The organism is Neisseria sp. P0001.S007, from assembly GCF_051963655.1.
GTDB lineage: Bacteria > Pseudomonadota > Gammaproteobacteria > Burkholderiales > Neisseriaceae > Neisseria > Neisseria subflava_A.
In genome coordinates this window covers 76,724-192,066 of record NZ_JBQCUB010000001.1, presented here as the reverse complement: position 1 = coordinate 192,066, position 115,343 = coordinate 76,724, and the positions used below count along the sequence as shown (strand labels likewise).

At 48.7% G+C, this 115,343-nt stretch carries 108 protein-coding genes, 2 tRNA genes and 1 other RNA gene (1 of these 111 cut by a window edge); 45 read left to right on the top strand and 66 right to left on the bottom strand.

Features of this window, described 5'->3' with window-relative positions; translation table 11 throughout:
* Window positions 1-416, top strand: partial view of a lysophospholipid acyltransferase family protein gene (locus tag ACTHRE_RS00915; RefSeq protein ID WP_377073016.1) — the 3' portion only. Its footprint begins 334 nt before the window's first position; the window shows 416 of its 750 coding nt (coding positions 335-750); its start codon lies beyond the left edge, outside the window; the stop codon is at window positions 414-416.
* Between the two features lie 52 nt (window positions 417-468).
* Here the strand turns inward: ACTHRE_RS00915 and gloA are convergent, their stop codons facing one another.
* Window positions 469-882 carry a lactoylglutathione lyase gene (gene gloA, locus ACTHRE_RS00910; protein ID WP_295848185.1) on the bottom strand — a complete coding sequence of 138 codons (414 nt, stop codon included), beginning with the start codon at window positions 880-882 and terminating at the stop codon, window positions 469-471.
* A 205-nt stretch (window positions 883-1,087) separates the two neighbouring features.
* Here gloA and ACTHRE_RS00905 point away from each other — a divergent pair, with 205 nt between their 5' ends.
* Together ACTHRE_RS00905 and ACTHRE_RS00900 are read left to right on the top strand one after the other, a co-directional pair.
* Window positions 1,088-2,188 carry a conjugal transfer protein gene (locus tag ACTHRE_RS00905; RefSeq protein ID WP_377073018.1) on the top strand — a complete coding sequence of 367 codons (1,101 nt, stop codon included), beginning with the start codon at window positions 1,088-1,090 and terminating at the stop codon, window positions 2,186-2,188.
* An 86-nt stretch (window positions 2,189-2,274) separates the two neighbouring features.
* Window positions 2,275-2,739, top strand: a complete 465-nt coding sequence (locus tag ACTHRE_RS00900; protein WP_070608359.1) for a low molecular weight protein-tyrosine-phosphatase — start codon at window positions 2,275-2,277, stop codon at window positions 2,737-2,739.
* A gap of 94 nt (window positions 2,740-2,833) precedes the next feature.
* Here ACTHRE_RS00900 and metW read toward each other — a convergent pair whose 3' ends face one another.
* Window positions 2,834-3,415, bottom strand: coding sequence for a methionine biosynthesis protein MetW (metW, locus tag ACTHRE_RS00895; RefSeq protein WP_254321842.1), 582 nt, complete (start codon window positions 3,413-3,415; stop codon window positions 2,834-2,836).
* Window positions 3,412-4,551, bottom strand: coding sequence for a homoserine O-succinyltransferase MetX (gene metX / locus ACTHRE_RS00890; protein ID WP_377073021.1), 1,140 nt, complete (start codon window positions 4,549-4,551; stop codon window positions 3,412-3,414). The genes metW and metX overlap by 4 nt, the downstream gene beginning before the upstream one ends.
* Window positions 4,552-4,667: 116 nt before the next feature.
* Between metX and ACTHRE_RS00885 the strand changes: the two genes are divergently transcribed.
* On the top strand, window positions 4,668-4,868 hold the full coding sequence (locus tag ACTHRE_RS00885) for a protein MIGRI (RefSeq protein ID WP_137040909.1): 201 nt from the start codon (window positions 4,668-4,670) through the stop codon (window positions 4,866-4,868).
* Between the two features lie 68 nt (window positions 4,869-4,936).
* On the opposite strand, the gene nadE is transcribed toward ACTHRE_RS00885, so the two are convergent.
* Entirely contained in the window at window positions 4,937-5,725 is a 789-nt protein-coding gene (gene nadE, locus ACTHRE_RS00880; RefSeq protein WP_063068766.1) for an NAD(+) synthase, read from the bottom strand.
* Window positions 5,726-5,827: 102 nt separating this feature from the next.
* On the opposite strand from nadE, the gene ACTHRE_RS00875 reads away from it, so the two are divergent.
* The 3 genes from ACTHRE_RS00875 to efp are packed head-to-tail and all read left to right on the top strand — an operon-like array spanning window position 5,828 to window position 7,898.
* Window positions 5,828-6,106, top strand: a complete 279-nt coding sequence (locus ACTHRE_RS00875; protein ID WP_377073023.1) for a hypothetical protein — start codon at window positions 5,828-5,830, stop codon at window positions 6,104-6,106.
* A gap of 31 nt (window positions 6,107-6,137) precedes the next feature.
* The gene (earP, locus tag ACTHRE_RS00870; RefSeq protein WP_377073025.1) at window positions 6,138-7,295 is read left to right on the top strand and encodes an elongation factor P maturation arginine rhamnosyltransferase EarP; all 1,158 of its coding nucleotides are present in this window, start codon (window positions 6,138-6,140) and stop codon (window positions 7,293-7,295) included.
* Between the two features lie 42 nt (window positions 7,296-7,337).
* Entirely contained in the window at window positions 7,338-7,898 is a 561-nt protein-coding gene (gene efp / locus ACTHRE_RS00865; RefSeq protein WP_002213793.1) for an elongation factor P, read from the top strand.
* Window positions 7,899-7,957: 59 nt separating this feature from the next.
* Here efp and ACTHRE_RS00860 read toward each other — a convergent pair whose 3' ends face one another.
* Complete coding sequence (locus ACTHRE_RS00860) at window positions 7,958-8,557, bottom strand: MlaC/ttg2D family ABC transporter substrate-binding protein (RefSeq protein ID WP_039862173.1); 600 nt, start codon at window positions 8,555-8,557, stop codon at window positions 7,958-7,960.
* A 165-nt stretch (window positions 8,558-8,722) separates the two neighbouring features.
* Between ACTHRE_RS00860 and ACTHRE_RS00855 the strand changes: the two genes are divergently transcribed.
* The 3 genes from ACTHRE_RS00855 (at window position 8,723) to ssrA (ending at window position 10,713) form a co-directional block, all read left to right on the top strand.
* Window positions 8,723-8,938: a tautomerase family protein gene (locus ACTHRE_RS00855; RefSeq protein WP_377073026.1), complete on the top strand. Its 216-nt coding sequence runs from the start codon at window positions 8,723-8,725 to the stop codon at window positions 8,936-8,938.
* An 84-nt stretch (window positions 8,939-9,022) separates the two neighbouring features.
* Window positions 9,023-10,237: a pyridoxal phosphate-dependent aminotransferase gene (locus ACTHRE_RS00850; RefSeq protein WP_377073028.1), complete on the top strand. Its 1,215-nt coding sequence runs from the start codon at window positions 9,023-9,025 to the stop codon at window positions 10,235-10,237.
* A 113-nt stretch (window positions 10,238-10,350) separates the two neighbouring features.
* Window positions 10,351-10,713, top strand: a transfer-messenger RNA (tmRNA) gene (gene ssrA, locus ACTHRE_RS00845).
* Window positions 10,714-10,937: 224 nt separating this feature from the next.
* Here ssrA and ACTHRE_RS00840 read toward each other — a convergent pair.
* From ACTHRE_RS00840 to hda, 4 genes are all read right to left on the bottom strand, one after another.
* The gene (locus ACTHRE_RS00840; RefSeq protein WP_107867552.1) at window positions 10,938-11,723 is read right to left on the bottom strand and encodes an endonuclease/exonuclease/phosphatase family protein; all 786 of its coding nucleotides are present in this window, start codon (window positions 11,721-11,723) and stop codon (window positions 10,938-10,940) included.
* A 157-nt stretch (window positions 11,724-11,880) separates the two neighbouring features.
* A complete protein-coding gene (locus ACTHRE_RS00835) occupies window positions 11,881-12,195 on the bottom strand; it encodes a TonB family protein (RefSeq protein ID WP_003747161.1) in 315 nt (104 codons plus the stop codon).
* A 58-nt stretch (window positions 12,196-12,253) separates the two neighbouring features.
* Window positions 12,254-12,922 (bottom strand): HAD family hydrolase, encoded by a 669-nt coding sequence (locus tag ACTHRE_RS00830; RefSeq protein WP_070646826.1) that lies wholly within the window; start codon window positions 12,920-12,922, stop codon window positions 12,254-12,256.
* Window positions 12,919-13,587, bottom strand: a complete 669-nt coding sequence (gene hda / locus ACTHRE_RS00825; protein ID WP_377073031.1) for a DnaA regulatory inactivator Hda — start codon at window positions 13,585-13,587, stop codon at window positions 12,919-12,921. Before hda ends, ACTHRE_RS00830 begins: the two co-directional genes overlap by 4 nt.
* A 230-nt stretch (window positions 13,588-13,817) precedes the next feature.
* Here hda and ACTHRE_RS00820 point away from each other — a divergent pair, with 230 nt between their 5' ends.
* The 4 genes from ACTHRE_RS00820 to ACTHRE_RS00805 are packed head-to-tail and all read left to right on the top strand — an operon-like array spanning window position 13,818 to window position 18,087.
* Window positions 13,818-14,456, top strand: coding sequence for a DedA family protein (locus ACTHRE_RS00820; RefSeq protein WP_440344771.1), 639 nt, complete (start codon window positions 13,818-13,820; stop codon window positions 14,454-14,456).
* Between the two features lie 46 nt (window positions 14,457-14,502).
* Window positions 14,503-15,939 carry an MBOAT family O-acyltransferase gene (locus tag ACTHRE_RS00815; RefSeq protein WP_377073035.1) on the top strand — a complete coding sequence of 479 codons (1,437 nt, stop codon included), beginning with the start codon at window positions 14,503-14,505 and terminating at the stop codon, window positions 15,937-15,939.
* A 10-nt stretch (window positions 15,940-15,949) separates the two neighbouring features.
* Window positions 15,950-16,978 (top strand): peptidoglycan O-acetyltransferase PatB, encoded by a 1,029-nt coding sequence (patB, locus tag ACTHRE_RS00810; protein ID WP_377073037.1) that lies wholly within the window; start codon window positions 15,950-15,952, stop codon window positions 16,976-16,978.
* A complete protein-coding gene (locus tag ACTHRE_RS00805) occupies window positions 16,975-18,087 on the top strand; it encodes an SGNH/GDSL hydrolase family protein (protein WP_377073038.1) in 1,113 nt (370 codons plus the stop codon). Before patB ends, ACTHRE_RS00805 begins: the two co-directional genes overlap by 4 nt.
* Window positions 18,088-18,195: 108 nt before the next feature.
* On the opposite strand, the gene ACTHRE_RS00800 is transcribed toward ACTHRE_RS00805, so the two are convergent.
* Entirely contained in the window at window positions 18,196-18,786 is a 591-nt protein-coding gene (locus ACTHRE_RS00800; protein WP_377073040.1) for a LemA family protein, read from the bottom strand.
* A gap of 140 nt (window positions 18,787-18,926) precedes the next feature.
* On the bottom strand, window positions 18,927-20,015 hold the full coding sequence (locus ACTHRE_RS00795; RefSeq protein ID WP_377073042.1) for a metallophosphoesterase: 1,089 nt from the start codon (window positions 20,013-20,015) through the stop codon (window positions 18,927-18,929).
* Between the two features lie 103 nt (window positions 20,016-20,118).
* On the opposite strand from ACTHRE_RS00795, the gene ACTHRE_RS00790 reads away from it, so the two are divergent.
* The 4 genes from ACTHRE_RS00790 (at window position 20,119) to recB (ending at window position 30,721) form a co-directional block, all read left to right on the top strand.
* Entirely contained in the window at window positions 20,119-21,027 is a 909-nt protein-coding gene (locus ACTHRE_RS00790) for a Dyp-type peroxidase (protein ID WP_377073044.1), read from the top strand.
* A 211-nt stretch (window positions 21,028-21,238) separates the two neighbouring features.
* Window positions 21,239-22,906, top strand: coding sequence for a ShlB/FhaC/HecB family hemolysin secretion/activation protein (locus ACTHRE_RS00785; RefSeq protein ID WP_377073046.1), 1,668 nt, complete (start codon window positions 21,239-21,241; stop codon window positions 22,904-22,906).
* 255 nt (window positions 22,907-23,161) lie between these two features.
* Window positions 23,162-26,920, top strand: coding sequence for a hemagglutinin repeat-containing protein (locus tag ACTHRE_RS00780; protein ID WP_440344772.1), 3,759 nt, complete (start codon window positions 23,162-23,164; stop codon window positions 26,918-26,920).
* A 144-nt stretch (window positions 26,921-27,064) separates the two neighbouring features.
* Complete coding sequence (gene recB, locus ACTHRE_RS00775; RefSeq protein ID WP_440344773.1) at window positions 27,065-30,721, top strand: exodeoxyribonuclease V subunit beta; 3,657 nt, start codon at window positions 27,065-27,067, stop codon at window positions 30,719-30,721.
* 59 nt (window positions 30,722-30,780) lie between these two features.
* Here recB and ACTHRE_RS00770 read toward each other — a convergent pair whose 3' ends face one another.
* The 3 genes from ACTHRE_RS00770 to ACTHRE_RS00760 form a co-directional block, all read right to left on the bottom strand.
* Complete coding sequence (locus ACTHRE_RS00770; protein ID WP_128581808.1) at window positions 30,781-31,512, bottom strand: phosphoadenylyl-sulfate reductase; 732 nt, start codon at window positions 31,510-31,512, stop codon at window positions 30,781-30,783.
* 115 nt (window positions 31,513-31,627) lie between these two features.
* Window positions 31,628-32,686, bottom strand: a complete 1,059-nt coding sequence (gene dinB, locus ACTHRE_RS00765; protein ID WP_440344774.1) for a DNA polymerase IV — start codon at window positions 32,684-32,686, stop codon at window positions 31,628-31,630.
* Between the two features lie 77 nt (window positions 32,687-32,763).
* Window positions 32,764-33,807: a sulfate ABC transporter substrate-binding protein gene (locus ACTHRE_RS00760; protein WP_440344805.1), complete on the bottom strand. Its 1,044-nt coding sequence runs from the start codon at window positions 33,805-33,807 to the stop codon at window positions 32,764-32,766.
* 252 nt (window positions 33,808-34,059) lie between these two features.
* Between ACTHRE_RS00760 and ACTHRE_RS00755 the strand changes: the two genes are divergently transcribed.
* Window positions 34,060-34,893 carry a DUF4198 domain-containing protein gene (locus tag ACTHRE_RS00755; RefSeq protein ID WP_440344775.1) on the top strand — a complete coding sequence of 278 codons (834 nt, stop codon included), beginning with the start codon at window positions 34,060-34,062 and terminating at the stop codon, window positions 34,891-34,893.
* Window positions 34,894-34,936: 43 nt separating this feature from the next.
* On the opposite strand, the gene ACTHRE_RS00750 is transcribed toward ACTHRE_RS00755, so the two are convergent.
* The 6 genes from ACTHRE_RS00750 to ACTHRE_RS00725 all read right to left on the bottom strand — a co-directional run bounded on the left by ACTHRE_RS00750 (window position 34,937) and on the right by ACTHRE_RS00725 (window position 40,593).
* Window positions 34,937-35,788: a DUF5672 family protein gene (locus ACTHRE_RS00750; RefSeq protein ID WP_440344776.1), complete on the bottom strand. Its 852-nt coding sequence runs from the start codon at window positions 35,786-35,788 to the stop codon at window positions 34,937-34,939.
* A 37-nt stretch (window positions 35,789-35,825) separates the two neighbouring features.
* Window positions 35,826-38,441, bottom strand: a complete 2,616-nt coding sequence (mutS, locus tag ACTHRE_RS00745; protein WP_440344777.1) for a DNA mismatch repair protein MutS — start codon at window positions 38,439-38,441, stop codon at window positions 35,826-35,828.
* 88 nt (window positions 38,442-38,529) lie between these two features.
* On the bottom strand, window positions 38,530-39,366 hold the full coding sequence (panC, locus tag ACTHRE_RS00740; RefSeq protein WP_070824223.1) for a pantoate--beta-alanine ligase: 837 nt from the start codon (window positions 39,364-39,366) through the stop codon (window positions 38,530-38,532).
* A gap of 119 nt (window positions 39,367-39,485) precedes the next feature.
* On the bottom strand, window positions 39,486-40,277 hold the full coding sequence (gene panB, locus ACTHRE_RS00735) for a 3-methyl-2-oxobutanoate hydroxymethyltransferase (protein WP_049333454.1): 792 nt from the start codon (window positions 40,275-40,277) through the stop codon (window positions 39,486-39,488).
* Window positions 40,278-40,405: 128 nt separating this feature from the next.
* A tRNA-Thr gene (locus tag ACTHRE_RS00730) sits at window positions 40,406-40,481 on the bottom strand.
* Between the two features lie 36 nt (window positions 40,482-40,517).
* Window positions 40,518-40,593 (bottom strand) — tRNA-Thr (locus ACTHRE_RS00725).
* Between the two features lie 216 nt (window positions 40,594-40,809).
* On the opposite strand from ACTHRE_RS00725, the gene ACTHRE_RS00720 reads away from it, so the two are divergent.
* Together ACTHRE_RS00720 and ACTHRE_RS00715 are read left to right on the top strand one after the other, a co-directional pair.
* Complete coding sequence (locus tag ACTHRE_RS00720) at window positions 40,810-41,604, top strand: polyamine aminopropyltransferase (RefSeq protein ID WP_377073059.1); 795 nt, start codon at window positions 40,810-40,812, stop codon at window positions 41,602-41,604.
* A gap of 41 nt (window positions 41,605-41,645) precedes the next feature.
* The gene (locus ACTHRE_RS00715; protein WP_377073063.1) at window positions 41,646-42,284 is read left to right on the top strand and encodes an alpha/beta hydrolase; all 639 of its coding nucleotides are present in this window, start codon (window positions 41,646-41,648) and stop codon (window positions 42,282-42,284) included.
* Window positions 42,285-42,412: 128 nt separating this feature from the next.
* Here ACTHRE_RS00715 and ACTHRE_RS00710 read toward each other — a convergent pair whose 3' ends face one another.
* The 3 genes from ACTHRE_RS00710 to folB all read right to left on the bottom strand — a co-directional run bounded on the left by ACTHRE_RS00710 (window position 42,413) and on the right by folB (window position 44,079).
* Window positions 42,413-42,949, bottom strand: coding sequence for an NUDIX hydrolase (locus ACTHRE_RS00710; protein WP_377073065.1), 537 nt, complete (start codon window positions 42,947-42,949; stop codon window positions 42,413-42,415).
* Window positions 42,950-43,034: 85 nt separating this feature from the next.
* A complete protein-coding gene (locus ACTHRE_RS00705; protein ID WP_377073067.1) occupies window positions 43,035-43,682 on the bottom strand; it encodes a nuclease-related domain-containing protein in 648 nt (215 codons plus the stop codon).
* Between the two features lie 46 nt (window positions 43,683-43,728).
* Complete coding sequence (gene folB, locus ACTHRE_RS00700) at window positions 43,729-44,079, bottom strand: dihydroneopterin aldolase (RefSeq protein WP_377073069.1); 351 nt, start codon at window positions 44,077-44,079, stop codon at window positions 43,729-43,731.
* A 57-nt stretch (window positions 44,080-44,136) separates the two neighbouring features.
* On the opposite strand from folB, the gene plsY reads away from it, so the two are divergent.
* Window positions 44,137-44,748, top strand: coding sequence for a glycerol-3-phosphate 1-O-acyltransferase PlsY (plsY, locus tag ACTHRE_RS00695; RefSeq protein ID WP_377073070.1), 612 nt, complete (start codon window positions 44,137-44,139; stop codon window positions 44,746-44,748).
* Between the two features lie 88 nt (window positions 44,749-44,836).
* Here the strand turns inward: plsY and greB are convergent, their stop codons facing one another.
* From greB to ACTHRE_RS00635, 12 genes are all read right to left on the bottom strand, one after another.
* Window positions 44,837-45,328 (bottom strand): transcription elongation factor GreB, encoded by a 492-nt coding sequence (greB, locus tag ACTHRE_RS00690; RefSeq protein ID WP_377073072.1) that lies wholly within the window; start codon window positions 45,326-45,328, stop codon window positions 44,837-44,839.
* A 74-nt stretch (window positions 45,329-45,402) separates the two neighbouring features.
* A complete protein-coding gene (purF, locus tag ACTHRE_RS00685; protein ID WP_070584150.1) occupies window positions 45,403-46,947 on the bottom strand; it encodes an amidophosphoribosyltransferase in 1,545 nt (514 codons plus the stop codon).
* Between the two features lie 152 nt (window positions 46,948-47,099).
* Window positions 47,100-47,633 carry a CvpA family protein gene (locus ACTHRE_RS00680; protein WP_107791926.1) on the bottom strand — a complete coding sequence of 178 codons (534 nt, stop codon included), beginning with the start codon at window positions 47,631-47,633 and terminating at the stop codon, window positions 47,100-47,102.
* Window positions 47,626-48,774 carry a cell division protein FtsN gene (gene ftsN / locus ACTHRE_RS00675; protein WP_107791927.1) on the bottom strand — a complete coding sequence of 383 codons (1,149 nt, stop codon included), beginning with the start codon at window positions 48,772-48,774 and terminating at the stop codon, window positions 47,626-47,628. The genes ACTHRE_RS00680 and ftsN overlap by 8 nt, the downstream gene beginning before the upstream one ends.
* A gap of 13 nt (window positions 48,775-48,787) precedes the next feature.
* Window positions 48,788-50,071, bottom strand: coding sequence for a bifunctional tetrahydrofolate synthase/dihydrofolate synthase (gene folC, locus ACTHRE_RS00670; protein WP_377073075.1), 1,284 nt, complete (start codon window positions 50,069-50,071; stop codon window positions 48,788-48,790).
* Window positions 50,072-50,109: 38 nt separating this feature from the next.
* Complete coding sequence (locus ACTHRE_RS00665; RefSeq protein ID WP_296183850.1) at window positions 50,110-50,562, bottom strand: protein YgfX; 453 nt, start codon at window positions 50,560-50,562, stop codon at window positions 50,110-50,112.
* A gap of 4 nt (window positions 50,563-50,566) precedes the next feature.
* Window positions 50,567-50,926, bottom strand: coding sequence for a hypothetical protein (locus ACTHRE_RS00660; protein WP_003747228.1), 360 nt, complete (start codon window positions 50,924-50,926; stop codon window positions 50,567-50,569).
* A gap of 63 nt (window positions 50,927-50,989) precedes the next feature.
* Window positions 50,990-51,718, bottom strand: a complete 729-nt coding sequence (locus ACTHRE_RS00655; RefSeq protein ID WP_003747231.1) for an amino acid ABC transporter ATP-binding protein — start codon at window positions 51,716-51,718, stop codon at window positions 50,990-50,992.
* Complete coding sequence (locus ACTHRE_RS00650) at window positions 51,718-52,041, bottom strand: hypothetical protein (protein ID WP_377073077.1); 324 nt, start codon at window positions 52,039-52,041, stop codon at window positions 51,718-51,720. The genes ACTHRE_RS00655 and ACTHRE_RS00650 overlap by 1 nt, the downstream gene beginning before the upstream one ends.
* 7 nt (window positions 52,042-52,048) lie before the next feature.
* Window positions 52,049-52,828 (bottom strand): 16S rRNA (adenine(1518)-N(6)/adenine(1519)-N(6))-dimethyltransferase RsmA, encoded by a 780-nt coding sequence (gene rsmA, locus ACTHRE_RS00645; protein ID WP_049329405.1) that lies wholly within the window; start codon window positions 52,826-52,828, stop codon window positions 52,049-52,051.
* An 88-nt stretch (window positions 52,829-52,916) separates the two neighbouring features.
* Entirely contained in the window at window positions 52,917-53,516 is a 600-nt protein-coding gene (locus ACTHRE_RS00640) for a Maf family protein (protein WP_377073079.1), read from the bottom strand.
* A 14-nt stretch (window positions 53,517-53,530) separates the two neighbouring features.
* Window positions 53,531-54,070, bottom strand: coding sequence for a gamma carbonic anhydrase family protein (locus ACTHRE_RS00635; protein ID WP_049350611.1), 540 nt, complete (start codon window positions 54,068-54,070; stop codon window positions 53,531-53,533).
* A 238-nt stretch (window positions 54,071-54,308) separates the two neighbouring features.
* On the opposite strand from ACTHRE_RS00635, the gene ACTHRE_RS00630 reads away from it, so the two are divergent.
* A complete protein-coding gene (locus ACTHRE_RS00630; protein ID WP_070584131.1) occupies window positions 54,309-55,187 on the top strand; it encodes a DMT family transporter in 879 nt (292 codons plus the stop codon).
* Window positions 55,188-55,241: 54 nt separating this feature from the next.
* Here ACTHRE_RS00630 and lepB read toward each other — a convergent pair whose 3' ends face one another.
* The 3 genes from lepB to ACTHRE_RS00615 all read right to left on the bottom strand — a co-directional run bounded on the left by lepB (window position 55,242) and on the right by ACTHRE_RS00615 (window position 58,888).
* Complete coding sequence (gene lepB / locus ACTHRE_RS00625) at window positions 55,242-56,261, bottom strand: signal peptidase I (RefSeq protein WP_377073082.1); 1,020 nt, start codon at window positions 56,259-56,261, stop codon at window positions 55,242-55,244.
* Window positions 56,261-58,054, bottom strand: coding sequence for a translation elongation factor 4 (gene lepA / locus ACTHRE_RS00620; protein WP_070584128.1), 1,794 nt, complete (start codon window positions 58,052-58,054; stop codon window positions 56,261-56,263). Before lepA ends, lepB begins: the two co-directional genes overlap by 1 nt.
* Before the next feature lie 132 nt (window positions 58,055-58,186).
* Window positions 58,187-58,888, bottom strand: a complete 702-nt coding sequence (locus ACTHRE_RS00615) for a 5'-methylthioadenosine/adenosylhomocysteine nucleosidase (protein ID WP_377073084.1) — start codon at window positions 58,886-58,888, stop codon at window positions 58,187-58,189.
* Window positions 58,889-59,092: 204 nt separating this feature from the next.
* On the opposite strand from ACTHRE_RS00615, the gene ACTHRE_RS00610 reads away from it, so the two are divergent.
* A complete protein-coding gene (locus tag ACTHRE_RS00610; protein ID WP_070590824.1) occupies window positions 59,093-60,223 on the top strand; it encodes a PilT/PilU family type 4a pilus ATPase in 1,131 nt (376 codons plus the stop codon).
* A gap of 79 nt (window positions 60,224-60,302) precedes the next feature.
* On the opposite strand, the gene ACTHRE_RS00605 is transcribed toward ACTHRE_RS00610, so the two are convergent.
* From ACTHRE_RS00605 to ACTHRE_RS00585, 5 genes are all read right to left on the bottom strand, one after another.
* Entirely contained in the window at window positions 60,303-61,709 is a 1,407-nt protein-coding gene (locus tag ACTHRE_RS00605) for a dihydrolipoyl dehydrogenase (protein WP_377073086.1), read from the bottom strand.
* 252 nt (window positions 61,710-61,961) lie between these two features.
* Window positions 61,962-62,699 carry a redoxin family protein gene (locus ACTHRE_RS00600; RefSeq protein ID WP_003747251.1) on the bottom strand — a complete coding sequence of 246 codons (738 nt, stop codon included), beginning with the start codon at window positions 62,697-62,699 and terminating at the stop codon, window positions 61,962-61,964.
* 188 nt (window positions 62,700-62,887) lie between these two features.
* The gene (locus ACTHRE_RS00595; protein WP_377073088.1) at window positions 62,888-63,673 is read right to left on the bottom strand and encodes a 1-acylglycerol-3-phosphate O-acyltransferase; all 786 of its coding nucleotides are present in this window, start codon (window positions 63,671-63,673) and stop codon (window positions 62,888-62,890) included.
* A gap of 64 nt (window positions 63,674-63,737) precedes the next feature.
* The gene (gene mutM, locus ACTHRE_RS00590; RefSeq protein WP_070460049.1) at window positions 63,738-64,565 is read right to left on the bottom strand and encodes a bifunctional DNA-formamidopyrimidine glycosylase/DNA-(apurinic or apyrimidinic site) lyase; all 828 of its coding nucleotides are present in this window, start codon (window positions 64,563-64,565) and stop codon (window positions 63,738-63,740) included.
* Between the two features lie 43 nt (window positions 64,566-64,608).
* Entirely contained in the window at window positions 64,609-65,268 is a 660-nt protein-coding gene (locus tag ACTHRE_RS00585; protein ID WP_377073090.1) for a class I SAM-dependent methyltransferase, read from the bottom strand.
* A gap of 156 nt (window positions 65,269-65,424) precedes the next feature.
* Here ACTHRE_RS00585 and ACTHRE_RS00580 point away from each other — a divergent pair, with 156 nt between their 5' ends.
* Window positions 65,425-67,533: a LysM peptidoglycan-binding domain-containing protein gene (locus tag ACTHRE_RS00580; protein WP_377073091.1), complete on the top strand. Its 2,109-nt coding sequence runs from the start codon at window positions 65,425-65,427 to the stop codon at window positions 67,531-67,533.
* 224 nt (window positions 67,534-67,757) lie between these two features.
* Here the strand turns inward: ACTHRE_RS00580 and ACTHRE_RS00575 are convergent, their stop codons facing one another.
* The 5 genes from ACTHRE_RS00575 to gatC form a co-directional block, all read right to left on the bottom strand.
* Window positions 67,758-68,762: an FAD-binding oxidoreductase gene (locus ACTHRE_RS00575; RefSeq protein WP_377073093.1), complete on the bottom strand. Its 1,005-nt coding sequence runs from the start codon at window positions 68,760-68,762 to the stop codon at window positions 67,758-67,760.
* 81 nt (window positions 68,763-68,843) lie between these two features.
* Window positions 68,844-70,274: an Asp-tRNA(Asn)/Glu-tRNA(Gln) amidotransferase subunit GatB gene (gene gatB, locus ACTHRE_RS00570; RefSeq protein WP_070459844.1), complete on the bottom strand. Its 1,431-nt coding sequence runs from the start codon at window positions 70,272-70,274 to the stop codon at window positions 68,844-68,846.
* Window positions 70,275-70,374: 100 nt separating this feature from the next.
* The gene (locus tag ACTHRE_RS00565; RefSeq protein WP_004520129.1) at window positions 70,375-70,995 is read right to left on the bottom strand and encodes a trimeric intracellular cation channel family protein; all 621 of its coding nucleotides are present in this window, start codon (window positions 70,993-70,995) and stop codon (window positions 70,375-70,377) included.
* 97 nt (window positions 70,996-71,092) lie between these two features.
* Entirely contained in the window at window positions 71,093-72,541 is a 1,449-nt protein-coding gene (gatA, locus tag ACTHRE_RS00560; protein WP_070712512.1) for an Asp-tRNA(Asn)/Glu-tRNA(Gln) amidotransferase subunit GatA, read from the bottom strand.
* 150 nt (window positions 72,542-72,691) lie between these two features.
* A complete protein-coding gene (gene gatC / locus ACTHRE_RS00555; RefSeq protein WP_070646789.1) occupies window positions 72,692-72,982 on the bottom strand; it encodes an Asp-tRNA(Asn)/Glu-tRNA(Gln) amidotransferase subunit GatC in 291 nt (96 codons plus the stop codon).
* A 225-nt stretch (window positions 72,983-73,207) separates the two neighbouring features.
* Here gatC and ACTHRE_RS00550 point away from each other — a divergent pair, with 225 nt between their 5' ends.
* From ACTHRE_RS00550 to ACTHRE_RS00520, 7 genes are all read left to right on the top strand, one after another.
* On the top strand, window positions 73,208-74,245 hold the full coding sequence (locus tag ACTHRE_RS00550; protein ID WP_070459838.1) for a rod shape-determining protein: 1,038 nt from the start codon (window positions 73,208-73,210) through the stop codon (window positions 74,243-74,245).
* An 11-nt stretch (window positions 74,246-74,256) separates the two neighbouring features.
* On the top strand, window positions 74,257-75,099 hold the full coding sequence (gene mreC / locus ACTHRE_RS00545) for a rod shape-determining protein MreC (RefSeq protein ID WP_440344778.1): 843 nt from the start codon (window positions 74,257-74,259) through the stop codon (window positions 75,097-75,099).
* Between the two features lie 4 nt (window positions 75,100-75,103).
* Window positions 75,104-75,604 (top strand): rod shape-determining protein MreD, encoded by a 501-nt coding sequence (mreD, locus tag ACTHRE_RS00540; RefSeq protein WP_440344779.1) that lies wholly within the window; start codon window positions 75,104-75,106, stop codon window positions 75,602-75,604.
* Window positions 75,605-75,608: 4 nt separating this feature from the next.
* Window positions 75,609-77,657 (top strand): penicillin-binding protein 2, encoded by a 2,049-nt coding sequence (gene mrdA, locus ACTHRE_RS00535; protein WP_440344780.1) that lies wholly within the window; start codon window positions 75,609-75,611, stop codon window positions 77,655-77,657.
* Complete coding sequence (gene rodA / locus ACTHRE_RS00530) at window positions 77,650-78,801, top strand: rod shape-determining protein RodA (protein ID WP_377073100.1); 1,152 nt, start codon at window positions 77,650-77,652, stop codon at window positions 78,799-78,801. Before mrdA ends, rodA begins: the two co-directional genes overlap by 8 nt.
* A gap of 1 nt (window position 78,802) precedes the next feature.
* A complete protein-coding gene (locus ACTHRE_RS00525) occupies window positions 78,803-79,462 on the top strand; it encodes a MarC family protein (protein WP_049328611.1) in 660 nt (219 codons plus the stop codon).
* A 79-nt stretch (window positions 79,463-79,541) separates the two neighbouring features.
* Window positions 79,542-80,885 (top strand): aldehyde dehydrogenase family protein, encoded by a 1,344-nt coding sequence (locus tag ACTHRE_RS00520; RefSeq protein WP_377073102.1) that lies wholly within the window; start codon window positions 79,542-79,544, stop codon window positions 80,883-80,885.
* Window positions 80,886-81,186: 301 nt separating this feature from the next.
* On the opposite strand, the gene ACTHRE_RS00515 is transcribed toward ACTHRE_RS00520, so the two are convergent.
* From ACTHRE_RS00515 to mltG, 3 genes are all read right to left on the bottom strand, one after another.
* Window positions 81,187-82,467: a malic enzyme-like NAD(P)-binding protein gene (locus tag ACTHRE_RS00515; RefSeq protein ID WP_377073104.1), complete on the bottom strand. Its 1,281-nt coding sequence runs from the start codon at window positions 82,465-82,467 to the stop codon at window positions 81,187-81,189.
* 263 nt (window positions 82,468-82,730) lie between these two features.
* Complete coding sequence (gene tmk, locus ACTHRE_RS00510) at window positions 82,731-83,357, bottom strand: dTMP kinase (RefSeq protein ID WP_107723041.1); 627 nt, start codon at window positions 83,355-83,357, stop codon at window positions 82,731-82,733.
* 67 nt (window positions 83,358-83,424) lie between these two features.
* Window positions 83,425-84,420, bottom strand: coding sequence for an endolytic transglycosylase MltG (gene mltG, locus ACTHRE_RS00505; protein ID WP_440344781.1), 996 nt, complete (start codon window positions 84,418-84,420; stop codon window positions 83,425-83,427).
* Window positions 84,421-84,535: 115 nt separating this feature from the next.
* On the opposite strand from mltG, the gene ampD reads away from it, so the two are divergent.
* From ampD to galU, 4 genes are all read left to right on the top strand, one after another.
* Window positions 84,536-85,102, top strand: a complete 567-nt coding sequence (ampD, locus tag ACTHRE_RS00500) for a 1,6-anhydro-N-acetylmuramyl-L-alanine amidase AmpD (protein ID WP_070461597.1) — start codon at window positions 84,536-84,538, stop codon at window positions 85,100-85,102.
* Between the two features lie 177 nt (window positions 85,103-85,279).
* Complete coding sequence (locus ACTHRE_RS00495; protein ID WP_285069838.1) at window positions 85,280-86,548, top strand: cell division protein ZipA C-terminal FtsZ-binding domain-containing protein; 1,269 nt, start codon at window positions 85,280-85,282, stop codon at window positions 86,546-86,548.
* A 139-nt stretch (window positions 86,549-86,687) separates the two neighbouring features.
* Complete coding sequence (gene ligA, locus ACTHRE_RS00490; protein ID WP_440344782.1) at window positions 86,688-89,156, top strand: NAD-dependent DNA ligase LigA; 2,469 nt, start codon at window positions 86,688-86,690, stop codon at window positions 89,154-89,156.
* Between the two features lie 127 nt (window positions 89,157-89,283).
* The gene (gene galU / locus ACTHRE_RS00485; protein WP_440344783.1) at window positions 89,284-90,147 is read left to right on the top strand and encodes a UTP--glucose-1-phosphate uridylyltransferase GalU; all 864 of its coding nucleotides are present in this window, start codon (window positions 89,284-89,286) and stop codon (window positions 90,145-90,147) included.
* Between the two features lie 54 nt (window positions 90,148-90,201).
* Here the strand turns inward: galU and ACTHRE_RS00480 are convergent, their stop codons facing one another.
* A complete protein-coding gene (locus tag ACTHRE_RS00480; protein WP_440344784.1) occupies window positions 90,202-91,698 on the bottom strand; it encodes a TrkH family potassium uptake protein in 1,497 nt (498 codons plus the stop codon).
* 171 nt (window positions 91,699-91,869) lie between these two features.
* On the opposite strand from ACTHRE_RS00480, the gene ACTHRE_RS00475 reads away from it, so the two are divergent.
* The 3 genes from ACTHRE_RS00475 (at window position 91,870) to ACTHRE_RS00465 (ending at window position 92,904) form a co-directional block, all read left to right on the top strand.
* A complete protein-coding gene (locus ACTHRE_RS00475) occupies window positions 91,870-92,145 on the top strand; it encodes a type B 50S ribosomal protein L31 (protein WP_371492093.1) in 276 nt (91 codons plus the stop codon).
* Complete coding sequence (ykgO, locus tag ACTHRE_RS00470; protein ID WP_003685279.1) at window positions 92,145-92,270, top strand: type B 50S ribosomal protein L36; 126 nt, start codon at window positions 92,145-92,147, stop codon at window positions 92,268-92,270. Before ACTHRE_RS00475 ends, ykgO begins: the two co-directional genes overlap by 1 nt.
* A gap of 241 nt (window positions 92,271-92,511) precedes the next feature.
* Window positions 92,512-92,904, top strand: a complete 393-nt coding sequence (locus ACTHRE_RS00465; protein ID WP_315095108.1) for an MliC family protein — start codon at window positions 92,512-92,514, stop codon at window positions 92,902-92,904.
* Between the two features lie 207 nt (window positions 92,905-93,111).
* Here the strand turns inward: ACTHRE_RS00465 and ACTHRE_RS00460 are convergent, their stop codons facing one another.
* The 4 genes from ACTHRE_RS00460 to ACTHRE_RS00445 all read right to left on the bottom strand — a co-directional run bounded on the left by ACTHRE_RS00460 (window position 93,112) and on the right by ACTHRE_RS00445 (window position 98,159).
* Window positions 93,112-93,486 (bottom strand): DUF5071 domain-containing protein, encoded by a 375-nt coding sequence (locus tag ACTHRE_RS00460; RefSeq protein WP_377073115.1) that lies wholly within the window; start codon window positions 93,484-93,486, stop codon window positions 93,112-93,114.
* Between the two features lie 305 nt (window positions 93,487-93,791).
* Window positions 93,792-96,581, bottom strand: a complete 2,790-nt coding sequence (ileS, locus tag ACTHRE_RS00455) for an isoleucine--tRNA ligase (protein WP_377073117.1) — start codon at window positions 96,579-96,581, stop codon at window positions 93,792-93,794.
* A 138-nt stretch (window positions 96,582-96,719) separates the two neighbouring features.
* Window positions 96,720-97,646, bottom strand: coding sequence for a bifunctional riboflavin kinase/FAD synthetase (ribF, locus tag ACTHRE_RS00450; protein ID WP_377073119.1), 927 nt, complete (start codon window positions 97,644-97,646; stop codon window positions 96,720-96,722).
* Window positions 97,647-97,769: 123 nt separating this feature from the next.
* Window positions 97,770-98,159 (bottom strand): hypothetical protein, encoded by a 390-nt coding sequence (locus ACTHRE_RS00445; protein ID WP_377073121.1) that lies wholly within the window; start codon window positions 98,157-98,159, stop codon window positions 97,770-97,772.
* A gap of 161 nt (window positions 98,160-98,320) precedes the next feature.
* Here ACTHRE_RS00445 and ACTHRE_RS00440 point away from each other — a divergent pair, with 161 nt between their 5' ends.
* The 4 genes from ACTHRE_RS00440 to dapC all read left to right on the top strand — a co-directional run bounded on the left by ACTHRE_RS00440 (window position 98,321) and on the right by dapC (window position 102,919).
* Entirely contained in the window at window positions 98,321-99,196 is an 876-nt protein-coding gene (locus ACTHRE_RS00440; RefSeq protein ID WP_377073267.1) for a YoaK family protein, read from the top strand.
* Between the two features lie 217 nt (window positions 99,197-99,413).
* Window positions 99,414-100,094, top strand: a complete 681-nt coding sequence (locus tag ACTHRE_RS00435; RefSeq protein ID WP_070608134.1) for an OmpA family protein — start codon at window positions 99,414-99,416, stop codon at window positions 100,092-100,094.
* Between the two features lie 340 nt (window positions 100,095-100,434).
* Window positions 100,435-101,607 carry an NAD(P)H-dependent flavin oxidoreductase gene (locus tag ACTHRE_RS00430; protein WP_377073122.1) on the top strand — a complete coding sequence of 391 codons (1,173 nt, stop codon included), beginning with the start codon at window positions 100,435-100,437 and terminating at the stop codon, window positions 101,605-101,607.
* Window positions 101,608-101,728: 121 nt separating this feature from the next.
* Window positions 101,729-102,919, top strand: a complete 1,191-nt coding sequence (gene dapC / locus ACTHRE_RS00425; protein ID WP_377073124.1) for a succinyldiaminopimelate transaminase — start codon at window positions 101,729-101,731, stop codon at window positions 102,917-102,919.
* Window positions 102,920-102,966: 47 nt separating this feature from the next.
* Here dapC and ACTHRE_RS00420 read toward each other — a convergent pair whose 3' ends face one another.
* The 7 genes from ACTHRE_RS00420 to ACTHRE_RS00390 form a co-directional block, all read right to left on the bottom strand.
* Entirely contained in the window at window positions 102,967-103,137 is a 171-nt protein-coding gene (locus ACTHRE_RS00420; RefSeq protein ID WP_070748201.1) for a rubredoxin, read from the bottom strand.
* An 84-nt stretch (window positions 103,138-103,221) separates the two neighbouring features.
* A complete protein-coding gene (locus tag ACTHRE_RS00415; RefSeq protein WP_377073127.1) occupies window positions 103,222-104,313 on the bottom strand; it encodes an acyl-CoA dehydrogenase family protein in 1,092 nt (363 codons plus the stop codon).
* Between the two features lie 125 nt (window positions 104,314-104,438).
* Entirely contained in the window at window positions 104,439-104,987 is a 549-nt protein-coding gene (locus ACTHRE_RS00410; RefSeq protein ID WP_003685141.1) for a carboxymuconolactone decarboxylase family protein, read from the bottom strand.
* A gap of 149 nt (window positions 104,988-105,136) precedes the next feature.
* Window positions 105,137-105,559 (bottom strand): YidB family protein, encoded by a 423-nt coding sequence (locus ACTHRE_RS00405; RefSeq protein ID WP_377073129.1) that lies wholly within the window; start codon window positions 105,557-105,559, stop codon window positions 105,137-105,139.
* A gap of 162 nt (window positions 105,560-105,721) precedes the next feature.
* Complete coding sequence (ruvX, locus tag ACTHRE_RS00400) at window positions 105,722-106,177, bottom strand: Holliday junction resolvase RuvX (RefSeq protein ID WP_070646771.1); 456 nt, start codon at window positions 106,175-106,177, stop codon at window positions 105,722-105,724.
* On the bottom strand, window positions 106,170-106,718 hold the full coding sequence (locus ACTHRE_RS00395) for a YqgE/AlgH family protein (RefSeq protein WP_003680465.1): 549 nt from the start codon (window positions 106,716-106,718) through the stop codon (window positions 106,170-106,172). The genes ruvX and ACTHRE_RS00395 overlap by 8 nt, the downstream gene beginning before the upstream one ends.
* A 29-nt stretch (window positions 106,719-106,747) precedes the next feature.
* Window positions 106,748-107,293, bottom strand: a complete 546-nt coding sequence (locus tag ACTHRE_RS00390) for a CreA family protein (RefSeq protein WP_070646770.1) — start codon at window positions 107,291-107,293, stop codon at window positions 106,748-106,750.
* Window positions 107,294-107,466: 173 nt separating this feature from the next.
* Here ACTHRE_RS00390 and ACTHRE_RS00385 point away from each other — a divergent pair, with 173 nt between their 5' ends.
* Window positions 107,467-109,371 (top strand): murein hydrolase activator EnvC family protein, encoded by a 1,905-nt coding sequence (locus ACTHRE_RS00385; protein WP_377073132.1) that lies wholly within the window; start codon window positions 107,467-107,469, stop codon window positions 109,369-109,371.
* Window positions 109,372-109,586: 215 nt separating this feature from the next.
* Window positions 109,587-111,059: a S41 family peptidase gene (locus ACTHRE_RS00380; RefSeq protein WP_377073134.1), complete on the top strand. Its 1,473-nt coding sequence runs from the start codon at window positions 109,587-109,589 to the stop codon at window positions 111,057-111,059.
* Between the two features lie 69 nt (window positions 111,060-111,128).
* Here the strand turns inward: ACTHRE_RS00380 and ACTHRE_RS00375 are convergent, their stop codons facing one another.
* Genes ACTHRE_RS00375 through ACTHRE_RS00365 form a run of 3 tightly spaced genes read right to left on the bottom strand, consistent with a single transcriptional unit; the run spans window position 111,129 to window position 115,192 of the window.
* Window positions 111,129-113,015, bottom strand: coding sequence for a Z1 domain-containing protein (locus ACTHRE_RS00375; protein ID WP_377073136.1), 1,887 nt, complete (start codon window positions 113,013-113,015; stop codon window positions 111,129-111,131).
* Window positions 113,016-114,071: a restriction endonuclease PLD domain-containing protein gene (locus tag ACTHRE_RS00370; protein ID WP_377073138.1), complete on the bottom strand. Its 1,056-nt coding sequence runs from the start codon at window positions 114,069-114,071 to the stop codon at window positions 113,016-113,018.
* Window positions 114,068-115,192 (bottom strand): DNA cytosine methyltransferase, encoded by a 1,125-nt coding sequence (locus ACTHRE_RS00365; protein WP_377073139.1) that lies wholly within the window; start codon window positions 115,190-115,192, stop codon window positions 114,068-114,070. The genes ACTHRE_RS00370 and ACTHRE_RS00365 overlap by 4 nt, the downstream gene beginning before the upstream one ends.
* Between the last annotated feature and the right edge of the window lie 151 nt (window positions 115,193-115,343).

Below are 115,343 nucleotides of genomic sequence, written 5' to 3'. Positions count from 1 at the left end.
AAACGGTTTACGTTTCGCGCAACCGCGGCATCAAAGGCAATTCCGCCAAAATCGCCGGCGTGACCGAGGCACTGAAAAACGGCGATACCGTCACCATTTTCCCCGAAGGCACCAGTACCGAAGGCCGTGAAATCCTGCCGTTCAAACCCAGCTTTTTTCAGACAGCCTATGATGCAGGCGTACCGATTATTCCGGCACTCTGCCGCTACCCGAATCCAGATGGCAGCAGCCCCAATCCGCACACTGCCTACTACGGCGACATCAGCCTCTGGCAATCCATCTGCATGGTCATCAGCCAGCCTTCCAGCACGGTCGAGCTGCATTTCCTCGATCCGATTGAAGCAGGAGAAGACCGCTACGCTACTGCGCTTCAAGTACACGCCCTGTTAAGCGAAAAGCAAAAACAGCTGGGCTGATCAAAAAAAGGCCGTCTGAATGTTCAGACGGCCTTTTCCATTATCTTATGCCTTAAGATGAATATTGAACCGAATCGCTACCGCTTTTCTTTTGAATAAATTCAATTTTGTAGCCGTCCGGATCTTCAACAAACGCAATCACAGTCGTGCCGTGTTTCATCGGACCGGCTTCGCGTACCACTTTACCGCCCATTTCTTTGACACGTTCACACGCCGCATAAGCATCATCGACTTCAATCGCGATGTGGCCGTAAGCATTGCCCAAGTCGTAAGACTCGGTATCCCAGTTGTGGGTCAGTTCCAAAACAGTATGGTCCGCCTCATCGCCATAACCGACAAAAGCCAAAGTAAAACGGCCTTCGGGATAATCGCGGCGGCGCAGCAGTTGCATGTTCAATACGTTTTGATAGAAATCCAAAGAGCGTTCGAGATTGCCGACACGCAGCATAGTATGAAGCAAGCGCATGATTTTGTTCCTTTCTGAATTATGTTTGGTCATGGATTATAACACATCGGGCATTTGCCCCCTCATCTTAGAAAATGCCGATACATACACCGTGTAGAAATGAAGCGTATCCTCTATCGCCATTTGAATTTCATGTATTAACAAGCACACCGACTGACTAAATTGCTATAATCGCCACACTTACAACACAACACTTCAAACCGTCATGAAAACCTTTGTTCTTCCAGATACCCGCCCTTATCCGCAGAGCCCTATCAAAAACTACCTTCTGCTCAATGCCTATCAGCTGGCGCACAACTCCTCCTCCGCATCACGAAAACTTTCAGCCGGCCAACTGCAAACCGAAATCCGCACCATGCTCAGCCAAAACCATTACATCAACCTTTCATTAGCGATGACCATGGCACCCGATGTCGGCACTTACACCAGCCTGATTCAAAGCGTAGGCGAAGTCCTGAAGGCAGAAAACGATAACGAAGCCCAATGGTTTGCCCTGCCTGTCGTTTTGGTTGCTGGTTGCAAAAAAGAACAAACCCTGCCGCTCACGCTGCCTACCGAAGCCCTCTTCTCCTGCCTGCAAAACTACCCCAACCTGCGTGCCCTCACGCAAAACACGCAATGGCTGCCTTACCTCGTCCAATCTACCGACTTGAGCAGCGTTACCCCGGGCGAGTGGTTCCAAGCTAAGCAAAACGATGAAGCGGCAGGCGCATTCCTGCAAAAATTCGAATACAAACCATTGACGCTGCCCGAAGGTCAATCCGTCCATGTTGTTTACGCGCTGGGCTACGGTGATAAAAGCATTCAGACTGCCTTGGGCCTTAACCTGCAACAGGCAGGTCTGCCACTGATGCAGGTTTGGCAAGAGCATCTCGCCCTCGACGGCGTTACCCTCTTCACCAACCCGCTCTCGCCCAATACGCCGCTTGACGCGCTGACCGAAGGCAGCCATACCCGCCAACGCATGGCCATGGACGTTTTTGCCACCAACGCCATCCGCGCCATCCGTATGCAAAGCCCGCGCGTCGGCGTTGTTGCCGCAGCCAAGGCGGACGGCAAGCTCCAGTTTAGCTTCAATGCGACCGACAGCGCGTTTGAAATCGTTCCACAGACCTTCACTTGGGAGCTGGCCTCAACCGACAATATCGCCATCGTTCAGCAAAACTTCCTCGACCTGATGGCAGAATGCCGAATCGAGCACCTCTACCTGCTGCACAACCCATTGGGCGAAAACGAGAACATCCCGACTTATGCCCAAGCGTTGAAACTAGAAGGTCATAATCCTTTCTTCAGCAATGTAAACTAAATTGAAAATGCAACACGCAAAGGCCGTCTGAAAACGGTTTAGCGTGTTGCATTGATTTTCAAACCTTACCGCTCATTTTCACGCATATGAAAACCCACAAAATCCTTTTCGTCTGCCTCGGCAACATCTGTCGTTCCCCCATGGCCGAATACGTCCTGCGCCACCGCGCCCGCGAAGCAGGCATGGGCAATGCCGTCATTACAGCCAGCGCAGGCACATCAGGCTGGCACGACGGAGAAGACATGCACGAAGGCACGCGCCGCGCGCTCAAGCAACATGGCATCGACCCGTCAGGCTTTACCAGCAGCAAAATCAAACCCAGCGATGCCGATCATTTCGACTACATTATCGTGATGGACGACAACAACCTCAGAGAAACCGAAAAGCAGCTCGGCTTCCACCCCGGCAAAATCTTCAAACTGACCGACCTTATCCCTGATTCAGGTTACAACCACGTTCCCGATCCGTGGTACACAGGCGACTTTGACGAAACCTACCGTCTGGTCGATGCCGGCAGTTTGGCCTTGTTGGAAAAACTGAAACAGGCTTAAACCGGCTGGAACAATAAAAGGCCGTCTGAACAGGTATTTGCAAAAGCTATGCTTTCGTGATGACCCATTCAGACGGCCTTTATTGATATCCGCATCAACCTACACGATAAAACGCCAGACTGCCCAATAAGTTCGGAAGATATTTGACCTGTCGGTTGCCCGTCATGACCGCACGCTCAAGCACGCGGATTTTGTTTTTGGCACACAACAAATCAAAGTCTTTGAGGGTACACCAATGGATATTGGGCGTATCGTACCAATGATACGGCATCCGCTCGGAAACCGGCATATGGCCGCCAACGGCGATTTGAAAGCGGTTGCGCCAGTAGCCGAAGTTAGGGAAGCTGACAATAGCCTGTTTGGCCACGCGCATCAGGCAGCGCAGGATTTTTTCCGTGTTCTGCATGGCTTGAATGGTTTGGCTCAAGACAATCACATCAAAACTTTGATCACCAAAAGCCACCAAACCTTCTTCCAAATCGGCTTGAATGACGTTCACACCGCGGGATATGGCGGCAATCACGCTGTCGGTATCTATTTCAACGCCGTAGCCGGTGCAATTTTTATGTTCCACCAACGCAGCCAACAGCTCGCCGTCACCGCAGCCTAAATCGAGTACGCGGCTGCCTTCGGGTATCCAATCGTAAATGAGTTGCAAATCGTCGCGCAGATTCATTTTTGGCAGTCCTTGTAAACGTTGTTCATATAAGCGGCAACCGCGCGGATATAGGCTTCATCTTCCATCAAGAAAGCATCGTGGCCGTGATTGGATTTGACTTCAATGTACTGCACGGATTTTTGCGCGGCAATTAATGCCTTGACCAATTCATGCGAACGTTGCGGCGAGAAGCGCCAGTCGGTGCTGAAGCTGGCAACAAAAAACTTGGCCTGCACATTCTCCACGGCGCGCGTGAGGTTGTGGCCGTAATCGGCGGCCGGGTCGAAGTAGTCGAGTGCCTTAGTCATCAGCAGATAAGTATTGGCATCGAAACGGCCGACAAACTTGTCGCCCTGATAACGCAGATAAGATTCCACTTCAAATTCAACGCCGTAACCATACTGGTAGCCGTCTGATTTTAAATCGCGGCCAAATTTTTTACCCAAGCCGTCTTCGGCAAGATAGGTAATGTGCCCCATCATGCGCGCGATACGCAAACCGCGTGAAGGAACGGTATGATGGCTGCGGTAATTTCCCTCATGAAAATCGGGATCGGTCAAAATGGCTTGACGGGCAACATCGTTAAACGCGATGTTTTGAGTGGAAAGTTTAGGCGCAGAAGCGATGACGAGCGCGTGGGCAACGCGTTCAGGCAAAGAAATCGTCCATTGCAATGCCTGCATACCGCCCAAGCTGCCGCCGACAATAGCCGCCCATTTTTGAATGCCGAGGTAATCGGCAAGCATGGATTGGGACTTCACCCAGTCTTTGACGGTTACAACCGGAAAATCCGCGCCATATTCGCGGCCGGTTTCAGGATTTTCGGACAAAGGGCCGGTACTGCCGTCGCAGCCGCCCAAGTTGTTCAAACCGACAACGAAAAAGCGGTCGGTATCAATAGGTTTGCCGGGGCCGACCATATTGTCCCACCAGCCGGCGTATTTATCCTCCGCACTGTGCTTGCCGGCAACGTGATGATTGCCTGACAGGGCGTGGCAGATAAGGACAGCATTGCTTTTGTCGACATTGAGTGTGCCGTAGGTTTCAATCATCAGGTCGAAACGAGGTAAGGTTTTGCCGTTTTCCAGAGCAAGTGGTGTGTCAAACGGGATTTTCTGGGGCGTTACAATGCCCACTGAGGCATTTGTTGTCATTTGTAATTTCCAAGTGAAGCGGCAAAAGGGGTATTATAACGTTTCGTTTTTGTTTTGTGCATGAGGCTTCAGACGGCCTGCCCTGATTAAAGGCAATATTTTTGGGAGAATGTGGAATGATAGGCAGGCTTTTGCGATTTTTTTTCTTTTGCGCCATAGCGGCATTGATTGTGAACCGTTTGTTCAGCTGCAAACAAAAGCGCACCATTCGTGAAATCGCCAAAATCAGCGCGTGGGTATTGCTGGGCGCAGCGGCGGCTACGCTGTTTTGGTATCTGATGATGCTGTTTTTCAAGCATATTCCCAATTCTTATTGAAATAAAATATAAAAGGCCGTCTGAAAACCTTAATCCAGCGTTTTCAGACGGCCTTTTGATGTTCAAACTTAAAACAACTCTTCCGGAATCTTGCAAACCGGAATCGGATTGACTTTGTGCTGCATGGCTTTGTGCAATCGGGTATAGATTGCCAAAACTTCGCGCTGTCTGCCCTCAAAATCTTCAGGCTTGTGACTGTCGTACACGCTCATCGCCCATTCGAGTTCTGGATAAGATGCGCCCATTTGCTCTTCATCGGTACGCTCGGTATCCCAAAGTCCGTCCGTCGGTACGGCTTTTTGAATGTCTTCCGATACGTCCAGTTCGGCTGCCAGCGCGTACACTTGAGTTTTGGTCAAATCGGCAATCGGGCTGATGTCCACGCCGCCGTCGCCGTATTTGGTGAAGAAACCGACGCCGAAATCTTCAATTTTGTTGCCTGTCCCCGCCACCAGCAAACCATGCAGCTGGCCGTAATAATAAAGCGTCGTCATGCGCAGGCGGCTGCGTGCATTGGCAAGTGCTAGCTGTTTGTTGGGAAATTCGGTTTCGCTGACATCAACGGTATCGGCAAACGTATCGAAAGTTTGGGTCAAGTCGACACTTTGCGCTTTCACATTGGGATAACGCTGTTTCAGACGGCCCATGTGTTCTTGCGCGCGGTTGACTTGGTCGGCTTTCTGACGAATCGGCATTTCCAACAACAAAACCGACAAACCGGTTTGCGCAGCAAGTGTGGAAACCACGGCAGAATCGATGCCGCCGGATACGCCGACGACAAAACCTTTGGCACGCGCCTGCTCGGCGTAATCTTTGAGCCATTGAACAATATGGCGGATGATGGCTTGGGTTTGCATAGGGATAAATGTTCGCTTCAAATAAAACGAATGATAGCCTGATTTGCACTTGTCTGAAAGACGACAGGGTATAATGCCCTTTTTATTTCTTGCACGCACACCATGTCCAAACCCATCCTTCTGCGCTGGCTCGTTGTCTGCCTGATTCCGCTCGCCACCCTTTTGTGGTTTGCCCTCAACCCGCCCGAAGACAAAACGCAACACCTCATCAACGGCATCATCCTTGCCTGCGAAGCCACGTTCCTATTCAAATTCGTCCTCTTTGACGTCATCAAACACCACCTCAAACAAGAGCCTGAATTGAAACGGCAAAACATTTGGATGTTTATCCCGATTGTTTTGCTGATTGTTTATTTGTTCCACTATTTCGGCGCATTCTGATGTTTTCAGACGGCCTTGGGCATATTTTTCCATGAACACCACCCCACCTTATACCTGCTGGATTTTCTGCAACGTCATCGACAACTTCGGCGACATCGGCGTTTCATGGCGGCTGGCGCGTGTTTTGCAACGCGAACTCGGCTGGCAAGTGCATTTGTGGACAGACGACTTTCCGTCCCTTCAGGCACTCTGCCCTGACTTGGCCTCGATTCCCAATATCCATCAAGGCATCGGCATTCACGCTTGGCAAGCCGACCATGCCGAAGATACCGATACAGCCCCTACCCCCGACATCGTCATCGAAACCTTCGCCTGCGAACTGCCCGACAACGTTCAATCCATCATCCGCCGACACCAACCACTTTGGCTTAATTGGGAATACCTCAGCGCGGAAGACAGCAACGAGAGGCTGCACTTAATGCCCTCGCCCCAAGCCGGCGGCATACAAAAATATTTTTGGTTTATGGGTTTCAGCGAAAAAAGCGGCGGCCTGCTGCGCGAACGCGATTACGCCGAATCTGCCGGATTTGATACGGAAGCCTTACGCCGACAACTCAAACTTCTCGCAAAAAATGCGCCCGAATGGCTGCTTTTCGGCTATCAAAACGATATTTGGGCGAAATGGCTGACCATGTGGCAACAGGCCGGCCAACCCATTACCCTACTGCTTGCAGGTACACAAATCATCGCCAGCCTGAAAAACAGCGGCCTAGTGCCGCAAAACGCCCTGCTTGAAGACGGCGATGTGTATCAGAGCGAACACGTTACCCTGATCAAAATCCCTTTTGTCCCCCAACAGGATTTCGACAAACTGCTCAACCTTGCCGACGGCGCCGTCATACGCGGCGAAGACAGCTTTGTTCGCGCCCAACTTGCCGGAAAGCCTTTCTTTTGGCACATCTATCCGCAAGAAGAAAATATCCATCTCGACAAACTGCACGCGTTTTGGGACAAAGCGCATCAGGTTTATCCGGATGTTGTCGCCACGGCACACCGCCGCCTTTCCGACGAACTCAACAACGGAGAAGCACTCAGCGACAGCCAGCGCCTGCAGGCATGGCAAACCCTGACTGCACACCAAAATGAATGGCGGCAAAGCGCGGCAAAATGGCGGGATGGACTTTTTGCTCAAAAAAGTGCCGTTGAAAAACTTGCCGCCTTTATTTCAAAGCACAAAAAAATACGCTAAAATAGCGCGTTTTATTACAACCGATTTGATTGGAAAACTACAATGAAAACAGCACAAGAACTGCGCGCCGGCAACGTATTCATGGTCGGCAACGATCCTATGGTCGTTCAAAAAACCGAATACATCAAAGGCGGCCGCTCTTCCGCCAAAGTCAGCATGAAACTGAAAAACCTGCTGACCGGTGCCGCTTCTGAAACCATTTACAAAGCCGACGACAAATTCGACGTCGTTATCCTGTCCCGCAAAAACTGTACTTATAGCTACTTTGCCGATCCTATGTACGTCTTCATGGACGAAGAATTCAACCAATACGAAATCGAAGCCGACAACATCGGCGACGCGTTGAAATTCATCGTTGACGGTATGGAAGACCAATGCGAAGTTACTTTCTACGAAGGCAACCCAATCTCCGTAGAATTGCCTACCATCATCGTTCGCGAAGTTGAATACACCGAGCCTGCCGTTAAAGGCGATACCTCCGGTAAAGTGATGAAAACCGCGCGTCTGGTCGGCGGCACTGAAATCCAAGTGATGTCTTATATCGAAAACGGTGACAAAATCGAAATCGATACCCGTACCGGCGAATTCCGCAAACGTGCTTAATCAGCCCGTAACACAAAAAGGCTGTCTGAATATTCAGACGGCCTTTTTATCAATCTACCTTATTGTTTCTTCAAGCCCTTGGCTGCAACAGTCGCAATCGTACCGTCAATGCCTTTGCTCTTAATCAGCTCGCCAAATTGGTTGCGGTATACCGTTACCAAGCTGGTACCGTCCACGCGGATATTGTAAATCTTATACGCACCGCCACTTTGGTAAAGCTGGTAGGCCACTTCATACTTGGTGCCTTTTTTGGTCTGAATTTCCGAGAAAACGTCAAACTTATTGCCGTTTGCCGTCATCTTCGGCAACAGGCGTACATTCGCATCCGCCGCACCAATCAGTGCAGAATGCGAGTACATCGCAATCACCATGTCTTTGAATGCACGGATAAAATCAGTTTTCTGTTTGGCAGAAAATTCACGCCATGGCGCGCCGACAGCCAAAGCCGAAATACGTTCATAATCCAAATAACGGTTGGCATACTGCTCAACCTGTTTCACACGTTGCGCTTCTGTCAAAGAAGTATTGCGTGCAATTTTCAACACAGCATCAATATTCTGCTGCATCTGCTTTTGCGCAGGATGCGTTTCCGCCGCCACATAGGGCGCGGCAATCACCATCGGCGCGGCCACAATCAAAGTCTGAAGAAAACGGTTCATGACGATATCCATCCAAAATAAAACCGCATTTTAAAAACAATCTATTCCAAAAAACTTAATTCTTTGTAAAAGCAGTCATGAGCAATGAAAAATCCTGCAATCAAATTTCAGACGGCCTGATAAAAATAAGATAACATGTGAACGCTATTTTAAAAGGAAAAAGCCATGCCTTACGTCAACATCAAAGTAACCGGCGGCAACGAAGCCCCAAGTGCAGAGCAAAAAGCCGAATTAATCCGCGGCGTAACCGAATTACTCTCACGCGTTCTCAACAAAAACCCTGAGACAACCGTCGTCGTCATTGACGAAATCGATATGGACAACTGGGGCATAGGCGGCAAAAGCGTGACGGTTCACCGCGCCGAAGCGCACAATAAGTAAGCTTTGGCCGTCTGAAACTCTTTTAATTTACCCGCAAAAAGAGTACATTTATCCCATTGTCTACAATTTTACGGAACACACATCATGGAGAAATTCCCCAAATCATCAAAACTGGACCACGTTTGCTACGACATCCGCGGCCCGGTTCATAAAAAAGCCCTGCAACTGGAAGAAGAAGGCAACAAAATCCTCAAGCTCAATATCGGCAACCCTGCCCCGTTCGGCTTTGAAGCGCCTGATGAAATTTTGGTTGACGTTATCCGCAATCTGCCCACTTCTCAAGGCTATTGCGACTCCAAAGGTCTTTATTCCGCACGCAAAGCCATCGTTCATTACTATCAAACCAAAGGACTGCTCGACGTTACCGTCAACGACGTTTACATTGGCAACGGCGTGTCCGAGCTGATTACCATGTCCATGCAGGCATTGCTCAACGACGGCGATGAAATCCTAATTCCTGCGCCTGATTATCCACTGTGGACCGCCGCCGCAACACTGGCCGGCGGCAATGTGCGTCATTATTTGTGTGACGAAGAAAACGACTGGTTCCCGAATCTGGCCGATATAGAAGCCAAAATTACGCCGAAAACCAAAGCCATCGTCGTCATCAACCCCAACAACCCGACCGGCGCGGTGTACAGCAAAGAAGTCCTGCTGGAAATTGCCGAACTGGCACGTAAACACGGCCTGATTATTTTTGCCGATGAAATTTACGACAAAATTCTTTACGACGACGCCGTACACCATCACATTGCCGCCCTCGCCCCCGACTTGCTGACCATTACTTTTAACGGCCTCTCCAAAGCCTACCGCGTCGCCGGTTTCCGCCAAGGTTGGATGGTGCTCAACGGTCCGAAACATCATGCCAAGGGCTATATCGAAGGCCTCGATATGCTCTCCTCCATGCGTCTGTGTGCCAATACACCGATGCAACACGCCATTCAGACGGCCTTGGGCGGCTATCAAAGCATCAACGAGTTTATCCTGCCCGGCGGCCGCCTGTTGGAACAACGCAATAAGGCATGGGAGCTGATCAACCAAATCCCCGGTGTTTCCTGCGTCAAACCAATGGGCGCGATGTATATGTTCCCAAAAATCGATACCGAAATGTACGGCATTCATGACGACATGAAATTCGTCTACGATTTGCTCGTGCGTGAAAAAGTCTTGTTCGTCCAAGGCACAGGCTTCAACTGGATACGACCCGACCACTTCCGTATCGTTACCCTGCCGCCCGTTCATCAAATCGAAGAAGCCATGGACAAACTCAAACGCTTCTTACAAAACTACCATCAATAAACCTAAACCAAACAGGCCGTCTGAAAAAGCAAACTGCTGTTCAGACGGCCTTTTCAATCAATCGGCAACTTGGCAAAGCACGCTGACATGCGTATAATCGACTTTTCCTATCTGGGGGCGATCTTGGTTTCGACGGGGGTTGCAAAGCAGATGCGGGCATACCGGGGTCTCAGATTCCCCGTAAAACACTGAATTTAAATAGTCGCAAACGACGAAACTTACGCACTGGCCGCTTAAGGCCTGCCGTTGCAGCAGTTGGTCAATGGGCTGTGTAGCGCAAGCTACCGCAACGTCATTCTACATTGACTGGTTTTCTGTCGGGTTACTTGGTAGGAAACGAGATTTAAGGTAACTGGTTCTCTGAAGGCCTGTTGGTCGGCATGATGGGGACGAGATTCTAAATAGACACAACTAAGTATGTAGAACGCTCTGTAGAGGACTTTCGGACGGGGGTTCGATTCCCCCCGCCTCCACCAGATTTAAAGCGCAAACTTTTGATATAAAAAGGTTTGCGCTTTTTTATAAACTTAAACAGGCCGTCTGAAACTTTTCAGACGGCCTGAGACCTTTGCAAAATTCCTTCCTCCCCCGATAACCGAAACCCCAATACAGGTTTTCGGCTGTTTTTGTCTCAAACATCTGAGCGAAAAAACTTTTTCTTTCGATACATTCCCAATAGTGCTTTAAAAAAATTTCAGCCTCACATTTTTCTATCGGATTTCATATTCATTTTACGATGAGGTCTAACCGTTACACTCAATGGCAGATGATCTGACAAATGCTGCCAGTCTTTACTGTTGTGGATTTCAGAATCGATGACATCAAGATTGCGCGTGTAAATCCGGTCGAGGCTGAGGATGGGTAGGCGCGAGGGGAAGGTTTTGGGGCGTTTGCCTGTATTATCGACAAATACTTCGTTCAAATCTAATGCACTGCCCAGCTCACGCGCTGATTTCTGCCGCCAGTCATTGAAATCTCCGGCGATAATCAACGGGCTTTCCGGACGAATATATCGACTAACGTAGTCGCTGATGGCACGGTATTGTTTGAGGCGGTCCGGCTCGCGCAAGTTGAGGTGGACGCACAAACACACCAGCGGGTCTTCCCAACCTTCGGGCACGACCTCGCAATGCAACAGGCCACGCTGTTCGAGTTTGTTGACGCTGATGTTGAGGTTGTTTTCCGTTTTCAGCGGTAGGCGGCTGAGAATGGCGTTGCCGTGGTGTCGTTTGGGATAGACGGCATTTTTGCCGTAGCTGCGATGATAATCGAGGCTGTCGCCGATGATATCGTAATGCGGCGCATCGGGAAAGTCGGTACGACGGCTTCTGTTGAGATGTTGTCCTTGGACTTCTTGTAAAAACAAAACATCCGAACCCAATGCACCCAGCGCGTCAGCCATACGGTTGACCTGCACTTTGCGGTTGAGCGCAGACATGCCTTTGTGCATATTGTAGGAAGTAATGGTAACTGGACGGGGAGACATGATGTGTGATGAAGCGGTTTATTTGTTTTAGTATAGCACCGGAACGTGTGGTTTTACGGCAATTTTGGTTATACTTGTTTAAAGAATAAAACGGCGTTTTGACAGGGAGTTTCCCAATCAAAACGCCTTCTATTTTTCAGACGGCCTTGCGTCCGAATCAGTTGTTGATTACTTCAACATTGGTCTCAAAAGTAACAGTATGTTGGTATTTAGATGCGGTTTTGCGTTTCGGATAAGGATATTTGGAAACGCTTTTCACTGCGCGTTCGTCCATTTCAGGATTGCCGCTGGATTGAATGATATTCACGCGGTCGACATTACCGGCAGGAGTTGTGAAGACATCCATCAAAACGGTTTTAACGCTGCCGTTTTGCGCTTTCATGGCTTCCAGAGTTTCGGTATCGGCTGCTTGTGCGGTACCGAATACAGCGGCAAACAACAAGGCTGAGGCGAGGAGTTTAGTCGTTTTCATGTTTTATCCTTATTAGGGTTGTGGTTAGGTTAAATATTTCAGACGGCCTGATTGATCGTTATTTGAAATTCAAAATCGGCCAACCTTTTGCTTTGGCTTCTTTTTCCAGCTCGGCATCCGGATTGACGGCAACAGGTTCGTCCACAATACGCAACAAAGGCAAATCGTTTTTGGAGTCGCTGTAAAAATAAACTTTACCGTAGCTTTCAAATGTCTCGCCACGCTCGGCAAGCCATTGGTTCAATCGGGTAATTTTGCCTTCTTTCAGGCTGGGCGTACCGACATAGTTGCCGGTATATCGGCCGTCTTCACCGGTTTCAAGCTGTGTGCCGATGACGTTGTGAATACCGAAAAGATGGCAGATTGGAGTAATGATGAACTCGTTGGTCGAAGAAATAACCAACATTTCGTCGCCTGCCATTTGATGGCTTTGCACCAACATACGCTGCATCGGAGAAATGTGAGGAACAATATATTCGGCCATAAACTCGCGATGAAACTCAGCCAATTCTTCCTTGCTGAATCGGGCCAAAGGCGCGAGATGGAATTTGAGAAAGGCATCGATATCAAGACAACCGTTTTGATAGTCTTGGTAAAACTTTTCATTTTGCGCCTCGGTTTCGGCCGCATCGACTATGCCTTTTTTAATCAGGTATTGCGGCCAGGAGTGATCCGAATCGGTATTAATTAAGGTATTATCGAGGTCGAAAATGGCAAGGTTTTTCATTGGGTTTCCTGTTGTTTTAAAAGCTGGCGCAAAAGCGGCAAAGTAATGCGCTTGCCCATCATAACGGCGTAGTTGTCGAGGGTATCGAGCATTTGCATCAGGCTGTCCATATCGCGCCGCCAATGGTTCAGCAGGTATTCGAAGATTTCCGGATCGATGGTTACCTGACGGGCGGCGGCCATGCTGACGAGCGCATCGATTTTTTCTTGGTCGGTCAGCGGTTTGACTTCGTAAACCAAGCAATATGCCATGCGTGTGCGCAGGTCTTCACGGATAACGAGCTGCGGCGGCGTATATTCGGAACTCAAAAGCAAAAAGCCTTTGCCGCTGTTGCGGAAGCGGTTGAAAATGGCAAACAGTAAAGCCTGTTCTTCATTATTAAGCTTTTCGATTTGATCAATGGCGAGATATTCCGCATCCAGCGCGGCTTCTGTCAGCGACGTGGCAGCGGCATCAATATAGAGGGCATTTCGTCCGGCATCAAGCGCCTGGGCAACCCATGCCTGCAAGAGATGGCTTTTGCCTGCGCCCTCTTCGCCCCACACATAGATAAATTGCCCATGTTTGTGCTGCAACACATACACCAGCTCGGCATTTTCTGTTCCCAGAAATTTGTCGAAGCCGGGATAATCATGGCTGGCAAAATCGAAGATGAGCTGGTTCACAAAGGCGCACCGGTTAGATTGAAATCGGCTTCATTTTACGTTGTTTTGCCGTCCACCATCAAGGATAAAGGCCGTCTGAAGCCTATACCTGCAACATATCTGCACTTCTAAACATATCTTGACGCGCTTACGGCATTGGTTTTATTCCGCTTTGGTTTTACAATGTCGAACTTCTCGCCGAAACATTTGTCTGTTCTTTTTCAGACGGCCTTTTTATTTGGGGAACCCTAGTGATTTCTACCCTTATTGATTTCATCCTCCATATCGACCAACACCTTGTCCACCTTTCCTCTCAATACGGCCCGTGGATTTACGCGATTTTGTTTGTTGTGATTTTCTGCGAAACCGGTTTGGTCGTAACGCCATTTTTACCCGGCGACTCGCTGCTGTTTGCTGCAGGCGGTATTGCGGCCATCGGCGGCATGAATATCCACGTCATGGTATTACTGCTCTTAGCGGCCGCCATTTTAGGCGATGTGGCCAACTTTATGATCGGCAAGTATTTTGGACAAAAACTGTTTGCCAATCCTGATTCCAAAATTTTCCGCCGTTCGTATTTGGAAAAAACCCATGCGTTTTATGAAAAACACGGCGGGAAAACCATCATCATTGCCCGCTTTGTGCCGATTGTGCGGACGTTTGCGCCATTTGTCGCCGGTATGGGCGATATGCACTACGCGACGTTTATCCGTTACAACATTATCGGCGCAGTGTTGTGGGTATTGTCGTTTTCCTATGCAGGCTACTTCTTCGCCAATATCCCCATCGTCAAAAACAATCTGGGCTTAGTCATGGCGGCAATCATCGTAATTTCGATTTTACCTGCAGTAGTTGAAGTCATTCGTGCCAAACTTAACGCCGAAAAATAACAATCAATCGAAAAGTTTGAAAGTTTAAACACATCAAGGAATTGTCATGCCGTTGTTGTCTATTGAGTTTGCGGTATTCTTTATCGTATTTTTGCCGCTGTACTGGGCATTTGCACGTTTGCCGAAAGTTCAAAACATTTTACTTTTGGTTGCCGGGCTAGGCTGGCTTTACCGTATCGACCCTATTTTTGCCGCGCTGATTTTGGTTTACTCGTCTGTGGTTTACCTGATCAGCGTACTGATGTTTTCTGAAAACGAGCATATCCGCAAATTTTGGCTGGGTTGCGGTATTTTGGCGGCATTGACTGTTTTGTGTTTCTTCAAATACTTCGACTTTTTCCGCCCGATTATTCAGCAATATACAGGACAAAGCGCCGTCATCGACATCCTTTTGCCTCTGGGCTTGTCTTATTACACTTTCCAATCGCTGGCTTACTTGGTGTATTGCTACCGTGAGCCTAAGGGAGAGCGTTTTGAATGGCACGAGCTCCTACTGCATCTGAGCTTCTTCCCCACCATCACATCCGGCCCGATTATCCGTGCAGCCGCTTTTAAAAGCATAGACGGCGAACAAGCGGGCGCATTGACGCAAATCCGCACCAAACAGGCACGCCAACTGATTTATCCAGCTTTGGCGGTAGGCCTGATTGTGTTGGGCATTGCCAAAAAATGGTGGCTTGCCGGCGTATTGGCGGAAGGCTGGGTATCGCCTGTTTTTGAAAATCCGGCCCAGTTCGACGGCTGGGGCGTGTTGTCTGCGATTTATGGCTACACCTTCCAACTCTTTTTCGACTTTTCCGGCTACTCGGATTTGGTCATCGGCTTGGCCATGCTGCTCGGCTTCCAACTGCCGAAAAACTTTGCCGCGCCGCTTCGCGCCATCAACATCCGCGACTTCTGGGACAGATGGCATATCAGCCTGTCCACTTGGATTCGCGACTATATCTATATCCCTTTGGGCGGCAGCAAAAAAGGCTTCGGCCGCACCCAGCTCAATCTGATGATTGCTATGTTGCTTTCCGGCATTTGGCATGGCTATGGCTGGAGCTTTTTAATTTGGGGCGCGCTGCACGGTGCGGCGTTGGTGTTCCTTAACTGCGGCGATAAAATCGTCGGCCGCAATGCCTTAGGCCGTCTGAAAATCGGCAAACCGCTTGCCTGGCTGTTTACTTTCCATTTCGTTTGTTTCGCTTTTGTCGTGTTCAACAGCGCAACGCTTGCCGATACGGAAATGCTGTTCAGCGCATTATTTGCCAATGACAAAGGTTGGAACGCGCCTCTGCCGACCGACCTCATGTTGCTGGGTGCATTTGCGATGATGCTTTTGCTGTACCCGTATTTGCTTCGCTTATTTGAAGCATCGGTAAAAGGCTTGGACAAACTGCCTGCATGGCTGTGGTTTATCCCCATCACGCTTATCCTCGCCCTGATTATCGTCTTCGCCCCGTCCGGCATTCCCGGCTTTATTTACGCCAACTTCTAAGGAGCAGAACATGAAACGCTTTATCTCCCTGTTTGTTTCGATTCTGCTCAGTGCGGTTGCGCTGACGTGGTTTGCCCAAAATTCCATCAATGCCTATTGGCAGCAGACCTATCATGAAAACAGCCCGCTTGAGCCTTTATCCGAATACGCTTGGTGGCGTATCGGTGCGGATTGGCAACAAAAAGCTTACGAATTTTCAGACGGCCTGAAAGCTTCTCTGGAAACAGAAGACGCTTTGGCTTCGGAAGACTCTGGCATTGAAACAACAAGGCCGTCTGAAAATACGGAAAACATTGAAGTATCGGACAATCAAAAAGAGCCTGCCGCTTCTGATGCGACTAACAATACAGATACCACAGCCAGCGAGCCAAGCAATCAGGCTGATCAGTCGGCAACGCAGGTTGTATTGAAAAAAGGCAACAAAGTTTTCTTTGCCGGCGACTCGCTGATGCAGGGCGTTGCACCTTTCGTACAAAAGCACCTCAAGCAAGAATATGGCGTACAATCGGTCAACCTCAGCAAACAAAGTACCGGTTTGTCCTACCCCAATTTCTTTGACTGGCCGAAAACCATCGAACAAACTTTGCAAAAAGAACCTGACATCCGCGTTTTGGTTGTATTCTTAGGCCCTAACGACCCTTGGGATTTCCCGATGGGTAAAAAATACCTGAAGTTCGCTTCCCCCGAATGGGAGGCAGAATACCTCAACCGCGTCCGCCGTATTCTTGATGCAGCCTCCACACATGATGTCCAAGTCATTTGGCTGGGCATTCCTTACATGAAAAAAGCCAAGCTCAACGAACAGATGCGCTACCTCGACAAAATCCTGTCGGGTACGGTGTCGCCTCAAGCTATTTGGCTGCCGACCGACAAACTGTTGAGCAATGGCGCAGAAGAATATGCCGACTCTGTCAAAGTAGATGGAAAAATCATCCGTTACCGCAGCAAGGACGGCATTCACTTTTCCGCAGAAGGCCAAAAACTATTGGCCGGGAAAATTATAGAAAAAATTAATTTTACGCACGATACACAACCATGAAATATAATAAAACCTTACTCCTCACGCTTCTCGCACTCCCTATTACCGCCTGCGCAACCAATGACGGCCTGTTAAGCAACTACGGCTCCAACCACCCTGCTTGGCTGAACAAACTGCAACAGCTCAACCATACTTCAGACGGCAAATTCCGCATTATCCAAGTCGGCGACTCCCACACCGCCGGCGACTATTTCACCGACCGCCTGCGCCGCCGTTTACAACAACAATGGGGCAACGGCGGCATCGGTTGGGTTTATCCCAACACCGTCAAAGGCCAGCGCATGGCAACCGTCCGTTACAACGGCAGCGGTTGGAACACCATCAGCAGCCGCAAATCACACAGCGATTTTTCTTTCGGCGGTATTGAAGCACGCGCCGATGGCGGCAGCGTTACCTTAAGCGCAGCCGACGGCAACATGGATATGCAACAAATCTCCATTTTCGGCAAACCGGTTTGGTCCGAGCAAACCCTGACCGTCAACGGCCACGAAATCCCTGCCACACAAAACGGTTGGCAACTGCTGCGTACCAATGCTTCCCTACCGATGACCCTCAGCAGCAGCATGCCTTGGCAAATCGGTTTCATTAATATCGAACGCCCCGGACGCGGCGTAACCGTTTCCGCCATGGGCATCAACGGCGCGCAGTTATCCCAATGGTCAAAATGGCGGCCGGGCATGTGGGAAGATTTGGCACAAACCAAAGCCGATTTAATCATCCTTGCCTACGGTACCAATGAAGCCTTTTCCGGCAATCTCGATATTTCCTCTACCGAACGGACATGGCGCAATTACATCCGTCAAATCAAAAATACCTTGCCCAACGCAGGTATCCTGATCCTCGGCGCTCCAGAATCTTTGAAAACCGCCTACGGCAGCTGCGGCAACCGTCCGGTCTTGCTCAGCGAAGTACAACAAATGCAGCAACGCGTTGCCCGTGACGAAAAAATCATGTTCTGGTCTTGGCAAGATGCAATGGGGGGCGCATGCAGCATGAAAAGCTGGATGGCTCAAGGCTTGGCAGCCAAAGACGGCGTTCACTTCTCTGCACAAGGTTACGAAACTGCAGCCGATAAGCTTGCCGACAGCCTGATCCGCTTTGCTCAATAAATTAGCCAAAGCCTAAGTACTTTTCATTAACAGTACACAAAAGGCCGTCTGAAATTAATATTTCAGACGGCCTTTTATTTATCGCTTATTCAGCAAACTGCTTAATTTTTAAGCCAACATATTGCTGCTCATGCGTTGCGTTTGATTTTCCGTAAAACGAACCAATCCTGCCTGCTTGTCAAAGCCTAATGGCTTGGCGACAAGACGGTTGGGCAGCTTGTTTAAATGATGGTTGTAACTTCCGGCTCTGCGGTTGTAAGTGCGGCGTGCCAATGCGACTTCCACTTCTGCTGCATTCAGCATTTCCATCAAACCGGCCAATTTCTTATCAGGATACTGTTTCAAAAGGCCGTTGACAGCAGTTTGCAATTTTTTCAGGGCATAATTCAATGCTGTTTCGGCTTCACACAGATGTTTGATTTTGGATTCGGAAAATGTTTTGACAGTTTGCGCCAATGCGGTGTCGACTTCGGCACACATCTGCTGAACGTTTTGATCCGATGCAATGCCCTGCTCTTGCAGGTGTTTGCTGTATGCATCCAATACATGACGGACGGCCTGATGGCGGCAGTCGAGCGCAATGCGCAAAGAGACAAAGGATTCGTGACAGTCTTTTTTGTGGTCTTTCAACTGTTGTTTGAAATACAATAAGACGGCGGTGATTGATACGAAGATAAGTGCAAGACTAATAATACCCATAGTAAGTTCCCTAGTTATGATGCCACTCATATCGGTGGCTGATTTTTTACATTGATTATAATCCAATTTTAATATTTTTTCCCAATTTTCATAAAAAAGGCTGTCTAAAATTCAGACGGCCTGAAGTTTATATTTCTATTTCAATGCTTTGACTTGATGTCGATAACCCACACTTCTGATTGCGAACCCAAACGAAGGGGAATGCCCCAGAAGCCGTAGCCCGAAGTGGTGAAGAAATGGCCGTTGCCGATCGCCTTATAACCGTAAGCAAGACGATAAAGCGTACGGACAATAAGGTTGGCAGGGGCAACTTGGCCGTTGTGGACATGGCCGGAAACCTGCACATCTATCGGCAGCCGGGCATGGGTTTCGATTGAAGTAGGACGGTGATCCATCAATAAAACCGGTAATTGGGTATTTTGACCTTCCAAAAGCTGCTCCGCACTGGGGCGCTTGCGATCCAAATCATCGCTCCGCCCTACCAGCAACACACCATTTACTTCCAAAACCTGATTGGCCAAAACCTTCAAACCTGCCACTTCCAATTCATGTTTGATGCGCTTCTGATCGCGGAACCAATCATGATTGCCCAAAGTGGCATAAACGCCCATCGGCGCAGTCAGCTTCTGCAAATGCGGTTTCATGTTTTCTTTCAGATACGCATCGACGGTATCGTCCATCAAATCGCCCGGCAGCAACACCATGTCGACTTGTTCCCGCTTCATGATGTCCGTCAGTTTGTCTAATTGACGCGCGCCAAACAAAATCCCCAAGTGCAAATCACTGGCCACGCCGATACGCAGCGGCTTATCCATTTTCTTATTGATGAAGACAGTTTGATAGCGGACAACGGGCGTATAGGCGTTATACATCCCAAAACCGAGCAAACCGGCCACAAACAAAGGCGCAAACAGCCGCAGGCTTCGTGACAGCGGTTGGCGTGCCATAAAACGGCGCAGCAAAAGATACAGGATAAATGTCGCCAGCGCGGCATACATCACAAACAGCAAGATCACCATCCAAAACGCCACCACGCGGAACATTATATGTCCCAACTCCAGCAGCAAGCCGACCAACAAACCGTTTGTAATGAAATAGGAAATACCCATCAGCCAACGTCTGCCAACTTTGCCAATCCAAGGCGCAAACAGCCATTGCAACGAACGCCCGAGCCCGAATGTAAACACTTGCAACAGAATGACGCTCACAAAAAACATCTTGCCAAACATGCCTTTCCGCCCTAAAAAATCAAAAGGCAGATTTTAGGCCGTCTGAAACTTTCAGTGTATAATCCCCCGCGTAAAAACCCATAATATTTTGAAAGGAATCATCATGAGCCAACCTCAATCAGCTATTATTCCTGATCACGCACAAGCCGGTATTTTTATCGAAGCAGACATTTCAGACGGCCGCAACGAAGCCATCAAATCTGCCTGCCGTCTTTCTTTGGAGGCTCTGGCCAAATTAAAAACCCGTTTTCCAAATGATATTTTGGGTTTGACCATTGCCTTCGGCAGCCGCGCATGGCAATCGTTCGGCCATACTAACGAAGGCAGTGAAATCAAACCTTTCCCAGAATTGGGCAACGGCCTCGCCCCCTCCACCCAACACGATCTCTATATCCACATTCAAGCCACCGAGCAAAAAGCCGCCTATGCTTTGGCTCAATCTGTTTTAGGCGCATTCGGCGACAGCATCCGCGTATCCACTGAAGAACACGGCCTGCGCCTGTATGAAGACCGCGGTTTGGACGGTTTTGTCGATGGCACGGAAAATCCGCAGGGCGATGACAATGTGCGCAATGTCGCCATTATTCCCGAAGGCAAACCTGATGCCGGCGGCAGCTATGTTTTGCTGCAAAAATACCTGCACGATTTGAAAAAATGGGATGCCGTTCCCACTGCCGAACAAGAAGCCAGCGTTGGCCGCAGCAAAGAAACCAATGACGAATTCAGCAAAGACGTGCGCCTGCCAGATTCCCATCTCGGCCGCGTCAATGTTAAAGAAAACGGCGTTGGCCTGAAAATTGTCCGCCGCAGCCTACCCTTCGGCAAACTCAGCGGCGAACATGGTTTGATGTTCACTTCCTATTGCAACACGCTGCACAATATTGAAGTTCAACTGCTCAATATGTTCGGCGATGCAGACGGCAAAACCGACTTACTGCTGAAATATTTGTCTAAAGCCGTATCAGGTGCTTACTACTACGCACCTTCTGTCGAGCGTTTGCAAAATCTTTAACGGCTCAAAGGCCGTCTGAAAAAACCTGCCTTTTCAAAGGCAGGTTTTTGTTATTTAAATTCTCTTAACATTTTTATGGTATTATCATAGAAATTTATTTCATAGCAGTTCAGCAAACCCTGATTACAGACAACGATAAAAACTGATACGCCCCAAGCAGCTATTTTCGATAAAATAAACCCAATTATTATCCCTATAAAATTACGACACCATGTATAAATCCCGCCTTCTTCCCCTGCCCGTATTGATTCTCTCCGCGCTAAACGCCTATGCGGCCAATACACCGAATCCGCTTAATCAAATCGATAAAAACGTACCCAACCAATTCGACAAAGACTTCCGCGACAATCTCGATCAGATTCATTCGGTCGAAATCCAAAAACGCGAGCAGTCGGCATGGGATTTACAGAAAAAACAAGATAACGACACGGTTGCACAAGAAGGGCCGTCTGAAAACAATACCGAATGCTTGGATTACACCGGTATCGAGCTTTCCGGTATTACCCTCATCGATTCCAAAAAGATTGAAGCCAAGTTACCCAAATGCATCAATCAAAACAGCATCAACCAACTGAACCGGGACATCGTTGCCGAATATATCGCTCAAGGTTATCCGCACACGCAAATCAAATTTGAAACCACGCCTGAACGTATCCTGAAATTGGCAGTCATCGAAGGCAAAATCCGTGAGATTACCGGCGGCTCCCGTACGGTCAACGTTGATACCCTCTTCCCCAATCATCAAGGCAAACCGCTGAACATCCAATACCTCGACCAAGGTATTGAACAGGTAAACCATGTTGTCGGCAACAACGTCAGCATCGATGTTTATCCGCATGATGACGGTACCGCCTCCATCCAACTCAACAACGATGCCCAAAAACATTGGGGCAGCAGTGTCATCATCGACAATAAAGGTAGCAAACCCAATACCACGACACTGCGCGGCAGCCTGAATATCGGCAGCCCGTTGGGATTGAGCGACTCCCTTTATTTAAACGGCTATACCAATCTAAACAACCACGACAGCCATTACAGTCGCGGCGGCAGTATGTTCTACCAAGTACCTTATGGCGCATGGACATTCAGCACTTACGCCGCCGCGTCGCAATCGCAAAGCATCTTAACGCCCAGCGTGACACGCTATGCCTACCGCTCCAAATCCAAAGCGGCAGGAATCAAAGCAGACCGCGTATTCTCACGCAGTCAAAAACACATTACCTCCGCCTATGCCGGCATCGATTACGTAAAACAGACTGCAAAATTTGCCGACAGCAAACTGGAATTGCAAAGCCCGGAAATCTATTCGGCACAAGTCGGCCTGTCGCATACAGCCATCCTGCCAAACGGCATTTGGCTCAACAATATCGGCGTGGAACAAGGGTTTGCGAAAAATACCGAACATACGCCGTTCGACAAGCGCTATACCTCTGTATCCTTGCAAAGCAATTTGATTCAAAACCGTCCTTTGGGTAAATGGATCGTGCGCAACCATCACCAAATCGATGCCCAATATAGCCCGCATGATTTGTTTGCCACCAAAGAAATGGACATCGTCGGCTATCAAAATGTACGCGGTTTCCGTTCGACTTCTTTGAGCGCAAACAGCGCAGTCCTGTTAAGCAATACCGTTTATTTCCGCCGCAATACGCCCCACGGCATCTATATCGAGCCTTATCTGGGTGCAGACATCGGCGTGGCCAAAAATCATCATGAAGGTTCGCAACGCGCCATGGGTGTGGTTGCAGGTTTGAATTTAGGTAAGGCGGACAAATGGCAGCTTTCTGCCGACTATGGCAAAGGTTTTGCACGCATGCCCAACCAATCAAACGGCGAAATACAGGATCATGTGACCGTTTCTTTGCGCATTCCATTTTAAAGTTATGTAAATATATATCCTTTTATCCAATATATAAACCGCCCATCTTAACATTATTAATTTTCTATTAATATCAATGAGATGTGCGGTTTTTATTTGCATTTGAAATAGTGCACATAAGGCCATACTGGTGGTATGATTGTAAAAAATTTCATAACAATGTTAATACATTCAAAAATTTCCTCAACAGAAATCCAATACCCGATATGGGATTTCTGATTCAATCTCCATCACGATAAATAAGGATTAAAATCCATGAAAATCGACACTTTATATCAGCCTAAGCTCTCAGCTTCCGGCAAAGTAACTGTCGCCGTGTGCTTTGCATTCCTGGGAAATGCAGCGGTAGCGGCCAATATCGAAGCCATCGGCCAAACTTCGGTACAGCAGCAACGCAATGTTGACATCGTCCACATTGCCGCACCGACGGCCCAAGGTCTTTCTCACAACCAATATAACAAGTACAACGTTTCCCAACACGGCGCCGTTTTGAATAATGCCCTGTCTGCCGGTAAATCCCAACTGGCCGGAAACCTGTCTGCCAACAAAAACTTCCAAGGTCAGGCCGCATCTGTGATCTTGAATGAAGTGGTCAGCAAAAACCCTTCTCTGATCTTAGGTCAACAAGAGATATTCGGTATTGCCGCAGACTATGTTTTGGCAAACCCTAACGGCATTACCCACAACGGCGGCAGCATCCTGAATGCCAACCGCACATCCTTGGTTGTCGGTACGCCAACTGTTTCAGACGGCGCGTTGAAATCTTTCAATATCAGCGACAATGGCAAACAACTGCAAGTAAACGGTAATTTGAGCGGCAACCGCGTAGTTGACCTGCTCGCGCCGCAAGTTGTTGTCGGCAAATCAGCCAACGTCAATGCCGCCGATGCCATCAACGTTTCTTCAGGCAAAAGCAACTTCGACTACAAAACCGCACAAATCGAAGCATTGGACGCTGCTTCAAATGCGCCGGTGCTTGACGGTCATATCTTCGGCAGTATGCGCGCCGGTACCATCCGCATCCACGCGACCGACAAACGCGCCAAACAAAACATTCAAAATGCGGCCATTACCGGCACCCGCTACCTGAATATTGACAGCAAAGGCAACCTGAGCATCCAGTCTGCCAATCTGACCGGCGCACAAATGGAATTGTTTGCCCGCGATACCGACATCAAAGGCACGGTTACCAGCCATTCCGCCAACAAATCTTCTAGTGGCAAAGAGGCGAAAAATGTTCAGCACTTCCGTTCGGACCGCAACAAAACGGAAGCCTTTACCGGCAGCAATATCAATGCATCCGAGTCATTGACTTTGAACAATAGCGGCAGCCTCAATCTGAGCGCGGCCAATATCAATGCCGGCGCGCTGACTGCTTCTGCCACGGGCAACATCAATTCTAACGCGGTAAAAACAACCAACCGTATAGAATCCGACCATACTCAAAGCAAAGGCCTTTGGTACAACAACAACCTGAGCTCTTCTGCTGACGAAAGCCTGCATCAAACCAAAATCAATGCCGGTTCTGTCAATATTGCCACCACCGGCAAAGTTCAATTGGACGCGACCGAACTGAACTCGGCTGCTGATGCTCGCATTGCCGCACAACAAGGCATCGTATTGAGCAGCAACAGCGAAACCGACAGCAGCTCGACTTATGTCAGCTTCAAAAATGAAACTGCCGCCCTGAAAACCGGTATCGCTACAAAATCTTCCAAAAACTCTACCGCCCATCAAACCAAAATCTCCGCAGCCGGTGATATCGGTTTGATTTCCGAAGGCGATTTGAGCACTTACGGCGCAAGCATCGCGGCAAACGGCAATGTCGTTACCGATGTCAACAAGATCAACTTGGGCACTCAAACCACCACTAATACCAACAGCCTCGATGACCAGAAAAAATACTGGGGCGGCCTGTTCGGCGGTGAAAGCCAAGTTCAAAACAACCGTACAGAAAACCTGCACGGCAGCAGCATTACTGCCAACTCAAACGTAGTCTTGGGTGCAAAAAACGGCGTCAACGTTTACGGCAGTACCGTTGAAGGCCAAGCCGGTACATTCGTCAGCTCCAAAGCAGGCAATGTTGATATTAAAAACGCCACCAGCACCGATACTTCCTCACAAAGCGCGCGTAAAGGTACGATTTTCAATATCACTACCTCTAAAACCAGCAGCAACAGCAGCATTGAAAAAGTAACCGGTTCCACCCTGGTTTCCAATGCCGACCTGACCGTTGTTTCCAACAAAGACATCAATGTGATCGGTTCTGCATTGTTTGCAGCACAAAAACTGCAACTGTCTTCCGCAGGCGATTTGACCATTGATGCTGCCAAAGCGGTAGAAAACAAACAGGTCAACGAGTATTCCATCAAAGGCTACTCTGGTATCGAAACCAATAAAGAAAACGGCAGCGTGACTGCCAAAGCCGGTATCAAATTCACCGATACCCACACCGACACCCATTCTGTCGGCCTGAACGGCAGCATTTTGACCGGTAAAAACACCCAGTTGTCTTCCAACTCAAACGTTACCGTCAGCGGCAGCCAAATCAACGGCGAAGAATCCGTCAATATTTCCGCAGCCAATGACGTCAATGTTGTTGCATCCAAAGGCAGCAACACTGTAACCGAATCCGGCCGCGTAACCGATTTGGGCGTATCTGCTACTGCATACGAAAAAAATAACGTTGCAGGCGTCGGCGTATCTGTCGGCATTACCAGCACCAAAACAGATGCAACTACCGTAACGAATACATCTCATGTATCCAACATCAACACCGGCGGCAACACCACCATCACTGCAAACGGCAATATTAATCAAGAAGGTACCGTGATTAATGCGACTGGCAATGTGGTTGAAGCTGCCAAAAACGTTACCCATGCAGCGGCACACAGCGGTGCAAAATCCGATGTGAAACAAAACGGCGGCGGTTTGGTCGTTTCTGCAGGCATCAGCACCAACAAAGGCATCGGCGGTGAAATCACTGCACAAGGTCAAGGCAACTCTTCGACCCACAATGAATCCACTGCAACCGTAACCACCATCAACGCAGGCAATGCCATCGTTTTGGCAAATGACAAAGTGTCTGATGAAGGTACAAAATATGATGTTACCGGTGCGATCAACATTGATGCAGGTTCATACCACAACACTGCCGCCCATAACACCAGCAACAGCAGCAGCAAACAAGGCGGCGCTTCTTTGACTATCGGCGCATACACCAAGGACGGTTCAAACGTTGATGTGAATGCGAACCTGAACGTCAACTACGCTGATGAAAACAAAAAAGAATCTACCGCCGTCAAAGGCGATATGAATGCTACCAATGTTGTCATCAACGCCAAAGACTCTGCTGAAATCGCATCCAACATTACTGCCAACAACAACGTCAACATTACCGCAGGCAACGGCGTAACCTTCACCGAGTCAGCCAATACTGCCTCAAACCAAGGTACAGCCGTTAATGTCGGTATCGGCGCTGGCGCGACAATCAATGTTGAAACCGGTGTTGCCGTTCCTCACGTCAACGGCTCTGTCGGCGTCAACAAAACCGATAACGCGTCTTCTACCGCCGCAGGCGCAAATGTAGTGGCCGGCAACGATATTAAAATCAATGCCAACAACGGCGACGTCAACCTGCACGGTACCAACCTGGTATCCAACAACTCCGTTGAAGTAGAAGGCAACAAAGTCAATACTTCCGGCGCGATCAGCAGCGTTAACGAAAAAAATCTGACCGTCAATGTCAACGGCAGCTACGCTTCAGGCAAACCAAACGGCGGCATCAACGCCAAAGGTAAAAACGACGCCACCGTAACCAATACGGCAAACACCATCCAAAGCGACAATGTTGTTATCACTACCGGCTCTCCAACCGGTTTGAGCGTCAACAATACGACCATCAACGGTAATAATGTTGCGTACTACTATGACGACAGTAAAGCTCCTGCGGCGAACCGTTATACCTACCATCCTCGCCAACCAAGCTACGCCAGACGCCGTTTGCGCTACTAAAATGCACTATTGAAGTCATTTAATAGCCATTAAGACATGCCGTCTGAAAACAGAAAGTTTTCAGACGGCATTTTTATCATCAATGCAAAACAACACACTATCTCTGTTATGATAATGCCTCGCTAATATTATTCCGTTCCAACCATGTCTTCCGCCCTTCCTTTTGACGCGCTCACACTTTCCATCGACGGTACCAACCTCATCGAAGCTTCTGCCGGTACGGGTAAAACCTACGGCATTGCCGCGCTTTTTACCCGACTGATTGTTTTAGAAAAAAAAGACATCGAGAAAATTCTGGTCGTTACCTTTACCAAAGCGGCGACGGCAGAACTGAAAACCCGTTTGCGCGCGCGTTTGGACGAAGTGTTGCAGGTTTTGAACGAAATCCAAACCTTGGGCGGCGAGCCGGAACATATTTCAGACGGCCTGAACAAATATTACGAAAAAGAGAAAAAATCCCCCGATGACTTTCTCAATCGCTTGATTCCTTTGGCTTTAGGCGAGCAAGACGGACAGGAAAGCTGCCATCGCCTGACTCTCCGCCTCAAAGCCGCGCTGAGCCAGTTTGACAACGCATCGATTTACACCATCCACGGCTTCTGTCAGCGCGTCTTGCGCGATTACGCGTTTTTGTGCGGCGCACCTTTGGATGTCGAGCTGTCGGACGACTCGCGCGAGAGGCTGCTGATTCCTGCGCAAGACTTTTGGCGGCAAAAAGTGGCAACCGATGCCACATTGGCACAATTGGTTTTTGATCGGAAATGCACGCCTGAAGAAATGCTTGCCGAAATCAAAAGCTATACCGGCCGCCCCTATCTGAAATTCAGACGGCCCGAAGGCGATTTGAAAGAAGCCCAAGCTAACCTTCAAGAAACATGGCAAAAAGTTTGCAGCCAGTTGGAAGACTTGGAAAAAGCGTTTTGGGTAATCTTGCCCAAACTTAACGGCCAGATCTACAGAAGAAATACCTTTGAAAATGTTTTTACCGATTTAAAAACAAACTCCGAATCCAACCGTCTGCCCCGCCTAAGCAAACAAACACTAGGAAAACTAAACCATTTCAGTGTCGATACACTCAACAGCAAACTGAAAAAAGAATATAAAGCCGATGCCGATGCGCCGGAAATTATTCAGCTGCAAGCCTTGGCCAATCTCGGTCGTGATTTGCAGGCAATGGAAAGCGCAGAAGAAGCAGTCTTCATCTGCCTGCAACTCGACCTACTTTCCTACATCAACCAATCCATTGCCGAACAAAAAAAATCACGCCGCGAGCGTGTGTTTGACGATTTGCTACTGGATGTCCATCAGGCATTGACCACCAATGAACACGGCAACGCATTGGCAAAAGCGGCGGCAGCAAACTGGGAAATCGCGCTGATTGACGAATTCCAAGATACCGACCCGCTGCAATACGAAATTTTCCGCCAAATTTTTATCGAACAAGGCTGCCCGCTGTTTCTCGTTGGCGACCCCAAACAGGCGATTTACAGCTTTCGCGGTGCGGACATTTACGCCTATCTGCAAGCCGCGCAAGATGCGGACAGGCATTACACCCTCGCTGTCAACTATCGCAGCCATGCCAAACTGATTAACGGCATCAGCGCCTTGTTCAAACAAAAAAAACACCCCTTCGTATTGGAAAACATCGATTACAGCGATGTCTCCGCTAGCCGCGCCGAAAGCCGGCTGTCGCCACACCGCCCCGCCATCCAAGTGCGCTGGCTCAATACGGACGACCAAACCGACAAAGAGATTTTGCGCGGCTGTGCCGCCGAATATTGCGCCGATGAAATTGCCTTTGCGCTCAATGAAGCAGCCGAAGGCCGTCTGAACTTCAAAGGCCGCGCGTTGGAATCCGGCGATATTGCCGTCTTGGTGCGCACCAACAACGAAGCGGCGATGATTGCAGGGAAACTGAAACAGCGCCGTATCCAAAGCGTGTTGCTGTCGCGCCAGTCCGTTTTCGATTCCGCCGAGGCAGACTCTCTGTCCGCGCTGATCGGCTTTTGGCTCAACCCAAGGCAAACCGACTGGCTGCGCTTTGTCTTGACCGGCGTTTTGTTCGGCTATACCGCCAAAGAGATTTACGAACTCAACCACAACGAACACCAGCTGCTGAAATGGCTGGAGTCGTCTGCCCAAGCCATGGAAAAATGGCGGAAAGGCGGCATTTTTGCCGCCGTGCAGCAGTTTGCCGCCCTACATGACATCGAAACACGCCTGCTCAAAGGCGGCAACGAGCGTAGCCTGACCAACTACTATCAAATTCTGGAGCTTTTGGCCGAAGAAGACAGCCAAAGCCGCAACCCTGCCGCCCTGCATAAATGGCTGAACGAACAAATCAGCCGCGCGCGCAGCGGCCATTTCCCGTCAGACGCGCAAACCATCCGTCTTGAAAGCGACGAAAAACTGGTCAAAATCGTTACCATGCACGTGTCGAAAGGTTTGCAATATCCTTTGGTTTACTGCCCCTTCGCGTGGGATACCAAAGACAATTCCAAAGAAAACTGGAAAATCCTGCATACTGACAACCACGAAACCGAGCTGCTGGCGAAATCGCAAACCTCGGAAGCAGAACTAAGCCATCTTGCCGACGAAAAGACGGCGGAAGATTTACGCCTGCTCTATGTCGCCCTTACCCGCGCCGAAGAACAGCTCAACATCTACGCTGCCGCCAACAAAAACTGTACGCCGAACAATCCTTTTGCCTATCTGCTCGAAGGTTTGCCAGAGGCCGGCCGCGAAAGCGTCAGCCAAAGCTATCAAAGCGCGACAGACGTTGTAGAAATGCTCAAAACCAACTGGCAACGCTTTATCAAAAACGCGCCCGAAAATACGGAATTCACCTTCACGGAAGAAGCCCCGCCGGAAACCGTCTATCAATACAGCCGCCAGCAAGACCAAGCCTTGAGCGCACAGAGCATTAAACACCGCAATTTTGACTTTATCCGCCACACCAGCTTTACCGGTTTGAGCCGGCACACCAAGTCAACCGACGAGCAACACGAGCCTTTGCAACCTGCCATCGATCCGGCAGAAAGCACAGACCGTGCCATGCCGTCTGAAAACCTGCCGTCCCCGCTTTCAGACGGCCTCGATATCCATCATTTCCCCCGCGGCACCAATGCCGGCGTATGTTTGCATGAAATGCTGGAAAAACTCGACTTCGCCGCCTCTGTCGAGAGCCAATCCGAAATGATTGCCGAAGTTTTGCAACGCCACAGCTTTGAAGACAAATGGCTGCCGACGGTAAGTACCATGCTCGACACCTGCCGCCTGACACCTTTAATCAACGAGAGCCTGTCGCAGATTCCGCTAACCCGACGCCTGCCCGAAATGGGGTTCACCCTGTACATGGACGATTTCAAACTGGACGACTTGCGCCGTTGGTTTGCCTCAAGCGAAGCAAACCTGCCGCCCGAATGCGTCCAAGCCGCGCAACTGCTTGATTTCCATGATTTGCAAGGCTATTTAAACGGCTTTATCGATATGGTTTGCCAAGATTCAGACGGCAATGTCGTTTTAATCGACTACAAATCCAACCATTTGGGCAACGATGCAAGCGCCTACACCCAACAGGTGATGAACGAAGCCGTGGCGCATCATCACTACTACCTGCAAGCCCTGATCTACGCCGTTGCCATCGCGCGCTACTATGCCCTGCGCGGCAAGCCCTTGCCCAAAATCGCCATCCGCTACCTCTTCCTGCGCGGCATGGACGGCTCAGATCAAGGCATCTGGAAATGGGACATCGATACCGCCCTGCTTTCCTCTTTTGTCGAGCGAAAAACAAATTCTTGATAAATCATTTTGTTAAACCGTCAAAAAGGCCGTCTGAAACGTTTTCAGACGGCCTTTGATTATTTGTGCAAACCGCATTCCTTACTGTCTTTACTCTCCCACCACCATCGTCCGGCGCGGATATTTTCGCCCAGCTTGACCGGACGCGTGCAGGGTTCGCAACCGATGCTGGGATAGCCCTGATGATACAGCGCATTGAGCGGAACTTGGTGCTCGTGCGCATATGCCCAAACATCCTGCTCTTCCCAATCGAAAATAGGATTGAATTTGGCGATGTTGCGGCCTGTATCCTGCTCTTCAAAATTCAATTCGCTGCGCGTTTCGGACTGGCTGCGGCGTTGTCCGGTCAGCCATGCGGGGGCGTTGTGCAAAGCGCGGTTGAGCGGTTCGATTTTGCGGATATGGCAGCAACGGCGGCGCAACTCGACGCTGTCGTACATGGCGGTCGTGCCGAATTCCGCTTCAAATTCATCGGCGGTTTGCTGGTTGGGATAAAACACTTCCAATTCGGTTTGATAACGCGCATTGGTTTCGGCAATCAGCGCGGCGGTCTCGGGATTGAGTTTGCCCGTATTGAGCGTAATGATGCGGATGGGCAGTTTCAGACGGCAAACGGCATCGGTAATGACCATATCTTCAACCGCAAGGCTGGATGCGAACACGGCTTGCGGATAACGCGCGGCAATGTCTTGCAAACGGCGCTCCAAAGCAGCCGCCAACTCAGGCAGGCGGCGGCGTTCGGCATCATTGGTTTCGGGGATTTTCCAAAATTGAGGACGGAATAAAGACATGGCTGGTTGTTCCTAATAATTTTCAGACGGCCTGTTGAAACGGCTGTCGATATGGTTATGGAACGATATTGTCCTGCGCCCTATCTTCAAACGGAAAGAATGCTTTTCTATTTCTTTATAACCAAAGCGTCTGCTGCTGGTTTTTCGGCAGCAAATGACTCACGCCGATACCGATCAGGCGGAAGGCATCTTCGCGTTGCGGCGGTATGCGTTGCAGCAAAGTATGCGCCGCCTGAAGCAGCGAGGCACTGTCGGGAAGGACGGAAGAATACGTCAGCGAACGCGTAATAATGCGGAAATCGTGGGTTTTGAGTTTGAGGGTAACGCCTTTGGCTTCGACATTTTTGCGTTCGATCTGTCGCCAGAGGTCTTCGGCAAGGTGCGGCAAATGGCTTGAAGCCTGCGCCAGAGACAAATCTTCGGGTAAGGTGATTTCGGTTGAGATTTGCAGGCGTTCGCGTTCAGCTTTGACCGGCCGCTCGTCAATACCGCGTGCCAAATCGTAAAGGCGGTAGCCGTAGCGGCCGAAATGGTTTAAAAGTTCGCCGCGCTCAAAACGGCGCAAATCGCCGGCAGTCTGCATACCGAGGGTGTTCATTTTTTTCAGCGTGACTTTGCCGACACCGGGAATCTTACCCAACGGCAAGCTCTCCAAAAACGCCATGATTTTGGGCGGCGGCAGCACAAACTGTCCGTTCGGTTTTCGCCAGTCGGACGCGATTTTGGCCAAAAATTTATTGGGCGCAATGCCTGCGGAGGCCGTCAAACCGGTTTCTTTAAAAATCTCGGCGCGAATGCGTTTGGCCACCTCGCTGGCGTACGGGATATTTTTAAAATTTCGGGTAACATCCAAATAGGCTTCGTCCAAAGACAAAGGCTCGATCAAATCGGTATAACGCCGAAACACGGCATGAATCTGCGCCGACACTTGGCGGTACAAATCAAAATGCGGCGGCACAAACACCGCCTGCGGACACAGTCTTTTTGCCGTCGCCACCGACATAGCCGAGTGCAAACCGAATTTGCGCGCTTCATAAGACGCGGCACAAATGACCGACCGAGTGCTGTCCCACGCCACAACGACGGGCAGCCCTTTCAAGTGCGGCTGCTCGCGCAGTTCTACCGAAGCGTAGAATGCGTCCATATCGATATGGATGATTTTGCGTTGGGACATGGGAAAAGGTAGATAAGGAAAAGGCTTATTGTAGCAAAAGGCCGTCTGAAATTTCAGACGGCCTCCATGTTCACACCTTATTTTTTACCGGAAAGCTGATCAAACAATCCGCCGTCGGCAAAGAATTTTTTCATGATGTCCGACCAAGCGCCGAACTTCTCATTCGGATTGAAAGTTTCAATATCGGGGAAGTCGGCTTTGTGTTTGGCCAACACTTCGGCATTGCGCGGACGCAGATAAAGATTGGCGGCCAATTCTTGAGCCGGTTCGCTCCAGAGGTTTTGCAGGTAGGCTTCGGCAGCGGCGCGCGTGCCTTTTTTATCGACCACACTGTCCACGACGGCAACCGGTGCTTCTGAAATAATGGTATAGCTCGGATAGACGATTTCAAATTGGTCTTGGGTCAGTTTTTTGCTGACGTAGTTGGCCTCGTTTTCAAAGGTAACCAAGACATCGCCGATATTGCGTTGGCTGAATGTCGTCGTTGCCGCACGGCCGCCGTTTTCAAATACAGGCGTATTTTTCAGCAATGCGGCCACAAAATCTTGGGTTTTGCCTTCATCGCCGTTGTTGACTTTCAAGCCGTAGCCGTACGCGCCCAAAAAGGCGTAGCGGCCGTTGCCTGTGGTTTTCGGGTTGGCCAAAACAATTTGCACGCCGTCTTTGGCCAAATCGCCCCAGTCTTGGATGTGTTTCGGATTGCCTTTGCGCACCAAGAAAACGACGTTGCTGGTATAAGGCACGGCATTGTCCGGCAGGCGCGTGTTCCAATCGTCTTTAATCAGGCCTTTTTTCACCAAAAGCTCGATATCGGAAGTCTGGTTCATGGTGACCACATCGGCAGCCAAACCGTTGGCGACAGCCAAAGCCTGCTTGCTGGAGCCGCCGTGCGACTGTTGGATTTCAACCGTTGCACCGCCGTTTTTCGCAGCATATTCTTTGACAAACAAAGGATTGTATTCTTTATAAAAATCTCGTGCGACATCATAAGAAACGTTCAACAGCTTCACATTACCGGCCTTGCCTGCGGAAGCGGCATTGTCGGCAGACTGTTCGTTTTTGGGAGAGCAGGCACTCAACGCCAGCGCGGCGGTCAATGCGGCAAAAGAAAGGGTACGGATATTCATGGTCGGCTCCTATTAAAAGTATGGCGATACTTTATCGGTATCGGAGGCAAACGGGAAATAATGTTTGCTTTTGGGTTTATCAGTTTTGGTTATATAAACCGAGGCCGTCTGAAATCAAAAAATAATTATTTATAACTATAAAATCTAAACCATATTATTTACAAAGTTAATAAAAAAGAGTACCGTTCGTATTCGCCGAATCATTAGGCGTTTTGTTCAATAATAGAAAGATGGAGTGTAGAAACGATGAAACAGTGGATGCTTTTAGGATTGCTGGGATTAGGCGCAGCAGCGCAGGCGCACGATGTTTGGGTGGCCGCACCGGCACATCAGCCTGCCGGCAAAATCCTGCATGCGGATTTGGGTTATAGCCACGACTTCCCCAATGTCGAAAAAATCGCCGACGACCGCGTGCATATTTTCAAACCGCTGCAATTGACCGACAGCTCAAAGAAAACTGTTGATTTGGTAAATAAGGGCGAAAACTATCAATACGTTTCCAAAGCCGCCCTGCCCGCAGGCTCCTACTGGGTCAGCGCGACCTACCAACCGACTTTCTGGTCGAAAAACCAAGACGGCTGGAAACAGCAAACCTTGAAACAGCTGGCCGGTGCCACCTATTGCGAACAATCGCAAATGTTCGGCAAGAGTTTCGTCCACGTGGGCAACAGCGCAGTCGATGAAGCGGTATTGACCCGCCCTATCGGCCAAGAGCTGGAACTGGTTCCACTGAAAAATCCGAACGCAGTCAAAGCTGGCGGTATTTTGCCGGTCAAAGTCCTGTATAAAGGCGAGCCTTTGGTTAAAGCCACTGTTACCGCCAGCTCCGACACTTTGGCCGAAATGGACTTGGAATCAACCCATGACCATCGCGAGCCTCAAGGCTTCTCCGGCAAAACCGATAAAAACGGCGTGGTCAATGTAATTACGCTGATTGACGGCTTGTGGAAAATCAAAGTGGTGAACGAGACCGATTACGGCGATAAAAGCGTATGTCAGAAAGACAATACTTACGCGACGCTGATTGTGCCTGTCGGTACCAAACGCGCGGTCGCACGCCATGCCCACCATCATCATTAACAACCATTAAAAAAGGCCGTCTGAAAGTTCAGACGGCCTTTATTTATTCTAATTCATAACCCAAATTTCTAAAAAAACGGGATAATGTTTCCAACTCATCACCATTTAATTGGGCAAAACGGACACGGTTGCAGCCGGTCAAGACCACATTTCCCATCCAGTGCGCCCCAAAGACGCGCTCTAAAGGGACATTCCTCATTCGATTGATAAACGGTACTTCTGAAGAAAATTGCGTCGCAATATTCGGAGGCGCGAATTTCAGACCCAAGTCCTGCAATCTATAACGGTGTTGCGCCGTCAAAAACATATCTTCGTGGTGCAGACGCACCAGCCATTCCATATCGGCAATTTTTCCGTCTTTCGGCGGCAAAGGCGGCCGGATTTCTACATTTAAGCCCAGCTGTCGCGGCATGGTTAAAAGCCGCTTGCTGCGCAGGCTGAAACCGCCGTTCTGCAGCTCATCCAAATTCGGAGAAGTCTGAATCAGATGTTGTTTGGCCAAATATTGGTCGGTCCCCTTCAGGAAAAACTGCCCGTCGGCTTCGGTTTCCAACAAAATCGGCAAAGGTGCGCCGATGTAGTCATATTCCCGATAGGCATCCTGCCAGTTTTGACCGTTCAACACCCAGCCGTCATTTTGAACAATCAAACAATAATCGGTTTCGATGTAATACATCAGTTGGTACAAAACAAACAGATTGTATTCGAGATAACCGAATGGCCGGCAAGGTTGATGTCGGATATTCTCCGGCAAACCTTGCGGACAGCTCGGGCTGATCAGCAATCCACGGCTGCCGGGCAATTCGGCACAGCTGCGGATAATGGCGTACATCGTGCCCTCAGTATAAGAATCTGCACCGGTAATACCCACCACGGTAATGTCAGCAAAACTCATTATATGTTTCTCCTGTTTCAGACGGCCTTTGAGTTATTTACGACACCTTGTTGCAGATATCTTTCAAGCGATACAAAGCATCCAAGGCTTCACGCGGCGTAAGGTTGTCGGGCTGGATTTGCGCCAACGCTTCGGCCAACTCATCGGTCTGGGCATGGTAAACCGGTTCAATTTCCGGCTCTTCCTCATCCACCCTATTTTCAGACGGCATGGCGCTGAAAATGTCCAACTGCGGACGGCTGGCGGCGGCTTGGGCTTCAAGTTCGTCCAGATGTTTTTGGGCGGCTTTGAGGGCGCGGTTGGGCAGGCCGGCGAGTTTGGCGACGGCGATGCCGTAGCTTTTGCTGGCGGGGCCGGGTTCGATGTGGTGGAGGAAGACGATGTCTTGTCCTTGTTCGAGCGCGGAGAGGTGCATGTTGACTGCCGTTGCGTGGGCTTCGGGCAGTTTGGTCAGCTCGAAATAGTGGGTGGCGAAGAGGCTGAAGGATTTGTTTTTTTGCAGCAGGTGTTCGGCGATGGCGTGCGCGAGGGCGAGGCCGTCGAAGGTGGAGGTGCCGCGTCCGACTTCGTCCATGAGGACGAGGGATTGGTCGGTGGCGTGGTGGAGGATGTAGGCGGTTTCGCTCATTTCGACCATGAAGGTGGAGCGGTTGGAGGCTAAATCATCCGATGCGCCGATACGGGTGAAGATTTGGTCGATGGGGCCGATTTGAGCTGAATCGGCGGGGACGAAGCTGCCGGTGTGCGCCATGAGGACGATGTGGGCGACTTGGCGCATGTAGGTGGATTTACCGCCCATATTGGGGCCGGTCAGGAGCATGAGGCGGTGTTTGTGGTCGAGGCGGGTGTGGTTGGCAGTGAAGTGGCGCACTTGCTGCTCGACGATGGGATGGCGGCCGTTTTCGATATGGATGACCGGATAGTCGGCAAACTCGGGGCAGACGAAGCCGCGTTCGGCCGCAATCGCGGCAAACGTAGAAAGTACGTCGAGGGCAGCGGCGGCTTTGGCGGCTTTTTGAAGCTGCGGCAAGGCCGTCTGAACTTCTTTCAGCAGGGCTTCAAACAGGCGTTTTTCCAATGCCAATGCCTGCTCTTGCGCGGTCAGGACTTTGTCTTCAAAAGTTTTGAGTTCGGGGGTGATGAAGCGTTCGGCGTTTTTCAGGGTCTGGCGGCGTTGGTAGTCGGCAGGCGCTTGTTCGGCTTGGACTTTGGATAGCTCGATGTAGAAGCCGTGGACGCGGTTGAACTCGACTTTGAGAGTGGAAAGGCCGGTGCGTTCGCGTTCGCGCGCTTCAAGCTCAAGCAGGAATTCATCGCCGTGGTTTTGGATATGGCGCAATTCGTCAAGTTCTGCGCAATAGCCTTGATTAATGACGCCACCGTCTTTGAGCCAGACGGCGGGTTCGGGCATCACGGCGGCTTTGAGGGTTTCGGCAACGGGCAGGGTTTCGGGGAAAACAGCTTTGAGGGTTTCTAAGAGACTGCTGCCCTCGGCGGACAATTCGATTTCATTCAGGGAAAACAGGCTGTCGCGCAGGGCGGCGAGGTCGCGCGGACGGGCGTTGCCGACGGCGATGCGGGCGGCGATGCGTTCGATGTCCGCAATGTTTTTCAGACGGCCTTGCAGGGCTTCGTATTGTGAACCCAGCGCGGCAACGGCTTTTTGGCGAGCACGGATGTGGGCGCGGCTGCGTAAGGGGTGGTGCAGCCAGAGTGCCAAGAGGCGGCTGCCCATGTGGGTGGCGCAGCCGTCGAGTATGGAAAACAGGGTCGGCGATTTTTTGCCGGAGAGGGTTTGCGTGATTTCGAGATTGCGGCGCGTGGCGGCGTCCATGCCGATATATTGGCTGTCGGTTTCGAGCGAAATGCCGTCTAAGTGTTGCGGCATCAGGTTTTGCGTCAGGCGGATGTAGTTCAATAGCGCGCCCGCCGCGCCGACGGCGGCTTCGTGTTCCTTGCCGTCCAAACCGAAGCCGTGCAGGTCTTGGCAGCCGAAGTATTCGGTCAACAATTTCGCACCCGCGTCGGCGGCAAACTGCCATGAGTTCAGGCGCGTGATGTTGGCGGAGGTCGTACCACGGGCAGGCTGCGCACTCTGAAAACCATCAGGCAGGCTTTTGCCTTCGGGCAACAGGATTTCCGCCGCCTGCAAACGCGCCAGCTCGTCGGCGAGTTTGTCCGCCGTCGTCAGCTTGGTTTTAAATTCGCCGCTTTGCAAAGAAGCCCACGCTATGGCAACGTTTTTCTTGTCTGCGTTCACCGCCACAATGCGGTTGGTTTCCTTGTCTTCCAAAAACGCCGCGTCGGTCAGCGTGCCGGGTGTCACAATGCGCACGACTTTGCGCTCCACAGGCCCTTTACTTGCGCCGACTTCGCCCACCTGCTCGCACACTGCCACGCTTTTGCCCATCTTCACCAGCCGCGCCAGATACTGCTCCGCCGCGTGAAACGGCACGCCCGCCATCTTAATCGGCACGCCGTCCATCTGCCCGCGCGTGGTCAGGGTAATGTCCAACAGCTTCGCCGCTTCCACCGCGTCATCCAAAAACAACTCGTAAAAGTCGCCCATACGGTAAAACACCAGCTTGTCGGCGTGTTGCGATTTGATGGCGAGATACTGCTGCATCATCGGGGAAACGGTGGGTTTGGACATGGAAAAGCCTTAGAAACGCAAAAGCGTTATTGTAACAAAAGGCCGTCTGAAAAACAGGTTTCAGACGGCCTTTAACAGCAGCTTGGTTTTAAGCCAAAGCCACTTCCAAATTATCAATCAGGCGCGTGGTACCCAAACGGGCGGCGGCAAGCACCACCAATTCTTTATCGCCAACATGAGCCACTGCCAAACTGTGTGCATGGCGGATTTCAACATAATCAACCACCCAGCCGGCATCGGTCAAACGGCGGATACATTCGGCCTCAAGCTGGGCGTAATCTAGATTGCCGTTTTTCAAGGCGGCGGCAATGTTTTGCAACTCTTGATAGAGGCGGGGCGCTTCTGCGCGTTCTGCTTCGCTCAAATATTGGTTGCGGCTGGAAAGTGCCAGGCCGTCTGAAGCGCGGCCGGTATCGACCGGGACGATTTCGATATTGAAATTTAAGTCTTCGACAAAACCTTTGATAATCGCCAGCTGCTGATAGTCTTTTTTACCGAAACAGGCAGTATCGGGTTGAACGATGTTGAACAACTTGGTCACAACGGTCGCAACGCCGCGGAAATGGCCCGGGCGGAATTTGCCGCACAATTCATTTTGCAGGTGCGGAGGCTCGACATTGAAACGCTGTTCCACATTCGGATACAGCTCTTTTTCATCAGGCGCAAATACGACGGCAACGCCCTCGCCTGCCAATTTGTCGGCATCTTGCTGCAAAGTGCGCGGATATTTGTCGAAATCTTCGCCTTGTCCGAATTGCAGGCGGTTGACAAAAATACTGACCACAACGTTATCGGCACGTTTTTTTGCTTCGCGCACCAGCGCAAGATGGCCTTCGTGCAGATTGCCCATGGTCGGTACAAATGCCACTTTTCCGGCAGTTTTGCGCCACTCGCGCAATTCTTTAATCGTATGAATGATTTGCATGGTTTGAAAAATCCTTTATCTTTTCCGCCGTTTCATCAACGGAAATCACGCGCCGATTATACGCTTTTATTCATCAAAAAGGCCGTCTGAAATAAGTTTCAGACGGCCTGGTTTTTATTTTATCCGGCAAACGTATGTTCGACAGATGGGAACGTTTTTGCTTTGACTTCGTCCACATAGGCTTTGACCGCAGCTTGAACGCTGTCTTTGCCCTGCATAAAGTTTTTCACGAATTTAGCGGTTTTGCCGGGGAAAATGCCGAGCATATCGTGCATCACCAAAACCTGACCGTCGCAATCCACGCCTGCGCCAATACCGATGGTTGGGCAAGAAACTGTCTCGGTCACTTTTTTCGCCAATTCCGCAGGCACGCATTCCATCAATACGATTGCCGCTCCTGCCGCATCATGCGCTTTGGCGTCGTTGAGCAACGCTTCTGCTTTGTCGCCGCGGCCTTGAACTTTATAGCCGCCGAATGCAAACACGGATTGCGGGGTCAGGCCGATGTGGGCGCAAACAGGGATACCGCGCATTTGCAGAAATTCAGTGGTCTCCGCCATCCAGACACCGCCTTCGAGCTTGACCATATGCGCACCGGCCGCCATCAACTCTGCCGCCGCCGCAAATGCCTGCTCTTTGCTCTGCTGATATGCGCCAAACGGCAAGTCGCTGACAATCATGGCATTTTTAGTACCGCGAGCCACGCATTCAGTGTGGTAGCACATATCCTGCAAGCTCACCGGCAAAGTGGACTGACGACCTTGCACCGCCATACCCAAAGAATCGCCGACCAGCAACACATCCACGCCGGCATTGTCCATCAGCGCGGCAAAGCTGGATTCATAAGCGGTCAGCATGGCGATTTTTTCGCCCTCTGCTTTCATTTTTTGCAAAGTGTTTACGGTAATCATGGTGTTTTGTGTGTTCCGCCCGACGGGCAGCCCTTTGTTGTAATGGAAACGCGGTATTATAAGGTCTGCTTTTAAAATATCAAAGCATAAGCAAAAAGCCCGACTGCTTTCACAATCGGGCTTTTAATTGGTGCCGGCACCAAGAGTCGAACTCGGGACCCCCTGATTACAAGTCAGGTGCTCTACCAACTGAGCTATACCGGCTTACTGAAATGCCTTGCAGCACCATCAGTCTTTAACTGGTGCCGGCACCAAGAGTCGAACTCGGGACCCCCTGATTACAAGTCAGGTGCTCTACCAACTGAGCTATACCGGCAAGGAAGTCGGCATTATGCCGATAAGTTCCCATCTTGGCAAGCATTTTAAAACAAAGTTACTTACGAAATTATAAAAACCAATGATTTTAAAGAAAATTAAATACATACCTTATCTTTCCATCCAACACACTCAAAGGCCGTCTGAAAACCGCCCCAGCGCAAAACATCATGGTTTCTGTTAAAATAACGCCTTCTACATCTTTCCGTCTTTGCCCATGCCACCCCGCCATCCTTACCGCCGCCTGCGCCCAGCCAAATCCCATCTGCCCGAAGTCGGCATTTCCGAAGAAGGCAATATCCGTTCCCTGCACTTGGGCAGCGACACCATTCAAAGCTCCATGAATGTCGATCATCCGTCCGAGCTGGTGTTGTCGTACAGCCGCGCCATGATGGGTTGGCTGCTGTTTTCAGAAACCCCGCCCAAACACATCACCCAAATCGGCTTGGGCGGCGGATCGTTTGCCCGTTGGATAGACAGCTATCTGCCCCACACCAAGCAAACCGCCGTGGACATCAATCCGCAAGTCATCACTGTGGCGCGCAGCCTGTTTGAATTGCCGCACGAAGGCGAAAATTTTGAAATTATCGAGGCGGATGGTGCGGAATATATTAAAGTGTTCCACCACAATACCGATGTAATTTTGGTAGATGGGTTTGACGGCGAACAGATTATCGATGCTTTGGTAGAAGAACCCTTCTTCCAAGACTGCCGCAATGCCCTCTCTCCAGACGGCGTATTTGTCACCAACTGGTGGAGCGGCGACCAGCGTTATCAACGTTTTGTCGAACGCCTGCTCAACGTCTTTGACGGCCGCGTACTCGAGCTGCCTGCAGAAAGCCACGGCAACGTAGCGGTCATGGCATTCCAAAGCAGCCCTAAAGAACAAAATCTCGACAACTTAAAAAAACGCGCCGAAAAATTAAGCGAAAAATACGGCTTGGACTTCAAACGGATGCTTGCTGATTTGAAAGCCAATAATCAAAACAACGGCAAGAATTTTTATCTGTAAACCGCTTCAGGCCGTCTGAAAAAACAAACAAGGACACACCCATGCTCAAACCCGATATCATTCAAATTCCCGGCCCGGCCGGTTTGCTGGAAACCATCTACCTGCCAAGCGCACAAGACTCCGCCCGCGGCGTTGCCGTCATCAACCACCCCAATCCCCTGCAAGGCGGCACCAACACCAACAAAGTCATCCAAACCGCTGCCAAAGCCCTCAGCCAACTCGGCTTCCATTGCTACCTGCCCAATTTGCGCGGCGTAGGCAATAGCGAAGGCGAACACGACTACGGCCGCGGCGAAACGCAAGACTGTATTGCCGTTATCGACTACGCCCGTGCGCAACATCCTGACGCGCCGCAATTCGCCCTGGCCGGCTTCTCATTCGGCGGCTACGTTTCTACCTTTGCCGCCCAAGAACGCACGCCTGATTTGCTGTTGCTGATGGGCGCCGCCGTCCATCACTACACCGATCGCCCGGAACCATCCGACGTTCCCAACGTCGCCAAAACATTGATGATTCATGGTGCGGAAGACGAAGTCGTCGAAATCAACAAAGCCCTGACATGGGCAGAACCACAAGGCCTGCCAGTTGTAACCATTGCCGGCTCGTCCCACTTCTTCCACGGCAAACTCATCGTTTTACGCGATACGATTACACGGTTCGCACCGGCTTTATTAGGCTAAAATCCGGCTACAAAATAAAACAAGGCCGTCTGAAAGCTTTTTCAGACGGCCTTGTTTGTATGAAACCTTATTATCAAATATCAAGCTCACGTATTCAAAAATCCATCAAGGATTTTCTACTTAACATATCAATTCTGAGTCAACCAATACTGCAAACCAATCAAAGTCTTACCATCTTTGATTTCATCGTTTGCCAATGCATTGCGCACCTCGTCCTTGCTCATCAGGACAGTTTCTGTAATTTCATCCTCATCATTGCTTAACTCGCTACCCAAACGCACGCCTTGCGCTTGGTAGAGATACATTTTTTCATCGCAAAAACCGACTGCGGTATAAAAGGAGTACAACAGTTTGACACTGTCGGCGACATATGGCGTTTCTTCCGCCAACTCACGCAAAGCGCATTCGGCAGGATCTTCATCCGCCACATCCAATTTACCCGCCGGCAATTCCAACGTCGCCTGATCGGCGGCATAACGCCATTGGCGTACCAAAACAACTTTACCGTCTTCCGTTTCAGCCAACACACACGCAGCACCCGGATGACGGATCACAACTCGTTGGCTTTCGTTGCCGTTGGGCAGGCGAACCCGATCGTGGCTGATGGTAACAAAAGAACCTTCGTAGATTGGCTCACTGCTTAATTTAGTTTCTTTCAAATCCATTTTTTACCTCATTTCCAAATTATTAAATATTAAAGGCCGTCTGAAATTTTACAGAAATAAACTCAGAGGATGCCTTTTCTAATAGTTACCGCTGATGTCGTTGTTGCAAACGCTCCGTATGTGTTCGCAGCTTTTCACTATTTGCTTGGTAGTCACTTGAAGACAATACAGCAACTATTGCCTCTACCTCATGAGGAAGCAATAAGGCCGTCTGAAAATTCTTAATATAAGCCGCCGCCTGCCTAATACTGCAAACATTTGGTGGCATTTTCGATTTCAACTCACGATCACCTAAGAAAACTACCATTGAATGAAACTTCTCCTCAGGAAATTGCAATAGTTCTGACAATGCTTTGATATGAGCATAATTCTGACGCAACGGGTTTTGAAAATAATGTTTCTGTTTATAGATTATTTGCGTCCATTTAGATTGCTTTTCACTACCAAAAATCCAACCTGTGTAATTTTTAGTTTCTATCACAAATATCCCAAAGATTGAGACATAAATATGATCAATTTGCGTCGTACCATCTCGAGATGGAATAATTAAATCGTGAAACTCAAAATAAGTTTTCTCATCTAAATTTTTTCCAATTACAGAACGAACTGCTATTTCCCCCATGCTTCCCTTTATTTTAGGATTTCTCAACAGTGCTTTTAATAAAAGCAAAGGAATAATGATCAGAAAAATCCAAAATATACCTGACATACTTCCCAATATTTGTCCAATCATGACGTTTTCTTTTTTATTTAAAACTAAAAATTTATATATTTATGGTTTATTCCCGAGCGCGTTCAATTTCAATACCGACCTGCGCCACATCGGGCAAGATACCCGGTTTCACAATACGAACGCGCACTTTGGCCGCACCAAAATCATTTAAAATCAATTGGGCGATATGTTCCGCCAAAGTTTCCAACAGTAAAAAATCCTGTTCGGCAAGGCTGCGGCGTACAACTTCGCATACTTCGCCATAATGGATGGTGTCGCCGATATCGTCGCTCGTACCGGTACGCTCGGGAACACTGATTTCCAAATCCAAAATCAAAGTCTGTTTACGCTCGCGTTCCCAATCATATAGGCCGATTAAAGTATCGGCCTTCATGCCGTACAAAAAGATTTTATCCATTTGCCTGTCCGTTTTTTTGATAGAATAACCGTTCCCATTTTAAGTAAAGCACCCAAAATGTTCAATGTACTCGCCATTATTGCCGCCTATCTTATCGGCTCCCTGTCTTTTGCCGTCATCGTATCAAAATATTACGGCATGGACGATCCGCGCACTTACGGCTCCGGCAACCCCGGTGCCACCAACGTCTTGCGCAGCGGTAAGAAAAAAGCGGCCGCACTGACCTTGCTCGGCGATGCAGTAAAAGGCTTGGTTGCCGTCATCTTGGCGCGTTGTCTTCAAGATGCTTTAAATTTGTCTGATGCAACGATAGCCCTGGTCGCCATCGCCGCATTGGTCGGCCATATGTGGCCAATATTTTTCAATTTTAAAGGTGGCAAAGGCGTAGCCACCGCATTGGGCGTCTTGCTCGCCCTCTCCCCCGCAACCGCCCTGCTCTGCGCCTTGGTTTGGCTGGTCATGGCGTTCGGTTTCAAAGTCTCTTCACTTGCCGCACTGGTTGCCACCGTCTGCGCACCCATCTTCGCCTTCTTCATGATGCCACACGCCTCTTGGGCATGGGCAACCGTATTCATTGCCGCATTGGTGTTGTACCGCCATAAAAGCAATATTCAAAACCTGATTCAAGGCAAAGAAAGCAAGATCGGAGATAAAACCGGAAAATATTAAAAGCGTAGATATATTCAAATAAAAGGCCGTCTGAAAGTATATTTTTCAGACGGCCTTTTGTAGCTTCACTTGCTTTATTCACGCATAATCAATCAATCTTAATATATTCTACCGATAGAATCTCTATAATCTCACGCCCTTCCGGTGTATCCAAGACAACTTCATCGCCTTCGCGTGCTTTTATCAGGCTGCGCGCCAAAGGGGAAATCCATGAGATTTTGTTTTTAGCGGTATCGATTTCATCTACGCCGACGATTTTGACGGTTTGTTCACGACCATCTCCGCGCAATAAGCCAACGGTGGCGCTGAAAAAAATCTGGTCCGTGGCTTCACGCGCTTCAGGGTCGACGACGACGGCAGACTCCAAGCGTTTGGTTAGGAAGCGGATACGGCGGTCGATTTCGCGCATACGGCGTTTACCGTAAAGATAGTCGCCATTTTCGCTGCGGTCGCCATTGCTTGCCGCCCAGTTAACGATTTGGACGATTTCCGGGCGTTCTTTGTTGACCAGATGATACAGTTCGTCTTTCAATGCCTGCCAACCGGTAGGTGTGATGTAATTTTTGGTTTCGGTACTCATGATGTGTCTAAAACATAATTAAAGGCCGTCTGAACGTTAATTTTCAGACGGCCTTTATTGTAAGTCAATTTACTTTATTCTTCATCATCGCTATCGCTGATACTGATGCTGTGTTCCATTTTGCTTGGATGAACTTTCAAGCCGCCACAACCTGATTTTTCGGTAGAGAGACGGTTCAGATATGCTTCATCGATATCGCCGGTTTGATAAACACCGTTGAAGCATGAAGAATCAAAGGATTCGATTTTTGGATTGAGCGCTTTGACTACTGCTTCCAAATCTTCTAAGTTTTGGAAGACGATGCCGTCTGCGCCAATCTCGGTTGCGATTTCTGCTGCGCTGCGGCCGTTTGCAATCAGTTCTTCACGGGTCGGCATATCGATACCGTACACATTCGGATAGCGCACTTCGGGAGCTGCAGAAGCAATGTAGACTTTGCGTGCACCTGCCGCGCGTACCATTTCAACGATTTCACGGCTAGTCGTACCGCGCACGATGGAATCATCCACCAACAAAACGCTTTTGCCGTTAAACTCGGTTTCCATCGGGCTGAGTTTTTGGCGCACTGATTTTTTGCGTGTTGCTTGGCCGGGCATAATAAAGGTGCGGCCGATGTAGCGGTTTTTAATCAGACCTTCGCGGTAAGGTTTTTCGAGATGGACGGCAAGCTCCATCGCGCTGGGTCGGCTGGTATCGGGAATCGGCATCACGACATCGATATCATCGACAGGCAGCTCGCGTTTGATTTTTTCTGCCAAAGATACGCCCATATCCATACGGGACTGATAAACGGAAACGCCATCGATGACGGAGTCTGGGCGGGCAAAATAAACATATTCGAAGAGACAAGGGCTTAATTTGGCTTTATCGCTGCATTGACGGGAAATAATCGTGCCGTCAAAACCAATAAATACGGCCTCACCCGGCTGGATATCGCGTTCCAAATCATAGGCAAGTGCATTAAAGGCAACAGATTCGGAGGCAACGGCATAAGATTTTTTGCCGGATTCGTCAATTTGCGAACCCAAAACCAATGGACGGATACCGAAAGGATCCCGGAAAGCCAGCATGCCGTACCCTGCAATCATGGCTACTACGCCGTATGCGCCGCGCACCAAGCGGTGTACTTCGGAAACGGCGTTGAAAATATTGTCGATGGTAAGTTGATAAGGGGCTGTATTTTTAGAGACTTCGCGGCGTAATTCGTGTGCGAATACATTGAGTAGGACTTCAGAATCGGAGCTGGTATTAACGTGGCGCAGGTGTTTGTTGCATACGTTTTCATAGAGCTCTTCGGTATTGGTCAGATTACCATTGTGTGCCAAAACAATGCCGAATGGGGAGCTGACATAAAACGGCTGGGCTTCTGCGCTGCTGCCCGCATTGCCTGCAGTCGGATAGCGGACATGTGCAATGCCGGCATTACCGACCAAGTCGCGCATATTGCGGGTACGGAACACTTCGCGCACCATGCCTTTGCCCTTGTGCATATGAAATATATTGCCTTCGGCAGTAACAATACCTGCTGCGTCCTGACCACGGTGTTGCAACATCTGCAAACCATCATACAACATCTGATTGACCGGCTCATGACTAACCAAACCTAATACACCACACATATCGTGCTTCTCCGAGTTTGAAGATTAAATGGGTAAGCTGTCATTATAAAATAATTTAGATGAGTTTGCTCGAATTGTTGACAATATGATGCTAAATTTACGCAAATAAAAACGGATTCAGACGACCCATAGGCCGTCTGAATCCGTCAAACTTAATCATCCAATTCTTCAACTTCAGCCGCTTTACCCGAAAGATGGGACATTGCGGTATCTTTTCCAGGCAGATAAGGCATTGCAGCATCGGCAAGTGATTCAAAATACGGAATTGTGTGCGAACTTTGCCACTCTTCCGTTTTCGGCAAATCAGTGTGTGAAAAAACCATCACTGCCAGTGTCACCAAAATCACACCTTTCACTGCACCGAATACGCCGCCAAGCAAACGGTTGATGCTTCCCAAACCAACGGCAGACATCAAACTGCTCAACAGCGATCGTGCCAGTTTCTGCAACAGCCATGCCAGAAAAAACACAGCGGCAAAACCCATGGCAACCGCCAAAGAATGCGGCTCAACCGATTTAAAGACCACATCGGCAAACGGCATGGCAAGCGTTCTGGCGGCAATAAACGATACCACCCACGCCACCATCGCCCCTGCTTCGGCAATAATACCCCGTGTCAACGAGATAATGATGCAGATGACGATGACGGCGGCAGCCAACAAATCGGCAACAGGCAAATTACTCACTGGTCACCTGACCGGCAATGCCATGTACACGCAATTTGTTCAAATCGCGCTCTGCATCGCGTGCATTTTTATAACTGGCTGATTTCACGCGATACACCTTACCTTTATCGGTCATCACTTCAGTAATGGTCGAGTCGATACCTGCGGCTTTCATTTTACGTTGCAGGCTTTGCGCACGTTCTTTTTCAGCATAACCAGCCTGAATGGCAGCTTTTTTCGCAGGCTTGGCTTCTGCTGTTTCTTTTTCAGCTTTAGGCTTGGCTTTTTCAGACGGCTTCTCGGCAGTTTTTACCTTATCGGCTTTTTCTGCTTTGGCCGTTTCTGGTTTAGCTTTTTCATTTTTTGGTTTTTCAACTTTGGCTTCTGCTTTCTTAGCAGGTTCGGCCTTGTCTTTTACGCTGTCTTTGCTGTTTTTGGCAGATTTACGCTCGGCAATGGCTTTCTCTGCTTTTTCCAATTGTGCCAATTTATTGCGTTCTGCAGCGGCTTCACGCTCTGCTTTTTCAGCACGCGCTTGAAGTACGCGTTTTTTAGCTGCCAATGCGTTTTCTTTCTCTGCTGTTTCCTGTTGGGCTTGTGTTTTACGGGCCGCAGCAGCACGTTGTTCAGCCTGACGTTGGCGGCGTTCTTCGGCTCGGCGCTCTGCAGCTTCACGTTTGGCAGCCTCGGCACGTTGAATACGTTCGGACTCTTCCAAACCTTTAATATTGCCGTCATCCAAAGTATCGTTGATCAAAACCAACGGCTCGCCAACATCTTCGGGGGCAGATTCACGGCTTGGCTTCAATACTTCAACCGGCGCATTGTCTTCTTCGTCGCCTGCATTTTGCGGTTTATTTGGCGCTTCGGCATCCGCGTGGCGGGCAGCCTCCTCGGCAGCAGCAACATCCTCTTTATTCGGCTCCAAAACAACAGCCTTGCTCGGCTCGTCAGCCTTTTTGACTTGGCTCTGACCGACAGGCGCTTCTTTAAACGGTGAATTTTTATCGTCGCCGGAAGTCAGTGCCAGACCGAACAGCATACCCGATGCCACCACCAAGCCGGAGGCCAAGACCAAGCGACGGCGGTTGCGACGTTTGAGTTGTTCGTAACCGTCTAAATCGTATCCGTTTGGAGTTTCTTTTTGTTTATTGTCGGACATGATAATTTCCTCGTTAGTGTTCTTTCAAAACAGCCATTACATCGGCAACAGTATGGAATGAGCCGAAAACAACGATTCTATCATTTTCGGTTGCTTTAGCCAAAGCAGTGCGATAGGCAGCAGCGACAGTTTCAAAAACATTTACATTATCGATGCCGTGTTCAGCCAATTTGGCCTGCAAAGCCTCTACCGTCATGCCGCGCGGCACATCTAAAGGCGCGATATTCCACTCGTCAAACTGGTCTTTAACGATTTCCAGCACGCCATCAATATCTTTGTCGGACAACATACTGAATACGGCGGTACGTTTTTGGGCAAAGGCAAGGTTAATCAGGCTGCGGCGCAAAGCACGGGCTGCGTGCGGATTGTGGCCGACATCCAAGACCACCAGCGGACGGCCGGGCAAAACTTGGAAACGTCCAGGATTCTCAACCAACAACAAACCACGTTTAATCGCGCCGATATCAACCGGCAATTGTTCGTTCAAACATTCCAACACAGTCAATGCACACGCGGCATTAGACAACTGATAGGCACCGCGCAAAGCAGGAAACGGTAAGGAATTACGGTTACGGCTTTGGCCGTCTGAAGATTGCGGATGGAAGCGGTAGTTCCACTGTACGCTTTCCATTGACGCAAAATCAAAATCACGTTGAACCATCAACAGTTTTGCACCAATTTCTTCTGCGTGTTTAACCAATGATTCAGGCGCAGGATTCTGACCGCACACGACAGGTTTGCCGCTACGGAACACTCCGGCTTTTTCAAAACCGACCTGCTCAACGGTATCGCCCAAAAATGCCTGATGGTCCAAATCCACGCTGGTAACGACCGAGCAGTCGCCGTCAAATACATTCACAGCATCCAATCGTCCGCCCAAGCCGACTTCCAAAATCATTACGTCTACATTTTCATGCATGAAAATATCGACGGCAGCCAAAGCATTAAACTCAAAATACGTCAGCGAAATTTCGCCTCGCGCCGCTTCGATGCGCTCAAATGAGGAAACAATCAGTTCATCTGAAACCGGCTGAGTGTTGATGGCGATTCGTTCGTTGTAACGCAGAAGGTGCGGACTGGTCAGCGTACCGACTTTAAAACCGGCTTCTTTATAAATATGCGACAAATAGGCGCATACGGAACCCTTGCCATTGGTACCCGCCACCACGACGACAGGACACTGCGGCACCAAATTCATGCGTTTTTTCACTTCTCCCACGCGTTCCAAACCCATATCGATAAGGCCGGAACTATGGGCAGTCTCCAAATGAGAAAGCCAGTCTTGTAATGTTTTCATTGTATTTATCGCTTCAAAAGGCCGTCTGAAACAGCCGTTTAATCCATATCTGCCGCAAGTTCTGCTTTGTCTTCTTTTTCACGACACCAGCGCGCCCATACTTTCAGACGGCGGTAGGCATCGCGGTCGGCCATATCGGGCAAGATGCAGTGTTTGACTATTTTCCCGTCAACATTCCATTGCAGAAACAAAGTATAAACTGTCAACATACTGCTGTCTTGCAAAACCGCGCTTCTTCCCTCTTCCTCGTCAGTCAAGTAAACCGTCGCACGGTATTGGCGGTCGATGATAATTTTTCTGACCGCATTTTGAGCATGAAAATTAACGCTGCGCCAAGCATAGGCAAAACTGCCGGCCAACGCCGCCAAACCCAGCCACATCATCCAGCCGTAAAACTCGGTAAGGCATAAGGCCAACACCGAAAGGTGTAAGAAGACAATCAGAATTTTCAAAGAACGCGAGGGCTTTAAGGCCGTCTGAAAACTTCGCACGGCTTTACATCATATTGTCGAAAACAGGCGTAATGTTCAATTCCGCCTCTTCCATATCCAAAACCATATCGTGGATTTCGGTATCGAAAAATTCCCAAAAAGCCTTCAAGCTCATGTCTTGCGGCCATTTGCTTTTATCGATGTCCCAGCCGGCCAACTCGGCTTCAAAAATCTGCTGGTAGCGTTCGTCAAAATAAGAAATGACGGATTCGGGTTCGTCAAATTGCGGTACAAGGAATACAGAGCAGTTGGTGCGCAGTTGCTCGACGGTCAGGTCAGGCATATTTTCATCGGCGGATTTCAGCCATTCCAAAAAACGGGCGGTCGGCTTCAGTACAACAGCAGTACGGTCAACAAAATACATTATTTTCAACTTTCAAAATCATTCAAACCAATCATGCCGTCTGAAATTTCAGACGGCCCGAGTTTAATGTGTCATCACCTGTTGCAAGAATTGTTTGGCACGCTCGTGTTTCGGATTAGTAAAAAATTCTTCCGGCGTTTCATCTTCCAGAATCTGGCCTTTATCGACAAAAATCACACGGTCGGCAACTTCGCGCGCAAAACCCATCTCATGGGTCACACACATCATGGTCATGCCGCTTTCCGCCAAGTCTTTCATCACTTTCAATACTTCGCCGACCATTTCAGGGTCAAGCGCGGAAGTCGGCTCGTCAAACAACATCACGCGAGGCTCCATCGCCAAACCGCGTGCAATCGCCACACGTTGCTGCTGACCGCCTGAAAGCTGGCCGGGCAGCGCGTCTTTTTTATGCGCCAAGCCGACGCGTTCCAAAAGCTCCATCGCTTTCTTTTCCGCCTCTTCACGGCTTTGGTTTTTCACTTTCATCGGAGAAAGAATAATATTTTCCAAGACAGTCAAATGCGGATACAGATTGAACCCTTGAAACACAAAGCCCACTTCTTCGCGCACTTTGTTCAAATCGGTTTTCGGATCGGCAACATTGATACCGTCCACCCAAATCTCGCCGCTTTCAATGCGCTCGAGTTGGTTTACCGTACGAATCAGCGTTGATTTGCCACTGCCTGAAGGACCACATACAACGACCACCTCGCCTTGCTTGACTTCCAGATTCACGCCGTTGATAACGTGCAGATCTTTAAAATGTTTGTGTACATTTTTGAATTTAATCATTATTTCTTTCCAAACTGCCAAAATTTTCGGAGCTTGAGTTGCGCTTGCCGCTGCCAAAGCAAAGGAATGGCAGTTTCCAGCCAAAAGCGGCAACTGACTATGCCGCAGGAAATTCCGCCTTGATTGTACCGATTGACTTTAAATTGCTCTTCCCTATCGAGACGATGCCCGGTCAATACCCAAACTGCGCCGATAATTGCTGCTTCAAAACGGTGCCGCTCAGGCGGTATGTCCTTACCGGAAAAATACTGTGCCAACTCGCGCCACAAATATGAATCACCTAGAAACCCCCATTGAATAGGAGGTTGCTTAAAAATTGCCATCACTGTTTCAGACGGCCTTTTGAACCAAATAATTGCTCAATTCCACATATTTTTCAGCGGCAATGTGTTCTGCCCTGTCCTGCGGATTGATGCCGACTGCCTGCAAATCATCATCGCCGGCAAGTTCCTTCAAATTATTGCGTATGGTTTTGCGGCGTTGATGGAAAGCCAGTTTCACCAGTTTGGCAAAATGTTCAAAATCTTCCGCTTTACCGATGCGGTGTTTCACCGGAATCATGCGCACCACGGCCGAATCCACCTTCGGCGCAGGATCAAAGGATTCAGGCGGTACTTCAATCAACATTTCCATATCGAAGAAATATTGCAGCATCACGCCCAGACGGCCATAGTCGTTGGTTTTCGGCTGCGCCACCATGCGTTCGACCACTTCTTTTTGCAGCATAAAGTGCATATCGATCACATCGTCTGCCACTTCGCTTAATCGGAACAAAAGTGGCGTGGAAATATTGTACGGCAGGTTGCCGACAATTTTTTTCTTGCCTTCAATGCTGTTGAAATCAAACTGCAATACATCGCCTTCGTGTATCACCAATTTATCTGCAAACGGCAAGGTTTTCAGACGGCGTACGATGTCGCGGTCGATTTCGCAAACATGCAGGCAGTTAAGTTTTTTCGCCAAAGGCTCGGTAATAGCGGCCAAGCCCGGGCCGATTTCAATCACGATATCATCAGGCTGCGGTCTGACCGCATTGACAATATCGCTAATAATCCGCGTATCCTGCAAAAAATTCTGCCCGAAGCGTTTCCGGGCCTTATGTTCTTTCATATCTTTCTTCAAGCAAGCTGTTTAAGGCAGTATTGTAACTGAAACAGGCGTTTTTGTCGGCACGCTTTCAGACGGCATTTGCCTAATTTTAAGCAAACGGAGGCGCTTCCAAACCCAAAGATTTCAGTAGTTGCGCGGTCTCATAAACCGGCAAACCCATTACGCCCGTAAAACTACCCCGCAAATGCTCGACAAATACGCCGCCCAAGCCCTGAATCCCATACGCACCGGCTTTATCCATCGGTTCGCCGCTGGCAACATAGGCTGCAATCTCCTCAGCCGTCAACGTTTTAAAGTGCACTTCGCTCGTCTGCACCACATCATGGCGCACGCCTTGCCAGTAAACGCATACAGCCGTCAGCACTTGATGCGTCCGTCCGGACAAGCGTTCCAGCATATCGACTGCATCCGCCTCGGACTCCGGTTTACCCAAAATAGCCTCACCATCCGCCACCGTCGTATCCGCCGTCAATACAGCAAACTCAGGTTCTTGATCATGAGCAGCAAACCATTGCGCCACCGCTGCCTGATTTTTCTCGCATGCCATACGGCGCACATACTCTACTGCGGCTTCGCCTTCTTTAGGGGTTTCATCAATATCCGCAGGAAGGCGGCGTACCGTGAAACCCAAATTCTCCAAAATCTCACGACGGCGCGGACTGCCCGAAGCCAGATAAATTGCGTTCATTGTATTGGTTGTCCTTATTTTGAAATTTTATGCTGGCCGGACAGGCGGACATAATGCGCAGAGGAATACGTCAAAAATTCCTTTTCCTCATCAGTCAGCGGACGCACTTGTTTCACAGGCGAACCGACGTATAAAAAACCGCTTTCCAAACGCTTGCGCGGCGGCACCAAACTGCCCGCACCTATCATCACATCATCTTCGACAACCGTATCGTCCAAAATAATCGAGCCCATGCCCACCAACACACGATTCCCAATTCGGCAGCCATGCAGCATGACCTTATGTCCAATTGTCACATCATCGCCGATAATCAAAGGCGAACCGTCAGGCTTCGCCGCATTCTTATGCGACACATGCAAAACGCTGCCGTCCTGCACATTGCTGCGTTTGCCGATAGAGATACTGTTCACATCGCCGCGCAATACAGCATAAGGCCAAATCGATACATCTTCCGCCAGCGACACTTCGCCAATCACTACCGAAGTCTCATCTACAAAACAAGACTCATCAACCGACGGCACATAATCCAAAAACGCACGAATAGGGTTTGCCATTTCCAATAATCCTTTTCTCAAAACCAAAACTGATCAGGCCGTCTGAAAACACGGCGTAAAACGATTTTATACTACAACAATACGAAATCAAGCCAGAAAATCATCAAAAGGCCGTCTGAAACAATTTTCAGACGGCCTTTCATCATAAACCCTTTATCTTGGCTGACGACTATTTATCATTAGCGCCTCATCTATCTTTTATGGAATAATCGCCTTCATTTGATTCTTGGAGAGGCCGATGAACACACGTTCGGGAAATTATGCAGCGCCCCTATTGGTCGTCGGCTGCGTCGTCTTCGGCTTGGGCAGTTTGATTGTCAAATTTGTCGATGTCGGCTCTTACGCCATCGCATTCTGGCGCTTGCTGATCGCCGCCCCTATATTCTTCCTGCTCGGGCGTTTTTTCAGACAAAAAATGCCCACAAAAAGAAAAACAGTTGGCTACGCAATCTTATCCGGCGTTTTCCTCGCATTCGACCTCGCCCTTTGGCACGAAAGTATTCACGCCGTAGGCCCCGGCATTTCCACCTTGCTCAACAGCCTGCAGATTTTCTTTTTAGCCGCCATCGGCTTCTTCTTTTATTCGGAACGTTTAAGCACCCTGCAAATTTTAAGTTTGATATTGGCCACCATAGGCGTAGCCTTAATCGGCAGCCCAGAGTTCGGTCATAACGACAATGCCGCATGGGGATTTGTCAGCGGCGTAGTGTCCGGTGCCATGCTGGCCCTGTCTATGGTTTTCGTACGCAAAACCCATGAGCAGGAAAAAGTCGGTTTGTTTCCGCTGATGATGATTTTAAGCTTCGGCGGCGCAATGGCGCTGGTCATCCCATCGCTGTTATTCGATGCTGCCCGTCTTTACCCCAAAACTTTAAACGATGTGATTCTAGTCTCCATCTACGGCATCGTCATGCAATGCTTTGCTTGGGCATTGATTGCTTACGCCATCCCGCTTTTATCCTTATCATTGACCGGCCTACTACTGCTCTCCGAACCAGTCGCCGCCATGTTGATCGATTATTTCTGGCTGGATAAACCGATTAATACCGTCCAATGGTGTGGCGCCACTTTGACTTTATTGGCAATTTATTTGGGTTCGTTAAAAGACAAAAAATAGATACAAAAAAGGCCGTCTGAAAAATTTCAGACGGCCTTTTAATCTGTTTATTGCTTATTGGATACTGGTACCGATACGGCTGAGTTCGCCAAAGTTCATCCAAACAAAGAAGGCTTTACCGACAATCAGTTTATCATCGACAAATCCCCAGTAACGGGAATCGGCGCTGTTGTCGCGGTTGTCGCCCATTGCGAAATAACGGCCTTCTGGGACTTTACAGATAAAGCCATTGCCGTCTTCTGCGTATTCGCAATTTTCCAAACCGCTTGTTTCAAGCGAGTAATTGCTTTCAGGCATCACTTCGGAAGTATATTTGTTCAATACAGCAATAGATACGGAAGGCTGACCGGCCTCCTTGACCACATCAAAGTTTTTGCCGTTCAAGGCCGTCTGAAAACGCTCAAGCGTATGAATCATAGACGGATCGGTATCATCTGCGTATTGATAATTACCGTTTGGTTTTTCGGAAATAATTTCTCCGTTAACAGTCAAAACCTTATCACGGTATTCCACAACGTCGCCCGGAATACCGACGATACGTTTGATGTAATTCATCTCTGGCTGAAGTGGGTAATTGAACACCACAACATCGCCTCGTGCAATGTTGCCGACAGGGATAATGACCTTATTCAAAATCGGCAGGCGGATACCGTAAGAGAATTTGTTCACCAAGATAAAATCGCCTTTGACCAAGCCCGGACGCATGGAGCTGGACGGAATTTGGAACGGCTCGGCAATAAAGCTGCGCAACACAAAGATAACCAAGATGATGGGAAAAAAGCCGCCCATGTAGTCGGTAAAATGCGCATTGTCTTCGCCGGTCTCGCTTTTTTTCAGATGGCCTTTATGGATTGCCCAAACAATACCGGTAAGCACGACAAACACCAGCAATACGGCGGTAAAGCTCATAAATTCGGACAAAATGCCGAATACGCCGACCATACACAGGAGATAACTCCATTGCAGGCCGGAGCTCCATTCGCCGTTTTCCTGACGCTCTTTACTACTTTTGAAGTTGAGGACCAAGCCGGCCAGCAGTACAACGATTGCGCCTAAAGTCAGATTTATACTCATTATTTATCACTCACTTGCAGAATTGCCAAGAATGCGCTTTGCGGGATTTCCACATTGCCCACTTGTTTCATGCGGCGCTTACCTGCTTTTTGTTTTTCGAGAAGTTTTTTCTTACGCGTAATATCGCCGCCGTAACATTTCGCCAAAACGTTTTTACGCAGGGCTTTGACGTTTTCGCGGGCGATAATCTGGCTGCCGATGGCGGCTTGGACGGCGATGTCGAACATTTGACGCGGAATCAGTTCGCGCATTTTTGATGCCAGCTCTCGACCGCGATGAATGGCGCTTTGACGGTGCACAATCAGACTCAGGGCATCGACTTTTTCGCCGTTGACCATAATATCGAGCTTAATCAAATCAGACGGTTGGAACTCTTTGAAATGGTAGTCCAACGAAGCATAACCGCGCGAAGTCGATTTAAGTTTGTCAAAGAAATCCATTACGACTTCGTTCATTGGCAAATCATAAGTCAGCATGACTTGACGGCCCATGTATTGCATATTGACCTGAACACCACGCTTTTGGTTACACAAAGTCATGACGTTGCCGACATATTCCTGCGGCACGAGGATGGTCGCAGTGATAATCGGCTCAAGAATGGTTTCGATGGTGCTGATTTCAGGCAGTTTGGACGGATTTTCAACTTCGATTTTCTCACCGTTTTTCAACACGACTTCATAAACCACCGTTGGCGCAGTGGTAATCAAGTCCATGTCGAACTCGCGCTCCAAGCGTTCCTGCACGATTTCCAAGTGCAACAGGCCCAAGAAGCCGCAACGGAAGCCGAAGCCCAATGCTTGGGAAACCTCAGGCTCAAATTTCAACGAAGCATCGTTCAGCTGCAATTTTTCCAAAGCGTCACGCAAGGCTTCATAGTCATGGCTCTCCACGGGGTAGAGACCCGCGAATACTTGGCTTTGTACTTCTTGGAAGCCAGGCAGCGGTTCAGAGGCAGGGTTGGCAACCAAAGTCACCGTATCGCCGACCTTCGCCTGACCCAATTCTTTCACGCCGGTAATTAAAAAGCCTACTTCACCGGCTTTGAGTTCTTGTTTTTGAACTGATTTCGGCGTAAAAACGCCCAGCTGCTCAACCTGAGTTTCCGCCTTAGTGCTCATAAAGCGCACTTTGTCTTTCAGCTTGATGGTGCCGTTTTTCACACGAATCAACATAACCACGCCGACATAGTTGTCAAACCATGAATCGACAATAACCGCTTGCAACGGCGCATTTTCATCGCCGGTCGGCGCAGGGATTTTGGCAATGATTTCTTCCAAAACATCTTCCACACCAATGCCGCTTTTGGCAGAACATTGAACCGCACCAACGGCATCAATGCCGATAATGTCTTCAATTTCCTGCTCCACGCGCTCGGGTTCTGCGGCAGGCAGGTCGATTTTGTTTAAAACAGGAACAACTTCCACGCCTAAATCAATCGCGGTATAGCAGTTCGCCACGGTTTGCGCTTCCACGCCTTGCGATGCGTCAACGACCAAAAGCGCGCCTTCGCAAGCTGACAGCGAACGGGATACTTCGTAAGAGAAGTCGACGTGTCCCGGAGTATCAATCAGGTTGAGCTGATACACCTGCCCGTCGCGTGCTTTATAGTTGAGCGCTGCGGTTTGCGCTTTAATGGTAATACCGCGCTCTTTTTCGATGTCCATGGAGTCGAGCACCTGCGTACTCATTTCGCGCAAATCCAAACCGCCGCAGTATTGGATAAAACGGTCGGCAAGCGTTGATTTACCGTGGTCGATGTGGGCAATAATGGAGAAATTCCGTATGTTTTTCATATTGTTATTAAGATAAATGCAATTAAAGTCGGAAAGGCCGTCTGAAAAAACAGGGATTCGGTTTTCAGACGGCCTTAGAATAAGGTTGAATCGTTCCGTATTCTAACGGAAATTCAACGCTTTTGCATGATTTTATAGCGATTTAACAATCTCGGTCACCATCTTCGCCGAGCTGACGGCAGCCGTTTTCAAAAACTCTTCAAAGCTGATGTCCGCTTTCTCATCTGCCGAATCGGATACAGCCCGAATAATCACAAACGGCACTTCCAACTGGTGACAGGTCTGCGCAATCGCCGCAGCTTCCATTTCTACTGCTTTAACGTCAGGGAAATGACTGCGGATTTCCGCAACACCTTCGCTGCTGTGCACAAAACGGTCGCCACTGACAATCAGGCCTTGCGTTACGGCCGCACCTTCAAACACTTGCGCCGCCTTTTCTGCTTGGCGAATCAGGTTTTCATCCGATGCAAACACAGCAGGAAGTTGCGGTACTTGCCCCCAAACATAACCAAAAGCCGTTACGTCAACATCGTGATGCGCCACAGTTTCGCCGATGACCACATCGCCGACTTTCAGCCCCTTACCCAAACCGCCTGCACTGCCGGTATTAATGACGCAATCCGGTGCAAACTGATGAATGACCCAAGAAGTCGAAACCGCCGCATTGACCTTACCGATACCACTCAAAACCAATACCATGCGTTTTCCGGCCAACTCGCCTTCATACGCCGAGAATTTACCGAAGGACACATGCTTGACATTGGTCATGCTTTCACGCAAAAGCTCGATTTCCTGTTCCATTGCGCCGACCACGGCAATTGTTTGTACTGACATCTCGTTACCTTTCCATTCACTAATCGGGCAACATTATAACAGCAGAATTTAAAATCACAGGGATACTGAAAAATCTGCTATATTCCCAGCACGATACTCAATTTAAAACAGATTGCCGCTCTAGCGGGCAAAACAGCAAATAATGATTGCTTCTGTTATAATTATTCTCAATAAAATAACTCTATTTCAAATACCTAAATTCTTATGTTTGACGAAAATACTCCGGGCGCAAAAGAAGAATTGTTCGCTTGGCTACGCCATATGAACAAATACAAAGGCTCCGACCTTTTCATTACCACCAATTTCCCGCCTGCCATGAAAGTGGACGGCAAAATCACGCGACTGAGCGATGAGCCGTTAAGTGCTGAAAAATGTATGGAAATCGCTTTTTCGATTATGTCTTCCAAACAAATCGAAGAATTTTCTTCCACCAACGAATGCAACTTTGCCATCAGCCTGCCCGATACCAGCCGCTTCCGTGTCAATGCCATGGTTCAACGCGGCGCAACAGCTTTGGTATTCCGCTCCATTACCAGCAATATCCCTAAATTTGAAACGCTTAATCTGCCACCGATTCTGAAAGACATTGCCCTCAGAAAACGCGGCCTGATTATTTTTGTCGGCGGTACAGGTTCGGGCAAGTCCACTTCCCTCGCCTCTCTTATCGACTATCGAAACGAAAACAGCTTCGACCACATTATCACCATCGAAGATCCGATTGAGTTTATCCACCAACACAAAAACTGCATCATCACCCAACGAGAAATCGGCGTAGATACCGAAAATTGGCCGATTGCATTGAAAAATACCCTGCGCCAAGCACCGGATGTCATTCTGATTGGCGAAATCCGCGACCGCGAGACCATGGACTACGCCATTTCCTTCGCGGAAACCGGCCATTTGTGTATGGCGACACTGCACGCCAACAGCACCAACCAAGCACTCGACCGCATCATCAACTTCTTCCCCGAAGAGCGCCGTACCCAGTTGCTGACCGACTTATCGCTCAACCTGCAAGCCTTTATTTCACAACGACTTATTCCCCGTGAAAGCGGACGGGGTCGTGTGGCGGCGGTCGAAGTTTTGCTCAATTCGCCGATTATTGCCGACTTGATTCAAAAAGGCGAAGTCCACAACATCAAAGAAATGATGAAAAAATCAACTGGCATGGGCATGATTACTTTTGACCAAGCCTTATATGATTTGTATGAAAACGGCGATATCAGCTATCAAGACGCTATTAAAAATGCCGACTCCGCCCATGACTTGCGCTTAGACATTCAATTACGAAGCCGTCGCGCACAAAATGCCGGTCCGGATTTAGAATTGATTTAAAAGTAAAAGCTTCAAAGTATAAAAAAGGCCGTCTGAAACCTCACTACGAGTTTCAGACGGCCTTTATTCCATCAAATAATCAAGCCTGTTTCAATTTTGCATCGGCATCACGCAATGCAGTACGCAGACCTTCCTCGATAACCGGATGGTAGAACGGCATATCCAGCATTTGCGGAATCGTCATCTTCATTTGATGCGCCCAAGCCATCAAGTGTGCCAAATGTTCGGCAGCAGGGCCGACAACTTCCGCACCAATGAAACGGCCGGTCGCTTTCTCAGCATACAAACGCATATGGCCTTTGTTTACCAACATAACGCGGCTGCGGCCTTGGTTTCGGAAGGAAACTTCTCCGATGACAAACTCATCAGGTTGATATTTTGCCGCAACTTGCGCATATTTCAAACCGATAGTGGCAATTTGCGGACTGGTGAATACCACGCCGATTACGCTACGGCGCAAACCGCCCTCAACATTCGGGAAAATAGCGGCATTGTGCCCGGCAATTTTGCCTTGGTCGGAAGCTTCATGCAACAGAGGCAATTGATTGGACGCATCGCCTGCGATGAAGATGTGCGGAATGCTGGTTTGCATGGTCAACGGATCGGCAACAGGCACACCACGCGCATCTTTTTCGATATTCAGGTTTTCCAAACCGATATTGTCTACGTTCGGACGGCGACCGGCGGCAGCCAAAGCATATTCGGCATGGAATACACCTTTTTCGCCATCTTGTTCCCAATGAACTTCAACATTGCCTTCTGCATCCAATTTAACTTCGGTTTTGGCATCCAAATGCAAAGTCAATTCTTCGCCAAAAACGGTTTTGGCTTCTTCAGCGACAACAAGGTCTGAAATACCGCCAATCGCGCCTGCTACGCCAAAAATTTCAACTTTTACGCCCAAACGGTGCAAAGCCTGACCCAACTCTAAGCCGATTACGCCAGGACCAAACACGGCCACACTCTTAGGCAGGGTATCCCAAGAGAAAACATCATCGTTCACAATCAAGCGATCGCCTAAAACTTCCCACTGAGGGAAAATCACAGGGCGCGAACCGGTAGCAATCACAAAACTTTTTGCAGTGATTTGAGTGTGGTCATCGATTTGGACGGTGTGTTCGTCAACAAATTTTGCCGTACCCATAATACGCTTGTCGGCAGGCCACTCTTCTACATCGCTGACTACAAAACCGACAAAACGGTCGCGTTCGGACTTCACGCGGTGCATGACTTCTTCGCCGTTTACCGTTACGCTGTCTTTATCCAAATGCACGCCAAACGGATCGGTATGCAAAGCATGATGGCGCGCCTCCGCAGCCGCAATCAGCAATTTGGACGGCATACAGCCGACACGCGCGCAGGTCGTGCCGAACACATTGTTTTCAATCAGGTAAACATTGTCTGTATGAAGGCGGGCATTGCGAAATGCGCCCATACCGGCTGTACCGCCACCCAGTACTACCACATCTGCTTGAATCTTTTTCATATTTTATCCTTACTGTCTATATCCAAACCGATATTGCCATCAGGTTATCCGTTTTCAGACGGCCTAAACTTCATAAACTATCAAAATTTAAAAATCAATAGTTAATACCTAAATATCGATTTAAAACAATAATCTCAAATTCTACTTGTAAATATAGAGTTATTCAGAACGCCGAATTGTAAACGCCGTCTGAATAACTCTATATTTTATTTTTCAGACGGCCTATTCAAACCGTCTCAAGCATACAGGCAATTAGTTTTTAGCCAAGTAAGCTTCCAAGTCTTCGCTGCCGCCGATGTATTTGCCGCCGATGAATACTTGAGGAGCAGTCATCTTGCCAGTAATAGCGCGAACGGAAGTAACAGTTGCATCTTTGCCCAATACGATTTCTTCGTAAGACAAACCTTTGTCTTGCAGCGCTTTTTTAGCTTTAGCACAGAATTGGCAACCAGGTTTGGTGAAGATGGCAACAGACTCTTGAGCTTTCCAGTCAGGAGCAATGTATTTCAACATCGTGTCAGCGTCAGACACTTTGAAAGGATCGCCTGGTTCTTCAGGTTCGATAAACATTTTTTCAACCACGCCGTCGTTAACCAGCATGGAGTAACGCCAAGAGCGTTTGCCGAAGCCCAAGTCTTCTTTACCAACCAACATGCCCATGCCTTCAGTGAATTCACCGTTGCCATCAGGGATCATGTAGATGTTGTCGGCTTCTTCTTCAGCAGCCCAAGCGTTCATAACGAAAGTGTCGTTTACAGATACGCAGTAGATAGCGTCAACACCGTTTTCTTTGAACGCGCCAAACAATTCGTTGTAGCGTGGCAGGTGAGAAGAAGAGCAAGTTGGAGTAAATGCGCCAGGCAGAGAGAACACGACTACTTTTTTGCCTTTGAACAAATCATCAGTAGAAACATCTTTCCAAGTGTCGCCAACGCGAGTGCGGAATACTACGGAAGGTACTTTTTGACCGGTACGATCTTGCAAAGCCATTTTTAAGCTCCTTAAAAATTCGGGTTTGAGAAATGAATCAATGCTTGCATTTTAATGCAGGCCTATCGATTTGTATAATTTATAGTTCAAATAATATTAATTACATCAAACTATCAACTCAATTAAATCGAGAACAGCTATTCCTCTAAATGAAGGCCATCTGAAATAAAACAAGTACCTGACTGAAATTATTTTTTAGGTAAGGGCTGAACGGGAGAATCCGAAGCCACAATTTCGCCGATGGCTGTTTCCGCAATATCCTTCAAAGCATAGCGGTCTTTATCAGGCATATCTGTCGGTTTGTACTGAGGCGAGAAATCCAAGCGGATACAGATTTTCTTCATAGAAACAATGCGCCATAAAGATTGAAGCAGGTTTACCTCCGCATAGGATGGCAGATCCGTCCGTTGTCCTTCGTCATCATAATATCGCAAAGTTACCGCCTGAATCGGCGCTTTCGCATCAATAGCCGATTGGAACAGGGCAGCTTTAAACGGCAAAATACCCAAGCCGGAAGAAGTACGCGCCTCAGGGAAGAAGCTGACATTCTGCCCTGCTTTCAATGCTGCACAAATCGCCTGATTAATCGGCTCGACATCACGGCGGGAATTGCGATTGATAAACACCGTGCCGGCATTTTTACCCATTTTCCCCAAAACCGGCCAACCGCCGATTTCCTGTTTCGCAATAAAACTGCTCGGATAAACGGCGCTCATGGCAAAAATATCCAACCAAGACACATGGTTGGCCACCACCAAAGTACCACTCACATTTCCTTGAGGCGGTACGCCGATTTCCAATTCGATATCCAAAGCATCCAACGCACCTTTTCCCAAAACAACCACAGCATGATTGCGTTCCTCTGCATTGTTGCCATCAATGGCACGCAAATCCCGGCCGGTTCTGAATAACCAAGCTGCCAAACGGCAAAGTCGGCTCAGACGTTTAAAAAAAGGAGCTTTTTGTTTAGACATAAAATTTCTTCTGTATTGTGTTCATTATGTTCAGACGGCCTCTGACATTTAAGGCCGTCTGAAACTATTTCTGGCAATTTGGACAATAAAATGTTCCACGCTGCCCCAAAGTTTCTTTAAAAATCAACCCGCCACATTGGACACAAGGCTCATTGTGGCGGCCATAGACCGTATATTCCTGCTGAAAGTAGCCGCTTTTTCCATCGCTATTAACGAAGTCTCGCAGTGTACTGCCGCCCGTTTCAATCGCCCTCAGCAGAACCGCTTTAACGGTTTCCACCAATAATGCGCATTCTTTCTTGGTCAGCTTATTCGCCGGACGCAATGGCGAAATACCTGCCTTAAACAGACTTTCATTCGCATAAATATTACCGACACCAACCACCACTGCATTATCCATCAGCGCTAATTTGACTGCACGCTTTTGGGTTTTCAATTTCTGATACAGGTAATTTGCATCAAAATCATCCGAGAGCGGCTCCGGTCCCAACTTTTCCAACAGCGGATGATGCTCGGCAATACCCTCATACCACAATACCGCACCAAATTTACGCGGATCGTGATAACGCAATACGGTACCGTCATCAAATACAAAATCTAAATGATCATGTTTATCCGGCGTGGCGATGCGCTCATCATCGGCGGTAAAAATCCGCAAACTGCCGGACATACCCAAATGCATAAGTAAAATACCCGTTTCAAAAGTAACAATCAAATACTTCGCACGCCGGTTGCATGCCAAAACTTTGCGCCCGGCCAAAATTTGCGCCAAGTTCGGATGGATAGGCCATCTCAATTTAAACTGGCGAATAATGACTTTTTCTATCTTTTTGCCATCAATATGCGGCGCGATTCCGCGTAAAGTCGTTTCTACCTCAGGTAATTCAGGCATCATTATTCTCCAAATTCATCATTATATATAGGCCGTCTGAAAACTATTCGGCCAAACGTGCCGTACTTAAAGCAACCGTATTGCCATCGAATGCAGATTCCAATTCAGGCAAAGGATGGACACCAATCAAATGTTTCGTTAAAACCACACCATACACCGCCGCACACTGCGGCCACCACCTATCCCCTGCCTTTTCCATAAACTGCCAAAACTTCAAAGCAGATGATGAATTCACAGCAGGCAGATAATCCATAAACTGCCCATATTCCATTTCAAAACCAATAGCGGCAGTTTTTCGTTTCAACTCAGCCAGAGCCAAGCATTGAGATTTCATAGGCAGTCTTTTACCATCAAACCACGAGCTCAACCCCCACAAAGATTTAAGGTTAAACCCCGTTAAAATCAACCTGCCCTCGGGTTTTAATATCCTAAATGCCTCTTGCAACACCAAATCGGCAGATGAAATTTCCAAAAGATGGGGCATCAATAATATATCCACGGAATGCGTTTCAAATGCCAACATTTCAGCATCCATCAGCACATCGCGCGGTACCACAATCATATTTTCAGACGGCCTCTGCCATACACCGTCCAATTGAACCGCCACTTGCCTATTCAAATATTGCAAATGCCGTCTGAAAAAATCCGCCTCTTTTTGAGCAAGATATTGCCCCATTGGCGTTTGCATAAAAAAAGTTTCCATTAAATGCTCTCCTATGCATCCCGACTTGTGTGACAGAATTTTAACACCACGACCACATCATACACGCAAATTCCCTGCCCGACTTGACGTTTGAATGCTGAAACGATACCATCGAAAGGACAAAATTTTATTATATATTTGATAACTCTATTTACTATGGCAAAACTAAAAACCATCGTTCTGACCGTTTCAAGCCTGTCGGCAGTTTCCGCCACAGCCTACGCGCAAAACGCTACGCCCAACCAAGTCGGCATGGCAATGATGCGCCTCAACTCTTCCCTGCTCGACCAAGCCAAAACACAAACCTTCGGCTCTGGTAGCTTGTGGGCATCATTACGTAAAGACTTCCGCATTAACGAAGTCAACACAGAACTGGTTCGCCGCCATGAAAACAAATTTGCTGCAAACAGTGCATATTTCGACCGCACCATCTCCCGCAGCAAACCTTATATGTACCATATTGCCAATGAAGTTAAAAAGCGCAATATGCCTGCTGAAATCGCTTTGTTGCCTTTCATTGAAAGCGCATTTGTAACCAAAGCCAAATCACACGTCGGCGCATCCGGCCTGTGGCAATTTATGCCGGCTACCGGCCGCCACTTCGGCTTGGAAAAAACGCCTTTGTATGACGGTCGTCACGACGTTTACGCCGCTACTGATGCCGCGCTGAACTATCTGCAATACCTGCACGGTATGTTCGGTGACTGGTCTTTGGCCCTTGCTGCTTACAACTGGGGCGAAGGTAATGTTGGTCGCGCCGTAAACCGTGCCCGTGCGCAAGGTTTGGAGCCGACATACGAAAACCTGCGTATGCCGAACGAAACACGCAACTACGTTCCCAAACTTTTGGCCGTCCGCAATATCGTTGCCAATCCGCAAACCTTCGGTATGAATATCAGCGAAATCAGCAATCAGCCGTATTTCAAATCTGTCAGCATCGACAAACCTATTGATAACAGCACAATTGCTCGTTTTGCAAACATCAGCGAAAGCGAACTGTTGGCACTCAACCCAGGTTTCAATGCTCCAGTATTCATCCCTAAAAACAACCGTCGCCTGTTATTGCCGGTTTCTGCGGTTTCCGCATTTGAAAAGAACTACCGCAATGCCAATCCAGATACCCTAATGTCTTGGGATATTTATACTTCTTTGGGCAACAAAAAGCTTAACGCCATTGCTAACGATACCGGTATGAGCGTAGCCGAACTCAAACGCCTCAATGGCCTGAGCGGTAGCGCCATTTCTGAAGGCCGCAGCATTTTAGTGGCTAAAAACTCAGCTATCCAAAGCCAAGACATTATTAACTTTATTGACAAAGACAATACGCCGGATACTTACCAATCCAATATGCCGGCCATGTCTCCGATTATTGCTTCCAACGCAGTAGAACCGGTTAAAGTCGCTCAAACTACCGTGACCAATATTGTTGCACCTGTTGTTCCTCAGTCCACTAAACCGGTTGACTTTATTGCACACAGCAAAACTGAAAACGTTACTTCCGTAGCGGTAACAGAAACCAAAGAGCAGCCTCAAGTTGCAAGTATAGAAATGACCGCCCCAGTTGTAGCCATGGTCCATACTGCTATTGAGCCTGCTACCACAAATGTTGCAGAAGCACCCAAAGCGGCTATCCCTGCCGACTTGACTGCACCGACTGTTGTCGCAAACGATGTAGCCCCTTCTCCAGCAGTTGAATCTGTTGCTGCTGCGCCGGTTCAAGAAGAGCATGATGACCTGATGGCTTTGGTACAAAGCCGACCTGCAGAGGAACCTGCAGCGACTGTTGCTGAAGCGACTCCTGAAACCAAACAAGTTCAAACTATTGTCACCGCTGAAAACGCTCGTACAGAACGTATCGCAGCCAATACCGCTAAACAACAACAACGCATCAATGCGCGTCTTGCCCGTGTAAATGGCCAACAAAACACACAAACTGCAGCACTTGCAGCAGGCACACACCGTGTGGAAGATGGCGATACGCTGTTTAACATCTCCAAACGTTACAACTTAAGCGTAGCCGATTTGATTATTGCCAACAACATCAAAGGCAACAATATCAAAAAAGGCCAAATCCTCCGTGTTACAGCTGCTCCGGCAAAAGTCCGCAGCAACCCGATTCAAAACGTTTCCTACACTGTACGCAAAGGCGATACTTTGAACACCATCGCCAACCGTTTCAATGTTGATATTAATGATATCCGCCGTTGGAACCGCAATACCCGTACTGTGACCCCTGGTCAACGTTTGAAACTGATTGGTAGCTAATACTTGCTTCAAAACAAAGGCCGTCTGAAATATTCAGACGGCCTTTTTCTTTATGATAAATAATCAATTCAATTTTTAAAAACAAAATAGCTATATAAGCATCTGTTCAATAACTACCACATAGAAAAAAGAGTGTGCAAAAACACACTCTTTTTCAAACAGATTGCCATCAAATTCTACTCTTAACACCTGCATTCAAACATATAAATCCTGTATACACATCACTATGCCGGTGAAAAAGCATCACAGAAGAAGGCATCTTCCGGTAAAGCGCATTTTTGAGTCAGCAAACTTTGCGCATTCTCCGTCATGGCTGGTGACCCGCAAGCATAAACTTCATATTGGCTCAAATCAGGATAATTTTGTGCGGCAACATTTTGCACGTATCTACTCCCCCCTTTCCAATCGGAATCAGGCTTAGAAAGAACAGACGAGAATTTCGCATTTTTCAGACGGCCTATTAATGCTTCTGCTTCTTCCAATGCGTACAAATCCTCCTGCTGACGTGCCCCCCAGTAAAAATGAACCTGACGTTCGCTATTCTGATGAATCAAATCAAGCAAAATACTGCGGATAGGTGCGTAACCTGTACCCGTTGCCAACAAAATCATCGGTTTATTGCTGTCTTGTTGCAAAGTAAACGTACCCAATGGGCCTTTAACACGGACAATGCCTTTTTCTTTGATTTTAGGCTCGGCACCAAAAATCATTTCCGAACATACGCCATTTTCTCGTTTCCGAATATGCAACTCCAAAACGCCTTCTTGGTCAGGTGAATTGGCGATTGAATAACTGCGACTAATATTACCCGGAAGCAACAAGTCAATATACTGCCCTGCATAAAATGCAAACGATGGGGCTTTAGGCAAAGCCAATCTCAACAAAGCAACATCATGTTTGATTTCAATCGTTTCGATACGTACAGGCAAAGTGCGCACTGGCAAAGCATTCGGATTAAACCCCTGCACATTGATTTTCAGGTCGCTCTTCGCAGTAGTACAGCACAATAGCACTTTGCCCTGCGCTTTTTCTTCTTCGCTGATGGCTTTATCAATATGATCGCCCATTTCAAATTCACCACTCATCAACTCGGCCTTACATTGTCCGCAGGCGCCACTTTTACAAGAATGGGGCAGATTTAAATTCTGACGGGTCGCAGCAGCAAGAACGGTTTCATCATCGTTTGCCGTAAATGTTATTTGATCTGATAAGGTAATAGTATGTGTCATGGTATTTAGAATAATTTTAGAATCAAAAATAAAGGCCGTCTGAAAAATAAGACCTATTTTTCAGACGGCCTGTCCTATCTATCAAGCTAATTTGGCTTTAATCAACTCTTGAACTTGAGCAGGATTGGCCTTGCCTTTACTTGCTTTCATCACTTGGCCGACAATCGCATTCAAGGCTTTTTCATTGCCGGAACGGAATTGCTCAATGGCTTTCGCATTATTTGCCAACACTTCATCCACCATCGCTTCAATTGCTCCAGTGTCGGTAATTTGTTGCAAGCCATGTTTTTCGATGATTTCGGCAATACCTGCTTCAGGCTCGGCCCACATTGCTTCAAAAGCTTTTTTCGCCAATTTGCTACTTAATGTTCCGTCTGCAACTTTAGCAACCAACTCGGCAAGGCGTGGAGCCGTAATCGGGCTTCCAGCTAATTCCAAACCTTCTTTGTTCAAAGTAGCAGCAAGCTCGCCGTTCATCCAGTTCGCCGTTAATTTACCTTGGCCACAGGCTTTGGCTGCTTCTTCAAAATAGGCGGCTTGAGCGCGGCTGGCAGTTAACAGGCGCGCATCATAGTCAGACACGCCGTAATCGACAACAAAACGCGCCGCCATTTCATGCGGCAACTCTGGCATTTGCTCTTTGGCTTTTTGCAATTGGCCGTCTGAAATAATGACCGGAAGCAAATCCGGATCTGGGAAATAGCGGTAATCATGTGCATCTTCTTTCAAACGCATCACACGGGTTTCGCCTTTTTCAGGGTCAAACAGCATGGTTGCCTGCTGTACTTTACCGCCGTCTTCCAAGATTTCAATTTGCGCTTCCACTTCATAATTGATGGCTTGTTCCAAGAAGCGGAAAGAGTTGAGGTTTTTGATTTCACGGCGTGTACCGAACTCTGCCTGACCTTTCGGACGGACAGATACGTTGGCATCAACGCGGAACGAGCCTTCCGCCATATTGCCATCGCAAATATCCAGCCAAGTTACCAAACCGTGTAACGCTTTAGCGTATGCCACGGCTTCGGCTGCGGAACGCATTTCAGGCTCGGAGACAACTTCCAATAAAGGCGTACCGGCACGGTTCAAGTCAATACCGGTGGCACCGTTTAAACCCTCGTGCACGGATTTACCCGCATCTTCTTCCATGTGCGCACGGGTAACATTGATGGTTTTAACCTCATCGCCCACTACGATTTCCAGTTTGCCGTGTTCTACAATCGGCAAATTCAACTGGCTGATTTGATAGCCTTTTGGCAAATCAGGATAAAAATAGTTTTTACGGTCGAACACGTTTTTCTGATTGATTTTCGCATCCAAAGCCAAACCGAGTTTGATGGCTTTTTCGACGACTTCGCGGTTCATTACCGGCAATACGCCCGGCAACGCACACTCAACCACGCTGGCGTGGGCATTAGGCTCGGCACCGAATGCAGTGGATGCGCCGCTGAAGATTTTGGATTGGGTGTTGAGTTGGACGTGGATTTCCAGTCCGATTACGGTTTCCCAAGTCATAAGGGTCTTTCTGTCGAAAAAAAGTTAATCGGTTAAATGAGTGATTCGTTTTTCAGACGGCCTGAATAAAAAACATAATAGGCCGTCTGATAAGATAAGTTTATTTCCTGCGGCGTTGGAAACCGGGCAGTTGCCAATGGAAACGGTATGCAGTCAGGCGAAACAACAATCCGCCGGCAAAGAGCAGGTTTAACGTAAAGATATTAATCCAGCCCAAATGCCCGAACAGATAAATCAGCCCGCCAATCAAAATGGCTACACTGCCGTAAAGGTCGGTGCGCAAAATCATCGGCACATCATTGACCAAAATATCGCGCGCAATACCGCCACCAACGGCAGTCACAAAAGCCAAAGAAATAACGCCGAACAAATTGAGCTGCAAGGTCATACCGATTTGTGCGCCGGTAATGCTGAATGCTGCCAAACCGATGGCATCGGCAATAATAAAAGCAGCAGCCAAATAGGTGCTGCGATAACGTTGCACCCTTATCAACCATGCGATGGCAAGCGTGGCAAACACAACAATCAGCGCATCGGTTTGCAAAAACACTTGCGGAATCCGGCCGACCAAGCCATCGCGTATCATGCCGCCGCCGACAGCCGTCAGTAACGCAGTAATGACGACACCGAGCACATCCAACCGCTTGTTGTAGCCGACCAAATAGCCGGAAATGGCAAACGCGGCTGTCCCAATGATTTGAATGAAGTCGGTAGCTGTCATGTTTTTAAATATCTACAATATGCAGCACCTCAATACATTCAGGCGCTTTTATATGGTTTATTTTCAGACGGCCTTGAATCATCAAGGCCCTAAAACATTATTCCGGCGCTTTGGTGTGCCAATCGCTGCTCAGCTGAACCTGATGTGCGGCACCCAAAATTTTGGCTTCGGAGAAATAGTTGCCGATAAATTGCACACCAATCGGCAGACCGTTTGCGCTGAAACCGGCAGGCAGAGTCAGTGCAGGCAAACCGGCAAGGTTCACGGCGATGGTGTAAATATCGGATAAGTACATTTGCACAGGGTCGTGAATGTCGCTGCCGAGTTTAGGCGCGGCAGTCGGCGCAGTCGGCGCCAAAATGAAATCACATTGACCAAAGGCCGTCTGAAAATCATTGGCAACCAGACGGCGTAGTTTTTGCGCTTTCAGGTAATAAGCATCGTAGTAACCATGGCTCAATACATAAGTACCGATCATGATACGGCGTTTGACCTCGCTGCCAAAACCTTCGGCACGGGTGTTGCTGTACATTTCTTCTAAATCGCCGAATTGTGCTGCACGATGGCCATAACGTACGCCGTCGAAACGGGACAAGTTGGTACTTGCTTCCGCAGAGGCGAGAACGTAATAAGCGGGAATCGACAATGATGTTTGCGGCAGGGAAACTTCAACAGTCTCCGCGCCTTGTGCTTTGAGCAAATCGATAACGCTTTGCAAGGCCGTCTGAACATCGGCATCTGCGCCTTCGCCAAAATATTCTTTAGGCAAACCGATTTTCAAACCTTTGAGTGGCTTGTCCAAATCACGGGTGTAGTCTTCTTTGTCGCGTTCCAAACTGGTGGAATCACGCTCGTCAAAGCTGGCCATGGCGTTCAACAAAATCGCGCAGTCTTCGGCCGTTTGCGCCATAGGACCGGCTTGGTCGAAGCTGGAAGCATAAGCAACCATACCGAAACGTGAAACCGTACCGTAAGTCGGCTTGATGCCGGTAATGCCGCAATGCGACGCAGGCTGACGGATAGAACCGCCGGTATCCGAACCCAACGCGGCCGGTGCCAAACGCGCTGCAATCACGGCAGCTGAACCACCTGACGAACCGCCGGGAACATGTTCAAGGTTCCACGGGTTTTTGGTTGCGCCGTAGAATGAAGTCTCATTGGTCGAACCCATGGCAAATTCGTCCATATTGGTACGGCCAAGAGTAACCATGCCGGCATCCAACAGGTTTTGCACCACAGTAGCAGTATAAGGAGAAACGAAGTTATCCAACATTTTGGAGCTGCATGCACTGCGCCAACCTGTTTGGCAGAAAATATCTTTGTAAGCAACCGGCACACCGGTCAAAGCCGTTGCATTGCCGGCTGCGATACGCGTATCGGCTGCTTTGGCTTCAGCAAGGGTCTTATCTTGATCGATGGTCACATAGCCGTTGATGGCAGGGTTTTTCGCAGCAATAGCGGCCAAATATTCGGTCGCCAATTCGACTGCAGAAATTTGTTTGGATTGCAGCAGGCTGCTGGCTTGTTTGAGCGTGTAAGCGGTCATTGTGCCGTACTTTCTATAAAACAGTTTTTGCTTTCAAAACAGATATTGAAAACATCCGTTTAAATCAATAAATCGGGCCGTCTGAACAAAGTATCCTTTCAGACGGCCTTGCAATAGGGGCTTGCCGATAAGCAAAGGCCGTCTGAAACCTTATTCTTCAATTACTTGAGGAACGATATACAGGCGGTTGCGCACTTCGGGGGCAACCGCCTGATATTCTGCAGCGTGGTCAGTTTCAGTCACTTTATCTTCGCGCAGGCGCAAAGCGGCTTCGTGCGGATGCGCCATAGGTTCGATGCCGTCGGTATTGACGCTTTGCATGTTTTCAACCATGGCGAAAATGTCGTTCAACTCGGCAAGCATTTTGTTTTTTTCTTCGTCCGTTAAAGTGAGGCGCGAGAGTTTTGCAATTTTTTCCACATCATTTAAGCTTAAGGCCATAAAAAATCCTTGTCTGATAGCAATGCCTCTTGGGTTTGGGGTATCATTGCATTTCGTCTTCTATGAAGCGAAGAATTATAACCGAAAACCAAACAGGTTGGCATGGTGTTTTGATTCAGACGGCCTTTTAAGGGCGCATTTATCCGTCTAAAACCGTGTACCTGTTTTTCTTATTTTAAATACTGCTTAACGCATCCGGGCTGGGCCGGAATTTCAGGAATCCTAATGTTTCGTCTTTTATCTCGTTTCCTCTCCAATGATATTGCCATCGATTTGGGCACGGCCAACACGCTGATTTTTGTACGCGGCAAAGGGATTGTTTTGGATGAGCCGTCCATGGTTGCGATTCAATCCGGCGCAGGCAATAAAAGTAAAATTATGGCGGTGGGCACGGAAGCCAAAAAAATGCAGGGCCGTGCGCCGCGCAATATCGAAATCGTCCGCCCGATGAGGGACGGCGTGATTGCTGATTTTGTGATTACCGAGCGTATGCTGGGTATGTTGATTAAAAAAGCCACCGAAGGACGGTCTTTGGTTCCGCCTCGTGTGGTTATCTGTGTTCCGGGCGGCTCTACCCAAGTGGAACGTAAAGCAATTTTGGATTCGGCGTTTGCTGCCGGCGCGGCAAGCGTGCATTTGATTGAAGAGCCGATGGCTGCCGCTTTGGGCGCAGGCTTGCCAATTGAAGATGCGGCAGGCTCGATGATTGTCGATATTGGTGGCGGTACGACTGAAATCGGCATTCTTTCACTGGGCGGCATGGCCTATTCTGCTTCTGTCCGCGCAGCCGGCGATGAATTCGATAAAAGCATCATCCATTACCTGCGCCGCCATCGCGGTGTCTTAATTGGCGAAGCTACAGCCGAAGAATTGAAGAAACAAATCGGCTCTGCCTCGGGCTTTGAAACCGAAACAGCCATGCGCATTAAAGGCCGCGATCTGGCCGAAGGTACGCCTAAATCCTTGGCAGTTACTTCAGATGAAATCCGTGAAGCATTGAGTGAAACGGTGAATCAAATCATCCGTGCTGTCCGTCTGGCTTTGGAACAGGCTCCGCCCGAATTGGCCGGCGACATCGCCGACCGCGGTATTATGCTGACCGGCGGCGGTGCGCTTCTGCACGGTATTGATACCGTCTTAGCCGATGCAACCGGCCTGCCTGTCGGTATTGCCGATCAGCCTCTGAACTGCGTCGCCTATGGTGCCGGTAAGGCTTTGGACTATATTGGCAAATGGGATACCGTGTTTACGGAAAACCCATAAGGTAGATGGTTATGGAACGCTCTTCTTTGCGCTTTGACGAGGCAAAAGGCTCTAAGCTGTTGCCTCGTTTTGTCGTTTATATCGCTCTGGCTGCCGGCCTGATGGTGGCAGATTACCGCTTTTCATTGATGCAGCCTGTACGTGCTGCAGTAATGCCCATGCTCTATCCTGTTCAATGGCTGGCAAATCAACCTGTTCAACTTTATCAATATTTTGCCGACCTCTCCCAGTCCAAATCCGAGCTCTTGGAACAAAACCGCCAACTTCTGGAAGAAAATGGCCGTCTGAAAATTGATTTGCAGCGAGATAAAGTCAATACTGATGAATTGCGCGAATTAAAAAAACTATACGGTTTGCAACAAAAAGGTATTCACAATGTTATCGGTGCGGAAGTCATTTCCAATGGCAAAGATCCGCTTTCCGAAAGACTGATTATCGGCAAGGGCAGTCAAGACGGCTTGAAAGTTGGCGATGCGGTCATCGATCAAAGCGGTTTGATCGGCCTGTTGACACAAGTTCACACACAAAGTGCGGAAATTGGGCTGATTTCAGGCGGACAAAGCATTGTTCCCATAGCCGTCAGCCGTACCGGCGAACGCAACTTGGCATACGGTAATGGCAGCGGTTTAGATTTGCGCTATTTCCCAACCGGCTCGGACTTGAAACCCGGCGATGTTCTACTGACTTCCGGTTTGGATGGTACTTATCCTGCGGGGATTCCCGTTGCAACCGTCAGCAAGGTTGTCCGCGCATCGGGAACGCCTTATTACGATACGCAACTGACGCCTTTGGCTGCTTTACGCAGCAGCCGTTTTGTCTTGGTACTTTCTTCCGCCCCTTCTTCCCTACGCTGATTTCATGACCGATTTTGACGATTCTTACCGTGCAGTACCGCTGCACATCATGGCAGCCAGTCTCATTGTGATGATGATACTGGACTTTATGCCGTTTTCCTTTGACGGATTCTTTTGGCTGCCTGAAATGACGGCACTGATGTTGCTATATTGGACATTGCACCAGCCGCAACGTGCAGGTATGGGACTGGCTTTTGCCATCGGTCTGATTGTCGATGCAGCAACCGCCGCGACTTTGGGCTTGCACGCCCTGTCTTACGTCGTGATGACTTATTTCATCTTAAACCGCCGCCGCCAGATTATGCTTTACGGCCACATTATGCAATTGGCTGCTGTCTTGGCTGCGCTGCTTCTCAACCAGGCCGTCTTAACTGTTGCCCGTTTGTTCCTTAATCATCAGGTCATCACTTTGCAAGGCTTTGTTGCCCCATTTGTCGGCGCACTACTTTGGCCGATACTCAGCCAGTTGATGCTGATTGTGACCCGTATTTACCGCTCCCACTGAAAAGATGAAACCGATTCTTCCACGCCGTCTTTCCGGTGGTCAACATACCAAAAAACCTTCCGCTCAGGCAGCACAAGCCGACGCTTTGTTGCGCCTGCTCGTTGCTTTTATCCTGATCGTCATCTTCTTTTCCATCTTGCTGGCGCGGTTCTTCTACCTGCAAGTGACTCAACACAACGAGTTTTCCGGTCAGGCATCGAGCAACCGCATTACCCTGATTCCAACGCCGCCCGTACGCGGCGAAATCGTCGACATTAACGGCGTTCCTTTGGCCAAAAACTATCCAGTCTTTTCTCTCGAAGTTATTCCCAGCCGCATTGAAGGCAAGATGGAAGATGTCATTGAAGCATTAAAAAAATACGTTGATATCACGCCGACAGATTTAAAACGCTTCAAAAAATACCGTGAAAGCTATCGAAAATTTGAAAATATCCCGCTAAAGCTCAGGCTGACCGATGAAGAGGCAGCCCGTTTGTCCGTGCATCTGCGCGAATTCAAAGGTGTAGAGGTCAACTCACGCACATTCCGCGAATATCCTTACGGCAAACTGACCTCCCATTTCTTAGGCTATATCGGCCGTATTAGCGATAAAGACAAAGAAATGCTGGAAGAAGAAGGCCTGACCGCCCTCTACCGCGGCAGTACGCATATCGGCAAATCCGGCTTGGAAAAATATTACGAACACCAGCTTCATGGTGTTCCAGGCTATCAAGAAGTCGAAAAAGACGCTTACGGCAATATCGTCCGCGTATTGAAAAATGTCCCGTCCAAAATGGGGCAAACCTTGCGCCTAGGCATGGATATCCGTATGCAGCAGGAAGCCGACCGCATCTTGGACGACCGTCGTGGCGCATTGGTGGCCATCAATCCGCAAGACGGTACTGTTTTGGCATTTGTTTCTAAACCTTCCTTCGATCCCAACCTCTTTATTGATGGCATCGACAGCGACACTTGGAAAATGCTGAATGACGATTGGAAAAAACCTTTGATCAACCGCGTTACCCAAGGCCTTTATCCGCCGGGTTCTACATTCAAACCCTTTATGGGCATGGCCTTGTTGGAAAGCGGCAAAATCACTCAAAACACCATCGTCCCCGCTCCCGGCGCATGGAGCATACCCGGCAGCCGCCATATCTTCCGCGACTCCGTCCGCAGCGGTCACGGCTCGGCCAACTTGAGCAAAGCCATTCAAGTATCCTCAGATACCTTCTTCTACCGTTTGGGTTACGAAATGGGTATCGATAAAGCCTCTCCGTATCTGGCGCAATTCGGTTTCGGCCAGAAAACCGGCATTGACCTGCCTAGTGAATATGTAGGCGTTTTGCCCAGCCGCGAATGGAAAGCCAAACGCTTTGCCAAATCTTCCGACCCGACTGCCAAAGAATGGCGCGCCGGCGAAATGGTTTCCGTCAGCATCGGCCAAGGCTACAACGCCTACACGCCTTTGCAAATGGCACATGCGACAGCATCTTTAGCCAACAACGGTGTTGTCCATCAGCCACATTTGGTCAAAGAAGTATTGGATTTCGGCGCGCGCAAAATTACCCGTATCAATCCTAATCCCGAACGTCAAATTCCGTTCAAAGCCGACAACTTCGAATACGTCAAACGCGCAATGGAGAAGGTATTAAAACCAGGCGGTACGGCGCACCGTATCGGTGGCGGACTCTCTTACACAATGGGCGGCAAAACCGGTACGGCCCAAGTCGTACAAATTAAACAAGGCGGCCGCTACAATGCCGCAGCCCTGCGCGAACAACACCGCGACCACGCATGGTTTATCTCGTTTGCGCCATTGGAAAAACCTGAAATCGCCATTGCCGTTATTTTGGAAAACGGTGGCTGGGGTGCGTATGCCGCGCCATTAGCTCGTGAAATGACTGATTTTTATATGCTTCACGTCAAGCCGCAACAGTTTTCAGACGACCTTGAACCAGATTCGGCCAAAACTGAAACAACGAACAAGCATCAGCCTATTACCAGCATTTTCCAATCTGCCTACGGACTGACTCCGACAAGCCCTGCCTCACAGCCGGAGGTTCATCATGAATAACACATCAGCGTGGAAAAATTTCAAATCCACCATTGCAGCCCCGATTGACCCTTGGCTGTTTTTTGCCATGCTCGCCATCTACATCATGAGCCTATTCCTGCTCTATTCTGCAGACGGGCAAGAGTTCGGCCAATTGGAAAACAAAACCATCCATACCATTTTGGGCTTTGCCCTTTTATGGATTATCGCCGTATTCAAGCCGCAAACGGCTGCCAAAGTTGCCCTACCTGTTTACATTGTCGGCGTATTACTGTTGATTGGCGTCGAAGTCGCCGGCGTTACCGTCAACGGCTCGACCCGTTGGCTGAGTCTCGGCTTTACCCGTATCCAGCCTTCCGAAATCATGAAAATCGGCATTCCCATGACTGTCGCGTGGTATTTCCAACGCTATGAAGGCCGTCTGAAATGGATACATTATATTGTCGCCCTCGTGCTGATTCTTGTTCCTGTCGCCCTGATTTTGAAACAGCCCGACCTCGGTACAGCCGCGCTGATTATGGCTTCGGGTATTTTTGTCATCTTCTTTGCCGGATTGCCTTGGAAGGCTATTTTTGCCGCCATTATTGCCTTTGTGGCCGCTTTGCCGCTCTTGTGGAATTACGGCATGCACGACTACCAGAAAACCCGCGTCCTCACCCTGCTTGACCCAACCAAAGATCCGTTAGGTGCAGGCTACCACATTATCCAATCCATGATTGCCATCGGCTCGGGCGGCGTATGGGGTAAGGGCTGGCTCAACGGCACGCAAACCCATTTGGACTATATTCCCGAATCAACGACTGACTTTATTTTCGCGGTATTCGGCGAAGAGTTCGGCCTGATTGGCAATATCCTTTTACTGCTGGTTTACCTTATCATTCTGGCACGCGGATTGTGGATTGCCGCGCAAGCGCAATCCCTTTACAGTCGTACTTTGGCAGGCGCGTTGACCATGACTTTTTTCTGCTATGCCTTTGTAAACATGGGCATGGTCAGCGGTATTTTGCCCGTTGTCGGCGTCCCCCTCCCCTTGGTCAGCTACGGCGGTACGGCTACGCTTTCCATCATGGTGGTGATCGCCCTGTTGATGGGTATTGCCAATGAACACAAAAACCTCCGCCGCCGTAATGCGGATAACGATAACCTAACTGAAAGCGAGGAATAATATGGAACTGGGTGTAGAAATCGGCAAGCTGCTTGTGGCATTTCTCGTGCTGATTAATCCTTTCAGCGCGCTCTCAATTTATCTTGATCTGACACAAAACCACAGCACCAAAGAAAAGCGCAGAATCGCGCGTACTGCCGCATTGGCTGTTTTCATCGTAATCATCGTCTTTGCACTGAGCGGCGGTATCTTGTTGAAAGTACTCGGCATCAGCGTTGGCTCTTTCCAAGTCGGCGGCGGTATTCTGGTTTTGCTGATTGCCATCTCCTTAATGAACGGCAACGATAATCCTGCCAAACCCAAAATTGATCCCCATTCAGAAGAACATCAAAGTGCGCAACAAGTCCGCCGCAATGAAAAAGCCATTGCCGTCGTACCCATTGCCATTCCGATTACCATCGGTCCCGGCGGTATCTCCACTGTCATCATTTATTCCTCTGCCGCCAAAAATTACAGCGATATTGCCCTGATTATCATCTCCGGCTTTTTGGTCAGCCTGATTTGCTATTTCATTCTGGTCGTGGCCGGACGCATCAGCAAACGCCTGGGCACTACCGGCCTGACCATCCTCAACCGCATCATGGGCATGATGCTTGCCGCCATTTCCGTAGAGATTATTGTTGCCGGCTTAAAATCCATTTTCCCTCAACTGGTCGCTTGAAGTACAATCATCACAATAAAAGGCCGTCTGAAACATTTTCAGACGGCCTCATAAAAACATAAAAACAAAGGAGCCAACCATGTTTCACAGCACCCACGTTTTCACCGGAGAAACCATTTACCGCAGACCGGCGCAAAGCTATACCGAGTTCACCGACGAATTAAACCGCCTCCAAACCCTTCAGCAAACCTTCGCCCAATCAAGCATTACCGAGCGCACTGCCCTCTTACAACAATTTGCCGACAGCCTCACCCAAAACCAAGAACGCCTTGCCGAAATGGTTTGCGAAGAAGTCGGACGCTGCTTGCACGAATGCCGTGCCGAAATCAGCAAATCCATCGAACTTATCCGCTACTACATCCGCCTTGCTCCCGAACTGCTTGCCCATAAAACCATCGCCACCCAAGCCAGCCTCAGCCAAGTCCGCTTCGAGCCTTTGGGCGTTGTTTTGGCGGTCATGCCGTGGAACTATCCTGTTTGGCAGATTTTACGATTTGCCATTCCAGCCTTGTGCGCCGGCAATGCCTGCGCGGTCAAACCTGCGCCCAGTGTCGCCCGCGTCAGCGAAACCCTATTCAGCCTTGTCCCCGAAGGTTTGCCGCTTATCGGCGCATGGTTAAGCCATGAAGACACGCTTCAAGCCATTGAAGATACCGATGCCATGGCATTTACCGGCTCAACCCATACCGGCCGCCAGCTGGCCGCCCACGCAGGCAAACATCTGAAAAAAACCGTCCTTGAACTGGGCGGCAGCAATCCGTTTATCATCCTGCCCGATGCCGATATGCAACGCGCAGCCATCGATGCCTGCTATTCGCGCTTTCGTGATGCCGGACAATCCTGCAATGCCGCCAAGCGCATCGTTGTTACCCAAGATATTGCCGAACAATTTATCCCGCTCTTCCTTGCCGAATGCGCCAAACTGCAAACCGGCAATCCCAAAGACCCGAACACTACCCTTGCCCCGCTTCACCGCGAAGACCTGCGTCAAACCGTACACGAGCAGGTTCAAGATGCGGTTGCACATGGCGCGCAGTGCTTGAGCGGCGGTTATATCCCTGAGGGAGAAAGCTGGTTTTACCCTGCCACGGTATTGGATCAAATCAACCCGAACTGCCGCGTTTGGCACGAAGAAGTCTTCGGCCCAGTTGCCATGATTTTACGCGCCAACAATCCGGATCACGCCGTCGCACTTGCCAATGACACACCTTTTGGCCTCGGCGCCTGTATCTACACAGCCAACACGGCAAATGCATGGAAATACGCCGAAAAAATCCAAGCAGGCTCTGTCTTTATCAACCGCCACACCAGCAGCGACCTGCGCCTCCCCTTTGGCGGCGTCAAAGCTTCAGGCTATGGACGCGAGCTATCAGAATTTGGACTGTACGAGTTCGTCAACGTCAAAACCTATTGGCAAAAATAAACCGTTTCATTAACTCAGGCCGTCTGAAAACCCAATTTCAGACGGCCTGATGTTGTTTAAAAAAGTTGGAAAAAATATTGTATTTAATCCCGTACAAACCCTGCAAAGTCAAAGCCGCTCAAAAATAAGAAACCTATCTTAGAAAGCAATCCATATTCCCACGTCTCTGTTGAATCAGCAGATTATTATATGCTTCATTCCGATTACTGCATTAAACCATTTCTAAAATACTCGATAAACAAAAAGGCCGTCTGAAATACAACTTTCAGACGGCATTTTCAATCAAATACTACTTACCGGATTACAATTTCAAACCGGCCAGTTTAGTAGCATACGCATCCAAGTCGGCGATTGGACGGGTAGCCACGCCGCTTTCCATTGCTGCTTTAGCAGTAGCAGAAGCAACGCGAGGCAACAGGCGGGAATCGAATGGGGTAGGAATCAGGTATTCCGCACCAAATTCAAATTTCTTACCGTAAGCGGCAACCACTTCTTCAGTTACCTCTTCCATCGCCAAATCAGCCAAAGCATACACGCAGGCGCGTTTCATTTCTTCGTTGATGGTGGTCGCGCCGACATCCAATGCGCCACGGAAGATGAATGGGAAGCACAATACGTTGTTTACTTGGTTCGGGAAGTCTGAGCGGCCGGTACCGATTACTACATCCGGACGGGTTTCTTTTGCCAATGGTGGCAGGATTTCCGGATTTGGGTTTGCCATAGCGAACACGATTGGTTTTTCATTCATGGTGTTCAGCATTTCAGGAGTCAGCAGGTTTGCACCGGACAGACCCAAGAAGATGTCTTTACCTTTAACGGCATCAGCCAATACGCGTTGGCCGTTGTCTTCGATGGCGTAGAACTGTTTGGACTCGTCCATACGGTCTTTGTCTTCGCGTGTTTTGTAAATCACGCCTTTGGAGTCGCAGACAGTTACGTTTTCACGTTTCAGACCCAAATCCAGCAATTGGTTCAAGCAGGCAATCGCTGCAGCACCTGCGCCGGAGCACACCAAAGTCGCTTCTTCAATTTTGCGGCCGGTATAACGCAAAGCGTTCAGTACAGCGGCAGCGGTAATGATGGCGGTACCGTGTTGGTCGTCGTGGAATACAGGGATTTTGCAACGTTTGCGCAATTCGCGTTCAATGTAGAAGCACTCAGGCGCTTTGATGTCTTCGAGGTTGATGCCGCCAAAAGTCGGCTCCAAAGAAGCGATGATGTCTACTAATTTTTGTGGGTCTTTTTCATCGATTTCGATATCGAATACGTCAACACCGGCGAATTTTTTGAACAATACGCCTTTGCCTTCCATTACAGGTTTACCAGCCAATGCGCCGATGTTGCCCAAACCCAACACTGCTGTACCGTTGGAAATCACGGCAACCAAATTGCCTTTGGCAGTGTATTTGTAGGCAGTTTGCGGATCGGCATGGATTTCCATACAAGGAGCAGCTACGCCCGGAGAGTACGCCAATGCCAAATCTTTAGAAGTGGCCAAAGATTTGGTTGGGGTAACGGAGATTTTGCCCGGCACGGGGAATTCGTGGAACTGCAGGGCGGCTTCTTTTAATGAATTTTCCATTTATCGATCCTGTTTGCGAGAGAGATTTTACTGCGAACAAGTCTGAAACAGGCTGCTTCAGACGTTTAAAATTTCTAAAGTCGGGTTGTTAACAGACCGACTTTGTAAGAGGCCGTAATTTTATCATGTTCTTTTGGTGGCGCATACCGATATTTATTACATTTATTTTGATATTTCGTTTTATTTGGTTTTATGTCTAAAAACTTCTGTAATAATATTTCTTCGCTACACCCCCCTTCTTTCAGACGGCATTTTATTTAAACTTAAACATTCAATTCAAAATGACTGTCTAGCGCGGTTTCAATCTGATTTTTTACCGCGTCCAGACTTTGGCTACTGTCGATGACGGCATAGCGTTCTGGCTGTTCGTTAGCACGTTGCAGATACACTTCGCGCACCCGATTGAAAAACTCGGCTTCTTCTTGTTCAAATCGGTCTTTCTCACGCGTTTGGTTGATGCGCGCCATTGACACTTCCAAAGGTACATCCAACAGCAAAGTTAAATCTGGGCGGAAATCGCCCTGCACCCAATGCTCAAGCGTGGCAATATCTTGCAAGGGAACACCGCGTCCGCCGCCTTGATAGGCAAACGTTGCATCGGTAAAGCGGTCGGAAACCACATGCGTGCCGTTTTTCAGGGCAGGCAGAATGACTGTTTCCAAGTGTTGCTGTCTGGCTGCAAACATCAGCAGGGTTTCGGTACGCAGGCTGACTTGGGTGGCTGGGTTGAGCAGGATTTCACGCAATGCTTCTCCGGCCGGTGTACCTCCCGGTTCGCGCGTAAACAATACGGGCAGTTGGTGTTTCTCAAACCATGCTTTCATTACGGCAAGGTTGGTGGATTTGCCTGCGCCGTCTATGCCGTCAAGGGTAATAAATCTGGGTTTCATATGGATATCTTCAATTTAAAGGCCGTCTGAAACAGGGATTATAAATGTTTCAGACGGCCTATTCGGTTTATTTCTTCAAAATATATTTGCGTACGGCAGCGTTGTGTTCAGAAAGATTATGGCTGAACTCGCTCAAGCCCGTACCATCCATTTTTGAGACGAAATACAGATATTTTTCATCAGACGGATGGCCTGCTGCTTCAAGCGCGGCCTTGCCGGGAAGCGCAATCGGCGTCGGCGTCAAGCCGCTGCGCGTGTAGGTATTGTAAGGCGTATCGCGTTGCAGGTCGGCCTTGCGGATTCTGCCTTTATACGCATCGCCCATACCATAGATGACGGTCGGGTCAGTTTGCAGGCGCATACCGATATTCAGGCGGTTGACGAATACAGCGGCCACATGGGCGCGGTCGTCTTCGTGCGCGGTTTCTTTTTCAATCAGACTCGCCATAATCAGCATTTCGTACGGATTTTTATAAGGCAGGCCGCTTTGACGGTCATCCCATGCTTCTTGCAGGTTTTCCCGCATCTTACGGTAGGCGATTTTGTAAATTTGAAGATCGCTGCCGCCGGCATCAATTTCGTAACTATCCGGGAAAAACTGTCCTTCGGGATTGCTGCTCAAGGCATCGGGTGCCACTTCGGCCATCAGTTTTTCATCACTCCAACCGCGCGTATCGTGGGCAATGTCGGCAGTGTTATCGATAATACGGCGCATTTGTGCAAAACGCGCGCCTTCCAAAATTTGCACGCTGACCGAGTCAGGGTGGCCTTTTTTAATGCGTTTTAAAATGTCCCAAGCCGATACTTTGGCAGACAGGCGGTAAGAACCGGCATTAAGTTGGTTGTGTACGCCCATCACATATGTGGCGGCTACTAAAACATAACGGTTATAAACAATGCCGTCTTGAGCCAGTTTGCGGCTGACGGAAGAGATACCTTGGTTTTTGGTAATGGTAATACGGTATGGTTTGCCGTTGTCTTTCGGAACAAACAACAATGCGGCAACCACGGCGGCAAATGCCGTCAAAAATACGGCCAGCCATTTCAACAATTTTTTCAGCATGGTAGGATTCTTGGTTTGTGAACGTGTCGGGCGACAGTATAACCGAAAACAAGTCCACCACGCCCTCCACCTTACCCAACGTATATTTTCCTATCCCGAAAGGCCGTCTGAAACCATGAATTCTCCTTCAAAAAACACTTGGCAAAGCGGCCGTTGGCTGAATGCACGTCAAACTCATTCGCCCAATTTCAGCCCGCGAGAACCGGATGAAGACATCTCATTGGTTGTCCTCCACAATATTTCCCTCCCTCCTTTTGAGTACAACACGGGTGCGGTGGAAAAATTGTTTACCAACCAAATCAACCCTGACGAGCATCCTTTTTTCAGCATCATCCACACCCTGCGCGTCTCCAGCCATTTTTTCATCAGCCGTAAGGGCGAAACCGTCCAATTCGTTTCCTGCGACGATATGGCCTATCATGCCGGTGTATCGTCATTTCAAGGCAGAGAAAAATGCAATACCTTCTCCATCGGTATCGAATTGGAAGGCTGCGATTTCGAGCCTTTTACCGAAGCACAATACACCAGCCTGCAAGCCTTGCTGACCGCCATTTCCGAACATTACCCGATTCAGGCCATTACCGGTCATCAGGACATCGCTCCGGACAGGAAAACCGATCCTGGACATTTCTTCGATTGGCCACGCCTTCAAAAAGCAGGTTTCCCCATCCGGCACGGATAACTTTCAGACGGCCTGAACACTGATTGGCAGACATAATGCTGTCACAACCGTTTATTTTCGTTATAATTCAGCTATTCATTCGGACGCATAAAGTCCGGCTCCAACGAACTTCCCACGCAGCAAGATTCCGCACCCTGAAAAAGACGGAATGCTGCCTTTTTAAAAAGTGATTACTCCATGATTTTCATCGTCTTAGCCCTCGCCGCCCTTTTGGCTGTCATCGGTTACAATATGTACCAGGAAAACCAATACCGCAAACAAGTGCGCGAACAATTCGGCCATTCCGATAAGGATGCACTTTTGACCAGCAAAACCAAGCACGTCCGCGACAGCAAAGAAACCGGCGGCCAAGGTTTGTTTATCAAGAAAAACAAAAAAACCGAAGAGGCATTGCGCAACCTGCAAGAGCAAGATGAAATCTACGCGGCAAAAGCCAAACTGGCTCATCCTGCCCAACTTAAAACCGATGTCGAGCTGGCCGTGGAAGACGACTTTTCCGCAGAAGAAAAAGTTCAACACACCGTTATCGGCTTGAACAACGAAATTACCGTAAGCCCAGCCGAAGCCGCTTCTGCTCCGGTTGAAACCACAGCCGAGCCTGTGGCACAAGTACCATTGATCAGCTTGGATGAATTGTCTCAAGTCGAGTTACCTTGGTTTGACCCGCGCTTCGACTACATGGCCTACATCTCCCTGAAACAAGCCCAAGAATTGCACGCCCTGCCGCGCCTTTCCGGCACTCACCGCTTCCAAATCATCGGTTGCACCATGGACGATCATTTCCGCGTTGCCGAGCCGATTCCGGGTGTTTACTACCAAGGCTTCGTCATGGGCCTGCAAGCTGTCAGCCGCAACGGTTTGGCCGCGCGTGAAGAGTTGCAACAATTCGACCAACAGGTTGATGCTTTTGCCCAACTGATGGACGGCAAAGTTTTGCATACCGACTTGGACGCTTTCACCGAAGTCGCGCAAGCCCTCGACCAATTCTGTGCGCGTGTTGACCAAACCATCGCCATTCACTTAGTTTCCCATTCCAATATCAGCGGCGTAGAATTGCGTGCCGCCGTGGAAGATACAGGCTTCAAACTGGGCGAAGACGGCGCGTTCCATTTCGGCGACAACAACAACCCTCAATTGTTCTCCATCCATACTTTGGACAACAAACCGTTTACCAATCCTCTGTTGGACAACCAAACCTACCGCGGTTTCAGCATGCTTCTAGATATTCCGCATGTTCCTGCCGGCGAAAAAACTTTCGACAAATTCATGGACTTGGCAGTCAAACTTTCCGGTCAACTCAGCTTGGATTTGGTTAACGACCAAATGGAAGAAGTTTCCACCCAATGGCTCAAAGACGTACGCAACTACGTTTTGGCCCGTCAGGAAGAAATGCTTAAAGTCGGCATCAAACCCGGCAGCAAACAAGCCCTGCGCCTGTTCTCTTAAACTTCCCCAATCAAAAAGCGGATATGCAATGACGGCATATCCGCTTTTTTCAGGTAAAATCCCTTCATCTTCAATATTCATCGATTTTCAGACGGCCTCTCTATCATCAGGCCGTCTGAAAACTCTATTTCGATTGCTCATGAATCCGACCGCACAACGTATCAAATACCTGACCGACCTCCTCAACCGCTACGCCTACGAATACTACACCCTAGATGCGCCCAGCGTACCCGACGCCGAATACGACAAATTATTCCGCGAGCTCGAGGCATTGGAGCGAAACTACCCCGAGTTCAAACTGCCCGACAGCCCGACCCAGCGCGTCGGTGGCGAGCCTTTAGCAGGCTTTGCCGAAGTACGCCACGAAATACCGATGCTGTCGCTGACCAACGCCTTCTCGCCACAAGACGAAAACGGTGTGTTTGACCATGCCGATATGTACGCTTTTGATGAGCGCGTTCGTGGCGGTTTAAATGGAGAAAAACCGGAATACGTTATCGAACCTAAATTTGACGGTCTGGCCATCAGCCTGCTGTACCGCGACGGCGTATTGACTCAAGCGGCAACCCGTGGAGACGGCACCACAGGCGAAGACGTTACCCAAAACGTCAAAACCGTATCCAACATCCCCCTGCGTCTGCATGGAGAAAACATTCCCGAGTTTATCGAAATACGCGGCGAAGTACTGATGCTTAAAGCCGATTTTGCCGCTTTAAACGAACGACAGGCTGAAAACGGACAAAAACCTTTCGCCAATCCGCGCAATGCCGCCGCCGGCAGTCTGCGCCAACTCGATTCGCGCATTACGGCACAGCGCAAACTGCATTTCTTCCCCTATTCCATCGCCCGACAACAAGGCGGTTTTATCGTAGAAGAACACCTGCAAGAGCTGAGCTACTGTAAAGAGCTTGGCTTCAGCCTACCCGATGGTAATTTCGGCTGTTTCCCAAATATCGACGAAGTATTGGCATTTTACGAGAAAATGCAGCAAAAACGCCCTACTCTGCCCTACGAAATCGACGGCATGGTGGTCAAAGTCAGCAGTCTGGTACAACAAGAAAAACTGGGCTTCATCTCACGCGCGCCACGTTGGGCCATTGCCCACAAATTTCCTGCCGAAGAAGCATTGACCATTGTCGAAGCCATTGATGTACAAATCGGGCGCACTGGCGCAGTAACTCCCGTCGCACGCCTGCAACCTGTATTCGTCGGCGGCGTTACCGTCACCAACGCCACCCTGCACAATCAGGACGAAGTATCGCGCAAAGACGTACGCGTTGGCGATACAGTCGTCGTACGCCGCGCCGGAGACGTCATTCCCGAGGTGGTGCGCGTGATTTTTGAACGCCGCCCAATGCAGGAGACCAAGATTGCTGTTTCAGACGGCCTGCAAGACGATTTGTTTGCCGAAACACCTTCTAAAACGCAATCCGAACCACTTTACAAACCCTACCGCCTACCCACCCATTGCCCTATCTGTCACAGCGAAATCGAACGTGAAGAAGGCGAAGCAGTTGCCCGATGCAGTGGCGGTATGCTTTGCCAAGCACAACGCGCTCAAGGTTTAATACACTTTGCCTCACGCAAAGCCATGGACATTGACGGACTTGGACAAAAACAAATCGAGCAACTGGTAGCGCAAGATTTGGTTCGTCATTTCGCCGACCTCTATCGCCTCGATATTCCAACCCTGCAAAAAATGAAGGAAACAGCGGATAAAGCATCGACTAATGAGGAAGAATCATTAAACAGTGATATTGAAGACTTTGAAAGCGAGACCGGCAATGCCCTGCTTAGCAAAACCAGTAAAAAACAGCCGACCAAATGGGCGGAAAACATCCTCGCAGGCATAGAAGCCAGCAAAACGCCTGAACTTGCCCGCTTCCTTTTTGCCCTCGGCATCCGTCACGTCGGCGAACGCACCGCCAAAACGCTGGCGCAGGCATTCGGTACGCTCGAACAAGTCCGCCATGCACCTGAACCCATCCTCGCCTGCCTGCCCGATATCGGTACGGTGGTTGCTCGCTCCATCGCCCACTTTTTTGCCCAAGAAGCGCAACAGGCGATGATAGACGAGCTGCTGGCTGCAGGTGTTGCCCCGCAAAGCCAGGCTGTCACTATCCCGCCGTTGCGCTATGCCGAGCCGCAACGCTGGATTGCCCGCCTGCCTGATTTTAAAATCAGCGAAACCAAAGCACTGGCCTTATGGGAGCTTGCCGGACAAAGCATAGAAGGTTTGCAAACTGACAAAGCGTTGCCTGCCGATTGGCAAACATGGCGCAGTAAACCGCAAAACGCAGCCCTGCTTGAAAATATGAAAACTTTCTTTGATCAAAAGCTGCCTGAGCTTCAAGATGAAACGATTTCAGACGGCATCAATGAGACCATAGCAGGAAAAACCTTTGTATTAACAGGAACTTTACCCACGCTCAAACGCGACCAAGCCCAAGCCATGATTGAGGCTGCCGGCGGTAAAGTTTCTGGTAGCGTATCCAAAAAAACCGACTACGTTGTCGCCGGAGAAGCCGCAGGCAGTAAATTGGAAAAAGCCCAAGCTTTGGGCGTGGCCGTATTGAGCGAAGAAGAATTACTGACGTTGCTGGGATAAGACAGTATCTATGACCAATCCTCCTTTTCAGACCATCTGATACTTTATCATGTGGTATTATCATTACATACGACTACATCTTTACACTTTTTGGGGTATAAACCCACAGTTAAAATAGGATAATAATATGAAACCCATTAAAAAATGCGTCTTCCCCGTTGCCGGTATGGGCACCCGTTTCTTGCCTGCAACCAAAGCCAGCCCCAAAGAAATGCTGCCTATCGTGGACAAACCTCTGATTCAATATGCAGTTGAAGAAGCGGTTGAAGCCGGCTGTACTGAAATGGTGTTCATCACCGGCCGTAACAAACGCAGTATCGAAGACCACTTCGACAAAGCATACGAGTTGGAAACCGAATTGGAATTGCGTCAAAAAGACAAACTGTTGGAGCACGTTCGCGATATCCTGCCTCCCAACATTACCTGCATGTACATCCGTCAAACTGAAGCATTGGGTTTGGGTCATGCCGTATTGTGCGCGCAGGCTGCCGTTGGTAACGAGCCTTTTGCCGTTATTTTGGCAGACGATTTGATTGACACGCCTAAAGGCGCGTTGAAACAGATGGTTGATGTGTACAACCAAAGCGGTAACAGCATTTTAGGCGTTGAAACCGTTGATCCTTCTCAAACAGGCTCTTACGGTATCGTTGAAGTTGAAAAGCTGAAAAGCTATCAGCGTATTATCAACATCGTTGAAAAACCCAAACCGGAAGAAGCGCCTTCCAACCTCGCCGTTGTCGGCCGCTACATCCTGACTCCGCGTATTTTTGACTTGTTGACCAACCTGCCCCGCGGCGCCGGTAACGAAATCCAACTGACAGACGGTATCGCCCGCCTGCTCGACCATGAGTTTGTGTTGGCTCATGCGTTTGATGGCAAACGCTACGACTGTGGCAGCAAATTGGGTTACCTTGAAGCAACTGTGGCTTACGGTTTGAAACACCCTGAAACCGGCGAACAATTCAAAGAATTGCTCAAACAATACGCTTAAGCCCAACCATTATAAAAAGGCCGTCTGAAATTTCAGACGGCCTTTTTCTCACACTTATTTCTTCCAATATGCCGGAGTAAACAAAATTAAAACGGTAAAAATCTCCAAACGTCCCAACAACATCACCGCCGTACACAGCCACTTCTGCACATCGCTCAGCGCGGCGTAATTATGCGACGGGCCGATTGCCCCCAAACCCGGCCCTGCATTGGTAATACAGGCAATGACTGCCGTAAAGGCGGATAAAAAGTCCAAGCCTGCCGCCATCAGTAAAAAGCTGAATACGATGACCGTCATAAAGTAAATAAAGATGAACGACATGACAGTTAGCGCCATGCGATCCGGAATGGAACGGTTGTTGACCTTTACCGTACGAACTGCACGCGGGTGTAGCAAAATCAGCATTTCACGCAAGCTGAATTTAAACAATACCAACGCACGCACGTTTTTAATACCACCGCCCATAGAGCCTGAACTTGCCAATACGTTCGACAGGAAAAACATCCACAACGACACAATCAGCGGCCATTGGGCAAAGTCAGCATTGGAGAAACCGCTGGCCAATCCGATGGACACAAAGTTGAAGCTGACAAAACGCAAAGCTTCGCCAAGGCTTTGGTACACGTCCTGCTGCCACAGATACAATGCCGAAATCAAAATACTGCCCGATAAAACCAGCAGCATGGTGCGGCATTCTTCATCCTTCCAATACACCCGCCAAGAGCGGTTGCCCAGCGCAGTAAAATGGCTGGCAAAATTGATACCGCCCCAGACAGTAAAAAACATCAACGTCCATTCGACTGCCACAGAATCAAAATAGGCAACGCTGTCATCATGTGTCGAAAAACCGCCCAAGGCCACTGCCGACATCGCATGGCACAAGGCATCAAACCAACCCATACCGGCAATATGTAAGGATACAAAAGCCGCAGCAGTTGTCAGCGCATAGGCAAACCATAGCCGTTTGGCCACTTGCGAAATGCGGGGCGCCATCTTACTTTCTTTATCCATACCCGGAATTTCTGCTTTGAAGAGCTGCGTCCCCCCCACGCCCAACATCGGCAAAATCGCCACAGCCAGTACGATAATACCCATACCACCAAGCCAGTTGAGCATGTGCCGCCAAAAATTTACCGACGGATCCAGCGTATCCAAGCCGGAAATCACTGTTGCCCCCGTTGTCGTCAGCCCCGACATCGCCTCAAAAAACGCATCGGTAAAACTCATGGACGGCATATAGAAATAAATCGGCATCGCCGCCACGACAGCAAAGGCCAGCCACAGCATCAATACCAGGGTAAATCCATCGCGCGGCCGCAATTCACGGTTGAAACGCAAAGTCAACACCCAAGTAACGCACGACACCAGCAATACGGTCAAAGCCGTATAGGCAAACACGAGAAACGCGCTGTCGTGATAAAAATACGACATCAGTGTCGGCACGGCCAACAGTAATGAAAACAACAGCCCCAGCTTGGACAATACATGGACAATCGGCATCACCTTGCTTACCGCACCACCCAATCTGAAACCCTTATGCAGATACATCATATTCCTATCATCAGAAAACAATATGTTTCAGACGGCCTCATAAAAAAGGCCGCCTGAAACCGCATATTTTATCAAAATGCCACAATCCCGTGATAAAGAAAAACAAAAAACACTTGCCTGCTCTTTTTCTAGGAGTATAATGTTATACCATAACATTTACTGGAGAAAGAAATGAAACCTAATATCCACCCGGACAACTATCGTACCGTCCTGTTTTACGACAGCGGCGCAGACCAAGGATGGCTCATCCGTTCATGTGCCAATACCCACGGCAAAACCATGGTTTGGAAAGACGGCATAGAGTATCCCCTCTTTTCGCTTGATACTTCTTCCGCGTCCCACCCCGTATACACAGGCAAACAACGTAATGTCAATGTCGAAGGTCGCGCCAGCAAGTTCAACCAACGTTACCAATCCATGATGTCCTCCTTCAGAAAGGATAAATGATGCAAGTCCTCTCATCCCTAAAAACTGCAAAAAAACGACACCGCGACTGCCAAATTGTCCGCCGAAAAGGCAAAGTGTACGTCATTTGCAAGAGCAACCCCCGCTTTAAAGCACGCCAGCGTTAAGCGGCCCAACCCATATTTCAATGTAACTCTCTGAATTTTCCGCACTTTCGTTTACCTCTAGCGCAAGTGCGGCTTTTTTTCAAACGGCATTAATCATTCATATCAAAACTACAAAAAATCCTGCCATACTCCCGGAAACAGGAAGAAAAAGTAAATAATGGTTATCCCTATTGTGAAGCCATAAAGATATTTATAACATGCCGCTACATTCTTCCTTCAACACTGACCATAGGAGTCAAAAATGAAAGTAAAAGCCCTGCTTGCAATTGCCGCCGCCATAAGCCTCGCTGCCTGCGCCGCACCCGAAGCCCATCAACATGACCATGGTCACCGTCACGAGCACAATCATGACCACGGCCGTGCACATGATCATGATGCCCGTGTTCAATCATTCAGCTGCGAAAACGGCCTGTCTGTACAAATCCGCAACCTGAGCACCGATCAAGTTGAATTGCGCCTTGACGACAAAGTTGCCACCCTGTCTTCTGCCGTTGCAGGTTCAGGCGAACGCTATGTTGCCAACCAAGGCCTGTTCGGCAAAGGTGCTGAATGGCATCAAAAAGGCAGCGAAGCATTCTTCGGCTTCACTGACCCATACGGCAACAAAGTAGAAACTTCTTGCTCTGCCCGCTAATTTCTACTTAAAAATAGAATAGCTAAAGGCCGTCTGAAAACTTGTTTCAGACGGCTTTTTATATCGGATAAAACGAAAGTTCGTTTAAGGACAAAATGTAAATATGAGGCTATTTGAAGGTTCAAAATACATCGAATAAGTAAGACCCTTTGAAAGGCACCTTCTCCGACAAAACATTATTTCAAAATCATTAAATATGTATCTAACTTAATTTAAAACTTTTTCCAAGATTTCTTTAAGGTTTTCATCATCTTCATCCAAAGTTAATTTTTCTGAAATATTATGAAGACAATGTTCCAAATCAATGGCTAAGGCTACTTGGTTTTGATAGGATAATTTTGGATAAAGTTCAAGTAAAACCCAATAAATGCATATACTATCATTTGAGTAGAAAATATTTGAAACGAATGGAAGTAATGTATCTTGTCTTTCTATAAAAATTTCAACAATTTCACTAAAAATAGGAAAGTTGGCATCTCCCAACCACCCAGAGAGCCATTCTCCCATCTCAATTAATTCTTCATCGTTGCACTCCTTGATCCTTTTGCAAGCCTTGATGTCAAACTTATCTTTAGGGCGCATATGATACCTCATTATTTTATTAAGACTTACGAATACAGAATTGTAATGATTGATCTTAATTATAGACACATGATTATGAGTCATTCCTATATCCTCAACAAATTCTCCCTGACGTAAGAGTTATTTTGTGCAATTAAACTCCTACCCTGCAATAACTTGAAACCCTATCCTGCATTTTACCTAAATCACAAATTCCAATTACTCTTTAAAAATCTATTCGCTATACAAAACAGATTCAATAAACAAAGGCCGTCTGAAAACCTATTTCCAAAGTTTTCAGACGGCCTTTATCTTAGACCAAACAATTAAGCGTAATGTCTGTCTTCGCCTTTACTGTCAACGTTGTCGGCACAACGTTTACAGATGGTTTCATGTCCCGAAACTGCGCCCACATCGTGGGTATAGTGCCAGCAGCGTTCGCATTTTTCACCATCACTGGCTTTAGCGGTTACAGCAAGTTCATCACCGACTTTCACTTCGGCTTTAGACACCAGCAAAGCAAAACGTAATTCTTCGCCCAAAGTGTTCAGATAGTCGGCAATTTCTTCCGGAGCCGTAATTTCGGCTTCTGCTTGCAATGAAGAGCCAACGGTTTTGTCTGTACGCAAAGGCTCGATGGCGGCGGTTACGGCTTCGCGGGCTTCGCGGATTGCCGTCCATTTTTTCACCAGTTCGGCTTCGGCTTTTTCGTTGATAGGTGGGAACTCGTGCCAGGTGTGGAAGAGGACGCTGTCTTCTTCGCCGCCGCCGATGATGTCCCACGCTTCTTCGCCGGTGAAGCACAAAATCGGTGCAATCAGCAAAACCAAACTGCGCGTGATGTGGTACAGGGCGGTTTGCGCGCTGCGGCGGGCGTGGCTGTCGGCTTTGGTGGTGTAGAGGCGGTCTTTCAGGATGTCGAGGTAGAACGCGCCCAAATCTTCCGAGCAGAAAGAAACAATGTCTTTTACAGCAAAGTGGAAGGCGTAGCGAGGATAAAAGTCGCCCGCCAGACGCTCTTGCAGCTGACGTGCCAATACCAAGGCATAGCGGTCAATTTCCACCATGTCTGCCTGTTGCACGGCATCTTCAATAGGATTGAAGTCGCTGAGGTTGGCAAACAGGAAACTCAAGGTATTGCGGATACGGCGGTAGCTTTCAGTTACGCGTTTGAGGATTTCTTTGGAAATCGCCAATTCGCCGCTGTAATCGGTAGATGCCGCCCACAGACGCAGGATGTCTGCGCCGAATTCATTGTAAACTTCTTGCGGCGCGACGACGTTGCCGATGGATTTCGACATTTTGCGGCCGTTTTGGTCAACCACGAAACCGTGGGTCAGAAGCTGTTTGTACGGGGCGCGGCCCATGGATGAGGCGCAGCCGGTCAGCATGGAGGATTGGAACCAGCCGCGGTGTTGGTCGCTGCCTTCGAGGTAGAGGTCGGCAGGCCAGTCCAATTCTTCGCGCTGTTTCAAGACGGAATAATGGGTCGAACCGGAGTCGAACCATACGTCCATCGTGTCGGAAAGTTTGTCGTAGTTTTCGCAATCTTCCGCGCTCAATAATTCGCTTTTATCGAGTGAGAACCATGCTTCGATGCCTTTTTCTTCGATGCGTTGTGCTACTTTCTCCAAAAGCTCGGCGGAGTTCGGATGTAGCTCGCCCGTTTCTTTGTGGACGAAGAAAGTCATCGGCGTGCCCCAGTAGCGTTGGCGCGAAACGACCCAGTCGGGGCGGCCTTCAATCATGGCTTCCAAGCGCGCACGACCCCATGATGGGAAGAATTCGGTGTCGTCCACGGCTTTAATGGCTTTGTCGCGCAGGGTTTTGCCGTCGCTTCCGGCTTTGTCCATGCCGATAAACCATTGGCCTGTAGCACGGTAAATCAGCGGGGTTTTGTGGCGCCAGCAGTGGGCATAGCTGTGTTCGATTTTGTTGCTTGCCAAAAGGTTGCCGGTTTCTTCCAGCCATTGCAGGATGACGGGATTCGCTTCCCAAACGCTCATGCCTGCGACGCGCGGCGTTTCGCTGATGTATCGGCCTTCGGCGTTAACAGGGTTGTAAAGCTCGATGCCGTATTTGTTGCAGACAGCGTAGTCTTCCAAACCGTGCGCAGGGGCAGTGTGCACCAAGCCCGTACCGGCATCGGTGGTAACGTGTTCGCCGTTGAGCATGAGGATATCGCGTTCGAGGAACGGATGATTCATGTGCAGGTTTTCCAGCTTGTCGCCGGTGGTTTCGGCAAGAATAGAAATGCCGTCTGAAAAACCGTAGCGTTTGAGCGCGTCTTCTGCCAAATCTTTCGCCAATACCAATTTGCCTTTCGGCGTATCAATCAGTTGATACACCACGTCTGCGCCGGCTGAAACAGCTTGGCTCGCAGGCAGCGTCCAAGGCGTGGTTGTCCAAATGACGGCAAACGCATTGCCTTCGATACCTGCCAAACCGAATGCGGCGGCAAGCGCGGCATTGTCTTTAAACGGATAGGCAACGTCAATCGCAGGCGATACTTTGTCTTTGTATTCCACTTCCGCTTCCGCCAGCGAAGAACCGCAGTCTAAGCAGAACTGAACCGGTTTCGCGCCGCGGTAGAGATAGCCGGACTTGTAGATTTCGCCGAGCATACGCACGGTATCGGCTTCAGTTTTGAAATCCATGGTCAGGTAGGGATTGTCCCAATCGCCCAACACGCCCAGGCGGATAAAGTCTTTTTTCTGACGGGCAATCTGTTCGGCGGCGTATTCGCGGCACAATTCGCGGAAACGGGCTTTGGGCATGTCTTTGCCGTGCAGCTTTTCTACCATCACTTCGATGGGCAGGCCGTGGCAGTCCCAGCCCGGCACATAAGGCGCATCAAAACCGGCTTGGGTTTTGCTGCGGATAATGATGTCTTTGAGGATTTTGTTGACGGCATGACCGATGTGGATGTCGCCGTTGGCATACGGAGGACCGTCGTGCAGAATAAATTTCGGACGGCCTTTGGCGATTTCGCGCAGTTTTTGGTAGCGTTTTTGCTCGTACCAGCTTTTCAGCCATGCAGGCTCGCGCTTGGCAAGATTGCCGCGCATTGGAAACGGGCTTTCGAGCAGGTTTACGGTTTTACTGTAATCGGTCATTTTCTAATCTCTATTGTTGCGGTATTTCGGTTTCAGACGGCCTGATTGCTCATTTTAAAAAGAACAGGCCGTCTGAAAGAATTCAAAGGACTTATTGTAGCCCAATTGTCTTGATTTTATAAGCGTATAGAAGCGTTTCTATGGTTTCCAAACCTTTGCATCTTCCATATCTTGCAAAATTTGGGTTTTCAATGCTTCGATACTTTCAAATTTTTTCTCGTCACGCAGTTTGTGCAGGAAGCGGACGAAGATGCGCTGGCCGTACAAATCGCCGCTGAAATCGAACAGGTGGACTTCCAGCTTCTGCGAGCGGTTGTTACTAACAGTAGGGTTAAAACCAAAGCTGGCAACGCCTCGGCGCGTGCCGAATGTGCCGTCTGCTTCAACGACAAATACGCCACTTAAAGCATAATGATACGGGGGAAGCTGGACGTTGGCGGTAGGTGCGTTGATGGTGCGACCGAGTTTTTGCCCGTGTTTGACCTTGCCGCTTAAAACGTAATCATGGCCCAACAATCTTTTGGCGTATTCCAACTTGCCATCTGAAAGGGCTTGGCGAACGGCGGTACTGCTGGTGCGGATGTCTTCAACGATAACGGACGGCGTGCGCTCGGTTTGCATATCGGGCTGTTGAGCCAAGAGTTCAAAACAGCCTTCACGGCCGGCACCGAAACGAAAATCGTCGCCGATCAACAAATAACGCGTGTTGAGCGTTTGGCGCAAGAGCTGGTCGATAAACGCTTGCGCGCTCATATCGGAGAAAACTTGGTTAAAACGCAAGACCCAAACGGCATCTACACAGCCGGTTTCACGCAAAAGGCGCAATTTGGTACGCAGCGGACTGATGCGGTAAGGTAGCTTTTTCCCAGCTTTGCGCGCAAAAAATTCTTTGGGCTGAGGCTCAAAAACAACAACGACAACAGGCAGACCGCGCTGGTCTGCCTCTCGTTTGAGTTTTTGTAGAATATGTTTGTGCCCGAGGTGTACGCCGTCGAAGTTGCCGATGGTTACGGCGGCTCCTTGCGGAAATTTGGGCGCGTGTCGCTGTCCAAGCCAGATGTTCATGGGTGGTGGGTATTGTGTTTGAATAGGCGGCTATTGTAAACGTTATTGCCGTTTCAATAAACCTTAGGCCGTCTGAAACCAATAAATATATGCTTTCAGACGGCCCTAAAGTTTGTTAATACCTTACCACCACCAAGGATAACGGCCAAACGGATAGCCCCAATCATCGTAATAGCGATAGTAGCGGGCTTCGCGCAGCTGCTCTTGGGAAATATAGTTTTGCCATGCCATTTTGTAGCAGGCTTGGAACATCGGATCGGAAACTTTGTCGATATATTTGAGGCGGAAGGCTTTTTGTTCCGCAGTTGCGGCACCGGGTTTGCCTTCTTCGTCAAATTTGCGGCGGATCAGCGCGGCAGTTTCCTGATCGCATTGGGCTGCAAGATGTACTTGAAGGTCCTGCTCATAGCGTTTCTGCGCTTGGGCGCGTGCGGCTTTTTGTTCAGGCGTGGTGGCGCAGGCGGCAAGTAATGCGGCAGCAACAAACAATAAGGTCAGGCGGATAGGATTCATCGGGTGTTTCCTTATACTCATGTAGGGCTATTAATGTACGCCCTCATCTTGTAATGGGCAAGTGTGGCAACTTGGGGACACTTTATATTATTTGTTCTTGGCAACAGGCAGTTGCATATAAAATACACCCCGTATAAATGCTCGCCCCTATCCTCAAATCAATGAACGACGACAAACGGCCCCACTCTTACCGACCGCGCCACCATAGGCAACACACGCCGCCGTTTTGGCAGGCAGACCGTCCGTACCTGCACGAACACAATATTTCCGATGCCCGTTTCAGACGGCTGGGCTACATCATGGCCTTTCTTGCCGGCGCGATTAATGCCGGCGGCTTCTTCGCGTTCTCACGTTATACCTCCCACGTTACTGGCTCAATGTCGCTGTTGGCAGATGTTTTGTATCTTCAAGAGTGGAGTGTGGCCATTATTGCCACAATCAGCGTGTTGTGTTTTGTTGCCGGAGCCGCGCATTCGGGCTGGGTGATTTTGTGGACGCAGCAGATGCGTTTCCGTGGCAGCTTTGGGTTTTCCATGTGGCTGGAAGCAGTTTATCTGTTGATATTCGGTTGGTTCGGTATTGCCGCGATGGAATGGGATTTTGGCGGCTCTGATTTTATTATGCCGTCTTTAGCATTGTTTTTATTGTGTTTTATTATGGGCATGCACAATACGGTTATCACGCTTCTTTCCGGCGGCGCCATCCGCTCCACCCACATGACCGGCACGGCGACCGACTTGGGCATTGAAATTTCACGCGCGCTTTATTACTCCAAACAGCATCATCCGCGCCTGCCGCACGTCCGCGTCAACAAACCGAAAATGTGGCTTTTAAGCGGCTTGATGCTGTCGTTTTTGCTGGGCGGCGTGGTTGGTGCATGGGGTTATCATCTGGTCGGCCATCATTTCGCCCTGCCCGTTTCCGCCGTTTTGTTCATACTGGGCGCAGGCTCGGTGGGATACGATGTCAAGGTCAGATTGAAATGGGCATTCGTCAACTGGTATCGCCGCAAGCAGAAAAAACGGAAGAAACTGTAAAAAACTTTGCTTGTTATTTCGCGGCAAAATGACCAAACTGTCGGAGAAATGCAGAAATGCTTCAGAATTATGTTAACTGGCAAATATTTTCGTAATATCGGGTTAAACCCATTCTTTTGCGTTTCGGATATTGGGTATCATAAATCCGTAATGACCTACGCGGTTTTTATTCATTTTTTCAGACGGCCCGGGCCGTCATCTAAAAAGAGGATACGACATGAAATTCTTGAAACCCCTGACCGTTATTGCCACTGCGATTCCTTTGGCGCTCACCGGCTGTGTAACTGATCCTGTTACCGGCCAACAATCCGCCAGCAAAACCGCCATGTACGGCTTGGGCGGTGCGGCTGTTTGCGGCATCGTTGGTGCGCTGACCCACGGCGGTAAAGGCGCGCGTAACTCCGCATTGGCTTGTGGTGCAGTAGGTGCCGGTATCGGCGGTTACATGGACTACCAAGAGAAAAAACTGCGTCAAAGCCTGGCCAACACCAACATCGAAGTTGAACGTCAAGGCAACCAAATCAAACTGGTTATGCCTGAAAACGTAACCTTCGCTACCGGCAGCGCTGCCCTGAGCGGCCAAGCCCAAAGTGCTTTGTCTGCCGCTGCGCAAACTTTGGTTCAATATCCTGACACGACTTTGACCATCAACGGCCACACCGACAACACCGGTAACGACGCCATCAACGAGCCATTGTCTCGCAACCGCGCCGAATCTGTTGCCATCTTCCTGCAATCCCGTGGCGTAAGCAGCACCCGTTTGAGCACTTTCGGTTACGGCTCCCGTCAACCCATCGCTTCCAACGCCACTGTTGAAGGCCGCGCACAAAACCGCCGCGTTGAAATCTTGATCAACCCTGACCAACGCGCCATCGATGCCGCTAAAAAACAAATGTAATCCGACCTCTGTCTGATTCCCACACTTAAGGCCGTCTGAAATTTCAGACGGCCTTTTTCTTTGTAGATTTTGTTTGCAATTTCTCCTCCTCAATTCAATCCATCATAAAATTTATTCCTTTATTAACAAGACTTTTCAATTTTTTCTTTAAAAAAACTGTATTAATACTCTAATTTTTACATTAACTTAGAGTATAATTCCTAAAATTTTAAAAACATGCCTCATGCCGTCTGAAAAACGGCGGCTGAAACACACCGAATTTATACACACATCAGTCCGTTATCCCTTTCATTTCATAGGATTTCAGACGACACCACCCAGAATCTATGAAGGAGCATCCATGCAAAACAACTTTGACCCATTGATTATCCGTGACAAATCACTGATTCCCGTTGTACAGGGCGGTATGGGTGTAGGCGTTTCCGCATCAAAACTCTCCAGCGCGGTTGCACGCGAAAACGGCGTGGGTACCATCGCCAGCGTCGATTTGCGCCACTTGCATGAAGATTTGCTGGCCGAATCGAAAATCAATTCCAGCGAAGAAAAATACACCCGCCTCAACTGCATCGCGCTTGACCGCGAAATCAAAAAAGCCAAAGCCGATTCAGAAGGCAAAGGCATGATTGCCGTCAACGTCATGAAAGCCGTCAAAGACCATGCCGCCTATGTCCGCCAGGCCTGCGAATCCGGTGCGGACGCGATTGTAATGGGCGCGGGTTTGCCTTTGGACTTGCCGGAAATGGCCGAGGGCTACCACAAAGATGTCGCCCTTTTCCCTATTTTGTCAGAGTCACGCGGTATCAATATCGTTTTGAAACGTTGGATGAAAAAAGGCATCTTGCCCGATGCCATCGTTATCGAACACCCTGCCCACGCAGCCGGCCACTTGGGCGCGGCAACCGTTGATGGCGTGAACGATGCCAAATTCGAGTTCAAACGCGTTATTGAAGAAACATTTGAAGTATTCAAAAACTTGGGCTTGGAAAGCGAAAAAATCCCATTGGTACTCGCCGGCGGCATGGCAAACTTTGAAAAAGTCAAAACCGCGCTGAAAAACTGGGGTGCGTCCGCCGTCCAAATCGGCACGGCGTTTGCGGTTACCGAAGAAGGCGATGCCCACATCAACTTCAAAAAAACGCTGGCCGGTGCGGAAACCGAAAAAGTGGTTGAATTCATGTCTGTTGCCGGTTTGCCTGCACGCGGCGTGCGCACCAAATTCCTCGACAACTACATCAAACGCGAGGCTAAATTGCAAGCCAATGCCAAAAACGATCCGCGCCGCTGCACCCAAGGCCTGAACTGTCTGACCAGCTGCGGTTTGCGTGACGGTTTGGCCAAAGCCGGTCAATTCTGTATCGACATCCAACTTTCCGCGGCATTCCGCGGTGAAGTCGATAAAGGCCTGTTTTTCCGTGGTAAAGACCCGCTGCCGTTTGGCAACGCCATCCGTACGGTTCAAGAAACCATTCATTATCTCTTGAACGGTTCCCTGCCTGTCGTCCCTGCCAAATAAACGCATCAATATTCAAAAGGCCGTCTGAAAAACATTTAAACCCTGTTTTCAGACGGCCTTTTTGTCCCAATCCATCTAAAAAATGCTAAGATTATTGCCTTAATTTATCGGCAGAAACATCATGAACCCATTATTAAACCATCTCAAACCCTATCCTTTCGCCCGCCTGCGTGAAGCCATGCAAGGCATTGATGCACCCGAAGACGTGACGCCCATTCATCTGCAAATTGGCGAGCCGAAACACCCTACGCCCAAAGTCATCACCGACGCGCTGACCGCCTCCCTGCACGAACTGGAAAAATATCCGCTGACCGCAGGCCTGCCCGAACTACGCCAAGCCTGCGCCGAATGGGTTGCCCGCCGTTATGATGGTTTGAGCCTCAATCCTGACAATGAAATCCTGCCCGTATTGGGCAGCCGGGAAGCTTTGTTCTCTTTTATCCAAACCGTTTTAAATCCGGCTTCAGACGGCCCCAAACCGGTCGTTATCAGCCCCAATCCGTTCTATCAAATTTACGAAGGCGCGACTATTTTGGGCGGCGGCGAAATCCATTTTGCCAACTGTCCTGCGCCCAGCTTCAATCCCGATTGGAGCAGCCTGCCCGAAGACGTATGGCAGCGCACCAAAGTCCTGATTGTCTGCTCGCCAAACAACCCGAGCGGCAGCGTCCTGCAATTAGAAGACTGGAAAGAAATTTTTGATTTGCAAGACAAATACGGCTTCGTTATTGCCTCTGACGAATGCTATTCCGAAATCTATTTTGACGGCAACAAGCCGATCGGCGGCCTGCAGGCTGCGGCGCAATTAGGACGCGGTACACGCAACATTATTATGTTCACCAGCCTGTCCAAACGCTCCAATGTCCCCGGTTTGCGTTCAGGGTTTGTCGCAGGCGATGCCGAGTTGCTCAAAAACTTCCTACTCTACCGCACCTACCACGGCAGCGCGATGAGCATTCCCGTCCAACGCGCCAGCATTGCCGCTTGGAACGACGAAGAACACGTCATTGACAACCGCCGCCTCTACCAAGAAAAATTCGACCGCGTCATCCCTATTTTGCAACAGGCATTCGATGTCAAACTGCCTGACGCGTCGTTCTACATTTGGCTGAAAGTTCCCGATGGCGACGACTTGGCATTTACGCGCAACCTGTGGCAGAAAGCCGCTATCCAAGTGTTGCCCGGTCGCTTCCTCGCCCGCGATACCGAGCAAGGCAATCCGGGCGAAGGCTACGTCCGCATCGCTTTGGTTGCCGATGTGGAAAGCTGCGTCACAGCGGCTGAAACCATGGTTGCTTTATACCGCCGATAAAACAAAGGCCGTCTGAAATTTCAGACGGCCTTTTTAAATCTACCAAGTTATATCACGAAATCCAACAGATAAAAATCTTCTTTGCCTACGCCGCATTCAGGGCATTTCCAGTCGTCGGGGATGTCTTCAAACTTGGTACCTGCCGGCAGGCCGTGTTCGGGGTCGCCGACATCTTCGTCGTAAATCCAGCCGCAAGGGCCGCACATATATTGAGCCATTTTGTGTTCCTTCTATTTTAAAAGGCCGTCTGAAACCGTATTTTCAGACGGCCTTTCGTGTGTTTTATTGTTGATATTTTGAATTTATTGAGCTGCTTCCAAAGCGTCGATTTCTTTACGCAGATGTTTGATGGCCGGTGTTACGATGGCGACGAACATGGCCTCGCGGACGCGGCGTTGCGCCGGACTGCGCATCAGATAACCTTTCGCGCCTGCATGCAATGCAGCAGATTGAGTGGCGTTCAATGCCAATACGGCAGCCGCTTCACGCAGTTTCAAGGTTGCCAGCGTGTCAGGTTTATTGTTCCACGCATCATCGGCAAGGCGTTCGGTTTCCGCCCATGCGCCGTCCAACGCAGCTTTCAAATCATCGTAGCTGTGGTCGAGGTATGAGTTCACTTCTGCGTTCACCACATTGGCCATGCGGATAATGCCGAGCGCACCGTCAATCACACCGGCGCCGATACCCATTTGCAGCAAGATGAAACCGGCTTTAATGGTCGGGATATAAGACTGGAACTGCTCAGGCGCAGCAATCACATCTTCATCCGGAATAAACACGTCTTTAAAATTCAGGCTGTAAGTGCGCGTGCCTTCCAAACCGCAGAATTCAGGGCAATCTTGCAGGGTAACGCCTTCCCATTGACCGCCGGTAATAAACATCACATAGCTGTCGCCAACTTGGGCGGTATTCGCCCAAATATGGTCTTCACCGATATTAGATACCCAAGGCAAAGCGCCGTTGACTTTGTAGCCGCCCTCTACGCGCTCGGCTTGCAGGTTGTGTTTTTCAATGCCGGCAAGGTGTTTGACGGTATTGGACATGCCGGTACCGGCCAAAACTTTACCCTGCAGAATATCGGCAAAATATTTGTCTTTAACCGCTTGATTAGGCGATTGGTGCAGATACCACGCGCAAGCTGCCTGACACCATGCGCTGAACGACGTCGCGCCGCATTCTTTACCGATTTCGCGCAATACGGCGATTTGCGTTGCCAAACCCAAACCATTGCCGCCTTCTTCAACCGTACCGGTTGCGGCAAAACCGCCGATTTTGCCCAATTCCAGCATAAATTCTTTCGGGTACAGGCCTTTGCGGTCGATGTCGTCTACCGATGGTTTCAGCTTGCTTTTAACGAGTTCGGCAACATTGTTCAGTAAAGCTTCGCGTGTCATGATTTTTTCCTCTGAATAAGGTTTGAAGCGTAGATGGCTCTACTCATGAATTATTCTTTGCAACAAGGATATCCCTTGCTTTTTGCTAAAAGGCCGTCTGAATTTTCAGACGGCCTTTGATGGGATTAGGCAAATGCCTGCAATTCAGGGTTGATTTCAGTTTTGGCAAGGTTGTTGACGTAGTTGCACAAGGTTGCCAAAGCAACGCCCATAACTACTTCAACGGCTTGCTGTTGGTTGTAACCGGCATCGAAGAATGCTTTCAGCTCGTCGTCGGATACCGCGCCTTTTTTCGCCATAACGGCTTGGGTGAATGTTGCCAAAGCACCCAGTTTGGCATCGTCAAACTCGCCTGCAGCCAACGCGCGTGCAGCTTTGATGGATTGTTCAGACAGCAGTTTTTTCAGGGTAGCCAGTTTGGTGTGGCCGGCAACGCAGAAACCGCATTCGTTGGTACGGGCGGCGATGATTTGGACAACTTCAACTTCGCCGTCAGTCAGGCTGTTGGCCGCATTCAGCTTGCCAACTTCTTGATAAAACGCCAAAGCTTCAGGCGCATTGGCCAAAACGCCGATCAGGTTAGGAATAAAGCCATTGTTTTTCAATACGGCTTCAATGCGTGGTTTAGCAGCTTCAGGAGCGGTTTCAACTGTGTGTATGGTCAAGCGGGACATGTGTATAACCTTCTTATCTGGTGAAATGAAGCGACCATCATAAGCCATCCGCCTCCATCAGAAAAAGACTTATTGGTTATTTACCGCGAACCAAAAGTTATAAGGCCGTCTGAACGGATTCAGACGGCCTTATCAAATGATTCAACTCATTATTTCATAAAGTTTTTCAGCAGCATAGAAGCGATGTCGTCCAAGCCGAAGCCATCCGCATCTTGAGCCGTGCCGTTAGGCGTGGCTTTATCGACTAAGTCAGGCAATACTTTTGCCAACAAATCACCTGCTTGACCGGCATCCACGCCGAATTTTTGCGCGATTTGGTTTACGGCATCGCTGCCCAAAGCATTTTGCAGGTCACTGCCGGACACAGGCAGGTTGCTGGATTGATTGGAAACCCAGCTGCTCAGAGCATCGCCCAAACCGCCTTGTTGCAGTTGGTTGATCAGGTTGCCCACGCCGCCTTGTTGTTTCACCAAATCCATCGCCATATCGGTCAGAGAACCTTGTGCGCCGTTTTCACTGTTGCCACCCAACATTTGAGTAGCCGCATTCAAAAGATTGTCCATGAGTGCCATAACTTTTTCCTTGTATTTGTGTCTAAAAAAGAAAACGGAGTGTAGCAAAATTTGTGCTGAAAAAATTAGGCTTAACCAAACTAAACCTCTTTTATCCCAAAGCCGTAACAAAACAAAGGCCGTCTGAAACCCATTTTCAGACGGCCTTTATGATAAATAACGCTATTCTTCGCGGCCATTGAAAAACTCGGCCGCGCCACCTTCAAAAAAGCCTTGCAAAATCGCCTGTGCGGCTACTTGGTCAAGCACGGATTTTTGTTTTCGACCAAAAACTTGGGCTTCAGCAAGCAGGCTTTCCGCGTATAGGGAAGACATCCTTTCGTCCACCCAATAAACCGGCAAATTAAAACGTCCGTGCAAACGGCGGCCAAACTTGCGGCTCAAACGGGTCAGCTCATGCTCCGTGCCGTCGGTATGCGTCGGCAGGCCGACCACAAAATACTTGGGTTGCCATTCTTTGACCAGCTTGGCAATGGCCTCGAATTTTTCATCATTGCTGTTGCCGGTTACCGTTGCCAGCGGATGGGTCATGCCCAACTCGGCATCGCCCTGCGCCACGCCGATACGCGCCTCGCCGAAGTCAAAGGCCAAAACCGTACCTTTTGGTGCATCAGGCATGGCCGACTCCTGAAACCAAGGCGTTCGGATTAACGCCCAATTTTTCAAAAGCGGCGGCATAACGAAGTTCGTATGGCACATCAAAAAGAATATGCTCGTCCGCAGGGACGGTCAACCAAACATTTTCTGCCAGCTCGCGCTCCAACTGCCCTTTGCCCCATTTTGAATAACCAATACTGATCAAAGCCTTGTCCACCGCACCTTCTTTAGACAAGTTTTCAATTACATCGCGCGAAGAAGTCAACGCCACATTATCAGTTACCACCATGCTGTTTTGCCAGCGACCGATCGGCGTATGCACGACATAGCCGCGCTCAATCTGAACCGGCCCGCCCATCATCACGTTTTCATGTTGCAGGCGCAATGGGATATTGCGGTCGGCGGCGGCGAAAATCATGTCCATGGTAATCGGCGAAGGCTTGTTGATGACGATGCCCAGCGCACCTTCTTCATCGTGTTCGCATACATAAATGACCGTATCCGTAAAAAACGGATCGTCCATATGAGGCATGGCAATCAGGAAATGGTTGGCTAAATTCATATTCTTCTTAATCTATTAAGCTGATTTTATTATTTTTGTCCGTCGGCAACCGGCGCGTCCACCACGCACGCACCGTAAACCGCGCCGCCTGCCGGTACCGGCGTATCGGTTTTCGCATGGGCAAAACACGATACCGCGCTCAAAGAGTTTTTCGGCGAACCTTGAACGATTTTATCGCTGTATACCAAATAAGCAAAAGACTTACGTTTCGGATCGTAGTAGCGGATAATCTGTTGGCTCTTAAATGCTATGCTGGCACTGCGTTTGAACACTTGTCGCGGTTTCAAAACCGCAGCCTCGTTATAACGGATGACTTCCGCACTTTGTACACAGGAAACCGATGCGTCGCTGGCATCTTCTTCCAGATTGACCGTTTCTTTCAAACCGCCTTTTTTTGCGTACGAAATATAACAGGCAATCCCCTGCACATCAGGATCGTCAAAACCTTCCACTTCAATACGGTCGTTTTTACCCAGCATATGAAACACCGTACTGGCGCGTCCGATTTTATCGGTATTGTCACCGCAAGCCGCCAAAACCATGGCGCCCAACACTACTAATAAATATTTTTTCATAATATCCTGTCGATGCAGACTGTCAGTTTCCAGGCAGACTAAACCCCGTCCGCCCACTCTATCGTTACTATATAAGACCGTTCGTCCATATTGCAACCCGATATTATTTTCAGACGGCCTGACAGACAGTATAATCCGTCCTATTGTTCCTACTTTGATAGCAAGATCGAACCATGCGTTACAAACCCCTCATTCTCGCCCTGTTGCTCAGTTTCTCCCTGCCAACCTATGCTGCCAAAGACGCGCCGAAAGAAAAAGCGGCTGCCGTCAAAAAAGCTGCGCCCGTAAAAAAAGAGAAAGAAGCTGCTAAGGCAGATGTAAAAAAAGAAACCTCAAAAAAACAAGCGGTAAAAGAAAAAGAGGAAGACAAAAAAGCGGTTAAAGCCAAAGCTGCCAAAGAGAAGGAAACCGCCGACAAAAAAGAACGCGCTTCAGCCAAAAACAAAACGGCTAAAGCCGCCGAAGCCGCTGCCGACAATAAAAAGGCCAACCGCAAAGCCGAAGAGTCTAAAGAAACGGCAAAAGACAAAAAAGCCGCAGCCGCAAAATCCGGCAAAGCCAAAGAACAAGACAAGAAACCTGTTGAAGATAAAAAAGACAGCAAAGCCAAAGAACCCGTAAAAAAAGCAGACCCTAAGGAAACCAAAGCCAAAGAGCCTGCTAAAAAAGTAGCTGAAGATAAAAAAGACGACAAAAAAACCAAAGAGCCAGTAAAAAAAGCAGCCGAAGACAAAAAGGCCGACGCTAAAGAAGCCAAAGAGCCTGCCAAAAAAGCTGTTGACGCTAAAAAAGACACCAAAGCCAAAGAGCAAAACAAAAAAGACGACACTAAAGCTGAGCCTAAAGCCGTCTCTTCAGCCGACAACGATTTCAAAGCAGCCGTGGCTGCCGCTGCCAACGAAATGGAAAGCAAGAAATCCTTTGCCAAACGCAACGAGGGTTTCATTATCCATGTTAATGCCACGCTCAAACAGCTGCAACAAACACGCAACAACCTCTCCGGCATCAACCGCAAACAACGCGACGCATGGGAAAAATTCCAAAAACTCAATGCCGATGCCAACCAGTTGAAAGCCGAAGTTTCCAACACGCGCGCCCAAATTTCGCGCTTTGTGTCCGGCAACTATAAAAACAGCCAGCCCAACGCGGTCGCCCTCTTCCTGAAAAACGCCGATGCCGGTCAAAAAACCCGCTTCCTGCGTTACACGCGTTATATCAACAACGCCAACGACCAAGTCATGAGAGACTTGGAAAAACAACAAAAAGAGCTGGCAGCGCAAGAGCAAAAAATCAACAATGAATTGGCTTACCTGAAAAAACTGCAAGCCAATATTCAGGCTTCATTGCGTCAACAAGGCGTAACCAATACCGCCGAACAAGCCGAAAGCCGCCGTCAAAACGCGCAAATGGCCAAGGAAGCGCAAAAGAAAATCAACCACAGAGAAAACGAGCAGCGCCTCAACAATCTCTTGAAAGATTTGGAAAAACGCAAAGCCGAGCAACGCAAAGCCGAAGCCGAAGCACGTAAAAAAGCCGCAGAAGCCCGTTTGGCCGCCGCCGAAAAAGCCCGCAAAGAGCAAGCTGCCGCCCAACAAAAAGCCGAAGCCGAACGCGCCGCCATGTCCACGCTGACTGACGAAGACATGAAACTGCAAGCCCCGAACACCCAAGGCTTTACCGTCAGCAACGCCAACAGCTTCAGCCGTATGCAAGGCCGTCTGAAAAAACCGGTCAACGGCACACTGGCAGGTCTGTTCGGTCAAGACCGCGGCGATGGCGAAGTTTGGAAAGGCGTGTTCTACAATACCGTTCCTGCTCCGGTCAGCAGCATTGCCTCAGGCACGGTTACTTTTGCCGGCGAGCTTGAAGGCTACGGCAAAGTGGTCGTCCTCGACCACGGCGACGGCTATGTCAGCATTTACTCCGGCCTGAACGAAATCGACATCGCCCAAAACTACGCCGTCAATGCCGGCAGCAAAATCGGCACCAGCGGCACTTTGCCGTCGGGCGAAACCGGCCTTTACCTTGAAGTCCGCTACAACGGACAAGTCATGAATCCGCTTTCATGGATTAACTGATGTTTCAGACGGCCTGAGTGAATTTTCCCCTTCAGGCCGTCTGAATTTTCATCATAAACTACAATAAAACACGATTTTCACGCCTGTTCAGCACATTAAACAACAAACTTTTACCTTAAACTTATTGTTACAAGCGTTTAAATCACATAAAGTCAACGGGTTCAGAGAAAACAAAAACCACTTTGCTTACCGTACACAAAAAGAAAGTCAAACGAATGTCAACAAAATCCACTTTGAAAAAAGTTGCAATCTACACTCTCGGCGCATTTAGCGGCATCGCCCTCAGCCTGAGTGTACAAAGTTTTGCCGCCGAAAAAGACAAAAAAGACAACGAGGCCCTGCCCGTGCAAACCATCCGCACCATGGCAGAAGTGTACGGTCAAATCAAAGCCAACTATTACCAAGACAAACCCGATGCCGAGCTTTTTGAAGGCGCAATGAAAGGCATGGTGTCCGATCTCGATCCGCATTCCGAGTATATGGATAAAAAAGGCTATGCCGAAATGAAAGAATCCACCAGCGGCGAATTCGGTGGCCTGGGCATGGAAATCGGACAAGAAGACGGCTTCGTCAAAGTCGTTGCCCCGATTGAAGACACTCCGGCAGAACGCGCCGGCGTGAAAAGCGGCGACTTTATCGTCAAAATCGACAATACCTCTACGCGCGGTCTGACCGTCAGCGAAGCTGTCAAAAAAATGCGCGGCAAACCGGGTACCAAAATCACCCTGACCCTTTCACGCAAAAATGCCGACAAACCCATCGTCGTCAACCTGACCCGCGCCATCATCAAAGTCAAAAGCGTGCGTCATCACCTACTTGAAAAAGACTACGGCTACATCCGCGTCTCCCAATTCCAAGAGCGCACCGTTGTCGCGCTCAACGAAGCCGCACAAGCCCTTGTCAAAGAAAACAAAGGCCCGCTCAAAGGCATTATCCTCGACTTACGCGACGACCCGGGCGGCCTGCTCAATGGCGCAGTCGGCGTATCCGCAGCCTTCCTGCAGCCTGACGTAACCGTTGTCAGCACCAAAGGCCGCAACAAAAAAGAAGGCATGGTACTCAAAGCAACTGCCGAAGACTACATCACCACCAGCGGCAAAGACCCGTTGGCCGGATTGCCTGCCGAGCTGAAAACTATTCCTATGACCGTCCTGATTAACGCAGGCTCTGCCTCTGCTTCCGAAATCGTTGCCGGCGCATTGCAAGACCACAAACGCGCCGTCGTCGTCGGCACACAAAGTTTCGGCAAAGGCTCAGTGCAAACCCTGATTCCGCTTTCCGGCGGCAGCGCAGTCAAACTGACCACCGCCCTTTACTACACGCCAAACGACCGCTCGATTCAGGCGCAAGGCATTGTTCCTGACGTTGAAGTCAAAGACAAAGACCGCGCTTTTGAAAGCCGCGAAGCCGATTTGGTCGGCCATATCGGCAATCCGTTGGGCGGCCAAGACGTCAACAGCAGCACTGAAACGCCTGCCAACGCAGAAACCAAAGCCGATAAAGACAAGTCCAAAAAAGACAAAGACGAAGACATCTCCAGCCGCCGCATTCCAAATCCGGCCAAAGACGATCAACTCCGTAAAGCCTTGGACTTGGTGAAAAATCCAGCCGAATGGCAAAAATCTTTGGGTTTGGCAGCGAAAAAACCTGCACCGAAAAAAGATGCAGATAAAGACAGCAAAAAATAAACCTGTTATTTCTCAATAAAAAAGGTCGTCTGAAAACGATATGATTGTTTTCAGACGACCTTTTCTATGTTATTTCACTCCCCAATACACCAGTCCCTTATATGGCAACTTAATATTAGGTAACCAAAAATCTTCTCCCTGCCAACCTTTGTCTTTATTTCCTACTACTTGATAAAGTGTAAGAAATAAATCATTGGGATATTTTTCTCCTAATTTACGGTCGTCTTCCGAAAGCATTGTGCCAGTTGCTCGAGAAAGTTTACGTCCTGTTTTGATCAAAACGTAAGTTTTAAAACTTGGACGTTGTGCCTTTAATGCTTCTACACCAGCAATAAATTTTTCCTTATTCCAGTCATCTGGGACATAATGACCCAATTTATCTAGAACCAAGAATAAATCTTCTATATCCATTTGATATAAATCAGATTGAATTTCATCTTTCAAAATAGAAGGCAAAATCTTGTTAATCTCTAACAAATTATCCTCGTTTGGGTGAAGTGGAAAATAATTCACACCACCCACAATTTGATTGATACTGTCGAATTTCAATACATTTTTTCGAGTCGGATTGATATTTTTCGGATAGATAACCTGAATATTGCCGTCTGAATTTTTTGCCTGTTCAATAATCAGATTATTTGCTTGATTGAGTTGTACAAAGAAGTAATAGACATCAAACGGAATATAAAGCCGTAATAATGATTTATCACGGTCATATCCAAAAATACGCGAATGTTGCCAAAAAGTATCTGCATTCGGTTTTTTAGCAGTGCGACTATAATAAACCGTTTGTAGTTTTGGAATAGTTAAGCCTCGTCCAATCACATTCCCACCAATAATAATGTTAAAGCCTCTTTCTAAATCAAAATCTGATTCTGTCTGCGAGTTAACGACTAGAGTATAAATTTGCTTATTTTCTAAAAGTTCTGTTAGTTTTTCATAAATTTCCTCAAAATGATGAATATCAGGCTTAGTCTTTTGTAAATCCAAATAGTCTTCTTTAAAGCTGTCTGCAAGATTCTCCCCGCTATTAATCGCTTGTACCAAATCATTCAAAAAGGCTTGGATTTTTTGAGAGAAGGCTTGATGGTCTTGGATTTTATAACTTGGATGTAACGCAAAATTACAATTAGTTTTACCGCATAAAGCAAACTCTGCACAAGTAAGCAGAAAACTGTGCAATGCCTGTTTTACCCCTTCGGCAATTTCACCACTCGCATCTTTCATATCGTCTAATTCACTGTCAATAAAGCGAACGATATAGCTTGGAGGATCAGAGAAGACAAAGTTACCACCGATGTATTTTTCACCAGCTTCAAAGAAATGGATAAATTCAGGTTGCCAATCAGATTCTTCATGTTGCAATAAAAGCGATTGAGGTGTGGCGGTCAACTGAATAAATAGGCTTTGACAACAGGAATTCTTAATGTCATTTAGCAGTTTATTGATAGTACTGGCATCTTTATCCGGCTTATCAGCATTAGTATTTAGGCTGGCCGCATCGGCTTCATCGTCCACAATAACCAAAGGATAGCCTTTCAGGCTACTTTGACTGGCAAACAAATTACGCCAACGTTTCAATACACGGGCATTCTTTTTAATCACGACCAAGATGGGATTATTTGCCTTCATTACCTGCATAAAACTACTGTCATCGTTCTCAGATAATATAATAAATTTATCCAATGATGTTTTTGCTCGTTTTAATGTTTGTTGCTGTAAATCTACGCTATCGGTTGTCAAATAAATAAACAGCTTAAAATCACAATCAGCCAAAACACTTAATATACCCAATACTTGAGCGGTTTTACCACTTTGGACATTGCCTAAAAGCAAAATGTTTTGGACGTTCTTCTGTTCAGTTTGAGATAGTTTTTTCATAAAACCGTCAACAGTTTTTTTAACAGAATTAGCCAATTCAGGCGGTGTTAATTGGTTCAGATAAGTTTGCAACATCTAGTTTTTCCCCTTAAATGAAAGCAACCAAACATCTGGATCGTCGGTTGAACGGAATTCAACGTGATCATTTCCGTATTGATGCAAGGTTTCAGGCGTAACAGGCTCACCTGATTTTAGACATCCTGAAATTTCCAAACGCCCTTTTATCCATTTACCCAATGTTTTTAGATCATCTTCTGAACGTAGATTTTCCGTAGATAATCGACCACCCTTATTTTTTGAACTGGAATAGCAAGAAAAAGACCAACCGTCATCAGTAATAATTTTTACTGTTCTATTTGTAGGGTAACCCTCTTGACGGACGATTTGAATAGGGACAATTAATTCAACTTCATACCAAGAACGAAGTTGCCATGGTTTCTTAGGATTTTTTCCTTTGCCAAAAAAACAATTTAAATTACTTTTTGGCTCTGTCTTTACAGGGATTAAAAAATGATATTGTGCTGTTTGTCTAAAAAGTTCAGAAACTTTATTTGCATCAATCTTCTCCACACCAATACAATTTTCCAAATAAACATTGTGCGGTGCAAAAATAGTCGGTTCACTTGCCTGATTAATAGGTTTCCCTAAAAACTTGATAATCTGTCGAATACCTGAATGTAAATCAGATGCCGTCTGAAAATCATCCAAATGCACCATGGTTTCGTAAGTGCGTTCGGTGTTATCCCAAAAACACGTTAAATTTGCAGAACCAATCAAGCCATTAATTTGTTCTTGATGCTTGAATGAGTACATTTTTCCGTGAAATTTTACAAATGGCGAAACGTATACTTGTCCCCGTTTCTCAGCTTGTAAAAAAGCATTCAATCTGCACAAACTACGATATTGTGGTTGGGAAAATCCTTCCAAATAGTGCATTCCGACCAATAATTCTACTGTTCTGATACTCGTCTTTTGTTCCAAAATACGTTGTAATTCAATAACAGCATCATTGGATACATAACCTGTTGCCATTAAAACTTCATCAGCATCTAAAAATAGATCCATCCAAACATCATTTAGCTTTTTCTGCGTTATTTGAGCAGGGTAGAAATTAGAAAAAACTGTATTCATCGTTTCCCTCCTCGAATTTTGCTTAATCGGTCATGAAACAAAACTTCTTTCTCGGCTACCAATTTTTCGTGTAAGTCCACCTTTTCGTAATTGCCTGAAAAAATTGGTAAGATAGCCTTTGCTAGCTCAACTACACCTTGAGGAGGAACCGCATTGCCAATCTGGCGACGTACTTCCGTCGTTGAGCCAACAAACTCAAAATCATCAGGAAAACTCTGAAGCCTTGCTCGTTCTCTATTAGTAAAAGCACGCGGTTCAGGGAAGTGATAGCCCCAAGTACCACCGCCACCTGCTGCAATAATTGTTTTTGATGGCTCGTTCCGATGCATACGACGATAAACGTGGCTAATCATACCTTTCACATATAAAGGATGATCTTTAGGAATATCGGTAAAATTTCCACCTTCAGGAATTAATTCCAACATACGGCGTGTTTTATCACTAATTTTTAGTAATTCATTATTACTAACATTTTGTGGAATATTAGATATCGCTTGACCAGCAGTTACATATGGTTTTAAACCATTTTCGCCAGTTTCATTGTGCGTCGGTTCTGGATGGCGAAAATCAAATCCTGTATCCAAACGTACTCCGACAATCAGCACACGTTCACGAAATTGAGGTACGCCAAATTCAGCAAAGTTATACAGCTTCGCCTGAACGTAATAACCGCAATTTTCAAAGTCGGTAATAATTTGCTGGATGGCTTTTTTCTTGTTGGCAGTCAACAAACCTTTCACATTCTCAGCAACAAAAACTTTCGGTTTTTTTGCATTTACAAAACGTAAAAAGCTTTTATAAAGATTGCCGCGCTCACCCTCTAAGCCCGGCTGTTTCCAAATCATGGAAAAATCTTGACAAGGGAACCCGCCTAAAATGATGTCGCAATCGGGAATAGTTGGATCGTTAGGATCTATTTGTTCAATATCACCTTCTACGATGACATCGCCGATATTTTTACGGAAACTTTCGCAAGCCCAATGGGAAAAATCGTTCGCCCAAACAGTTTCATAACCAGCTTGGTGAAAACCCAAATCTAAACCTCCACATCCTGAAAATAGAGATAGAATTCTGGGTTTATTGTCAGAAGAATTAAAATTTGCGATTTGTTTAGATGGCATAGGATTTCACTCCTATGCATAGATTTGATAAAAACCCTTGAAGGGATTTTAATAGAGAACTAGGCAAGACAAGGCAAGGCAAGGCAAGGCAAGGCAAGGCAAGGCAAGGCAAGGCAAGGCAAGGCAAGGCAAGGCAAGGCAAGGCAAGGCA

Excerpts from the sequence above, each read along its gene's own strand:
- gloA (WP_295848185.1), bottom strand. The coding sequence starts at position 882 with ATGCGCTTGCTTCATACTATGCTGCGTGTCGGCAATCTCGAACGCTCT.
- ACTHRE_RS00905 (WP_377073018.1), top strand. The coding sequence starts at position 1,088 with ATGAAAACCTTTGTTCTTCCAGATACCCGCCCTTATCCGCAGAGCCCT.
- ACTHRE_RS00900 (WP_070608359.1), top strand. The coding sequence starts at position 2,275 with ATGAAAACCCACAAAATCCTTTTCGTCTGCCTCGGCAACATCTGTCGT.
- metW (WP_254321842.1), bottom strand. The coding sequence starts at position 3,415 with ATGAATCTGCGCGACGATTTGCAACTCATTTACGATTGGATACCCGAA.
- metX (WP_377073021.1), bottom strand. The coding sequence starts at position 4,551 with ATGACAACAAATGCCTCAGTGGGCATTGTAACGCCCCAGAAAATCCCG.
- ACTHRE_RS00885 (WP_137040909.1), top strand. The coding sequence starts at position 4,668 with ATGATAGGCAGGCTTTTGCGATTTTTTTTCTTTTGCGCCATAGCGGCA.
- nadE (WP_063068766.1), bottom strand. The coding sequence starts at position 5,725 with ATGCAAACCCAAGCCATCATCCGCCATATTGTTCAATGGCTCAAAGAT.
- ACTHRE_RS00875 (WP_377073023.1), top strand. The coding sequence starts at position 5,828 with ATGTCCAAACCCATCCTTCTGCGCTGGCTCGTTGTCTGCCTGATTCCG.
- earP (WP_377073025.1), top strand. The coding sequence starts at position 6,138 with ATGAACACCACCCCACCTTATACCTGCTGGATTTTCTGCAACGTCATC.
- efp (WP_002213793.1), top strand. The coding sequence starts at position 7,338 with ATGAAAACAGCACAAGAACTGCGCGCCGGCAACGTATTCATGGTCGGC.
- ACTHRE_RS00860 (WP_039862173.1), bottom strand. The coding sequence starts at position 8,557 with ATGAACCGTTTTCTTCAGACTTTGATTGTGGCCGCGCCGATGGTGATT.
- ACTHRE_RS00855 (WP_377073026.1), top strand. The coding sequence starts at position 8,723 with ATGCCTTACGTCAACATCAAAGTAACCGGCGGCAACGAAGCCCCAAGT.
- ACTHRE_RS00850 (WP_377073028.1), top strand. The coding sequence starts at position 9,023 with ATGGAGAAATTCCCCAAATCATCAAAACTGGACCACGTTTGCTACGAC.
- ACTHRE_RS00840 (WP_107867552.1), bottom strand. The coding sequence starts at position 11,723 with ATGTCTCCCCGTCCAGTTACCATTACTTCCTACAATATGCACAAAGGC.
- ACTHRE_RS00835 (WP_003747161.1), bottom strand. The coding sequence starts at position 12,195 with ATGAAAACGACTAAACTCCTCGCCTCAGCCTTGTTGTTTGCCGCTGTA.
- ACTHRE_RS00830 (WP_070646826.1), bottom strand. The coding sequence starts at position 12,922 with ATGAAAAACCTTGCCATTTTCGACCTCGATAATACCTTAATTAATACC.
- ACTHRE_RS00815 (WP_377073035.1), top strand. The coding sequence starts at position 14,503 with ATGCCGTTGTTGTCTATTGAGTTTGCGGTATTCTTTATCGTATTTTTG.
- patB (WP_377073037.1), top strand. The coding sequence starts at position 15,950 with ATGAAACGCTTTATCTCCCTGTTTGTTTCGATTCTGCTCAGTGCGGTT.
- ACTHRE_RS00805 (WP_377073038.1), top strand. The coding sequence starts at position 16,975 with ATGAAATATAATAAAACCTTACTCCTCACGCTTCTCGCACTCCCTATT.
- ACTHRE_RS00800 (WP_377073040.1), bottom strand. The coding sequence starts at position 18,786 with ATGGGTATTATTAGTCTTGCACTTATCTTCGTATCAATCACCGCCGTC.
- ACTHRE_RS00795 (WP_377073042.1), bottom strand. The coding sequence starts at position 20,015 with ATGTTTGGCAAGATGTTTTTTGTGAGCGTCATTCTGTTGCAAGTGTTT.
- ACTHRE_RS00790 (WP_377073044.1), top strand. The coding sequence starts at position 20,119 with ATGAGCCAACCTCAATCAGCTATTATTCCTGATCACGCACAAGCCGGT.
- ACTHRE_RS00785 (WP_377073046.1), top strand. The coding sequence starts at position 21,239 with ATGTATAAATCCCGCCTTCTTCCCCTGCCCGTATTGATTCTCTCCGCG.
- ACTHRE_RS00780 (WP_440344772.1), top strand. The coding sequence starts at position 23,162 with ATGAAAATCGACACTTTATATCAGCCTAAGCTCTCAGCTTCCGGCAAA.
- recB (WP_440344773.1), top strand. The coding sequence starts at position 27,065 with ATGTCTTCCGCCCTTCCTTTTGACGCGCTCACACTTTCCATCGACGGT.
- ACTHRE_RS00770 (WP_128581808.1), bottom strand. The coding sequence starts at position 31,512 with ATGTCTTTATTCCGTCCTCAATTTTGGAAAATCCCCGAAACCAATGAT.
- dinB (WP_440344774.1), bottom strand. The coding sequence starts at position 32,686 with ATGTCCCAACGCAAAATCATCCATATCGATATGGACGCATTCTACGCT.
- ACTHRE_RS00755 (WP_440344775.1), top strand. The coding sequence starts at position 34,060 with ATGAAACAGTGGATGCTTTTAGGATTGCTGGGATTAGGCGCAGCAGCG.
- ACTHRE_RS00750 (WP_440344776.1), bottom strand. The coding sequence starts at position 35,788 with ATGAGTTTTGCTGACATTACCGTGGTGGGTATTACCGGTGCAGATTCT.
- mutS (WP_440344777.1), bottom strand. The coding sequence starts at position 38,441 with ATGTCCAAACCCACCGTTTCCCCGATGATGCAGCAGTATCTCGCCATC.
- panC (WP_070824223.1), bottom strand. The coding sequence starts at position 39,366 with ATGCAAATCATTCATACGATTAAAGAATTGCGCGAGTGGCGCAAAACT.
- panB (WP_049333454.1), bottom strand. The coding sequence starts at position 40,277 with ATGATTACCGTAAACACTTTGCAAAAAATGAAAGCAGAGGGCGAAAAA.
- ACTHRE_RS00720 (WP_377073059.1), top strand. The coding sequence starts at position 40,810 with ATGCCACCCCGCCATCCTTACCGCCGCCTGCGCCCAGCCAAATCCCAT.
- ACTHRE_RS00715 (WP_377073063.1), top strand. The coding sequence starts at position 41,646 with ATGCTCAAACCCGATATCATTCAAATTCCCGGCCCGGCCGGTTTGCTG.
- ACTHRE_RS00710 (WP_377073065.1), bottom strand. The coding sequence starts at position 42,949 with ATGGATTTGAAAGAAACTAAATTAAGCAGTGAGCCAATCTACGAAGGT.
- ACTHRE_RS00705 (WP_377073067.1), bottom strand. The coding sequence starts at position 43,682 with ATGATTGGACAAATATTGGGAAGTATGTCAGGTATATTTTGGATTTTT.
- folB (WP_377073069.1), bottom strand. The coding sequence starts at position 44,079 with ATGGATAAAATCTTTTTGTACGGCATGAAGGCCGATACTTTAATCGGC.
- plsY (WP_377073070.1), top strand. The coding sequence starts at position 44,137 with ATGTTCAATGTACTCGCCATTATTGCCGCCTATCTTATCGGCTCCCTG.
- greB (WP_377073072.1), bottom strand. The coding sequence starts at position 45,328 with ATGAGTACCGAAACCAAAAATTACATCACACCTACCGGTTGGCAGGCA.
- purF (WP_070584150.1), bottom strand. The coding sequence starts at position 46,947 with ATGTGTGGTGTATTAGGTTTGGTTAGTCATGAGCCGGTCAATCAGATG.
- ftsN (WP_107791927.1), bottom strand. The coding sequence starts at position 48,774 with ATGTCCGACAATAAACAAAAAGAAACTCCAAACGGATACGATTTAGAC.
- folC (WP_377073075.1), bottom strand. The coding sequence starts at position 50,071 with ATGAAAACATTACAAGACTGGCTTTCTCATTTGGAGACTGCCCATAGT.
- ACTHRE_RS00660 (WP_003747228.1), bottom strand. The coding sequence starts at position 50,926 with ATGTATTTTGTTGACCGTACTGCTGTTGTACTGAAGCCGACCGCCCGT.
- ACTHRE_RS00655 (WP_003747231.1), bottom strand. The coding sequence starts at position 51,718 with ATGATTAAATTCAAAAATGTACACAAACATTTTAAAGATCTGCACGTT.
- ACTHRE_RS00650 (WP_377073077.1), bottom strand. The coding sequence starts at position 52,041 with ATGGCAATTTTTAAGCAACCTCCTATTCAATGGGGGTTTCTAGGTGAT.
- rsmA (WP_049329405.1), bottom strand. The coding sequence starts at position 52,828 with ATGAAAGAACATAAGGCCCGGAAACGCTTCGGGCAGAATTTTTTGCAG.
- ACTHRE_RS00640 (WP_377073079.1), bottom strand. The coding sequence starts at position 53,516 with ATGAACGCAATTTATCTGGCTTCGGGCAGTCCGCGCCGTCGTGAGATT.
- ACTHRE_RS00635 (WP_049350611.1), bottom strand. The coding sequence starts at position 54,070 with ATGGCAAACCCTATTCGTGCGTTTTTGGATTATGTGCCGTCGGTTGAT.
- ACTHRE_RS00630 (WP_070584131.1), top strand. The coding sequence starts at position 54,309 with ATGAACACACGTTCGGGAAATTATGCAGCGCCCCTATTGGTCGTCGGC.
- lepB (WP_377073082.1), bottom strand. The coding sequence starts at position 56,261 with ATGAGTATAAATCTGACTTTAGGCGCAATCGTTGTACTGCTGGCCGGC.
- lepA (WP_070584128.1), bottom strand. The coding sequence starts at position 58,054 with ATGAAAAACATACGGAATTTCTCCATTATTGCCCACATCGACCACGGT.
- ACTHRE_RS00615 (WP_377073084.1), bottom strand. The coding sequence starts at position 58,888 with ATGTCAGTACAAACAATTGCCGTGGTCGGCGCAATGGAACAGGAAATC.
- ACTHRE_RS00610 (WP_070590824.1), top strand. The coding sequence starts at position 59,093 with ATGTTTGACGAAAATACTCCGGGCGCAAAAGAAGAATTGTTCGCTTGG.
- ACTHRE_RS00605 (WP_377073086.1), bottom strand. The coding sequence starts at position 61,709 with ATGAAAAAGATTCAAGCAGATGTGGTAGTACTGGGTGGCGGTACAGCC.
- ACTHRE_RS00600 (WP_003747251.1), bottom strand. The coding sequence starts at position 62,699 with ATGGCTTTGCAAGATCGTACCGGTCAAAAAGTACCTTCCGTAGTATTC.
- ACTHRE_RS00595 (WP_377073088.1), bottom strand. The coding sequence starts at position 63,673 with ATGTCTAAACAAAAAGCTCCTTTTTTTAAACGTCTGAGCCGACTTTGC.
- mutM (WP_070460049.1), bottom strand. The coding sequence starts at position 64,565 with ATGCCTGAATTACCTGAGGTAGAAACGACTTTACGCGGAATCGCGCCG.
- ACTHRE_RS00585 (WP_377073090.1), bottom strand. The coding sequence starts at position 65,268 with ATGGAAACTTTTTTTATGCAAACGCCAATGGGGCAATATCTTGCTCAA.
- ACTHRE_RS00580 (WP_377073091.1), top strand. The coding sequence starts at position 65,425 with ATGGCAAAACTAAAAACCATCGTTCTGACCGTTTCAAGCCTGTCGGCA.
- ACTHRE_RS00575 (WP_377073093.1), bottom strand. The coding sequence starts at position 68,762 with ATGACACATACTATTACCTTATCAGATCAAATAACATTTACGGCAAAC.
- gatB (WP_070459844.1), bottom strand. The coding sequence starts at position 70,274 with ATGACTTGGGAAACCGTAATCGGACTGGAAATCCACGTCCAACTCAAC.
- ACTHRE_RS00565 (WP_004520129.1), bottom strand. The coding sequence starts at position 70,995 with ATGACAGCTACCGACTTCATTCAAATCATTGGGACAGCCGCGTTTGCC.
- gatA (WP_070712512.1), bottom strand. The coding sequence starts at position 72,541 with ATGACCGCTTACACGCTCAAACAAGCCAGCAGCCTGCTGCAATCCAAA.
- gatC (WP_070646789.1), bottom strand. The coding sequence starts at position 72,982 with ATGGCCTTAAGCTTAAATGATGTGGAAAAAATTGCAAAACTCTCGCGC.
- ACTHRE_RS00550 (WP_070459838.1), top strand. The coding sequence starts at position 73,208 with ATGTTTCGTCTTTTATCTCGTTTCCTCTCCAATGATATTGCCATCGAT.
- mreC (WP_440344778.1), top strand. The coding sequence starts at position 74,257 with ATGGAACGCTCTTCTTTGCGCTTTGACGAGGCAAAAGGCTCTAAGCTG.
- mreD (WP_440344779.1), top strand. The coding sequence starts at position 75,104 with ATGACCGATTTTGACGATTCTTACCGTGCAGTACCGCTGCACATCATG.
- mrdA (WP_440344780.1), top strand. The coding sequence starts at position 75,609 with ATGAAACCGATTCTTCCACGCCGTCTTTCCGGTGGTCAACATACCAAA.
- rodA (WP_377073100.1), top strand. The coding sequence starts at position 77,650 with ATGAATAACACATCAGCGTGGAAAAATTTCAAATCCACCATTGCAGCC.
- ACTHRE_RS00525 (WP_049328611.1), top strand. The coding sequence starts at position 78,803 with ATGGAACTGGGTGTAGAAATCGGCAAGCTGCTTGTGGCATTTCTCGTG.
- ACTHRE_RS00520 (WP_377073102.1), top strand. The coding sequence starts at position 79,542 with ATGTTTCACAGCACCCACGTTTTCACCGGAGAAACCATTTACCGCAGA.
- ACTHRE_RS00515 (WP_377073104.1), bottom strand. The coding sequence starts at position 82,467 with ATGGAAAATTCATTAAAAGAAGCCGCCCTGCAGTTCCACGAATTCCCC.
- tmk (WP_107723041.1), bottom strand. The coding sequence starts at position 83,357 with ATGAAACCCAGATTTATTACCCTTGACGGCATAGACGGCGCAGGCAAA.
- mltG (WP_440344781.1), bottom strand. The coding sequence starts at position 84,420 with ATGCTGAAAAAATTGTTGAAATGGCTGGCCGTATTTTTGACGGCATTT.
- ampD (WP_070461597.1), top strand. The coding sequence starts at position 84,536 with ATGAATTCTCCTTCAAAAAACACTTGGCAAAGCGGCCGTTGGCTGAAT.
- ACTHRE_RS00495 (WP_285069838.1), top strand. The coding sequence starts at position 85,280 with ATGATTTTCATCGTCTTAGCCCTCGCCGCCCTTTTGGCTGTCATCGGT.
- ligA (WP_440344782.1), top strand. The coding sequence starts at position 86,688 with ATGAATCCGACCGCACAACGTATCAAATACCTGACCGACCTCCTCAAC.
- galU (WP_440344783.1), top strand. The coding sequence starts at position 89,284 with ATGAAACCCATTAAAAAATGCGTCTTCCCCGTTGCCGGTATGGGCACC.
- ACTHRE_RS00480 (WP_440344784.1), bottom strand. The coding sequence starts at position 91,698 with ATGATGTATCTGCATAAGGGTTTCAGATTGGGTGGTGCGGTAAGCAAG.
- ACTHRE_RS00475 (WP_371492093.1), top strand. The coding sequence starts at position 91,870 with ATGAAACCTAATATCCACCCGGACAACTATCGTACCGTCCTGTTTTAC.
- ykgO (WP_003685279.1), top strand. The coding sequence starts at position 92,145 with ATGCAAGTCCTCTCATCCCTAAAAACTGCAAAAAAACGACACCGCGAC.
- ACTHRE_RS00465 (WP_315095108.1), top strand. The coding sequence starts at position 92,512 with ATGAAAGTAAAAGCCCTGCTTGCAATTGCCGCCGCCATAAGCCTCGCT.
- ACTHRE_RS00460 (WP_377073115.1), bottom strand. The coding sequence starts at position 93,486 with ATGCGCCCTAAAGATAAGTTTGACATCAAGGCTTGCAAAAGGATCAAG.
- ileS (WP_377073117.1), bottom strand. The coding sequence starts at position 96,581 with ATGACCGATTACAGTAAAACCGTAAACCTGCTCGAAAGCCCGTTTCCA.
- ribF (WP_377073119.1), bottom strand. The coding sequence starts at position 97,646 with ATGAACATCTGGCTTGGACAGCGACACGCGCCCAAATTTCCGCAAGGA.
- ACTHRE_RS00445 (WP_377073121.1), bottom strand. The coding sequence starts at position 98,159 with ATGAATCCTATCCGCCTGACCTTATTGTTTGTTGCTGCCGCATTACTT.
- ACTHRE_RS00440 (WP_377073267.1), top strand. The coding sequence starts at position 98,321 with ATGAACGACGACAAACGGCCCCACTCTTACCGACCGCGCCACCATAGG.
- ACTHRE_RS00435 (WP_070608134.1), top strand. The coding sequence starts at position 99,414 with ATGAAATTCTTGAAACCCCTGACCGTTATTGCCACTGCGATTCCTTTG.
- ACTHRE_RS00430 (WP_377073122.1), top strand. The coding sequence starts at position 100,435 with ATGCAAAACAACTTTGACCCATTGATTATCCGTGACAAATCACTGATT.
- dapC (WP_377073124.1), top strand. The coding sequence starts at position 101,729 with ATGAACCCATTATTAAACCATCTCAAACCCTATCCTTTCGCCCGCCTG.
- ACTHRE_RS00420 (WP_070748201.1), bottom strand. The coding sequence starts at position 103,137 with ATGGCTCAATATATGTGCGGCCCTTGCGGCTGGATTTACGACGAAGAT.
- ACTHRE_RS00415 (WP_377073127.1), bottom strand. The coding sequence starts at position 104,313 with ATGACACGCGAAGCTTTACTGAACAATGTTGCCGAACTCGTTAAAAGC.
- ACTHRE_RS00410 (WP_003685141.1), bottom strand. The coding sequence starts at position 104,987 with ATGTCCCGCTTGACCATACACACAGTTGAAACCGCTCCTGAAGCTGCT.
- ACTHRE_RS00405 (WP_377073129.1), bottom strand. The coding sequence starts at position 105,559 with ATGGCACTCATGGACAATCTTTTGAATGCGGCTACTCAAATGTTGGGT.
- ruvX (WP_070646771.1), bottom strand. The coding sequence starts at position 106,177 with ATGCCTGATGCACCAAAAGGTACGGTTTTGGCCTTTGACTTCGGCGAG.
- ACTHRE_RS00395 (WP_003680465.1), bottom strand. The coding sequence starts at position 106,718 with ATGAATTTAGCCAACCATTTCCTGATTGCCATGCCTCATATGGACGAT.
- ACTHRE_RS00390 (WP_070646770.1), bottom strand. The coding sequence starts at position 107,293 with ATGAAAAAATATTTATTAGTAGTGTTGGGCGCCATGGTTTTGGCGGCT.
- ACTHRE_RS00385 (WP_377073132.1), top strand. The coding sequence starts at position 107,467 with ATGCGTTACAAACCCCTCATTCTCGCCCTGTTGCTCAGTTTCTCCCTG.
- ACTHRE_RS00380 (WP_377073134.1), top strand. The coding sequence starts at position 109,587 with ATGTCAACAAAATCCACTTTGAAAAAAGTTGCAATCTACACTCTCGGC.
- ACTHRE_RS00375 (WP_377073136.1), bottom strand. The coding sequence starts at position 113,015 with ATGTTGCAAACTTATCTGAACCAATTAACACCGCCTGAATTGGCTAAT.
- ACTHRE_RS00370 (WP_377073138.1), bottom strand. The coding sequence starts at position 114,071 with ATGAATACAGTTTTTTCTAATTTCTACCCTGCTCAAATAACGCAGAAA.
- ACTHRE_RS00365 (WP_377073139.1), bottom strand. The coding sequence starts at position 115,192 with ATGCCATCTAAACAAATCGCAAATTTTAATTCTTCTGACAATAAACCC.